This window comes from Paraburkholderia sp. Tr-20389 (assembly GCF_017104565.1).
Lineage (GTDB): Bacteria > Pseudomonadota > Gammaproteobacteria > Burkholderiales > Burkholderiaceae > Paraburkholderia.
The window spans coordinates 1-115,343 of sequence record NZ_JAAGPD010000016.1; the positions used below are offsets into that span (position 1 = coordinate 1).

The 115,343-nt window shown below is 58.2% G+C and carries 98 protein-coding genes and 2 pseudogenes; 64 read left to right on the forward strand and 36 right to left on the reverse strand.

Annotated features, from left to right (window positions below):
* Together G3N95_RS17415 and G3N95_RS17420 are read right to left on the reverse strand one after the other, a co-directional pair.
* Window positions 1-929, reverse strand: a 929-nt coding sequence (locus G3N95_RS17415) for a DNA-binding protein (RefSeq protein WP_205971332.1), incomplete at its 3' end; no start/stop codon positions are given.
* Between the two features lie 256 nt (window positions 930-1,185).
* Window positions 1,186-1,563 (reverse strand): helix-turn-helix transcriptional regulator, encoded by a 378-nt coding sequence (locus G3N95_RS17420; RefSeq protein ID WP_241018641.1) that lies wholly within the window; start codon window positions 1,561-1,563, stop codon window positions 1,186-1,188.
* A 339-nt stretch (window positions 1,564-1,902) separates the two neighbouring features.
* Here G3N95_RS17420 and G3N95_RS17425 point away from each other — a divergent pair, with 339 nt between their 5' ends.
* From G3N95_RS17425 to G3N95_RS17450, 6 genes are all read left to right on the forward strand, one after another.
* On the forward strand, window positions 1,903-2,400 hold the full coding sequence (locus G3N95_RS17425) for a hypothetical protein (RefSeq protein ID WP_205971333.1): 498 nt from the start codon (window positions 1,903-1,905) through the stop codon (window positions 2,398-2,400).
* Between the two features lie 4 nt (window positions 2,401-2,404).
* A complete protein-coding gene (locus G3N95_RS17430; protein WP_205971334.1) occupies window positions 2,405-3,190 on the forward strand; it encodes a metallophosphoesterase in 786 nt (261 codons plus the stop codon).
* Between the two features lie 162 nt (window positions 3,191-3,352).
* A complete protein-coding gene (locus tag G3N95_RS17435) occupies window positions 3,353-3,628 on the forward strand; it encodes an antitoxin Xre/MbcA/ParS toxin-binding domain-containing protein (protein WP_205971335.1) in 276 nt (91 codons plus the stop codon).
* A gap of 2 nt (window positions 3,629-3,630) precedes the next feature.
* The gene (locus tag G3N95_RS17440) at window positions 3,631-4,152 is read left to right on the forward strand and encodes an HAD domain-containing protein (RefSeq protein WP_205971336.1); all 522 of its coding nucleotides are present in this window, start codon (window positions 3,631-3,633) and stop codon (window positions 4,150-4,152) included.
* Between the two features lie 185 nt (window positions 4,153-4,337).
* A complete protein-coding gene (locus G3N95_RS17445) occupies window positions 4,338-4,625 on the forward strand; it encodes a hypothetical protein (RefSeq protein ID WP_205971337.1) in 288 nt (95 codons plus the stop codon).
* Window positions 4,618-5,271, forward strand: a complete 654-nt coding sequence (locus tag G3N95_RS17450) for a hypothetical protein (protein WP_205971338.1) — start codon at window positions 4,618-4,620, stop codon at window positions 5,269-5,271. The genes G3N95_RS17445 and G3N95_RS17450 overlap by 8 nt, the downstream gene beginning before the upstream one ends.
* A 552-nt stretch (window positions 5,272-5,823) precedes the next feature.
* On the opposite strand, the gene G3N95_RS17455 is transcribed toward G3N95_RS17450, so the two are convergent.
* Both G3N95_RS17455 and G3N95_RS17460 read right to left on the reverse strand, forming a co-directional pair.
* The gene (locus G3N95_RS17455) at window positions 5,824-6,090 is read right to left on the reverse strand and encodes a DUF4148 domain-containing protein (protein WP_205971339.1); all 267 of its coding nucleotides are present in this window, start codon (window positions 6,088-6,090) and stop codon (window positions 5,824-5,826) included.
* 136 nt (window positions 6,091-6,226) lie between these two features.
* Entirely contained in the window at window positions 6,227-7,171 is a 945-nt protein-coding gene (locus tag G3N95_RS17460; RefSeq protein ID WP_205971340.1) for a LysR family transcriptional regulator, read from the reverse strand.
* A 181-nt stretch (window positions 7,172-7,352) separates the two neighbouring features.
* Between G3N95_RS17460 and G3N95_RS17465 the strand changes: the two genes are divergently transcribed.
* The 11 genes from G3N95_RS17465 to G3N95_RS17515 all read left to right on the forward strand — a co-directional run bounded on the left by G3N95_RS17465 (window position 7,353) and on the right by G3N95_RS17515 (window position 21,437).
* Window positions 7,353-8,276 (forward strand): dihydrodipicolinate synthase family protein, encoded by a 924-nt coding sequence (locus G3N95_RS17465; RefSeq protein WP_205971341.1) that lies wholly within the window; start codon window positions 7,353-7,355, stop codon window positions 8,274-8,276.
* A 199-nt stretch (window positions 8,277-8,475) separates the two neighbouring features.
* A complete protein-coding gene (locus tag G3N95_RS17470; RefSeq protein WP_205971342.1) occupies window positions 8,476-9,918 on the forward strand; it encodes an MFS transporter in 1,443 nt (480 codons plus the stop codon).
* Window positions 9,919-10,093: 175 nt separating this feature from the next.
* Window positions 10,094-11,167: a porin gene (locus G3N95_RS17475; protein WP_205971343.1), complete on the forward strand. Its 1,074-nt coding sequence runs from the start codon at window positions 10,094-10,096 to the stop codon at window positions 11,165-11,167.
* Between the two features lie 579 nt (window positions 11,168-11,746).
* Window positions 11,747-12,025, forward strand: a complete 279-nt coding sequence (locus G3N95_RS17480; RefSeq protein ID WP_205971344.1) for an HU family DNA-binding protein — start codon at window positions 11,747-11,749, stop codon at window positions 12,023-12,025.
* Window positions 12,026-12,429: 404 nt separating this feature from the next.
* The gene (locus tag G3N95_RS17485) at window positions 12,430-12,816 is read left to right on the forward strand and encodes a hypothetical protein (RefSeq protein WP_205971345.1); all 387 of its coding nucleotides are present in this window, start codon (window positions 12,430-12,432) and stop codon (window positions 12,814-12,816) included.
* Between the two features lie 343 nt (window positions 12,817-13,159).
* Window positions 13,160-13,534 carry a hypothetical protein gene (locus G3N95_RS17490; RefSeq protein WP_205971346.1) on the forward strand — a complete coding sequence of 125 codons (375 nt, stop codon included), beginning with the start codon at window positions 13,160-13,162 and terminating at the stop codon, window positions 13,532-13,534.
* A 255-nt stretch (window positions 13,535-13,789) separates the two neighbouring features.
* The gene (locus tag G3N95_RS17495) at window positions 13,790-14,713 is read left to right on the forward strand and encodes a LysR family transcriptional regulator (protein WP_205971347.1); all 924 of its coding nucleotides are present in this window, start codon (window positions 13,790-13,792) and stop codon (window positions 14,711-14,713) included.
* Between the two features lie 22 nt (window positions 14,714-14,735).
* Window positions 14,736-15,410 (forward strand): response regulator transcription factor, encoded by a 675-nt coding sequence (locus tag G3N95_RS17500; protein WP_205971348.1) that lies wholly within the window; start codon window positions 14,736-14,738, stop codon window positions 15,408-15,410.
* A 97-nt stretch (window positions 15,411-15,507) separates the two neighbouring features.
* Window positions 15,508-18,777, forward strand: a complete 3,270-nt coding sequence (locus G3N95_RS17505; RefSeq protein ID WP_205971349.1) for an efflux RND transporter permease subunit — start codon at window positions 15,508-15,510, stop codon at window positions 18,775-18,777.
* The gene (locus tag G3N95_RS17510) at window positions 18,767-19,966 is read left to right on the forward strand and encodes an efflux RND transporter periplasmic adaptor subunit (RefSeq protein WP_205971350.1); all 1,200 of its coding nucleotides are present in this window, start codon (window positions 18,767-18,769) and stop codon (window positions 19,964-19,966) included. The genes G3N95_RS17505 and G3N95_RS17510 overlap by 11 nt, the downstream gene beginning before the upstream one ends.
* The gene (locus G3N95_RS17515) at window positions 19,959-21,437 is read left to right on the forward strand and encodes an efflux transporter outer membrane subunit (protein WP_205971351.1); all 1,479 of its coding nucleotides are present in this window, start codon (window positions 19,959-19,961) and stop codon (window positions 21,435-21,437) included. Before G3N95_RS17510 ends, G3N95_RS17515 begins: the two co-directional genes overlap by 8 nt.
* Window positions 21,438-21,512: 75 nt before the next feature.
* Here the strand turns inward: G3N95_RS17515 and G3N95_RS17520 are convergent, their stop codons facing one another.
* On the reverse strand, window positions 21,513-22,694 hold the full coding sequence (locus G3N95_RS17520) for a porin (RefSeq protein ID WP_205971352.1): 1,182 nt from the start codon (window positions 22,692-22,694) through the stop codon (window positions 21,513-21,515).
* Window positions 22,695-23,044: 350 nt separating this feature from the next.
* On the opposite strand from G3N95_RS17520, the gene G3N95_RS17525 reads away from it, so the two are divergent.
* Complete coding sequence (locus G3N95_RS17525; RefSeq protein WP_205971353.1) at window positions 23,045-23,317, forward strand: DUF4148 domain-containing protein; 273 nt, start codon at window positions 23,045-23,047, stop codon at window positions 23,315-23,317.
* A gap of 291 nt (window positions 23,318-23,608) precedes the next feature.
* Here G3N95_RS17525 and G3N95_RS17530 read toward each other — a convergent pair whose 3' ends face one another.
* The 4 genes from G3N95_RS17530 to G3N95_RS17545 form a co-directional block, all read right to left on the reverse strand.
* Window positions 23,609-24,706 carry a porin gene (locus G3N95_RS17530; protein WP_205971471.1) on the reverse strand — a complete coding sequence of 366 codons (1,098 nt, stop codon included), beginning with the start codon at window positions 24,704-24,706 and terminating at the stop codon, window positions 23,609-23,611.
* 214 nt (window positions 24,707-24,920) lie between these two features.
* The gene (locus G3N95_RS17535; protein ID WP_205971354.1) at window positions 24,921-25,598 is read right to left on the reverse strand and encodes a response regulator transcription factor; all 678 of its coding nucleotides are present in this window, start codon (window positions 25,596-25,598) and stop codon (window positions 24,921-24,923) included.
* A gap of 27 nt (window positions 25,599-25,625) precedes the next feature.
* Window positions 25,626-26,921, reverse strand: a complete 1,296-nt coding sequence (locus G3N95_RS17540; protein WP_205971472.1) for a HAMP domain-containing sensor histidine kinase — start codon at window positions 26,919-26,921, stop codon at window positions 25,626-25,628.
* Window positions 26,922-27,030: 109 nt separating this feature from the next.
* Window positions 27,031-27,708 (reverse strand): response regulator transcription factor, encoded by a 678-nt coding sequence (locus G3N95_RS17545; RefSeq protein WP_346778385.1) that lies wholly within the window; start codon window positions 27,706-27,708, stop codon window positions 27,031-27,033.
* A gap of 376 nt (window positions 27,709-28,084) precedes the next feature.
* On the opposite strand from G3N95_RS17545, the gene G3N95_RS17550 reads away from it, so the two are divergent.
* Window positions 28,085-28,393 carry a DUF4148 domain-containing protein gene (locus G3N95_RS17550; protein ID WP_205971356.1) on the forward strand — a complete coding sequence of 103 codons (309 nt, stop codon included), beginning with the start codon at window positions 28,085-28,087 and terminating at the stop codon, window positions 28,391-28,393.
* Between the two features lie 611 nt (window positions 28,394-29,004).
* Here the strand turns inward: G3N95_RS17550 and G3N95_RS17555 are convergent.
* Window positions 29,005-30,297 carry an MFS transporter gene (locus G3N95_RS17555; protein ID WP_205971357.1) on the reverse strand — a complete coding sequence of 431 codons (1,293 nt, stop codon included), beginning with the start codon at window positions 30,295-30,297 and terminating at the stop codon, window positions 29,005-29,007.
* A gap of 125 nt (window positions 30,298-30,422) precedes the next feature.
* Complete coding sequence (locus G3N95_RS17560; RefSeq protein ID WP_241018645.1) at window positions 30,423-31,424, reverse strand: GntR family transcriptional regulator; 1,002 nt, start codon at window positions 31,422-31,424, stop codon at window positions 30,423-30,425.
* Window positions 31,425-31,726: 302 nt separating this feature from the next.
* Between G3N95_RS17560 and G3N95_RS17565 the strand changes: the two genes are divergently transcribed.
* Entirely contained in the window at window positions 31,727-32,731 is a 1,005-nt protein-coding gene (locus tag G3N95_RS17565) for an ABC transporter substrate-binding protein (RefSeq protein ID WP_205971358.1), read from the forward strand.
* A 329-nt stretch (window positions 32,732-33,060) separates the two neighbouring features.
* Here the strand turns inward: G3N95_RS17565 and G3N95_RS40880 are convergent, their stop codons facing one another.
* Entirely contained in the window at window positions 33,061-34,605 is a 1,545-nt protein-coding gene (locus G3N95_RS40880) for a methyl-accepting chemotaxis protein (RefSeq protein WP_205971359.1), read from the reverse strand.
* Window positions 34,606-35,317: 712 nt separating this feature from the next.
* On the opposite strand from G3N95_RS40880, the gene G3N95_RS17575 reads away from it, so the two are divergent.
* A complete protein-coding gene (locus tag G3N95_RS17575; protein WP_205971360.1) occupies window positions 35,318-36,511 on the forward strand; it encodes a porin in 1,194 nt (397 codons plus the stop codon).
* 129 nt (window positions 36,512-36,640) lie between these two features.
* Here G3N95_RS17575 and G3N95_RS17580 read toward each other — a convergent pair whose 3' ends face one another.
* Window positions 36,641-37,705 carry a lactonase family protein gene (locus G3N95_RS17580; RefSeq protein ID WP_205971361.1) on the reverse strand — a complete coding sequence of 355 codons (1,065 nt, stop codon included), beginning with the start codon at window positions 37,703-37,705 and terminating at the stop codon, window positions 36,641-36,643.
* A gap of 454 nt (window positions 37,706-38,159) precedes the next feature.
* On the opposite strand from G3N95_RS17580, the gene G3N95_RS17585 reads away from it, so the two are divergent.
* The 9 genes from G3N95_RS17585 to dapA all read left to right on the forward strand — a co-directional run bounded on the left by G3N95_RS17585 (window position 38,160) and on the right by dapA (window position 48,387).
* The gene (locus G3N95_RS17585) at window positions 38,160-38,579 is read left to right on the forward strand and encodes a cupin domain-containing protein (protein ID WP_205971362.1); all 420 of its coding nucleotides are present in this window, start codon (window positions 38,160-38,162) and stop codon (window positions 38,577-38,579) included.
* Between the two features lie 148 nt (window positions 38,580-38,727).
* Window positions 38,728-39,783, forward strand: coding sequence for an Ldh family oxidoreductase (locus G3N95_RS17590; RefSeq protein ID WP_205971363.1), 1,056 nt, complete (start codon window positions 38,728-38,730; stop codon window positions 39,781-39,783).
* A 14-nt stretch (window positions 39,784-39,797) separates the two neighbouring features.
* On the forward strand, window positions 39,798-40,100 hold the full coding sequence (locus G3N95_RS17595; RefSeq protein WP_205971364.1) for a putative quinol monooxygenase: 303 nt from the start codon (window positions 39,798-39,800) through the stop codon (window positions 40,098-40,100).
* A gap of 69 nt (window positions 40,101-40,169) precedes the next feature.
* Window positions 40,170-41,564, forward strand: a complete 1,395-nt coding sequence (locus G3N95_RS17600; RefSeq protein ID WP_205971365.1) for an aldehyde dehydrogenase family protein — start codon at window positions 40,170-40,172, stop codon at window positions 41,562-41,564.
* Between the two features lie 448 nt (window positions 41,565-42,012).
* On the forward strand, window positions 42,013-43,350 hold the full coding sequence (locus G3N95_RS17605; protein ID WP_205971366.1) for an NAD(P)/FAD-dependent oxidoreductase: 1,338 nt from the start codon (window positions 42,013-42,015) through the stop codon (window positions 43,348-43,350).
* A gap of 263 nt (window positions 43,351-43,613) precedes the next feature.
* Window positions 43,614-44,705 carry a GntR family transcriptional regulator gene (locus G3N95_RS17610; RefSeq protein WP_205971367.1) on the forward strand — a complete coding sequence of 364 codons (1,092 nt, stop codon included), beginning with the start codon at window positions 43,614-43,616 and terminating at the stop codon, window positions 44,703-44,705.
* 273 nt (window positions 44,706-44,978) lie between these two features.
* A complete protein-coding gene (locus G3N95_RS17615) occupies window positions 44,979-46,310 on the forward strand; it encodes a citrate:proton symporter (RefSeq protein ID WP_205971368.1) in 1,332 nt (443 codons plus the stop codon).
* A gap of 2 nt (window positions 46,311-46,312) precedes the next feature.
* Window positions 46,313-47,077 (forward strand): alpha/beta hydrolase, encoded by a 765-nt coding sequence (locus G3N95_RS17620; protein WP_205971369.1) that lies wholly within the window; start codon window positions 46,313-46,315, stop codon window positions 47,075-47,077.
* 404 nt (window positions 47,078-47,481) lie between these two features.
* Complete coding sequence (dapA, locus tag G3N95_RS17625) at window positions 47,482-48,387, forward strand: 4-hydroxy-tetrahydrodipicolinate synthase (RefSeq protein ID WP_205971370.1); 906 nt, start codon at window positions 47,482-47,484, stop codon at window positions 48,385-48,387.
* Window positions 48,388-48,580: 193 nt separating this feature from the next.
* On the opposite strand, the gene G3N95_RS17630 is transcribed toward dapA, so the two are convergent.
* From G3N95_RS17630 to G3N95_RS17655, 6 genes are all read right to left on the reverse strand, one after another.
* Window positions 48,581-50,254, reverse strand: a complete 1,674-nt coding sequence (locus tag G3N95_RS17630; protein WP_205971371.1) for a methyl-accepting chemotaxis protein — start codon at window positions 50,252-50,254, stop codon at window positions 48,581-48,583.
* 527 nt (window positions 50,255-50,781) lie between these two features.
* Window positions 50,782-51,855: an isocitrate/isopropylmalate dehydrogenase family protein gene (locus G3N95_RS17635; RefSeq protein WP_205971372.1), complete on the reverse strand. Its 1,074-nt coding sequence runs from the start codon at window positions 51,853-51,855 to the stop codon at window positions 50,782-50,784.
* 289 nt (window positions 51,856-52,144) lie between these two features.
* Complete coding sequence (locus G3N95_RS17640; RefSeq protein WP_205971373.1) at window positions 52,145-53,491, reverse strand: 2-hydroxycarboxylate transporter family protein; 1,347 nt, start codon at window positions 53,489-53,491, stop codon at window positions 52,145-52,147.
* A 614-nt stretch (window positions 53,492-54,105) separates the two neighbouring features.
* Window positions 54,106-54,384 (reverse strand): hypothetical protein, encoded by a 279-nt coding sequence (locus G3N95_RS17645; protein WP_205971374.1) that lies wholly within the window; start codon window positions 54,382-54,384, stop codon window positions 54,106-54,108.
* 355 nt (window positions 54,385-54,739) lie between these two features.
* On the reverse strand, window positions 54,740-55,936 hold the full coding sequence (locus G3N95_RS17650; RefSeq protein WP_205971375.1) for a porin: 1,197 nt from the start codon (window positions 55,934-55,936) through the stop codon (window positions 54,740-54,742).
* Between the two features lie 731 nt (window positions 55,937-56,667).
* Window positions 56,668-57,177: an aspartate/glutamate racemase family protein gene (locus tag G3N95_RS17655; RefSeq protein ID WP_241018647.1), complete on the reverse strand. Its 510-nt coding sequence runs from the start codon at window positions 57,175-57,177 to the stop codon at window positions 56,668-56,670.
* A 345-nt stretch (window positions 57,178-57,522) separates the two neighbouring features.
* On the opposite strand from G3N95_RS17655, the gene G3N95_RS17660 reads away from it, so the two are divergent.
* Window positions 57,523-58,479: a GntR family transcriptional regulator gene (locus tag G3N95_RS17660; RefSeq protein WP_205971377.1), complete on the forward strand. Its 957-nt coding sequence runs from the start codon at window positions 57,523-57,525 to the stop codon at window positions 58,477-58,479.
* A gap of 320 nt (window positions 58,480-58,799) precedes the next feature.
* On the opposite strand, the gene G3N95_RS17665 is transcribed toward G3N95_RS17660, so the two are convergent.
* From G3N95_RS17665 to G3N95_RS17675, 3 genes are all read right to left on the reverse strand, one after another.
* On the reverse strand, window positions 58,800-59,747 hold the full coding sequence (locus tag G3N95_RS17665) for an amidohydrolase family protein (RefSeq protein ID WP_277398018.1): 948 nt from the start codon (window positions 59,745-59,747) through the stop codon (window positions 58,800-58,802).
* 223 nt (window positions 59,748-59,970) lie between these two features.
* Entirely contained in the window at window positions 59,971-61,209 is a 1,239-nt protein-coding gene (locus G3N95_RS17670) for an MFS transporter (protein WP_205971379.1), read from the reverse strand.
* A gap of 483 nt (window positions 61,210-61,692) precedes the next feature.
* Window positions 61,693-62,763 carry an isocitrate/isopropylmalate family dehydrogenase gene (locus G3N95_RS17675; RefSeq protein WP_205971380.1) on the reverse strand — a complete coding sequence of 357 codons (1,071 nt, stop codon included), beginning with the start codon at window positions 62,761-62,763 and terminating at the stop codon, window positions 61,693-61,695.
* 276 nt (window positions 62,764-63,039) lie between these two features.
* On the opposite strand from G3N95_RS17675, the gene G3N95_RS17680 reads away from it, so the two are divergent.
* The 3 genes from G3N95_RS17680 to G3N95_RS17690 all read left to right on the forward strand — a co-directional run bounded on the left by G3N95_RS17680 (window position 63,040) and on the right by G3N95_RS17690 (window position 66,009).
* On the forward strand, window positions 63,040-63,822 hold the full coding sequence (locus tag G3N95_RS17680) for a TIM barrel protein (protein WP_205971381.1): 783 nt from the start codon (window positions 63,040-63,042) through the stop codon (window positions 63,820-63,822).
* Between the two features lie 217 nt (window positions 63,823-64,039).
* Complete coding sequence (gene otnK, locus G3N95_RS17685; RefSeq protein ID WP_205971382.1) at window positions 64,040-65,356, forward strand: 3-oxo-tetronate kinase; 1,317 nt, start codon at window positions 64,040-64,042, stop codon at window positions 65,354-65,356.
* Window positions 65,353-66,009: an aldolase gene (locus tag G3N95_RS17690; protein ID WP_205971383.1), complete on the forward strand. Its 657-nt coding sequence runs from the start codon at window positions 65,353-65,355 to the stop codon at window positions 66,007-66,009. Before otnK ends, G3N95_RS17690 begins: the two co-directional genes overlap by 4 nt.
* Before the next feature lie 155 nt (window positions 66,010-66,164).
* On the opposite strand, the gene G3N95_RS17695 is transcribed toward G3N95_RS17690, so the two are convergent.
* Window positions 66,165-67,058: a LysR family transcriptional regulator gene (locus G3N95_RS17695; protein ID WP_205971384.1), complete on the reverse strand. Its 894-nt coding sequence runs from the start codon at window positions 67,056-67,058 to the stop codon at window positions 66,165-66,167.
* Window positions 67,059-67,421: 363 nt separating this feature from the next.
* Between G3N95_RS17695 and G3N95_RS17700 the strand changes: the two genes are divergently transcribed.
* The 14 genes from G3N95_RS17700 (at window position 67,422) to G3N95_RS17765 (ending at window position 83,886) form a co-directional block, all read left to right on the forward strand.
* A complete protein-coding gene (locus tag G3N95_RS17700; RefSeq protein WP_205971385.1) occupies window positions 67,422-68,762 on the forward strand; it encodes a cation:dicarboxylase symporter family transporter in 1,341 nt (446 codons plus the stop codon).
* Window positions 68,763-68,845: 83 nt separating this feature from the next.
* Window positions 68,846-69,922 (forward strand): pyridoxal-phosphate dependent enzyme, encoded by a 1,077-nt coding sequence (locus G3N95_RS17705; protein WP_205971386.1) that lies wholly within the window; start codon window positions 68,846-68,848, stop codon window positions 69,920-69,922.
* Between the two features lie 160 nt (window positions 69,923-70,082).
* The gene (locus G3N95_RS17710) at window positions 70,083-71,198 is read left to right on the forward strand and encodes an MFS transporter (RefSeq protein WP_241018649.1); all 1,116 of its coding nucleotides are present in this window, start codon (window positions 70,083-70,085) and stop codon (window positions 71,196-71,198) included.
* 96 nt (window positions 71,199-71,294) lie between these two features.
* Entirely contained in the window at window positions 71,295-71,954 is a 660-nt protein-coding gene (locus tag G3N95_RS17715; RefSeq protein WP_241018650.1) for a LysE family translocator, read from the forward strand.
* Window positions 71,955-72,286: 332 nt separating this feature from the next.
* Window positions 72,287-73,288, forward strand: a complete 1,002-nt coding sequence (locus G3N95_RS17720; RefSeq protein ID WP_205971387.1) for a LysR family transcriptional regulator — start codon at window positions 72,287-72,289, stop codon at window positions 73,286-73,288.
* A 508-nt stretch (window positions 73,289-73,796) separates the two neighbouring features.
* On the forward strand, window positions 73,797-75,239 hold the full coding sequence (gene hydA / locus G3N95_RS17725) for a dihydropyrimidinase (RefSeq protein ID WP_205971388.1): 1,443 nt from the start codon (window positions 73,797-73,799) through the stop codon (window positions 75,237-75,239).
* A gap of 45 nt (window positions 75,240-75,284) precedes the next feature.
* On the forward strand, window positions 75,285-76,913 hold the full coding sequence (locus G3N95_RS17730; RefSeq protein WP_205971389.1) for an ABC transporter substrate-binding protein: 1,629 nt from the start codon (window positions 75,285-75,287) through the stop codon (window positions 76,911-76,913).
* A gap of 51 nt (window positions 76,914-76,964) precedes the next feature.
* Window positions 76,965-78,008 (forward strand): ABC transporter permease, encoded by a 1,044-nt coding sequence (locus G3N95_RS17735; protein ID WP_205971390.1) that lies wholly within the window; start codon window positions 76,965-76,967, stop codon window positions 78,006-78,008.
* Window positions 78,005-78,850 (forward strand): ABC transporter permease, encoded by an 846-nt coding sequence (locus G3N95_RS17740; protein ID WP_205971391.1) that lies wholly within the window; start codon window positions 78,005-78,007, stop codon window positions 78,848-78,850. Before G3N95_RS17735 ends, G3N95_RS17740 begins: the two co-directional genes overlap by 4 nt.
* Window positions 78,847-80,514, forward strand: a complete 1,668-nt coding sequence (locus G3N95_RS17745) for an ABC transporter ATP-binding protein (protein ID WP_205971392.1) — start codon at window positions 78,847-78,849, stop codon at window positions 80,512-80,514. The genes G3N95_RS17740 and G3N95_RS17745 overlap by 4 nt, the downstream gene beginning before the upstream one ends.
* Window positions 80,511-81,434, forward strand: coding sequence for an NAD(P)-dependent oxidoreductase (locus tag G3N95_RS17750; protein ID WP_205971393.1), 924 nt, complete (start codon window positions 80,511-80,513; stop codon window positions 81,432-81,434). The genes G3N95_RS17745 and G3N95_RS17750 overlap by 4 nt, the downstream gene beginning before the upstream one ends.
* Before the next feature lie 3 nt (window positions 81,435-81,437).
* A complete protein-coding gene (locus tag G3N95_RS17755) occupies window positions 81,438-82,196 on the forward strand; it encodes an SDR family NAD(P)-dependent oxidoreductase (RefSeq protein WP_205971394.1) in 759 nt (252 codons plus the stop codon).
* Window positions 82,197-82,213: 17 nt separating this feature from the next.
* The gene (locus G3N95_RS17760; protein ID WP_205971395.1) at window positions 82,214-83,170 is read left to right on the forward strand and encodes an allantoinase PuuE; all 957 of its coding nucleotides are present in this window, start codon (window positions 82,214-82,216) and stop codon (window positions 83,168-83,170) included.
* Window positions 83,164-83,886, forward strand: a complete 723-nt coding sequence (locus G3N95_RS17765) for a GntR family transcriptional regulator (RefSeq protein ID WP_346778382.1) — start codon at window positions 83,164-83,166, stop codon at window positions 83,884-83,886. Before G3N95_RS17760 ends, G3N95_RS17765 begins: the two co-directional genes overlap by 7 nt.
* 301 nt (window positions 83,887-84,187) lie before the next feature.
* Here G3N95_RS17765 and G3N95_RS17770 read toward each other — a convergent pair whose 3' ends face one another.
* Entirely contained in the window at window positions 84,188-84,916 is a 729-nt protein-coding gene (locus G3N95_RS17770) for an ABC transporter substrate-binding protein (protein ID WP_205971396.1), read from the reverse strand.
* The gene (gene prpF, locus G3N95_RS17775) at window positions 84,913-86,085 is read right to left on the reverse strand and encodes a 2-methylaconitate cis-trans isomerase PrpF (RefSeq protein ID WP_205971397.1); all 1,173 of its coding nucleotides are present in this window, start codon (window positions 86,083-86,085) and stop codon (window positions 84,913-84,915) included. The genes G3N95_RS17770 and prpF overlap by 4 nt, the downstream gene beginning before the upstream one ends.
* A gap of 69 nt (window positions 86,086-86,154) precedes the next feature.
* Here prpF and G3N95_RS17780 point away from each other — a divergent pair, with 69 nt between their 5' ends.
* The 7 genes from G3N95_RS17780 (at window position 86,155) to G3N95_RS17810 (ending at window position 95,612) form a co-directional block, all read left to right on the forward strand.
* Complete coding sequence (locus G3N95_RS17780; protein ID WP_346778383.1) at window positions 86,155-87,177, forward strand: GntR family transcriptional regulator; 1,023 nt, start codon at window positions 86,155-86,157, stop codon at window positions 87,175-87,177.
* Window positions 87,178-87,341: 164 nt separating this feature from the next.
* A complete protein-coding gene (locus G3N95_RS17785) occupies window positions 87,342-88,148 on the forward strand; it encodes an amidohydrolase family protein (RefSeq protein ID WP_205971398.1) in 807 nt (268 codons plus the stop codon).
* Window positions 88,149-88,186: 38 nt separating this feature from the next.
* Entirely contained in the window at window positions 88,187-90,949 is a 2,763-nt protein-coding gene (gene acnA, locus G3N95_RS17790) for an aconitate hydratase AcnA (RefSeq protein ID WP_205971399.1), read from the forward strand.
* 63 nt (window positions 90,950-91,012) lie between these two features.
* Window positions 91,013-92,233 (forward strand): porin, encoded by a 1,221-nt coding sequence (locus tag G3N95_RS17795; protein ID WP_205971400.1) that lies wholly within the window; start codon window positions 91,013-91,015, stop codon window positions 92,231-92,233.
* A gap of 69 nt (window positions 92,234-92,302) precedes the next feature.
* A complete protein-coding gene (locus tag G3N95_RS17800) occupies window positions 92,303-93,610 on the forward strand; it encodes an MFS transporter (protein ID WP_205971478.1) in 1,308 nt (435 codons plus the stop codon).
* Between the two features lie 96 nt (window positions 93,611-93,706).
* Window positions 93,707-94,699 carry an amidohydrolase family protein gene (locus tag G3N95_RS17805; RefSeq protein WP_205971401.1) on the forward strand — a complete coding sequence of 331 codons (993 nt, stop codon included), beginning with the start codon at window positions 93,707-93,709 and terminating at the stop codon, window positions 94,697-94,699.
* A 724-nt stretch (window positions 94,700-95,423) separates the two neighbouring features.
* Window positions 95,424-95,612 (forward strand): hypothetical protein, encoded by a 189-nt coding sequence (locus tag G3N95_RS17810; RefSeq protein ID WP_205971402.1) that lies wholly within the window; start codon window positions 95,424-95,426, stop codon window positions 95,610-95,612.
* Window positions 95,613-96,226: 614 nt separating this feature from the next.
* Here the strand turns inward: G3N95_RS17810 and G3N95_RS17815 are convergent.
* From G3N95_RS17815 to G3N95_RS17825, 3 genes are all read right to left on the reverse strand, one after another.
* Window positions 96,227-96,469: an AbrB/MazE/SpoVT family DNA-binding domain-containing protein gene (locus G3N95_RS17815; RefSeq protein ID WP_205971403.1), complete on the reverse strand. Its 243-nt coding sequence runs from the start codon at window positions 96,467-96,469 to the stop codon at window positions 96,227-96,229.
* A 330-nt stretch (window positions 96,470-96,799) separates the two neighbouring features.
* Complete coding sequence (locus tag G3N95_RS17820; RefSeq protein ID WP_205971404.1) at window positions 96,800-97,210, reverse strand: hypothetical protein; 411 nt, start codon at window positions 97,208-97,210, stop codon at window positions 96,800-96,802.
* Between the two features lie 88 nt (window positions 97,211-97,298).
* Window positions 97,299-97,703 (reverse strand): lipocalin family protein, encoded by a 405-nt coding sequence (locus G3N95_RS17825; RefSeq protein WP_205971405.1) that lies wholly within the window; start codon window positions 97,701-97,703, stop codon window positions 97,299-97,301.
* 388 nt (window positions 97,704-98,091) lie between these two features.
* On the opposite strand from G3N95_RS17825, the gene G3N95_RS17830 reads away from it, so the two are divergent.
* Entirely contained in the window at window positions 98,092-98,478 is a 387-nt protein-coding gene (locus G3N95_RS17830) for a hypothetical protein (RefSeq protein WP_205971406.1), read from the forward strand.
* Window positions 98,479-98,619: 141 nt separating this feature from the next.
* On the opposite strand, the gene G3N95_RS17835 is transcribed toward G3N95_RS17830, so the two are convergent.
* Both G3N95_RS17835 and G3N95_RS17840 read right to left on the reverse strand, forming a co-directional pair.
* Window positions 98,620-98,931, reverse strand: a complete 312-nt coding sequence (locus tag G3N95_RS17835; RefSeq protein WP_205971485.1) for a hypothetical protein — start codon at window positions 98,929-98,931, stop codon at window positions 98,620-98,622.
* 138 nt (window positions 98,932-99,069) lie between these two features.
* A complete protein-coding gene (locus tag G3N95_RS17840) occupies window positions 99,070-100,050 on the reverse strand; it encodes a restriction endonuclease (RefSeq protein ID WP_346778384.1) in 981 nt (326 codons plus the stop codon).
* A 130-nt stretch (window positions 100,051-100,180) separates the two neighbouring features.
* Between G3N95_RS17840 and G3N95_RS17845 the strand changes: the two genes are divergently transcribed.
* Window positions 100,181-100,417 (forward strand): hypothetical protein, encoded by a 237-nt coding sequence (locus G3N95_RS17845; protein WP_205971407.1) that lies wholly within the window; start codon window positions 100,181-100,183, stop codon window positions 100,415-100,417.
* A 125-nt stretch (window positions 100,418-100,542) separates the two neighbouring features.
* Here the strand turns inward: G3N95_RS17845 and G3N95_RS17850 are convergent, their stop codons facing one another.
* The 4 genes from G3N95_RS17850 to G3N95_RS17865 all read right to left on the reverse strand — a co-directional run bounded on the left by G3N95_RS17850 (window position 100,543) and on the right by G3N95_RS17865 (window position 105,099).
* On the reverse strand, window positions 100,543-100,800 hold the full coding sequence (locus tag G3N95_RS17850; protein ID WP_205971408.1) for a hypothetical protein: 258 nt from the start codon (window positions 100,798-100,800) through the stop codon (window positions 100,543-100,545).
* A gap of 515 nt (window positions 100,801-101,315) precedes the next feature.
* Complete coding sequence (locus tag G3N95_RS17855) at window positions 101,316-101,834, reverse strand: hypothetical protein (protein ID WP_205971409.1); 519 nt, start codon at window positions 101,832-101,834, stop codon at window positions 101,316-101,318.
* Between the two features lie 1,752 nt (window positions 101,835-103,586).
* A complete protein-coding gene (yfcF, locus tag G3N95_RS17860; protein ID WP_205971410.1) occupies window positions 103,587-104,219 on the reverse strand; it encodes a glutathione transferase in 633 nt (210 codons plus the stop codon).
* A 163-nt stretch (window positions 104,220-104,382) separates the two neighbouring features.
* Window positions 104,383-105,099, reverse strand: a complete 717-nt coding sequence (locus G3N95_RS17865) for a peptidase E (protein WP_205971411.1) — start codon at window positions 105,097-105,099, stop codon at window positions 104,383-104,385.
* Window positions 105,100-105,480: 381 nt separating this feature from the next.
* Between G3N95_RS17865 and G3N95_RS17870 the strand changes: the two genes are divergently transcribed.
* Both G3N95_RS17870 and G3N95_RS17875 read left to right on the forward strand, forming a co-directional pair.
* Window positions 105,481-106,095 carry a tyrosine-type recombinase/integrase gene (locus G3N95_RS17870; RefSeq protein ID WP_205971412.1) on the forward strand — a complete coding sequence of 205 codons (615 nt, stop codon included), beginning with the start codon at window positions 105,481-105,483 and terminating at the stop codon, window positions 106,093-106,095.
* Between the two features lie 1,301 nt (window positions 106,096-107,396).
* Window positions 107,397-108,092 carry a response regulator transcription factor gene (locus tag G3N95_RS17875; protein WP_205971480.1) on the forward strand — a complete coding sequence of 232 codons (696 nt, stop codon included), beginning with the start codon at window positions 107,397-107,399 and terminating at the stop codon, window positions 108,090-108,092.
* On the opposite strand, the gene G3N95_RS17880 is transcribed toward G3N95_RS17875, so the two are convergent.
* A complete protein-coding gene (locus tag G3N95_RS17880) occupies window positions 108,085-110,103 on the reverse strand; it encodes a hybrid sensor histidine kinase/response regulator (RefSeq protein ID WP_205971413.1) in 2,019 nt (672 codons plus the stop codon). The two genes, G3N95_RS17875 and G3N95_RS17880, sit on opposite strands and share 8 nt — an antisense overlap.
* 709 nt (window positions 110,104-110,812) lie before the next feature.
* Between G3N95_RS17880 and G3N95_RS17885 the strand changes: the two are divergent.
* The 5 genes and pseudogenes from G3N95_RS17885 to G3N95_RS17905 all read left to right on the forward strand — a co-directional run.
* Window positions 110,813-111,142 (forward strand): annotated as a pseudogene (locus G3N95_RS17885) (integrase); the annotation flags it as partial.
* Window positions 111,143-111,574: 432 nt separating this feature from the next.
* Window positions 111,575-112,024 (forward strand): annotated as a pseudogene (locus G3N95_RS17890) (OsmC family protein).
* A gap of 208 nt (window positions 112,025-112,232) precedes the next feature.
* A complete protein-coding gene (locus G3N95_RS17895) occupies window positions 112,233-112,694 on the forward strand; it encodes a MarR family transcriptional regulator (RefSeq protein WP_205971414.1) in 462 nt (153 codons plus the stop codon).
* 250 nt (window positions 112,695-112,944) lie between these two features.
* Window positions 112,945-113,622: a VOC family protein gene (locus G3N95_RS17900; RefSeq protein ID WP_205971415.1), complete on the forward strand. Its 678-nt coding sequence runs from the start codon at window positions 112,945-112,947 to the stop codon at window positions 113,620-113,622.
* Window positions 113,623-113,730: 108 nt separating this feature from the next.
* A complete protein-coding gene (locus tag G3N95_RS17905; RefSeq protein WP_205971416.1) occupies window positions 113,731-114,588 on the forward strand; it encodes an enoyl-CoA hydratase/isomerase family protein in 858 nt (285 codons plus the stop codon).
* Between the two features lie 77 nt (window positions 114,589-114,665).
* Here G3N95_RS17905 and G3N95_RS17910 read toward each other — a convergent pair whose 3' ends face one another.
* The gene (locus tag G3N95_RS17910; RefSeq protein ID WP_205971417.1) at window positions 114,666-115,259 is read right to left on the reverse strand and encodes a TetR/AcrR family transcriptional regulator; all 594 of its coding nucleotides are present in this window, start codon (window positions 115,257-115,259) and stop codon (window positions 114,666-114,668) included.
* Window positions 115,260-115,343: the final 84 nt, after the last annotated feature.

The following is a 115,343-nucleotide window of genomic DNA, read 5'->3' on the forward strand; positions in this document are numbered from 1 at the left end:
TGGGCCGGCTGCGTGGCGTGCGCCGCCGGCGGCGCCTGAAGGGTCTGCAGTGCTTGGAGCGCATGGCGCTGTTCGGCGACCACGGTCGCGAGTGCCGCGGCCTCGGCGGCCACCTGCCGGTGGGCGTCGCGCCCGCTGGCCACGTCCTCGAGCAGCCGCTCGCGCAGTCCCTCGAGCGCGGTGATCCGGATCTGCGCATCGGCGAACTGTGTCGCTAGCCGCTCGCGCTCGGCGGCGAACGCATGACGCTGGTGCTCGGTCTCCTGCAGCAGGCGCTTCGACAGACCATCATAACGGGACCGCACGTCGGTCAGTTCCGTCACGTGGGTGTGCCGTAGGCTCTCCAGCGTGGTGCGGGCGGCATCGAGCTGCGTCTGCAGGGCGACCGTCTCCTCAGCCAGGCGCTGCGCGCCTTCGACCGCGTGGCGACTGCTGGCGCGCAGGTCGGCCAGTTCGGCGTCGCGGGCGGCGAGCCGCTCGCGCAGTTCGCCAAGCTCGATCCGCAGCATCTCGCTACGCACGTCGGCGTCGTGCCGTGCCGTCTCCGCATCGGCCGTCACCTGCTGCGCGTGCTGGCGCAGCCGAACGACGTCGTCGAGCTGCACGCTGACGGCAGCGGCCCACAGCGCGCGCATCTGTTCCGCGATCGCGTCGGGCAGGCCGGGCAACGCAACCTCAGTGAGACCCGCCTGCACCAGTTCGGCCTCGATCGCGTTCAGTGCCCGCGACAGCACCGCCGGATCGCCGGCGCCCAGCCGCGCGCGCAGGCGCCGCACGGATACCGCGCGCCGGAAGCGCTCACGGGTGACCGGGGTAGCTGGCGAGGCTGGGGTGGCCGGGGCAGTGGATTCCGCGTCGCCCGCTTCGGCGAGCATCGCGAGCACGGTGGTGCGGATCTGGTCGGGGGTGACGGCGGCGGGGCGGGCCATGGCGGGACTCCGGCGCCCGGCGGGAGGGGGCGCGGCGGTGTTTCAATGACTTCTTCAAGTCTAGTTCACGCACGGCCCGAACGTTAGATGACCGCTTCTGGACCGGAAACGAAAGCCGTCCCGGTGATAAACGCCCTTATCACCGGAAAACAGACTTGCGCTTTGGCTTGCCTGCAAGGCTTGATGCACCGGTGCTGTGAGGCGATGCCGAGGAATTACGGCCGGTGGAAACCTGCGTCTGGAAAATCACGTTGCCCTAGCGATGCGGCTTCCGGCTGGCACGTCCTCCGGCGGGGGCGTGGCGAAGACGCTCACACAGTTCGGTTAGCCACTCGCTCACCCAGATGCGGTCCGTAGCGTTCAGGTGACTGAGCGTCTCGGCCAGTTCTTCTGCAAGATCGCTTGGGCGTGAAGAACCCCGACGCAGCAGGGTACTGGCGGGGACGCCATAAATTTCTGCCAGTTCGATGAGTCTGGGCAGCGAGGGCAGGACCGTGCCGCGCTCAAAGCGGCTGATGGTCTCCACATTGACGCCGATCTGTTCGGCGACCAGTTCCTGGGCGTAGCCGGCCGCTATGCGGGCGCGGGCGAGCGTTTTGCCGAGCATTTCGGCGAAGTTCTGTTCTGCGGACAAGGCGGCCGGGGGTCAACATGACGTGTTGTTGGTCAACACAGATGCTCGCCGGACCTGGCAGTTTGCGTAACAACATGATATGTTGGGTGTCAACATTGCATGTTGACTGGGGGCGAAGAGGGCAACGAGTCCTTGCCGCTTTCCCCTGATCTTGCGAGGTGTTGCCATTCATCTGTCGGTGAGGACGGGCCGAAACCCGTCGGCGGGTCCTAGGTGTCGTGATGCCGACCTGAGTGTGTCTGAACTTCGAAAACACAAAGGCCGGATGCGATGACATTCACGCCTGCCAGTCCAGCGCACATTGCGTTGGATGAGCAGGCTTGTCGCTGGAGTGATCGTATGTTTTTGACTTCTGACCAGAACCGTCTGCCGACAGGACAGGCATTCCATCCGAGCGTAGCGATGTGGGCTGTCGCCGAGATGTGGGGCGGTGGAGACGTGCTCATCCTGCAGTTCGCAGCGACAAGGCGTGGCCTTGCCCGGGTTGCAATGGTGGAGTTCTCTTCAGCCGCTGCAGCGACGCTGATGCAGTTGGAATCGGATGGCCAGATTGTGCGGGGCGCCGCGGTGCTGAGCGCCAGGTCGCAAAAGAACTCCGCTCAATGGAAACTGGAGCCGCTGCGCGAAATTCATCTCGGCGCGACGGAAGCCTTTGACGACCAGCATCCGTTGGTGTCGTTTGTGCGATTCACGACAGCGGCAGGTAAGCAGCTATCACTGCCCATGGGGGTTGCTGACAAACACTCGCGTGGCCGGCGGATCTATCCGACCAATCCGGCGCGTTCTCCAGGCACTGGCCGCCGGAAGCCGGCGACCGGTGCCGCGACGACGACCTGACAGCATGCGCGTCCAGATCGCCTCAGACCTGCATCTGGAAAACCTGCATCGGAGCTTTCCGGGCTACAACCCGGTCACGCCGTCCGATGCGGACGTGCTGGTGCTCGCGGGCGACATCGCGAATGGGGCAGATGCGGTCGAACATTTTGCGCGCTGGCCGGTACCGGTCATCTACGTGCATGGCAATCACGAAGCGCATGGCGCGAAGTACGGCGCGCTGGCCGATGACATCCGCACGCGCGCGACCGGCACCATGGTTCATTACCTTGAGCGTGAAGCGCTGGTCGTGGATGACGTGAGATTTCTCGGCTGCTGCCTGTGGACGGACTATGCGCTCGATGGCACGCGCGACGAAAGCATGGCGCTGGCCGACCGCATGATGCATGACTACCGTGCGATCCGCATCGATGATGGCGAGCGGTTCCGGCCTGAGCACGCGCTGGCCGAGCACGAGAAGGCACTGGACTGGCTGCAGGAGCAGCTCGCAAAGCCCTTCAACGGCCGCACGGTCGTGGTGACCCATCACGGCGTGGCACCGCCATCGGTGCATCCACGTTACGCGGGTGATCCGTTCAACGCCGCGTTCGTCAGTGACCTAGGGGCACTGCTTGCCCACGCCGATGTGTGGATTCACGGCCACGTGCATGACTCGTTCGATTACCGCGTCGGCGGGACGCGCGTGATTGCCAACCCGCTCGGCTATGCGAGGAACCGCCAGATGGCGGGGATGCCGGCCGGCCTGAAGTGGGAAAACGCGGCGTTTGATCCTGCGCTGGTGATTGAGGTGTGATCGCGCGTGCCGGGGTGCGCTGCCGGCAACCGGGCGACGACGGGCGCGATCGGGTCGCCGCAGGGAATACGAAGCACTGGAAATGCTGCAAGCGGCAGCCGGCGGACATCACTACACGCCGTGTCGTTCGCGCGTTGCAGATCGAATGAAAGGAGGCAAAGCATGACCGAGATCGAAAGGCTGGCGAAAGAAGTGTCGGAGCTGTACGCGGACATCGAACGGGCCGGTTGCCGGGCCGTCGACGCGCTGCGTTCGAGTGACCCGGATCTGGCCGACGCGCTTCTTGCGACTTTTGAATCCGGGGATCGGGCCGGCGACTGGCTCACGAGCCAGCCGATCGGATTCGACGGATACAGCGCACTTGAACTGCTGGCGCAGGGCGAACGGGAGCAGGTCATGCAGGTCCTGAACCATCTGCGTATCGGCCTGTGTACATGAGGATGCCAGAACCATTCAGCGACGTGCTGCCAGAACACCGGGCAACCGGTCCTGCGGTGGTTCCTTTTCTGTTTCTTGACTTCGACGGGGTGCTGCATCCCGTCGGTGAGCCCGCACTTGACGACGACTTCTGTCTGATCGACAACCCGGGGCTTTTCATCTGGCGTCCGATCCTGGAGGCGCTACTGGTTCCCTATCCGGCCGTGCGGATCATCGTCAGCTCGGACTGGCGAAGGCTGTTCGACGACGCAACGCTGGTACGGCTACTGGGTCCATTGGGCAACCGGTTTTTGGGGGTGGTGGAGAGTGTCGGATCGTGCCGGTCCGCGGAGATCCTGATGGAAGTTCGTCGCAGGAAACTGGTTCACTGGCTCGCCATCGACGATCATCCGAGCGTCGTTGCGGCGCAGGCGACGGAGCGCGGCTTTATCGCCTGTGCGCCTGCGCGTGGTCTGAGTGACCCGGCGGTCCAACGGGCGGTGAGCGACAGGCTGTCGGCGCTTGACGACCAGCCGGTCGGGTAGGTTCGCTGCGCGCTTCGCGGGGTTCCCGCAGGGCAGCAGGACATACACACCGCGTCGGTTCCCGCTGGTCGTCCGTGTGCAAAAGACTACGTCCATAGGGGAGTCGCTGAAAGGGCCACCGGCAGGCGTTCGGGTTGAGCGAAAAGACTACAGATATAGGGAAGTCACTTCGACAGGGAGGCCACGTGACCAAGGCAAACCGGCGAAAAAGACGGCGACAGGCATTGCCGCCGGACGAAAGCATCGAGCAGATCGATGCGCGGATGAGGGCGTTCGCGCTCGCCACCCGTGAGTGGTGGAGAAAGGCCGCAAAGACACCTTTCCCTGACAACAACATCACCGTACTGGCCGGCCCGACGAGACGAGTGCGCCCGGAACCCGCGGCGTCGAAGCGGGAGCGCGCCATCGACAGCCGTCCGCGAGACGCGGAAGAGGTTCCGCCCGAGCAATCGCCTGGAGACGCTGATGTTTGACTATCGCGGCGTCGACCGGAAACAGATTTCTGTGTGTGTATGCGACCGGTGTGGCCGGCGCATGCCGCACACGGACCCGGAACATGCGGAGAAGCAGTCGCTGGCATGGCAGACCGGCGCGTATTCGATCTTTGGCGACGGCAAGCATGTTCGCATCGATCTGTGCCAGCACTGTGTGCGCAGCGTACTGGGCCAATGGTTGTCCGTATCCGAGCCAGCAACGGAGGCGGAACAGCGTGCGTTCGCGCTGGCGTTTCGTGACAGGCTGCTCGCCAAAGACTGGCCGGATAGCGCGCAGATTGGCGCACGGCTGGGCGTATCAGCGAGGGACGCGGCTGCGTATGTCCATCGCTTGCGAACGGAGGGCATCATCTTCGGTGTCTGGAGCGAGCCGCGCCAGCGCTATGTCTATCCGGATTTCCAGTTCGACCGCGAGGGACGTCCGCTTCCGGACATGGCGACGCTGCTCGCGATCCTGCCGGACCGGGGCGGAGAAAGCGGCGGATGGGATCGTGCATGGTGGTTCTACTGGCCGTGCCGGATGCTCGATGGGGCGAAGCCAGCCGACGTTTTTGTGAGCGCGCCGAAGCGCGTGATCGATGCGGCGACCGACGAGTTCCGACAGCCGAGGGACGCGGACTGGTGAATGATTCGGACCAATTCAGTCACTCACCAATGACCTTATGTCCCACACGCCAGCGGAGCCACGCGGCAAGCTGGCTATCCGACCGGCTCGGTAACGGTAACGGGTCGCGTCCGAGCGCAGATCTTTCAAGCTTGAACGACGCTTCACGGAGCCCAGACGTCGTTCGAATGTCCAAGGAACGACGTTCGCGACCGTCGCTTCATGGCCGAACCCAGTCCGATGCAAAATTGGCCGCCCCACCCGGACATATAACGACTCGTGTGGGGCGTGGCTTCCGAATGGCGGCCCTGATGCCTCAACCTTTTATTAGGTTGTGGGCGCAACGTTCCCGCGTCGCGATTGGAGAACATTGCCAAACTGTCGCGCCGTTCGCCACGAAAGCCGAATCCCGGAGAACACTTCCTGGGCGGCTGAGATTGATATCTCACGCGCCCGGGCGTGGGAAATGGCCGTGCCTCAAATCGGACTGCAGGGCAAGGACGGCCCACAGTCTTGCTGTTGCTCAATAGGTCCGACGCGCGCGGCCTCTTCCGGACAAGTCAACGCGGAAAGTTAGCGTTGCTGTGTGCCGGTATCGGCGTGGCTCGCAACCTGGCGCTGCGACGCGCTTTGTTGTTCAGCTTGCAAGCGGGCTTCAGCCTTTTGCAGCCTTGCCGGGTAATCAGGATCATCGGGGATCGGCTTGTATCCGGCTTGTTCGAGGTTAGCAAGTTCAGCTTTTACCTGCGCACGCGTGACCGGCGCGTCGCTCTGGGCGAAAGAAGCAACAGGAGACAGGGCGAGAACGGCGAACGCAGCTGCTACAAAGATCTGTTTCATCACACACCTACTTTTAAGCGTCAGTTAATCTGGTACCGCGCTGAAGCGCCAAATTATATGCGCCGATGTGTAGGTGATTACCCTTATTCTTGTAACAGTAAATTGCCGGATGCGATTCTGCCCCTGGCGCGGTCCTCTAGATGGAGCGCAGAAAGGCTGCGGACATGCCCAGGCGGAGGTCCGAGGACAGGCTCCGCGAGCGCGCAATTTCCTTTGTGAGTTGCATCACGGTGCGACAGGCGAGGGTCAGTTCCCCGTGAGGCGACATGGCCAGCGCAATGAACCGCGGCACTGGCGGATCAACAACCATCGACGCCTGCAAGCGGCACTCCTTTTCGAGATTGGCTATCGCGTAAGGTCCAAGCAACGCGTAGATGCCGCCGTCCGCGACGATATGACCCTGCAGGCTCAGGGAGTCGGCTTCCGCCGCAAAATGCAGTGTGACCTGGTGTTCGCCCGCGATCTGTTCGAGCCGGTCGCGCCAGCTATTCGGCCGGCAGAAGGACACAAGCGGAATCCCGTCGAGCCTCGAGAACGCAACCGTGGGCTGCCTGGTTAAAGAATCGCCTTCAGCCCCGACCAAATACGTCGCCGCTTCGACCAGATACTCGTCTCCGTTTTTCGGCGTCGGATTATTTCGAAACAGGATGGCGAGATCAACGCTTCCGCTTTCCAGCCACGTTTCCAGCAACGCCCCCTGTCCTTCGCGCACCTGTAACTGCACCAGCGGGTAGCGCTCTCGCAGGCGATGGTAAAGGCTGCTCACAAGCGGATGAGCGGTGGACGGCAAAATGCCGAGCCGGACTACCCCTATGGGCTCTCCGGCCGTACTGCGGATGTCATTGGACAATTGCTCCGTGCTGGCAAGCCAGGCCCTGACCCGCGGCGCGATACGCGCGCCCAACTCGGTCAACACCACGCCTCGGCCAGTCCGCTGAAACAGCCGGCCGCCGCAGTACTGCTCAAGCTCCACGATTTGTCGGCTGATATGGGGCTGGCTCGTCCCATAAGCGGCGGCCGCCTTACTCAGGCTGCCCAGTTCTGCCGCGTCGATAAATAACTTCCAAGCCGCGTAGTCCACCGCCAAAGCCCTGTGCGAGATATGTCAAATCAGTATAGCTGAAATGTGCGGTTAGGCGGTTCCCGCATGGGGTGCCGATCCCTACACTGCAACGCATGCACCGTTGTTTCAGCTTGACGCGAAAGAGCAGCGGGCTCTCCTCTCAGACAGAGGAGCGGAAAAGTTCACACTTGGAGACGTCATGAAAGCGATCGATCTGCGCGGTTTGGTCCCGGCCCCCGTTACCCCCTTTACCCGCAATGGCGCGGTGGATCACGCAGCAATTCAACGGCTGGGCTCCTGGCTCGGCAGCATCGAAGGTGTCAAAGGGCTGACCGTTCTCGGGCACGCTGGCGAAGGCACGTTCATGACGCAGAAAGAACAGGCTCAAGTCATCGAAAGCTTCGTGAAGTCTGTCGACGGCAAGATTCCGGTCATCGCCGGTATCACGCTCGAAGGTACGCAAGTCGCCGTCGACGAAGCGAAGAGGGCCGTGGAAGCCGGCGCGTCGGCCGGTCTGGTTTATCCGTCGCACGGCTGGCTGCGCTTCGGTTACCAGAAGGGCGCACCGCAAGACCGCTACCGCGCCATCTACGAAGGCAGCGGCCTGCCGCTGATCCTGTTCCAGTACCCGGACGCAACGAAGGCGACCTACAACCTCGAAACGCAACTCGAAATCGCCGCACAACCGGGCGTCTTTGCGATGAAGAACGGCGTGCGCAATATGCGTCGTTGGGATGTTGAGATCCCCATCATCCGTCGCGAGCGTCCGGAACTGCAGATCCTGACCTGCCACGACGAGTATCTGCTCCACACGATGTTTGACGTTGACGGTGCGCTCGTCGGATACGGCGGCCTGGCTCCGGAGCCGCTCATCGAACTGATCAAGGCGGGCAAGGCGAAAGACTATAAGGCTGCTCGCGCGATCCATGACCGGCTGCTGCCCGTGACGCGCAACGTCTACCACCGTGGCTCCCACATGGAAGGTACCGTGGCTCTCAAGCACGGCCTCGTGGCCCGCGGCATCCTCGAGCACGCCACGGTGCGCTCGCCGTTGCTGCCGCTCGCGGAGGGCGCGGACGTTGAAATCGCGGACGCGCTCCGTTCCGCTGGCCTCGTCGACTGATCCGGGAGCGGAACAACCACCGTTGGATGTATCGACGGTGAGCATAACGGTGACGCGCGAAAGCGCGTCGCCAATAACAAGATCGGGAAACGACCAAAAAAAAGCGCTACTTCGCGACTTACGAAGACAGAGGCGCGAGCGGTGCTTCAAAACAAGAAGAAAACCGGGGGCCCATAAAATGCAGCTTTTAGGAGACAGCATGAACACCCCATCGACCGCCTACGGTGTCGGCCTTGGTCAATCCCCGAGCGACACGCGTCCCGTGAGCGAGCAACTACGTGCTGCGAATCTGCTTTTTCGCATCGAGAACGTGCCGTTTTGCAGGTGGCACACCAAGGCACGTATCGTCATGGGCAGCGCGACCCTCTTTGACGCATTCGACGCGCTTTCCCTTGCCTTCGTTCTGCCGGTACTGGTCGGTCTCTGGCATCTTTCTCCGAGCCAGATCGGCGTGCTGATCGCCGCCGGGTATCTTGGTCAGGTCGTAGGCGCGATGTTCTTTGGCTGGCTCGCCGAGCGACTGGGGCGTGTACCCAGCGCCACCATTACGGTGGGCGTTATGTCGGCAATGAGCGTTGTTTGCGCCTTCACCGGCAGCTTCCACATGCTGTTCCTGATGCGCTTTCTCCAAGGCATTGGTGTCGGCGGAGAAGTACCGGTAGCGGCGACGTACATCAACGAACTGTCTCAAGCCCATGGCCGGGGACGTTTCTTCATCCTGTACGAACTCATTTTTCCCCTTGGCCTTCTCGCTGCCGCGCAACTCGGTGCTTTCATAGTCCCCCGCTTTGGTTGGGAATATATGTTCCTGATCGGCGGCATTCCTGGTGTCCTTGTGGCCCTCCTGATCGCACGCCTTCCTGAATCCCCGCGCTGGCTCATTTCACACGGGCGTTTTGACAAGGCGGAACGCATCATCGAGCGGCTGGAGGCGAGCACGACGAAGCGCAATCTCGATACGCAGACGCAGAAGGCCGAGGTTGACGACCGCGTGGTGAGCCTTCTGAACGGACTCCAGTCGAACCGGAAGGGAACCTGGAGAGAACTGTTCTCGCCGTTCTACCGCGGACGCACCGTTGTCGTATGGTTGCTTTGGGCGAGTTCATACTTCGTCGCCAATGGGATCAACAACTGGCTGCCGAGCCTCTACAAGACCGTCTACCACCTGCCTTTGCAGGATTCGCTTCACATGGCGTCGATCTCAAACGTGCTCAGTACGTGCGGCGTACTTGCGTGCGCATTGTTTATCGACCGGGTAGGACGCCGCCGCTGGGCAATGGCCTGTTTTATCATCAGCGGAGTCCTACTGGCCGCACTTGGTATCTATGGTGCCGGTAGCGCCTGGTCCGTGATGTTCCTTGGATCATCGGCCTACGCAGTAATGGCGACGACAACCGTCCTTCTGTACCTGTACACCCCGGAAATCTATCCGACACGTATGCGCGCCATCGGCACCGGTCTGGCGACTTCCTGGCTGCGAGCAGCGTCTGCTGCTGCCCCCGCAATCGTGGGCGTCGTATTGACCGGACGAGGCATCGCTGCGGTATTCGTCATGTTTGCCGCGGTCAGTGCGGTGGGCTTCTTCGTCGCTGCCCGAATGGTGGAGACGACCAATCGCGCGCTCGAAGAGATTTCCCCGTAGTAGCGCTCAATCCCTGACGGCTCCTTCCCCATGACTTAAGGGAAGGAGCTACCTCGCGCCGTCACAGAGCATCTTCAGTGACACGCTAGCTGTAAGCCACCGCCCAAAAGTACTCGCTAAGTAGTACTGAGTGTGTGAGAAAAAAATCACAAAAATATCAATGGAGACAATCGCAATGAAAAAGGCACAACGGATCACGGCCCGCCTTCCTGCACGTGCAGCCGGTCGGCTTGGAGTGACAGCGTTACTCTGCTCAGGCCTCGCATTGACTTTTGCCGGCGGCGCGCGAGCCGATAGCGGCTCGCAGGTCCAGCTGTACGGCCTGATCGGGACGTACGTCGGTAGTGTCAAGCGGAGCGACACGCCGCAGTCGACCGTACTGATGGGAAGCGGTGGACTGACCACATCATTTTGGGGAATCGGGGGCAAGGAGGACCTTGGCGGCGGCCTCAGCGCGATCTTCGCCCTTGAGAGCTTCTTTCAACCGCAGAACGGTGCACTAGGGCGCAGTACGGCGGACCCCTTCTGGTCGCGCAACGCGTACATGGGCTTCAAAGGCGATTTTGGTCAACTCACTTTTGGGCGACATCGAAATCCCACCTATACCGCGGAATCCCTTGTCAATCCGTTCGGTTCATCCACTGTCTTCTCTCCGCTCGTTCTTCAGACGTTCGTGACCAACTACGGGGCCACGATCATTGGAGATACGGTGTGGAACAACACTGCCAAGTACGTGACCCCGACCTACAAGGGTTTCGGCGCGACAGTGATCTACGGCCTTGGCGGCGTTGCGGGTTCTCCGGGTACCGCCAACCTCGGTGTTCACCTGAATTATCAAGGTCACGGTCTGACAGCCGTGCTGTCCGGCCAGCGTGTGAGGTACACCGCGGCAGGGCCGGTCGGCGCGCAGTACGCCTATCTCGCGGGCGCCGCGTACGACTTCAAGCTTGCGACGCTGTACGGGGCGTGGGCGATGACAAGTGACGTGAGTACGCCGACGGGAAGTCACACCTACGAAGCGGGTTTGTCGATCCCTTTCTCGCCAGCCGACTTTCTGCTTGCAGAGTGGGCACGTACGCAGCGTTCGGGACCTACCCATGCGACCAACACCCTTCGCAACACCGCTTCGCTTGGTTACGACCACCTTCTCTCAAAACGAACGGACATTTACGCGATCTATTCTTACGACAAGCTGAGCGCCCACCCCACCGGCAACACGGTCGCGGTTGGCATTCGCCACACGTTCTAAATGCGATCCCGGTCGGCCGGCGCTCACTTAGTTGGACCGACCGGATGCTCCAACGGTTCGTCAGACATTCGGGTTCGATCAGCGCGTTCCGTTGATGGCGGATGCGCCGTCCTTACCAACTTGCCTGCGAGTGCCGGATGCACCCTCGGAAGCTGCCGTTCTTGCAACGCGAGCTTGAACGGCAGCAACGGGTCCGACACCGGTCCGATGACCGATCATCGTGAGCGTGATTGCCGTGATAACGGGGCAGTTATCTCGGCTTGGCTGTCGCTTCGCGATTGGTCGCGTCCACGATACCTTTCAGCGGGCGCCTGGTCATGCAGAATGAAGAGGGCAATCAAAGCCTCTGGTGGGGAAGTAAAGAACGGCGAAGTGAAGGGGTAGATAGTTGGGGCTATCTACCCCTTCATTTCTGGACATTTTTTTAGCTAACAAATTACTCCATTAACGGGGCAGCCGGTCGGCGGTGCGCAGCACGCGCGTCCGGCAGGCTTCGTTCGCGACTGCCGTGCGCCGATTGCGCGGAGCCACGCGGATCGGGTAGGGTGACGGCATCCATCACGACCAGCAGGAGCCCCCATGAACAAGCAGGACCTCATTGACGCCGTCGCCGCTGAAACCGGCTCGAGCAAGGCCGCCGCCGCCGACACGCTCGACGCGCTGATCGGCGCGATCACCACCGCGGTCACGCAGGGCGAGACTGTGCAGCTGATCGGCTTCGGGTCGTTTTCGACGGGTCAACGTGCCGCGCGCGTTGGCCGCAATCCGTCCACCGGCGAAGAAATCCAGATCGCTGCGGCAAAGACGGTGAAGTTCACCGCTGGCAAGGCGTTCAAGGACGCGCTGAACGGCCAGTAACCGTCAGCGCGTTGAGTCGTTGAGTTGAGCGTTGCCACCGGTCCAGCCAGTTTCCCCATGGGCTGAGATGGGCTGGACCACTGTCACGCCGAGCACATAGGCCGTTTGATTGAGATCGCGGCATCCGCGGCCTGTGGAGCCGGCGACAGTCGGCAAGGGAGGGTGGCCGCGAGGGCCGGCAAATTCGGCCTTCCGTAGCAGTCGGCGATCAGGGATCACCGTGGCCCGGGCCATGGCGTGCACCGGGCCGACCGCAGTGCTGACACTGCGCGCCAGGTTCGGGCTTGGCTACAATAGGGGTACCGATCAGCCATGGCCGTTGACTACATCACATGAGTTCAAAGCGAGGTCCGGGCAGCGCGAGCCGGCCCAGACGTCCCCTTTCGAAAGCAATGTTGCTACCCATGGACGCGACGTCCGCGCGGGAGCAGTCGCTGTCCTATCATCTGGCGCTTGCGACGTGTCGGAGTGGTCACGGGAACAGCTATCTGTTCAACGAACTGATGCGCACCGTGTATGTCGCGTGGTTTCTCCAGCGGGCGGGGTACGGTGACGAACCCGTCGCCCTGTACAAGCGGGCCGAGTATGCGGTCGAAGCGGCGCTCACGCTTGCGCATGAATCGGGCGAATGGCTGCTCGCAGACGAGGCGTTACCGGTTTTTGAGAAACTGCTCGCGCTGCATGACTCGCAACTGACAGTTGTGCCGCTGCATAAGGTCATTGACGCCGAGCGGCAGCTCGCACGGTTCCTTCACGGAACAGCCAGTTCGCCCATTCCCGAAACAGATTGAACCGTGCCGGCAACCGGACACGTCATCAAGGATTCGCATTCGCCGCACTTTGCTGAAAAGCCAGACCGATGACCTGCCGCCGCTAATTATGAAGCGCGGTTCAAGCGGGCGGCGGTGTCACGCGAACTCGCTGCGCTTTGACAACGGGAGCAGCGTTCGACGAGGCATTTTCAGTATTGCTTCAACAGCGATCAGCTAACGACACCCTCCACGGTGCAATCGCTTACAAGGGTTGAAACGCGCAGATTAAACAAAATTTCATTCCAGCATAACGATGTTTCAGAATCGGGCGTACACATGCGCGACATAATGCTCGCAACACGAATCGCGCGAGGAGCCAATCATGCAGCGTCCAATGAGTGTCGAACTGGTCAACGAATACGGCAGACACACGGTACGCATTGCCATTGACGAGTCTGCCGTGCTGCTCGACCCGAGCGATGTCGACGCGGTGATCCGGCATCTCAGCTACCTCCGGGCAGCGATGCGACCCGAAATTGAAAAGGAGCCGTCGCGGATGCATCAATATGTGATTGAGATGGATCCGTGCTGGCACTCCGAGAAGCATCCTCTTTATGACGGCGCCGTACTCATTCTTCGTCACAGCGGACTCGGCTGGGCGGGGTTTGCTTTGCCAACTCAGAGCATGCAAAAGTTGCGCGATGTGTTGACCGAGCATCTCGAAGCATTGGCAGAAGAGCACTGCCTGCCAAACTAGCCGCTTTGAGCCCTGACGCATGATACGCGCCGCGCTCAACGAGCGACGGACGTCGACGCGCTAGTGCGCGAACACTGTCGATCACTCGGACGACCATACAACGAGCCACAAGATGGCCTGTTATATGGGCGTCTTTTTTTGTCCCCGGGACAACGTGCAAACGCGAAATTAAAAAACACTTAATGAAGGTGGTAGCCGGCGTTCATTGGCAATGACTCAAGATTCGGAGGTCACTGACTAAACGCAATTGCCACCATGAACCAACTTCAAGCGATGCGCGTCTTTACCCGGGTCGTCGAACTGACGAGCTTCAGTCTCGCTGGAAAACAGCTCGGAATCTCGGCAGCGGCAGTCACTCGCAGCATCGGTATGCTAGAAGCGCATCTGAACACGCGTCTGCTCAACCGGAATACGCGAAACCTCTCACTCACCGACGCAGGTCGCGACTATCTCGACGGATGTCGGGACATCATCGACCGTCTCGATACGATGGAGTCGAGCCTTGTTCAAGCGACACGCGATCTGCGCGGCACGCTGCGCATTGCGAGTGTCGCGACATACGGGCACGCAGGTCTTGCACCGTTGCTCGCTGCGTACCGGGCACTTCATGACGGGGTAACGTTCGAGGTCACCACTTTCGAGTTCGACATTGATCTTATCGAAGGCGGCTTCGACGTGTGCTTTACCGACACGCCCGATCTGTTCGGGTCCACGTTGGTGAGTCGCCCCCTTAGCCGGATGCGTGAGGTTGTCGTGGCAACGCCGACATACCTGGCGCGGCATGAGCGACCGAGAAATCCTTCTGACCTCAATCATCATGCGCTGATCGGGAGATCGGATGGTGCTTCGCGCAACTGGGAATTTGTCGATGGGGAGGGTGCCTATCGCATCAGCGCGGCCGGGGCGCTGACGTCAAACAGCTACGGGATGGTGAGGGCGACAGCGCTACAGCACATGGGGGTCGCACTGCTGCCGCATGCGACGGTGGAAGAGGACCTTCAGCGCGGTACTCTCGTGCCGCTACTGGAACAGTTCGATATCGGTGCCAGCCAACGGCATCTGTCGATTCTCTATGCTGCGCCTGCGCAGTTATCGATGAAAGTACGCAGTTTCGTCGACTTTGTGGTTGCCCAATACCGCACGCCGGATCGTCAAACGGCTCTTCGGGTTGTCGCGTGACTAGAGGGGAGATGGAATTGATATGCCTAGAATTCTGACCATAGAAGACGACCATCTGATCGCGAATGACATAGCAGGAACATTGCGCGCGCACGGCTTCATCGTCGACGTCGCGAACACCGGGCGCGAGGGCATGGGCAAGGTGATGGCTGACGACTACGATCTTGTGACGCTCGATCGCATGCTGCCCGATCTTGATGGCCTGACGATAATCTCGACAATGCGTGGCATCGGCATGGAGACGCCGGTGCTGGTGATGAGCGCAATGTCTGATGTCGACGAACGCGTGAAAGGTTTACGCGCCGGCGGTGACGATTACCTCACAAAGCCCTTTGCACCCGACGAAATGGTGGCACGGATAGAGGTTCTCCTTCGCCGCAAGCCCGCCGGAGCGAAATCCGAAACGGTGCTTACGCTCGGGACGTTACAGCTTGATCTTATGCGCAGACGGGTGACGAACCGCGGCATCGAACTCGAACTTCAACCGACTGAGTTCCGCGTGCTCGAATTCATGATGCGCAACTCAGGCCAGGTGCTCACGCGCACGATGATTTTTGAAGCCGTGTGGGGCTGCCGCTTCGATCCCGGTACAAATCTGATCGACGTCCACGTGGGTCGCCTGCGCAAGAAGGTCGATGTCCCCGGTGAACGCCCGATGATCCGCACGATACGGGGCGCGGGATATCTGATCGGCTAATCGCCGACTAAAAACATTTTCATTTTTCTAGTAGCGCGGTGTTAGCGCCTGCCCGGCAGAATCTTGACCGCGTCTCACTAAAACGGAACCGTTTCCGATGTTAAAAATAGTCCGGCTGGCGTTGACCCGGCCCTACACGTTCATCGTGCTCGCGATGCTGATACTGCTGATCGGGCCTTTGTCCGCGCTGCGCACGCCGACCGATATCTTTCCTGACATCCGTATTCCGGTGATCAGCGTCGTCTGGAGTTACACGGGCCTGCAACCGGACGACATGTCGGGGCGAATCGTCACATACTACGAGCGCACGCTCGGCACGACAGTCAACGACGTCGCGCATATCGAGTCGCAATCGTTCCGCGGCTACGGCATCGTAAAGATCTTCTTCCAGCCGACCGTTGATATTCGCACGGCGACCGCGCAGGTCACGTCCGTGTCGCAGACCGTGCTCAAGCAGATGCCGCCCGGCACGACGCCGCCTCAGATCCTGAACTACAACGCGTCGACGGTCCCCGTGCTGCAGATCGCGCTGACGAGCAACACGCTGGACGAACAGAAACTTGCCGACTACGCGACCAACTTCATTCGTCCGCAACTGCTGAGCGTGCCGGGCGTCGCCATTCCGACGCCGTATGGCGGCAAGACGCGCGAAGTGCAGATCGACCTCGATCCGCAGGCCTTACAGGCGAAGAAGCTGTCGGCGCAGGACGTGGCAACTGCGCTCGCGCAGCAGAACCAGATCGTGCCCGCAGGCACGCAGAAGATTGGCCGGTTCGAATACAACATCAAGCTGAACAACAGCCCGCTCGCGCTACAGGAGCTCAACGAGCTGCCCATCAAGGTCGTGGACGGTGCGATGATCTATATCCGCGATGTCGCGCATGTGCGCGACGGCTACCCACCGCAATTGAACGTGGTGCGCGTCGACGGTCATCGTGCGGTGCTGATGAGCATTCTGAAGAATGGCTCGGCATCGACACTCGATATCATCGCGGGCGTGAAGGCGCAATTACCGCGCATCGAAGCAACCTTGCCACCCGGGCTCAAACTCGTGACGATGGGCGACCAGTCCACATTCGTCAAAGGCGCCGTGAGTGGAGTGGCGCGTGAGGGCGTCATTGCGGCCGCGCTGACATCGGCGATGATTCTGCTTTTCCTTGGCAGCTGGCGGTCGACGCTGATCATTGCGGCGTCCATTCCTCTTGCTGTGCTGGCGGCCATCGCGGGACTCGCGGCAATGGGCGAAACGTTGAACGTGATGACGTTGGGCGGGCTGGCGCTCGCGGTCGGTATTCTCGTCGATGATGCAACCGTCACGATCGAGAATATCAACTGGCATCTTGAACAGGGCAAGGATGTGAAGCGAGCGATCATCGAAGGTGCGCAGCAGATCGTCGCCCCTGCGTTCGTGTCGCTGCTGTGCATCTGTATTGTTTTCGTGCCGATGTTGCTGCTGAATGGCATCGCGCGCTTCCTGTTTGTGCCGATGGCGGAAGCCGTGATCTTTGCGATGGTCTCATCGTTCATTCTGTCGCGTACCTTCGTGCCGATGATGGCGCAGTATCTGCTGAAACCGCATGCGTCGGGCGGACACGCGTCGGGCGAAATGGCAGCGATCATGGATGCGCATGGCGGCGTCTCGCATGCCACCCCTTCGCGCAATCCACTGGTGCGTTTCCAGCGTGCCTTCGAACGCCGCTTCGAGCGGGTTCGCGCGGCTTATCGGATCGTGCTCGGTCTGGCGCTCACCCATCGCAAGCGTTTCATCTGCGGCTTTTTGCTGGTGGTCGGCGCATCGTTCCTGCTGGCTCCATGGCTCGGTCGTAACTTCTTTCCGGATATCGATTCGGGTGAAATCGCGCTTCATGTTCGCGCGCCTGTCGGCACGCGGATTGAAGACACGGCGGACCTGTTTGATCACGTCGAGAACACGGTGCGTCGGGTGATTCCGCGCGATCAGCTGGCGAACGTGATCGACAACATTGGCCTACCGAACAGCGGCATCAATCTGACCTACAACAATAGTGGCACGATCGGCCCGCAGGATGGTGACATCCTGATTTCGCTGAACGAGAACCACGCGCCGACTGCGGACTATGTCAAGAAGCTGCGGGAGGAACTGCCGCGAGCGTTTCCGGGCGCGACGTTCTCGTTCCTGCCGGCGGATATCGTCAGCCAGATCCTTAACTTCGGATCGCCGGCTCCGATCGATATCCAGGTTGCTGGACCGAATCAGGAGGGGAACGGTCAGTACGCGAGTGAACTATTGCGCCGCGTGCGCATGATTCCCGGGATCGCCGATGCGCGGATCCAGCAGGCGTCGACCTATCCTCAGTTCACGGTGTCGGTGAACCGATCGCACGCGGGAGAACTTGGCATCACCGAACAGGACGTGACGAATTCGGTGGTCGCGAGTCTGTCGGGCACGAGCCAGGTATCGCCCACCTACTGGCTCAATCCGAAGAATGGCGTGTCGTATCCGATCGTCGCACAGACGCCGCAGTACCGGATGGAGACACTGTCGAGCCTGCAGAACCTTCCCGTGACAGGTAAAACCGGGCAGGCGCAACTGCTCGGCGGCATCGCGAGCATTACGCGCGGCGAGGGCAGCGCGGTGGTGTCGCACTACAACATCGAACCGCTCTACGACATCTACGCGACGACGCAAGGGCGCGATCTCGGTGCTGTCGCAGCGGATATCAACCAAATCGTGCACTCGACCGCGAAGGACTTGCCGAAGGGCTCGACGGTCACGCTGCGCGGCCAGGTGCAGACAATGAACAGTGCGTTCGTCGGCCTGTTGCTGGGTCTTGCAGGCGCGATCGTGCTGATCTACCTGCTGATCGTCGTCAATTTTCATTCGTGGGGCGACGCATTCGTGATCGTAACGGCGCTGCCTGCGGCTCTGGCGGGCATTGTGTGGATGCTGTTCACGACGCACACGCCGCTCTCTGTCCCTGCGCTTACAGGCGCGATCCTCTGCATGGGTGTCGCGACGGCGAACAGCGTGCTGGTCGTCAGCTTCGCGCGCGAGCGGCTTGCGGTAACGGGCAATGCGCTCGTCGCGGCACTCGAAGCGGGCTTCACGCGCTTCCGGCCTGTGCTGATGACGGCGCTCGCGATGATCATCGGCATGGCGCCGATGGCGCTCGGTCTCGGCGACGGCGGCGAACAGAACGCGCCGTTGGGGCGCGCGGTGATCGGCGGCCTCATTTGCGCCACATTCGCGACGCTGCTGTTCGTGCCCGTCGTCTTCAGCCTCGTGCACCGGCGCGATGCCGCCCGCCACGATCCTGTGCCGCGCGCGCCGCATGGCGAGCCGCACGACCATCCTTCTTCCGAATCTGGAGCGCTCCATGTCAACTGAGATCGAGATCAATGCGCCGAGCCGTCTGCGGCATCTGAAACTGGCGGGTATTGCCGCCCTATTAATCGCGGCCGGGATCGTCGCGACGGGCATCGCGAGCCGTGTGCACGCGAAACAGCAGATGACCACATGGTCTGCCGAGGAAGCCGTGCCCACTGTGGTCGCCTACACGCCATCGCGTGATAGCGCGGCGCAGGCGCTCGTCTTGCCGGGGCATCTGTCGGCGTACGTGAATGCGCCGATCTACGCGCGGGTGTCGGGCTATCTGCATGCGTGGTATGCTGACATCGGCACGCACGTCAAGACGGGACAATTGCTTGGCGAGATCGACACGCCTGACCTCGACCAGCAGCTTGCCCAGGCCAGGGCCGATTTGCGCAACTCGCAGGCGAACGAAAAGCTGGCGGCGTCGACCGCGAAACGTTGGACTGAGATGCTGCAACAGGATTCCGTTTCGCAGCAGGAAGCGGACGAAAAGAACAGCGACCTCGTGGCCAAACAGGCGACCGTCGCTGCCAACGATGCGAACGTGAAGCGGCTCGAAGCGCTCGAATCGTTCAAGCGCATCACCGCGCCCTTCGATGGCGTCGTGACGGCCCGGACCACGGATGTTGGCGCGCTGATCAACGCGGGCGGCGGCAATGGGCCGGAGTTGTTCTCCGTATCCGATGCGCGGCAATTGCGGGTCTACGTGAGCGTGCCGCAAAGCGAGGCGGCCGCGATCAAGCTAGGCATGCGGGCGACCCTCACCGTGCCCGAACGCCCAGGCATGACCTTTGATGCAAAGCTCGTCGATACCGACGATTCGATTTCGCAGTCGTCAGGCACGCTGCTGGTACAGCTTTCGGTCGACAATGCGAACGGTTTGCTAATTCCAGGCGAATACACTGAGGTGCATTTCTCGCTGCCGAACGATAGTCACCTGCTGACAATCCCGGCGAGTTCGCTGATCTTCCGGCAGAGCGGTCTGCAGGTCGCCGTGGTTGGCAAGGATGATCGCGCAGTTTTGAAGCCCGTCACGGTCGCGACGGACCTCGGCACGAAGGTGGGAATAGGGTCGGGACTGAATCCGAGCGACAAGGTTATCGACAATCCGCCCGATTCGTTGTCAGCCGGCGATCGCATACGACTGGCGGCTCCGCGGTCCACGACATCGCTTGCGCAAACGGGAGCGCGCGGACATGGTTAAGCGCCGTTTATGTGCCGCGCTGGCTGGCGTCGCGCTTGTGAGCGGATGCTCGTTCGCACCTACGTATCACGCGCCCGTCACTGCCATTCCGACAGCATTTAAGGAAGGTGGTGCCTGGCAGCAGGCACGCCCGGCAGACCGCGTGCCGCGAGACACCTGGTGGAACGTCTATCGCGATCCTGTGCTGGATCGCCTGGAGACACAAGTAGCTGCCGCAAATCCCGATGTCGCGGCGGCAATGGCGCGACATGACGAAGCGGCGGCGCTGCTCGCGCAGGCGCGCTCGGGATTTTTTCCTACTATCGGGGCAGAGGCACAGGTATCGCGTCAGCGGCAGTCGGACAATCGACCTTTGCGCGGCGCGAATCAACCGTCCGTCTACAACTCGGCGACGCTGGACGTTGGCATCGGCTACGACCTCGATCTGTGGGGCAAGGTTCGCAACGAAGTGGCCGCGGGGAAGGCCAGTACGCAGGCAAGCGCCGACGATCTGCAATCGGTGCTGCTCAGTCTGCAAGCCAATGTCGCCGATGCCTATTTCAATCTGCGAGGACTCGACCAGCAACAAGAGTTGCTCGCCGACACGATAAACACTTACGAGCGCGCATTGAAGCTGACGGAAAGCCGCCACGCCGGCGGCATTGCTTCGGATCTCGACGTGTCGCGTGCACAAACACAACTCGATTCGGCGCGCGCCTCGGCGGAAGACGTGAAGGCGCAGCGCGCACTGTTCGAGCATGCGATTGCGACGTTGACAGGCACGCCCGCATCGCAGTTCACGCTTGCGCCTCAGTTGGGCGATGCGTATCTGCCGTCGATTCCGACAGGTTTGCCTGCGGCGCTTTTGCAACGCAGGCCCGATGTCGCGGCGGCGGAGCGTCGCGCGGCCGAAGCGAATGCGAAGATCGGTGTCGCGAAGGCCGCATATTTCCCGGACATTTCGCTGGGACTGGATGGCGGCTATCAGAGCGACACACTGTCGCCGTGGCTGATGGCCCCGAACGAGATCTGGTCGATCGGCCCGAATCTGGTGATGACGCTATTCGACGGCGGCAGGCGCGCGGCGGCGACGCAGCAGGCGCGCGCCCAACTCGCCGAGAACGGCGCAAAGTACAAGGCAGCCGTATTGCAGGCGTTCCAGCAGGTCGAAGACAATCTGGCGCAACTGCATCATCTTGGAGACGAGGCCGTCCAGCAGGACAACGCGCTCACCGCCGCACAGCGCACGCTGACGCTGTCGCTGTCACGCTATCGGGACGGAGTGGTGAGCTATCTCGATGTAGTGACCGCGCAGACGACCGAGTTGCAGACGCAAACCGTTGCGTTGAATTTGCACACGCGACGCTTGCTCGCTTCAGTCGGACTGATTGAGGCACTGGGCGGCGGTTGGTCATCCGATACGCCGAAGGGCGTCAATCTCGCCTCACCCAACCGTGAAGAGAGCACCGCCACACTGGCGAAAGCAGATTGACCGCTCCTTAAACCTAAAGCAAAAAAAGGCCCGCGGCGCAGCGCCGCGGGCCTTTCAGCATGAACTTTGCAACGCTTAGAAACGATGGCGCATGCCGAGTGCGACGACAGCCTGCCTGTTGCTCGACGAAGCGGCCAGCGAATAGATCGACGCATTGCCGAGCGCATTGATGCCTTCCGCGCCGGAAACGTGCTGGTAGGTGCCCTCAAGATACACGTCAGTGCGGTGGGACAGCGCGTAATCTGCCTGCAACATAAACTGATTCCATTTGGGCGAAGCACTGCCGCTTGCCGTGCCGAAGTGGCCGTCCGTGAACGTGTACGACCCGCCGAGGCTCAATGCAGGCGTGAGCGCATAGCGCGCGTTCAGTTCGTAGTTGTTGAACGTCAGTAGGTCACCATTGAGCGTGACATACGATCCGCCTTGTGCAATCTGGCGCGGATCGTCGAGCATCGTGCGCGTGAACACGAGACCGACCGTCGCGGGACCAAAAACATAGCGTCCCGCCGCGCCAAAGATACGTTGGCGCGAGCCCGTCATCGTGGCGTCGCCGTCGCTGCTGCTCAAGGCGCCGCCCGTGTTCGTCGGTTCGTTCACGCCGCCCGGCTGATTGCCCTGGAAGTAGCCGAGCGCGAGCGTGACGGGGCCTCCCGCCCATTGTGCCCCGGCGCTGAACGCGTTGTTGTTGCTGAAGCCACCTGCCGCGTTGCTGAACGCGTAAGCCATGCCGAACGTCAAGCCGTCGATGGTCGGGCTGCGGTACTTGACCGCATTGTTCATGCGGAAGTCGTTGTTCAGGTTGTCGTTGTCAAACGGGTGATCCGCGAGATTGCCACCAAAGCCTGAGCCCGTCGCCGACAACGGCGCCACGAAATCGACGAGAAGGTCGTATTGCCGCCCCACCGTGACCGTGCCCCACGTGTTGCTGGACAGTCCTACCCATGCCTGACGACCGAAGAGGTCGCCGCCGTTACTCAACTTGCCGTTTGCGATGCTGAAGCCGCTTTCGAGATCAAATACGGCGCTCATGCCACCACCGAGATCCTCGTTGCCCCGCAGGCCCCAACGGTCTGTGCTCAGGTTGCCGCTTTGCAGCAGCCAGTTGCTGTGACCTGCTCCATTTGCGGCCTTCTGGTTGCTGACGTAGTCGATACCGGCGTCGAGCGTGCCGTAGAGCGTCACACTGCTCTGTGCGTGTGCGTTGGTCGCAAGCGTGCCCGCGAGCGTCATGCACGCTATCGCTATTGCTTTCTTCATATGCCGTTTCCGAGTGAAGTGTCGTGCGCTGCATTCACGTCCAGGGGAGCGTGACTTCAGCGTTCCCGCTTCTCATGCGGGTAGCGGCAATGTATTCGGTGGTGATGAAGCAGAGATGATAAAAGCCGGCGTTTTTATGACATATGTTTCATGTTGCCGACGCGATATTTTTCGGTTGACTAACGAAACGATTTAAACCGAGATGCCACGAGTGTCGACTCCACTTATGAAGATACTTTCATGTTCGCACAACCAGTCTGCTACGGGCGAAGGGCTATCCTGCTTATCAACCGGACCACACCTATCAGGGCTGGCCGGTCCGCTAACCGGACAATTAAAGGAGTTAGAGAATGAAGTCTTTGATGATTGCTATTGCTTGTGTGGGCGCTCTTTCGACAGCTTCCGCGTTTGCGCACTCGGCGCCCCAGTCGCCGGCCGCGCAAACGGCGGCAACGCAGCTCGCATCGGTCTCGGCGCCATCCGCCTCGCAGGCAGGGCAATGGGTGGCCCCATATGGGCAGCCGACTGCAGAAAAGACCCGAGCGCAGGTCTATCACGAGCTGGTGAAGGCCGAAAAGGACGGGCAGCTCGCTTATCTCGACTCGACACTCTATGCACACTGAGCGTTATTCAACAATCAGGCCGGGACGAAGCCAATCTCCGCTGGTGAGGTCCCGCGCCCGATTGCCGAGAATTGAAGGAACTTTCTCCCCAATTTGATGAAAATACTTTGGCTAATCAAGTTCGCCGTGGCTAGCACGCTCGCAATCGCGGTGGGGATGCTGATGTCGGGCTGCGCCGCAAACCCGTCCAATACGCCGGGAAATTGCGTTGGTCCGGCTGGCTTTTGCGTACCGTACTTTGGCTCGTGAAAAAGCGTGCTTCCCGTACAGGGGAAGCACGTCGGCTTCCAATCAGAACGTGTGGCGGATTCCAACCCGTCCTACAGCCTGCTTTCCATCGGATGAAGGATTGAAGCCTGCGATCTGCGCCACAGCGCCGCCAGATGCCTTCTGCAACGCTGCGAGCGCATAGAGGGCTGTTCGCTTGGAGACTTCGTATTCGACGCTGAGGTTCAATTGCTGATACTTCGGCTCCTGGTCTGTCGCGTGGTTGCGGCCGTTGGTGTAGGTGTATCCCGCACCAAGATAGAGCTGGCTCGTAGCGGCATAAGTGCCAGCAATTTCGTAGTTCTGGAATTTCACGTCGTGCCCGGCGTCGCCCTGCTGAAAGTTGACATTCGAGAAGTTGCCCATCAGCTTGAGCGAGCCGACTTGATACGAAGCCCCCGCTACGAAGATGTTTTGGCTCCGCGCCTGCGCAAGATAGTCGCCATAGACAGCATTTGTGAAACCGTCGCCGCTCTGATAGCTTTGAATCGCAGATTCGGGACTATTGACTCGCAGGTAGCCTACGCCCGCCGAGAATGACCCATTGGTATAAGAGCCCGCTGCGCTATACGCTGCATCATTTGAAAACTGACCAGCCTGTCCGCCGAACGAATACAGTGCTTCGCCAACGAAGCCACCGATAGTGGGCGACGTGTACTTCACCGCATTGCTGATTGCGAATCCGTTGTCGAGGTTGTCCATGTCGTTCGGATGTGAGAAGTACCAGCCTCCGTACTGGCTATTGAGCGAATACGGTTCGAGCAGATCGACGACAGGATCCCACTGTCGACCGAACGTCACCGTGCCTGCAGTCTCACTCGCTAGCCCGACGTAGGCATTGCGAGAGAACGCGAGGCCGCTGCCGAGACCGCCGTTGGCCGAGTTGAAGCCGCTCTCGAGATCGAAGACGGCCCTCAGTCCATTTCCGAGATCTTCTTTGCCGCGGAGTCCCCAGCGGCTACCTGCGCTGACGCCGCTTGCCATCTGCCAGAGATGTTCGCCATTCACATTGTTTGCGAAGTCGATGCCTGTATCGAGCAGGCCATATAACGCGACGCTACTTTGGGCATGCGCCGATGCGACGACGCCGGCGCACAGTAACGCGCCCATAATATGCTTTATCTTCATCAGAAACACCGATCCATTTGTCGTGATTGAGGATGTCTTAGTAACGGATCAGCCAGACCCGATTCAAGAACGGTGTCAATATATCGATGACAGAATGCGACGCGCATGCAATTGTCCCTTTCAGATTCTGTGTTGGGAATTGCATGTGAAGGGATTGACTGCCGATGAGAAGTGCCCGACTACCCGCGAACGATGTTGTTCTTAGAGGTTAGCGCAATGGCGCCGTGATCTGATAGCCAAACCGGCTAACCGTTTCAATTTGCACGGTGGGTGTGTGATCGGCGAGCTTTCGTCGCAGTCGCGAGACAACGAGATTGACGCTTGACGGATCGACGTCTTCCTCGTCGGGCCAGGCGTAGCGCATCAGCTGATCGCGGGCGACAGGAGCGTTCGGCTGGCGTAGCAGGCATTCAAGCAGCATGTATTCACGGCGAGTCACCAGAAATCTTTCGTTTCCGGCTACGAATTCGCGCGTCGAGGCGTCCAGCGCTAATCGATAGTCGCATTTGAGTGACATAGCGGGTGACGCTCGATACAAGGCGAGCATCCGCTCGTGCAACTCGATATAAGAGATGGGCTGGCAGAAGCAGGCATCGGCGCCGGCACGTAGTATCTTTGTGCGCTGCTGAGGGCTTGCGGCAGTCGTGATGACAAGGATAGCGGCGCCGCCCCCATGCCGTGTGAAATTCGGAAGTGCGCTGAGCAGGTCGACGTGAGGTGCGGGTTCGGAGGACATCAGCACGATTGCGTCAAACACTTCCTGTCCCGCAACAAAGGCGGCGTCGCGTAAGTCATCGACACGCTGGAGGCTGTGCGCGCTTTCCTGGAAAGCCTTCAAGAGCCAGGCCGATTCAGGTTGCGAGGTGGTTACCAACAGAATACGCATGCTTTCAACGCAGATCGATTTGAAGGGTCAGGTTAGTGTCTTTGTCCGGCATTCGATAGTGATCCGTGTGCCCGGACTCGCGTCAGCAATGTGCATCGAAAAGTCGTGAACATTGATGACGGCAGACACGATGCTCAGGCCGAGACCAGAACCCGCGAGATGGCGAGTACGCTCGCCGCGATAGAAGCGCTGAAGCACCGCATCGCGTTCGTCGGCGGGAATGCCAGGGCCGTTGTCGATCACGTCGATCTGCGCGCCAGATGGCATCCTTTTCAGTTCAATCCGTACCTTGCCACCATCCGGTGTGAACTTGATTGCGTTATCAAGCAGGTTGCTGAGTGCCTCGAAAAGAAGCGCGCGGTCGCCATGGATTGCTTCGACAGGCGATGTCGTCACGGCGAAGCCAATCTCGCGGCTCTCGGCCAAGGGTTCGAACAGTTCGCCTACCTCCTGTACGAGTGCTTCGAGATTTACTTCGCCAAAGCCGCCCCGGCGTTGAAGCGTGCCGATCTCGGAGATGCGCAGCATCGCTCGAAAGCGATCCAGTAACGCATCCGTTTCGCGACGTGCGTCATCAATCAGTTGGTAGAGCGCTTCGTCTTGATGTCGTCCACCGCGCTCAGATATGCGCACCAACAGCGAACGGACATGTGCGAGAGGCGTTCGAAGATCGTGCGCAATTCCATCGCACGCGCCTTTCACTTCATTCATCAGGCGCTCAACCTCATCAAGCATATGATTAACGAGGCTTGACAACATGTCGATCTCATCCCGGCCGCCGACCGGTAGTCGCTGACCGAGGTCGCCTTGGGCGATGCGTTGGGTGATGCGACGTATTGCCTTGATGCGCCGCATCTGGTTGAGGCTGAGTGCCAAAGCGCTCAGAACCCCGGCGGTCAGGCACAAGAAGCCTCCGCCAATGAGGGCTCGAAAGATTGTTTCCCGGATGCCGAAGATATGCGTGAGATCCCGCGCGATCAATAGTGTTTCACCGTTGGCGCGTAGCTCGGCCTTTGCGCGTACAACAGGCGCCTGTTCGTTGCCAGCAATTTTCAATGTACGGTCAAGCGTCTTGCCGTGACGATCGATTGATACTGACGGCGGCATCTCGATCACGTCACCGGCGATATGCTTGCCGTTGGCGTCGAACAGGCCGTAGTAGTTCGTATGCATCCGCTCATGTTCCAGTCTTCGATGGATTGCCTGGGGCAGTTCCTCGATGGGCATGGAGTCGAAATAGATCAACTGCCAGTCCATCACGACGTCGGTCGCGCGTTCCATGGTATTGGTAACGGATAGGCCGATATATCCAAGAAGCAACATCACGCAGACCGAAAAAAGCACGGTATATAGCGTGATCAGGCGGAACGTCGTGGAATGCCAGCGGCGACCCCGGGAAGGGGCGGGGAGGGTAGAGTCCGTCAAGATGGGATCAACCTAAAATGTAACCGGACCCGCGTACCGTCTGGATCAGCGGCGTAACTCCGGGCGGATCAATTTTCTTACGCAGTCGGCCCATGTGCACGTCGATAAGATTGGTGCCTGGATCGAAGTGATAGCCCCATACGGCTTCGAACAACATCGTGCGCGTGATCGTTTGCCCTGCGTGGCGCATCATGTATTCGAGGACGCGGTATTCGGTGGGGAGCAGGGTGATTTCTTCGCCGTCGCGTTTAACGGTGCGTGTGATCAGATCGAGCTCGATAGGGCCGACTCGCAACATAACCTCGGACTGAGGCTGCGGTGACGTGCGGCGCCGTAGCAGGACTTCGATTCTGGCTGCCATTTCGTCGGGGTCGAACGGCTTGGTGAGGTAGTCGTCGCCACCTGCGCGAAGCCCGCGCACACGTTCGTCTACATCGCCTAACGCGCTCAACATCAGTACGGGTGTCTGTACGCCAATGCTGCGCATCGTGGTGAGGATGGTGAGGCCATCAACACCAGGCAGCATCCGGTCTAGTGTGATGACGTCGTAGTCATCGCTGAGTGCTCGGGCCATGCCCTCGCGGCCATTCGCGACCCAGTCGACCGTAAAACCGCGGCTGGTCAGCTCTCCGACAATTTCGTTTGCGGTGATCTCATCGTCTTCTATGGTGAGAACTCGCGGTATGGTCCTTGCGTCTGCCACGGCGGCCTCAGTGAGCTTGGGCTGCGAACACGATTGGTGATCGGCGGAAATCCATGATGCCATTGTCGGGCTTTCCCTGCGAACGTGGAGGTCGAAGAAAGAGGCGTGAGCGCCTGAGCCGGGGAAGTGCTCGAGGCGCGCTCCTGAAGGCCACCCACATGATATGGGAGCAACGTCGACCGTTGAATGAAAGATTATTTAAGTTCTCCAGCCATCGATGATCCCACTTCGAGATGACGGCTGGTATCGCGCTTGACGCGACGCATTCGAATGAAAGAAGTTTCATGAACCTGCTACCTCTTCGACCTAGTGTACTCCGTAAGCTGTATGCACTGACTCAACCACGGAGAGAATCCAAATGAAGACCTTTATCCGCATGGCTGCTCTTACACTGCTCGCATCCGCCGCTGTGCCGGCATTCGCATCGTCTCACCTTACGCCGCAGCAATGCGGCGACTACCCGTTTGCGAAATTGAATCATCCGGTGACCCATACGCAGCTGATGAATGAGCTGAGCGAACTCGAGTCCGTGGGCTACAAGCCGGGAAATAGTGACCCGGAATATCCGAACGATCTCGATTCGGCCGAGGCCCGATTACATACGAAGTTTCAGCGGGACTGCGTTAAACCGCGACGTTCGAACAACGTTCAGATGTCGTCGAATTGAGTCATTTTGCAGTCGAACCGCGACGAGCAGTAATAAGACTACTCAGAGCATCAGTCTGTTGTGCGTTGATGCTTCCACTGGCCAGTTTTGCGAAGATCGATCAAAACGCCAGCTACCATCACGCCCGTCACAGAGCGTCCCAGTCATCGAACTGCGGCGCTACGACGCGGTAGTCAATCAGTATCCTTTCCCGGTGATCGAGGGCTGCAGTTCCTTTGTAGTAGCGATCACCGACCCCTCCCTTCATTCGACGTCCACGTTTTCCCTTTGAACGTCCCATTTCGGGCAGTCACGATACGCTCACCCATGTGAGACGGGATACATTCAAATATTTCCTGTCGCCGCCGCCTCGGGCCGAGTGTTCGACCGTCGGCAATCGTTTCCGGGGTGATCAGGCGGCCGCGAGATTGCTGTCGGGCGAAGCTGGCGAGGATCTGGAGAAGGTAAGGTGGGGTACTTGGGCTCAACGGCAGCCTGACTCAGACCAGAGCCCCGGCAATTTGATGCCACCGCATCGAAGCGGTGGCATTTAGTGCAGTGACAAGCTAGTTCGTGCCGCGCACGATGAACTTATGGGTTGTTTCTCGGCAGCTGATGATTTGCCACGAGATTTATGCCGGCACTTGATTGTCGTTGGAAGTCTGAGGACGAATCATCGGCGAGCGGGTCATGGTCAGGACGACGGTCGCTCCTGCGACGAGGAGAAGCCCAGCGATCCCGAACGCCCAGTCGTAGCTTCCCGTGATCGAGATGACATAACCTGTCGCGATCGGAGCGATCGTGCCGAAGATCTGTCCGCCGACAACGACGAACGCCATAGCCTTTGCCACGTCACGCGAGCTGGGCAGCAGGTCATTGAGCAGGGCGAAGTTCAGTGACGTGGTCGACGCGATACCAGCAAGCGTGATCGAGAAGATGACCAGCAGCACGCCGAGGTTGGACGTGAAGGGCACTGCGAGGATGGTGGCGCCTGTCAGCATCGCGAGAGCCACGGCGTTGCGGCGGCGGCCCGTCCCGGCACCACTGCTCTTTACATATCGGTCGCTAAGTCGTCCGGCGAGAATGCACAGAATCACAGACGCAGCGTACGGAACGGCCGAGAACATCCCCGTGTGCGAGATGCTAAGGTGTCGGGTAGCCTGAAGGTAGCTAGGCAGCCATGTCAGGAAAAGATACTGGGTGTAGACATTGCATCCCTGCGTAATCGCAAGTCCCCACAGAGTCGGCGTACGCAACAGAGCCAGAAGACCTGTCGGACCCTTGCCCTCGTCGTTCGCCTTTGCGGGCTTTGAATCGCGCTCGGCGATGATCTTGTCACGCTCCGCCTCGCTCAACCAACGAGCCTTTTCCGGCGTGTTGAAGAACATGAGCCATGCGGCGAGCCAAACGAAGCCGATCCCACCAGCGATCACGAACGAGATGCGCCAGCCAAAGGCAGCGACAAGTGCTCCCAGCAAGATAGAGCAGACGGCTGGGCCAGCGTATGAACCGCTGTTGAACATCGACGTCACCATGCCACGCTCGCTCGCCGGGATCCACTGGCGGATTACCTTTCCACCGACCGGATTGCTCACCGATTCACCGGCACCCATTACCAGCCGGGCTGCCATGAGGCTGACGAAGGTGGAAGCTGCACCCGTGAGAGCAGTAGCTGCGGACCAGATGAAGATCCCGACGCCGGCCATACGTTTCGTACCGAAACGATCGACCAAAAATCCCATCGGCAGCAGGAACAGCGCATACGTCCAAATGAACGATGAAAACAGGTACCCCATGCCCACGGAGGTCAGCTTGAACTCAGCCGCGATCGGTTTCGCTGCGATCGAAAGGGCGATGCGGTCCATGTAGTTGATCATGGACAGACAGAAGAGGAAGAGGGCTATCCAGCCACGGCGATACGACATGCTTGTCTCCAGGGGCGCGGGCTGTGCCCGGGCCGGTATCAATGTCTTTTAAGCATTTTGTGACAACAAAACGCAGTGCAACTTTTAAAAAAAGCGGCCGGAGGCCGCGGTGACCGTAAATCGGGTTACGAGGATGGTGTGAACACCTCCGTAGCGTGAACCTTGGCGCGTCTCGCACCTTCGATGTGATCTCGAAGAAGCGCCGCGGCACGAAGAAGATCGTGTTGTGAAATGGCGTCCAGGATCGCAAGGTGCTCGAGCGCTTGCCCTTGGCGTGGCTTGCGAGCGCGGGCCTGTCGATATTCAACAAGGCGGCGCAGACGGTCCATCCGTCGCACTGACTGCGCGATGAACCGATTTCCCGACCACTTCGCAATGGTCTCGTGAAAATCGCTGTTGGCCTCGAAGAGTTCAACCGAATTCATGGTCAGGTAGCCACTACCAGCTATGAACTGCTGTCGACGGCGCAGTTCCTCGAGTTCCACACGGTTCACGCTGAAAGTAGGCGACATGATGCCCGTCGGTTCGATGGCTGCACGGAAAAGGTAGCTCTCTTCGTACGCTTCAACGGAATCGATCATGGACATGAATTGCCAGCCATGTCCCACCTGCCGTTCGAGCCAGCCTTCCTCTTGCATCCGCGACAGCACACGACGAAGTTCACTCCGCGAAACGTCGTATTGCCGCATCAGATCAGCTTCGGTGACGACATCCGATAGCCGGCGCGCGAGTCTGTCGTCCGCAATTTTCAGATAAAGCGGATTGTCAGGTTCGTTGAAAAACTGCTCGGCGATGTCCGTTACGTCGCGAGCCGGTTTTGCCATGAAGAAGCCGCGATTGGTGTCGTAATAGACCACTCCAAGCGAGGCGAGATGATGCAATGCCACATTGACCGGCGTGCGGGACGTCCCGATTTTGTCGGCCAGGACGGATTCGGCAAGCCGGTCACCGATGGCGAGATCTTCGCGGCGAGCCAGAGCAAGGATTTCACGCGCCACCCGGGTTTGGAGCGGCGACAGGGCAGTAGGGGTATCAGCAGACGATTCCATGGTAGAGGGCGGCAAATGGCCGTTCACGACCGCCGGATGCGGCGGTGCAACTGAAATGCCGGATGTCAATTTTGCCATTGCCTCGTTCCTCCGGTAACTGCCAGCTTGCTGCCGATCAGGGAAATTACCGAGTGTGATGCTGTTTGCGGATGCGTTTTATGATCATAGAATGCATGACACAGAAACGCAACCTGTGGATGCTGGTCCTGGCGAAAACCCCGAGATCCGGCGCTCGCCGAAAAATACGCATCGGAAATGGGGGCGGAAGTTGGATGAAGCCGGTTCTGGGGCATCGCTGGCCGGGAACCTAGGCCTGAGCCCGTGATCGAGAAGCTGTCGTTGTTGCAGAGATGAGAAATTACACAAAAAGGAGATACCAGATGAAGCTAAAGCTTCGCAGTACTGCCGTTATCGCAGCAGCTATTTTCACCCTCCACAACGCAGATGCATCGGCTGCGGACAAAATTACCATCATTGTCGGCGGCATCAACAAGCTCATCTATTTGCCACCCAAGCTCGCCGAGAACCTGGGCTATTTCAAGGATGAGGGGCTCGACGTCGAACTGCAGTCGCAGCAGGCGGGGGTTGACGCCGAGAACGAGTTGCTCGCGGGTGCGGCCCAGGCAGTTGTCGGCTTCTACGATCATTCGATCGATCTGCAGTCGAAGGGAAAGAGCGTTCAAAGTATTGTCGTCTTCGGCCTGGTCCCCGGAAGCAAGGAGCTGGTTCGATCGGACGTCGCGGATCGCATCCGCAATATGGGTGATCTCAAGGGGCAAACGCTCGGCGTGACGGCATTGGGCTCCTCTTCGAGCTATCTCGGCCAGTACATGGCGGGCAAATATGGTTTGAAAAGTTCCGACTTCTCGATATTGCCCGTCGGTGCCGGAAACAGTTTGATGGCTTCCATCAAGCAGAAACGCGTGGAAGTAGCCTGGACGACTGAGCCGACCACTTCGCTGCTTGTGGCAAGCGGCGACGCAAAGGTGCTGGTTGACCTCAGCACTGTCGACGGAACCAAGGCCGCGCTTGGTGGGCTCTATCCGGCATCGAGTCTGTACGTCGAGAGCGGATGGGCCAGGACACACAAGACTGAAGCGACAAAACTCGCGAGAGCGTTTGTCAGGGCGCTGCAGTTCATCCAGACTCATCCCGCTGAGGAGATCGCAGCGAAGATGCCTACCGACTATTACGGCGGGAATAAGGCTCTCTATGTGCAGGCTCTGAAAGCCTCGCTTCCGATGTATTCCCCGGATGGAAAAATGCCCGATGGAGGGCCGGAGACTGTGCTTAAGGTGATGAGCGCCTTCAATCCCAACATCAAGGGGAAGCACATTAACCTGTCGGAAACTTATACGAACTCGTTTGTGACAGAAGCAAAATAGGTGGCTTGTGCGACGCGGTGTGTTGTCTGGCAATCCGCGTCGCAACTATCATCTAGATCTTGCCGTCCATTCCTTCGCCTCTTTCCGTTGGCTGGGCGGGAGCCGATCCTGATACCTGGCTGGAGAAGGCGGCATGCGCGGCGTCGATATAGCTCCGGGCCGCCTTCGGTTTTGCCTGTGTCAGGGCCCGAACCCCGTTCCGAGCAGTGGAGCCTACCCGAAAAGGTTGCAGCCGGTCGTGATGCCGTCACTTCGCATCAAGACAGGCTCGCGACAGTCGCCAGTGACCACCACGTCAACTGCTATAGCCAACGTACCCTTTGGTCTTGTCACGCTATACGGAACACGCTCACAACCGATCGGAGTTGGTCGGCCTGTTCATCGAGCGCCGCCGCTGCGGCAGCCGCTTCTTCGACGAGCGCGGCGTTCTGTTGTGTTACTTCATCCATCTGGCCGACAGCGATGCCCACCTGCTCAATCCCGCGGGTTTGCTCGAAAGAGGCGGAAGCAATATCAGACATTATTGCGGTCACGCGCTCGATTGACGATTGTATGCGCCCCATCGTTTGACCGGCCTGATCAACGAGTTGAGCTCCGACCTTCACCCGCGAACCAGATGTCTCGATAAGGGTTTTAATCTCCTTTGCGGCTGCTGCTGAGCGTTGGGCGAGGGAGCGTACTTCGCCGGCGACGACGGCAAAGCCGCGCCCATGATCGCCGGCCCGAGCGGCTTCCACTGCGGCGTTCAACGCAAGGATATTGGTCTGGAAAGCTACGCCTTCGATCATGGTGATGATTTCAGCCATACGGTCCGAGCTTTCGCTGATCTCCGTCATTGTTCTCACGACGTCGAGGACGATTGCGCTACCATCCCCGGCCACACTTCGCGCCTCCTTCGCAAATCCGCTCGCGCGCTCAGCATTTTCGGAGTTCTGCTTAACTGTGGCAGTGAGCTGTTCCATGCTCGCGGCGGTTTCCTCTAGTGACGCCGCCTGATGTTCGGTGCGCGAGGAAAGGTCCATATTGCCTGCCGTTATCTGGCGCGCTGCATCGGCGATCGCAGTCGTCGATGCCTTGATCGTGCCAATCGTGTGGGACAAGTTGCCCTGCATCTTTGCCATCGACGAAATGAGACTTACCTCATCATTTCGGCTGGTCACCAACGGGGAAGCGAGGTTGCCTTGGGCGATTTGATACGCAGCTTCTCTTGCGTAAGCCGGATCGCCGCCGATTTCTCTGCTCAGGCTGCGGATTATCCACACTGCGAAAATAGAAGCGACGGAGCCGGCAAGCAGCACCTCCAACCCTTGCAGTATCAGTGCCTTGAGAAATGCGGCATCAATATCGTCGACATACGCACCGGTGCCGATGATCCAGTCCCAATCTCCCACGGTTCGAACCGCCGATATCTTCGCTGAGTCGACCTTCTCGCCAGGCTTTGGAGTGTTGGTATTGACATAGCCATGCCCCGTTCGCACGGCGTCGAAAATCGCAGCAAAAATGCGGTTGCCCTTGCTGTCCGTCAGGTTGGCCACATTCGTTCCGACCATCTGGGGGCGAACCGGATTGAGCAACATGACAGGCTCGCGGGTCGCCGCAAAGATATACCCGTCTGTCCCATAGCGGAGACGCCCCAGTTCAGCGAGCGCCGCACGCTGGGCGTCGGCTAGCGACAATTCACCAGCTCCGACCTTGCGTTTGTACGCGTCGATGACATGGTTTGCAGCGTCGAGCACGGTATCGAGGGTCGCTTTGCGATCTTCGATCATCGTACGACGATGCTGAACGACACTAAGGACGCTGATGAAAGCCAACGTCAGCCAGACGACACCGACGAGTGACCATAGTTTGCGGTGAAACGACAAGTGGATCATGTCCCAGCAACTCCCATATTTGCCGTTGCAACTTAACGGCAAGCAATTTCCAAACTTGATATGCGCCCGTCGCAATTCTCATGTCTCGGATCGTGAGGACGTCACCTAGTCGAGGGCGCGGCGGCGCAGCCCTTAACCGACCTGCAAGGACGTACGGCGAGGGAGGGCAAGCGCGTCGAGACGCCCCCGTTCTTTGGCTGCGGGCGATCAAGCGGGACCGCTTCCGCTGCGGCGGCGTCCTGCGCATCGCCCAGTCTTATAGCATTTCATGATCTTAAAACGCAATGCAAACGAACTATAAAATTGGCTGACGTTGTATCGCCGCAAATCGGCACGCGGCCCCGTAACTGACGCATGCATTGAGATCACAACCTGCGAATGGTCTAGAACGGCTGTAAAGGCTTGATTAACGGGCGAATTGCTAACGCTCGACAATCTGCGCGCTGGCGCCAATTTCTGCTCGCGAGCCGGCGTCTTCTCCCTCGACGATTGTTAGGCTAGGGTATCCACCAACATGAAAGTGCGTTGTGTATACATAAAATGCAACCGTAAATTTTGGGGTGTGAATAAAAAGTCAGTTTGCTGTCTAGATCCGTCCGTTACGAGACGGCGTGGTGACTGGTGTCGCCGACGTCATAGCCGGAATGAATTTAGGCATGCGAAAGACGTGCTATCGATTTTGCAATCGCTGAAAAGCGGAGGAGAGGGAAGCGTGAAGAAGACTGGGATTTCGGCTCTCGTGTTGTCGATGATGGGAATGTTCGCAGCTGCTGCTCATGCACAAGGCAGCGCGACCCTGTACGGGATCATCGACGAAGGTTTCAACTACAACAGCAACATGAAAGGAAGCCGGTCGTACGCGTTACAGAGCGGCGTGATGCAAGGTAGCCGTTGGGGCTTGCGCGGGTTGGAAGACCTCGGGGGCGGGCTGAAGACGATCTTCGTACTGGAAAGTGGCTTCGACGTGAATAACGGCAAAGCCGGACAGGGCGGACTGCTCTTTGGGCGCCAGGCATTCGTCGGTGTGACGAGTGACCGCATCGGTTCGTTCACTCTCGGCCGTCAGTACGACGTCGACGCGGATTTCGTCGGGCCGTTCGAGGCAGGTACGCAATGGAGTGGTAATGTCGGCGCGCACCCCGGCGACCTCGACAACTTCAACAACACCGTCCGAACGAACAACTCGATCAAGTTCAAAAGCCTTTCGTACGCGGGCTTTTCGTTTGGCGCGATGTACAGCCTCGGCGGCGTCGCGGGTGACGTAACCCGCAATCAGGCGTGGTCTGTTGGTGCGGGCTACACCAATGGCCCGTTGGCCCTGGGTGTCGGTTATATGAACGTCCGCAACCCGAACGTGAGCTTCTTCGGGAATGCTACGACTGGTACCCCATCGGCTTCAACATCCAATGTCACATATCCGATTTACAGCGGCTTCATGTCCGCACGCACCTATCAGGTCATCGGCGCGGGCGGAGCGTACACGCTTGGAGCTGCCACGTTGGGCTTCACCTATTCGAACGTGGCTTTCAAGGATCTCGGCGATCTGAGCTCGGGCCCGAACCCGTCGCGATACGCGGGCAGTGTTCACTTCAACAACGCGGAAGCGAACTTCAAATATCAGGTAACGCCTGCGTTGATCGTCGGCGTCGCGTACGACTACACGAACAGCAGCAAGATCTCCAGCGGTAGTGGTACCAACAATGGCGCAACGTACCATCAAGGCATGCTTGGAGTGGACTATTTCCTGTCGAAGCGCACTGACGTTTATGTGATGGGCATCTATCAGAAGGCATCGGGGACGGACTCCCGGAATCAATCGGCGATCGCATCGATCAACAACCAGTCTTCGCCGTCCAGCAACGACCGGCAGGCGCTCGTGCGCGTGGGCATTCGCCACAAGTTCTGATTGCGCCTGGCGCAAAAGGACGTCGAACGCGGCATTTAACCGGTAGTGTCCGGCCCGCAGGTCATACGGGCCGGACGTTTTGTTTCGGAGTCGCAGAAAGTTAGGCCCGGCAGCGCGATTGGAAACCCGTTAAGCCCTTGTGCTGAAGATAATGCAGACGGGGCTTCCCGTCTCGATCACCTGACCTGTTGCCGCGAGTCCAGTATCCTTGAGCGCGAACTCGACGATCGTGTCGGATCGTTCGTTGGCCACATAAAGATGCCGGCTCTCGGGGTCCAGTCCGATGAAGCGTGGGAAGTCTCCCTGACAGGAGACCCAGTCGGTCTCGCCGGGCATACCATTTTCGTCAAGTGCTATCGCAGCAACTGTGTTGCTACCCCTGTTCGATACGAGGAGCTGCTGTGCGTCCGCGGTGATGACGATGCCCGCTGCGGTCGATTCGCCAGCGAACCCAGGTGGGAGCACAGGCGCCGTTTTCAGCGACGTTAGTTTCCCGGACGCAGCGTCGAAGTTCCACACTGTCACCGTTGAATTCAGTTCGTTTGCGATATACACGAACGGTAGCTTCGGGTGAAACGCAGCATGACGAGGTCCTGATCCAGCCTCCCAGCGCTCTGTGTGAACTTCGCATGTCCCGTCCGGGTGCCAGCGAACCGCCGATACCGAATCAATTCCTTTATCGGGGACAATGTGCCAATCCGAGTCGCAGAAGGGTGTCTGGTAACGCGAAATATGATGCGGATGCGAGCCTTTCTGCTCCTTCGTGTGAGGGCCCGGTAAGCCAGTGAACGTTACGATCTCGTTCGATGATTCCAAGGCACCGTCTCCCGCTATCGGAAGACGGGCGATGCATCCCGTTGCGTAGTTCGCGATAGCAAGCCATTGTTCATCTGCCGAGAATGCGAGGTGAACCGGATTGCGGCCATTACAAGCCACAGAGTTTACGAAAGTCAGTCGCCCCGACTCAGCGTCAACGCGAAAGCTGCTTGCCATTTCCCCGTCGCCGTGCACGGCATAGAGCATGGTCTGCGCTCGATTCATGACCAGAAAAGAGGGGTTGTCGAGTGTCGGAAATACGTCGACAAGCGTCCATCTCTTGGTATCAGCGCTTACCTGATAGAGCGCAATGCCTTTTCCTCGTGCGTTGCGTTCACGCGTCGTGCGACAACCTACGTAAGCAAACTTCCTGGCCATTCTGTATCCGCCTTCTCTGATGTCCGGTTGTTGGCGATCTATGACGCGACTCTGCCATCGTCCGGATGTCTAAACATAAGTGCATTATATGGTCATAAAAAGCTGACAGTAAAGCTGATCGGTGTGATTCCAGTAACTGCCCAGGGGCGGCTGTTGATTGCAGGGCTAGCGACCACCGCATCTGCGCTAGGGAGCCATATATTTTCAGAAGGCTTGCAGACCGTGGCCGCGTCAAGCGGCTGGCGCGCTTCAAATTAACTCCGACCCTACTAATATAGCTGACTCCAGGGTAAGCCATAGGTGCTCTCCTTATTGCATTCTATAATCACAAAACGCTATACTTTGGCTCATGAAGTGGTCGAAAGGCCCTTGCACCTTGCTTGGATCCAGATGCGATGCCCGGGCGAGTCACCCACGATGACCGGACCGGCCATCAAAAACCTTGGAGTCAATCATGACGATGCGTACCCCTTCTGGCGCAGCTTTGCTCAAACCGGAAAACCTCGTAACTTACGAGCGGGGCGGCGGTGCACGCACGACGCCGCTCGTGAACGGCGAACTCGGCACGAGCAGCTTCATCACCGGCTACACGTCGTTTGACCCGGGTGTCGAAATCCCCTTCCACAGCCACAACTGTCAGGAAAGTGTCGTGTTGATGGAGGGTGAGGCAATGCTCGACATCGACGGGCTGGAGTATCAGTTGAAGGCCCACGACGTGACCTTCATTCCGCCGAACGTCAATCACCGCTTTCGTAACCTGTCCAAGACGAACCCGATGAAGATTCTCTGGATCTACGCGAACACAGAAGCTACGCGTACGCTCACCGAGTCGGGCGCAACGGCACCGGTGTCGGCTGAGCACGTGAAACGCTAAATCGCGCAAGGCGTCAGCGACGTTGGTCGTCTGGTGCATTCCATATCTTCTTTTACCGTGCCGACAATTCACTTCCTTGCCATGTTGCATGGAAGCTTGCTACGCACGATATAGATCCGTTTAGTTGTCTGTTTGACCGGGAGATCTCATGCCATACCTCGTTCAGGCGGAAGGGTTGAGCCGATTTGGCGAAGCCGTTCTCGAAACTCTGGGCGTCCCTGCCGCCGATGCACACCTTTTGGCTGATAGCCTGGTCGTTGCTGAACTTTGGGGCCATTCATCGCACGGCATGCTCCGTCTGCCCTGGTACGTTGACCGTCTGCGCAGCGGAGTGATGACTGCGCAGACGAAGCCGGAACTCGTCGTCGATAACGGCGCGATTGCAGTGATGGATGGGCATCAAGGCGTCGGTCAGGTTCTTACGGCAAAGGCTGTAGAACTCGGGATCGCACGTGCACGTGAACATGGCATCAGCGCGATCGGTGTGCGCAACTCGAATCACTTCGGTACCGCCGCCTATTTCACGCGTAAAGCGGCTGAGCAGGGCTGCGTGGCGATCCTCGCGACGAACGCGAGCCCAGCGATGGCGCCGTGGGGTGGCCGTCAGAAGAGTGTCGGGACCAATCCCTGGTCGATCGCGGCTCCGGCGGGAGAGCGAGGCGTCGCGGTACTGGACATCGCCAACACAGCGGTCGCGCGTGGAAAGATCTATCTCGCCGCCGAGCGCGACCAGTCGATCCCCGAAGGCTGGGCCGCCGATGAGAACGGTGTCCCGACAACCGATGCCAAGAAGGCGATTCATGGCATCGTCCTGCCGATGGCCGCGCATAAGGGCTACATCATCTCGTTCATGATGGACGTGCTGGCCGGGGTGCTGACGGGCAGTCACTTCGGTACGAAGGTCGCGGGGCCGTACGAAGCGAACAAGGTGTCCGGTGCCGGTCATATGCTGATCACCATCGATATCAAGTCGATGATGCCCGAGGCGGAATTCGCGCAGCGAATGGAAGAGTTGATCGCCGAAATCAAGGCTGTGCCGACTGCTCACGGCGTGGAGGAAATCTTCTTTCCCGGTGAGATTGAGGATCGCAACACGGTTCGGTTGCGCGAGTCCGGTATCACGCTGGCAGATACGACGTGGCACAGCATGGAAAAGCTGGCGCAAGAGGCTGGCGTTTCACTCCCCATAACCAAGGCAGCCTGAAAGATAGGAAAGACATGATTGCTCTGATCGTTTCGCTTCAAGTCCACGAGGACAAGCTGGACAAGTTCCTTGCAGCCATCGAGGAAAACGCTGCCCGTACGTTTAACGACGAGGCCGGTTGCACGTATTTCGATGTCACGCGGGACACGAAGGATCCACTTCACTTCATCTTCTACGAGCTTTACGAAGATGAAGCCGCAATCGATGCACACCGAGCGGCTCCGCATTTCGCGAAATGGCGCGAGGCGGCTGACGAATGCGTGGTTAAAGGTAGCCAGGTTAACACGATCTGCAAGCAGCTTTTCCACCACGTATAACCCCGAGGCGTCAAATCGTCCGTCCGACGGCGGCGCCCGCAGCGAACACCCAAGTAAGGTACAAGTGTCATGACGACCCAGATTGCTACTATTTGCCCGATCAACGGCGCGCAACTCGAAACATATCCGTCGATGTCTGACGCCGCTATCGAAAGCGCGGTGAGCAAAGGTTACGCGGCTGCGAAGTCGTGGGGCCAGCGACCGTTGGACGAGCGCGTCGCTGCGGTCCGAAGGCTTGCTGAAGAACTGCGGAAGCAGGCGGGCGCATTCGCCGAGCTGATAACTTCCGAAATGGGCAAGGTTTCGGCGGAAGCTGCGGGCGAAATGGAGAAGTCTGCCGTGACGGCGCTCTACTATGCCGACAACGCGTCGCGTATCCTCGGCGACGAAAAGGTGTCGATCGACGGCGTTGACGCATGGGTGAGCTATGAACCTATCGGGTTGGTGCTCGCGGTGATGCCGTGGAACTTCCCCGTGTGGCAGGTCATGCGATTCGCGATTCCGTCGATTACTGCGGGCAATGGAATCGTACTCAAGCATTCGCCGAACGTGACCGGTTGTGCGCTTGCACTTCAGCAACTGTTCGTTGACGCAGGTCTGCCTGAGAACCTCGTCACGACCCTTGTCGTTGCCGAACCGGACGTCCCAGCAGTTAGTGATCGTCTCATCAACGACGATCGAATCGCGGCGGTGACGCTGACTGGCTCCAATCGCGCAGGCGCGGCTGTTGGTGCTGCCGCGGGACGAGCATCGAAGAAGTCGGTTCTGGAGTTGGGTGGCTCGGACGCGTTCGTTGTACTGGATGACGCGGACCTCGACACCGCGGTCGCGGCTGCCGTGAAGGCGCGCTTTCACAATGCTGGTCAGAGCTGTGTGTGCGCGAAGCGATTCATCGTATCCGAGGCAATCGCCCAAAAGTTCACGGAAAAATTCGTCACAGCGACAAAGGCCCTGGTTGTCGGCGATCCGCGCCAGGCCAATACGCAGGTCGGTCCGCTCGCCCGTGGTGATTTGCGCGACGCGCTGAATCGTCAGGTGCGCGAGTCGGTCGCCGCTGGCGCGGTGCTGCTGACCGGCGGTAAGGCGGTTGACGGCCCTGGCTTTTTCTACGAGCCGACGGTGCTGGGCGCAACCGCTCCCGGCATGGTGGCCTTCGACGAGGAAACGTTCGGCCCGCTCGCCGCTATCGCCGTAGCGAAGAGTGACGACGATGCTATCCGTCTCGCCAATGCTTCGCCGTTTGGCCTTTCGATCAGTGTGTGGTCGAAATCGAAAGATCGGGCGTTTGCTGTGGCCAAAGGCGTGACGAGTGGCGCCGCATTCATCAATGCGGTAACTGCGTCGGATGCTCGAATTCCTTTTGGCGGTACCAAGAAGTCGGGCTACGGTCGCGAACTGGCAGCGGCGGGTATTCGGGAGTTCACGAACGCGCGTACGTACTGGGCAGTTGAACAAAAAGCCTAAGTCGCCGAGTCCTTTCTTTCAGCGCTGGAGGCTCCCAGCGTAAAGCTTCCTGACCGGTGGCTTCCGCTTCGGTACCGTCGTCGTCTCAACGACGACGGCGGCATCGAGCGGCAGCCACTTCTTTTTTACTCAGGCCGTTGGCGAACGTTCGATAGCGGCGCCGACTTTCAAGCGTTACGAACGAAGCAACGCGAGGCCAGCGGCGACCTCACGCTGCGCCAGTTGGAGTAGCAGCGCGGGTTGCACGCGACGTGCGCCGCGTCGCTGCGCTTCATGATTCCTCGATGTGGGCCTCTACCGAGCGCCTATATTCGCTCAGACCAGCCCACGGGTAATGAACCCGCCTCTCTCAAGGCGCGTGGATCATGACCTTCGTAGCGCTCGTCGGTCAAACGATGCATTTTTGCAACTGCGGGTTCAACCAGGAACGGCAGCAACGGAGAGTGGTATGCACCGAATCATCGTAGTTGGTGGTGGGGCTGGCGGGTTGGAGCTAGCGACACGTCTAGGCGATCGTTATAGCAAAAGCCGCAAAGGTGTTGCGCAAGCCAGCGTAACGCTGGTTGACCGCTTCCCGACTCACATCTGGAAGCCCCTTTTGCACGAAGTCGCTGCCGGAAGTATGGATCCGTTCACGCAAGAGTTGTCATACGCGGCGCAGGCCCGCTGGCACAACTTCGAGTTCCAGCTCGGCGAACTCGTTAGCCTCGATCGTGACGCTCGCCGGATTACCCTGGGTCGCATCGTCGACGACGACGGAGCCGAACTGCTACCGGGACGAGACCTGAAATACGACACGCTGATCATCGCAATCGGCAGCACCACTCACTTCTTTGGGGTGAAAGGCGCACCGGAAAACTCGATCGCACTGGACACCGTTGGCGAGGCAGAGCGATTCCGTAAACGTTTGATATCTGCATGTGTGCGTGCTGAGTTTGGCGCCACCGATAACGCACGGGAAGACCAAAGCGAAAAACCAAAAATTCAGGTTGCAATCGTCGGCGCCGGCGCAACGGGCGTCGAGCTGTCTGCGGAACTCAGAAATACGGCTCAGGTGCTGTCCGCTTATGGATTGCACAAACTCGATCCGCGCCATGACGTTGGCATCGTTCTGATCGAAGCGGGCCCGCGGATCCTGCCAGCGCTTTCTGAAAAAGTCTCGAAGACCACGGGAGAATTGCTAGAAAAACTCGGTGTGAAGCTGATGACTGGAGAGACGGTCGCAGAGGTGACGCCCGGATCGGTTCATACGGCAAGCGGCAAAACGATTCGCGCGGACCTGACAGTTTGGGCAGCGGGCATTAAAGCGCCAGCAGTTTTGGGCACACTCGACGGCCTCTCGACAAACCGTCTCGGCCAACTGGAAGTGCGTCGTACTCTGCAAACGATGATCGACGACAATATTTTTGCCCTCGGCGACTGCGCTGGATGCCCATGGCCTGACCACGATGGCCGCAATGTGCCGCCCCGTGCACAGGCTGCGCATCAGCAAGCGAGCTTCCTCTTTAAGGCGCTCGATGCTCGATTGAACGGAAGGGCGTTGCCTGAATTTACCTACCGCGATCTTGGGTCGCTGGTTTCTCTCGGCCGATTTAGCGCTGTGGGCAATCTGATGGGCGGGGTGATTGGGGGCAATATGTTTATCGAAGGCCTGTTTGCCCGCTTCATGTACATGTCACTGTACAGGATGCACGTCGCAGCTATGCACGGCTACCCACGCATGGTGCTCGATACGATCGCGCACTGGCTACGACGCACCACATTGCCTCGTGTCAAGCTTCACTGACCCGGTCAGGCGTCGCCAATATGCCACCAATGCGCTGGAGTCTGATGCGCCGGATCGATGCTATTCTCGAAGCATCCACTTGTGAATGAGTTTAAAGATCATAAAACGCATTAAATTGGCCGAAGGTGGTGACCGCGCGTTCTCTCCATAAAGAAGTTTTCATCTATACTGGGGTTAATATCTAAAGTCTTTCGGGAAAGCGGGCGCTATCATCTCTAAATGCATTTATGGATAATAAAACGCATTAATGGTTTTTAGGCGCCTTGTTTTTCGATGTCTACGCATGCAACGGGCAGCTCGCCTCGGGTTGTTCGGGCTATTGGCTCTACATGGCAGCGATTTGCGTGATGGGAGCCGGCTTGCGCCTTTGTCGAAAGCCGCGCATGCCCAGGGGCGTACGCGACTGGGAAGGAATGCTCACGTTTTCGATGTTGGGCACTACATCATTTGACATGGTCCACAAACTAAAGGGTGTGCTGGCGGCGCAAGTCGCAACGAAAATTGCGGAGCTTGCACGCCAGCGATCAATGCATGTTGGCGATCCTCTGCGCGAAGTTGTACTTGCGAGCGAGCTGGGCTTATCTCGCACACCGGTTAGACGCGGTCTTACCCTTCTTACGCAATATGGAATAGCCGTAAAGTCGGATAGGACAGTCCGGCTCGCGATAGAAGGCGAGCAGATTGATCTATCCACCCTGCCGTTCGGTGATGACCCGCTTGAAGACCTGTATCTGCGGATCGCGGCGGATTGTGCTTCAGGGGTGATCGCGGAGGAATTCTCAGAGGCGGAACTGATTCGCAAACTGAACGTATCGAGAGGAAAACTGCTGAAGGTGTTGGGCCGACTGGCCAATGACGGCATGGTTAACAGGAAGGCTGGACATGGCTGGCGCATCAGCCCTTTCCTGCGAGACGTCAACGCTCACATCGAGAGCTATCGATTCCGGATGTCTATTGAGCCGGCAGCGATCATGGAGCCTGATTTTCGAATCGACACATCGGCGTTCAAGGAAATCCGTAGCGTGCAGATGGCCATGCTGGAGCGAGAAGCGATTCCGGCGGAAGAGGTTTTTGAAAACGGATGTCGGTTCCACGAAATGTTAGTCCGATGCTCCGGCAACCGGTTTTTCATTGAGGCCGTCGAACGTCAGAATCAACTCCGAAGGTTCATCGAATATCACGCTGCGCCGGAGCACTGTGTGCTCACAAAGCAGTGTAAGGAACACCTCGAGATCTTGGATCTTATCGAGAGTGGCAGCCGCGAGCACGCTTCTGCGTTTATGCGGCGACATCTCGATGTCGCGAGCAAGGATAAGGACGGACAGCCGGTCGAGGGTATCGGGCCGCAGTTTTAGTTCACGAGGTAATTTTCCTCCCGTAGACGAATTCGCTCGGTGCCGTCGGTGCGAGAGGAGATGCTCCAGGCACCGGTGTTGCCTTGTCCACGCAGGGAGTTTGTGAGCAGCGGTCAAAGAAAGCGTGTGTTTTTTGCGTGACGGGTTCTTCTGCCTCAATCGTCAGTCCAGGCGGACAAAGCGGCCGATGCCGTCTAGATCCAGTCGGACGGTGACTAGTTGAATGGATCTCGCGCAATCCGCTAACGTAACTAGATTAAGGAAAAAGAACTAATGATGCTTACCGCCATCGGCTTGTCAGCGATGTTGCTCGTAGTCTACGCCTTAGTGAAAGGAAAGGCCGCGCCTCTCGTCGTGTTGACACTGGTCCCGATCGGGGCCGCCGCGCTCGCGGGCTTTGGTCCTCAGCAAATAAGCGACTTCGCCAACAAAGGGGCTCTTTCCGTAGCGCCAATAGCGAGTCTGTTCATCTTCGCAATTCTGTTTTTTTCAACGGTGCGAGAGGCCGGCATATTCGAGCCTTTGGTAAAAGCGCTCCTCCGGTTCGCAGGAGATCGTGTCGTCAGAGTCACGGTGGCAACTTCGCTTGTCGCTATGATCGCGCATCTCGAGGGCATCGGCGCAGCGACTTTTCTTATAGCAATCCCAGCCTTTCTGCCCGTCTACCGTCGGCTGCGCATGAGCGAATACGATCTCTTGCTCATTACCGGCCTATCGGCAGGGGTCGTCAACTTTGCCCCGTGGGGTGGCCCTATCGGGCGGGCGGCGCTGGCGATGCACCTGAATCCAGTTGAGCTTTGGACAGGGTTGATTCCTGTCCAACTCGTTGGGGTCGTGTGCGCTCTGACCGTCGCGTTCATGGTCGGAAAACGCGCCGAGCGCAATCTCGCGTTGACGACGCCTGAATCAGTCAGCGTTGATCAGGGCGCTATTGATACCGAGTCTCCCTCGCCCGTGAAGGGTGCCGCGCGTGCGGATATGCGTACGGGACGCGCTATGTATTGGTGCAATGTAGCGTTGACGGTCGGCGCCATCGCATGCCTTGTGCTGACACACATATCGCCGACTATTGTATTTCTTTGTGCTCTCGCTGTAGCTCTGTTGCTGAACTTTCGAACACCGCAAGCCCAACTCGCGCAGATAAAAGGGCATGCCTCGGAGGCGCTGACAATGGGCGCACTGATGTTCGCCGCAGGTTGCTTTTTAGGTGTGATGGACGGTTCCGGCATGCTGCCCCGGATCTCCGCAGCCCTTACCAATTTGATGCCGGGTTTCGTCGGTCCTTATATCCATATTCTCATAGGCTCAGTGTCGCTTTTTATTGGCGCATTGTTCAGCCCGGACCCGTTCTACCTTGGTCTTATGCCAATGGTGGACGGCATCGCACGCGCGCATGGCGTCCCATCCGATTCGGTAGCACGAGCGATGATGATCGGCGAAAGTATCGGTTTCTCAATTAGCCCGGCTGTGCCAACCGCATACCTGGCTGCGGGACTGGCGGGATGTGAGATTGGCGAGTTCATGCGCCGCTCCCTGTTCACCGTATGGGTGGTCAGTTTGATCATGGTCGGCTCGGCCGTGCTGTTTGGGATCGTGAAGGTATAGCCATGTCGATCCTGTATCCCGTCTCCGAAAAGTTGAGCCTCACTGCAGCTCTCGAACCACGCAAGCGCACAATTCTTTGCATTCCCGGAACGTTGATCTCGCCGCGTATCTTTGAGGCGTATGCCGGGCCGAAGGGCTTCCAACTAGCGGCAGTCTCGTGGATGACAGAATCAGGACCGTGGGACATCGAGGGTGTTGCGTCAAAAATTCTAGCGTTGATCGATCGACTGGAACTCCCCGAAGTGTTTCTGGTTGGGCATTCGGCGGGCGGGGCAATCTGCCTGAGCGTAGCCCTACGCAGAAAGCTCGCCGGTTTGGTTCTGTCGAATACCGGCGCGAACACGGCCACTCACGGTGATCCCAACTATCCCCAGCGTATTCTGGTTTCGTGGGACGAGACGATGCGAAGGGCTCAAATCAGGAGATGCTTCGTCAGGATGCCTCCTACCGAATCGCTCCAGATGCTTGACGAGTATGCAGACAGGTGCCCCAGAGACGGCGTTTTCGCCGCAGCGACCAGCCTTCGCCGGCTCGATTTCGCGCCGTCGCTGGCACAGATCGATTGTCCTGTTTTGCTTGCGTTCGGCAGGCTTGATCCTGTTCGAACTGAACGAGACGTTGAAGCCCTCAGAAGCGGAATCGCTGAGGCATCCATAGCGATGCTCGATGCAGGCCACACGCCGATGATGGAAGCATCGCATGACTGGAATAGCGCCGTGAATTCGTGGATTTCGTCGATCGACTCGCTTAAGCATCGACCCTGCTAACGCATTTCACCGATCGTGTTGCCGTTCCTTTTTGCGAGCTAAGGATAACGATGAAATACCGCTGCAAGCTCGATTCATACCGAAGCTGGCAACTTTGGGGGTTGGCGAGGGTTGCTGATGTCCGTTGCGGGAGTCGGACTCTGGTGCGTTTCCAACGGGGCATTCTCCCTTGACGATAAAGAGCCGGTGGCTGTAGCGGCCGTGCTAGTGGGCGTTTTTGCGACAGCGTGCTCGGGGCACGGGCTTCGCCATCGGTAAGCTGCATATCGATACCCGTCTGACTCGTTTCGAGTCAGCTGTTACTTTGTATTTGAAGACTTCTCCACGTCGGCTCGATTTAGTACTTTCTCGAGCCATTAACCCGGCACCGCCGGGTCTTTTTTTTGGTTCCTTTGTAGATTGTTATGTCGATTTTTTCCGGAATATGGATTCCACTCGTAACGCCGTTCGACGGCCACTCTGTCGATCACGTTTCCCTTGACAGGCTGGTGCGCTACTACGCCGGCGCTGGCGTGTCTGGTTTTGTCGCGCTTGGCACCACCGGCGAGCCTGCCGGCCTTAGTGAAGAGGAGCAGACCGCGGTGCTTTCGACTGTGATTACTGCAGCCGGCACCCTGCCTGTAGTCGCTGGCGTGAGCGGGAATAACACGACGTCTGTTTGCGAGAAACTGGAAGCTCTCAACGACAAGTCGATCGCGGGAGTGCTGGCAGCCGCACCATACTACATCCGTCCGTCGCAAGCGGGCATAGTTGGTCATTTTGAGGCGATTGCCGATAAAAGCCGCGTGCCTGTCATCCTCTACGACATTCCCGCGCGAACTGGCGTCCGCCTTGAATTGCCGACGCTGTTGGAGCTTGCAGGACACGAGCGCATCGTGGCCCTGAAGGATTGTGGCGGCGAACTGGACAAGACGCTGGCGCTTATTCTTGACGGTCGCTTGCAAGTGCTGTGCGGTGAGGATCTCGAGATGTTCGGCGCATTGTGCGTGGGCGCGAGCGGGGCAATCGCCGCATCTGCCCATCTTTTGCCGGAGCGGTTTGTCGCAATGGCGCGTGCGCTGGAGGAAGGGCGATTAGCCGATGCGCGCGTGCTGTGGCATGCACTTGTTCCGCTTGTGCGAGCAAGCTTCGCTGAACCAAATCCCGGTCCGGTCAAAGCGGCGCTCGCGCGATGCGGCTTGATCCGGAACGAGCTCCGCCCCCCTATGACGCCCGTGAGTGACGAACTCATTGCAACGTGGGATGAGATGTTCAAGGCTTCCGGGCAGCGTGAGCTCTTCCGCTGGAACAGGGAAACCGCGATCGGCTAAATGCCCGAAGAGTACCTGTTGCAGCGCCGCTACATGGGGTCGCGGCGGGCCCCATGTGCGCACTGCCATGCGAGAGTGTCGTAGGGGTCAGGTTGAAAGCGGTATGCGGGCAGCATCTGCCTTTGCATCGGCATCTAGGGCTGCGTACTAAAGCAGGGCGCGGGGCGTATCGTGTGTACGCTTAAAAGCCGGATCAGAACCTGTCCCACTCCGTACTGGCCGATTCATGCGCTGCTGCTGTGTCCTCGCGGGCACGGCGCTGGCTTGAGAGAGACACTCCTACCGACTGCGTACGGCGGCTTGAACGCGGTGCTTGTTGCGGAGACGGGTCGTCACCGCTCAATTTGAACACCGCTACTGCGGCGCGAAGACCGTCTGCCTGCGTTTCGAGCGATTGCGCGGCAGCGGCGGCCTCCTCGACCAACGCTGCGTTTTGCTGGGTAACCTCGTCCATCTGTGTGACAGCTCGCCCGACCTGATCTATTCCGCTACTCTGTTCTTGGGAGGCGGCTGAGATTTCACCCATGATGTCGGTGACGCGTCGGACCGCGGTTATGATTTCCGTCATCGTGCGTCCCGCGTCGTCGACCAAGGTCGAGCCCGCCTTGACGCGCTCCACTGAAATTTCGATGAGCTCTTTGATCTCTTTGGCAGCACCGGACGAGCGCTGTGCCAAGGAGCGGACTTCGCCAGCGACGACGGCAAAGCCGCGGCCCTCTTCGCCAGCCCGTGCGGCCTCGACGGCCGCGTTAAGCGCCAGTATGTTGGTCTGAAAGGCGATGCTTTCGATGATGCTGATGATGTCGGCGATCTTCTCGGAGCTTGCAGTAATATCACTCATAGTCGTGACCACCTGGGAAACGACGTGGCTACCACGGTCCGCGACATCCGAAGCATTGGCCGCGAGGACGCTTGCCTGTCGGGCATTGTCCGCGTTTTGTCTCACTGTGCCCGTGATCTCTTCCATGCTCGACGCAGTTTCCTGGAGCGCTGCGGCCTGTTCTTCCGTTCTGCTCGACAGGTCAAGATTGCCGGCCGCGATTTGGCGCGTGGCAGAGGCGATCGCTTCCGTGCCTTTACGGACTAAATTAACGGTGTCAACCAAACCGCTTTGCATCTTTGCGATCCCGCGCAGCAAATGACCCATTTCGTCGTTGGTGGACGCCTCGATATTCACACGCAGGTCACCGGACGCGATAGTGTCAAATTGCTCGAGCGCGGTCTCGATAGGACGTGAAATCCGTCGGCGCAGGCTAGCCCACGAGATCCCGGCAGAAAAAATTCCGATAAGAATTGCACAGATATTGAGTGTTCGAAAGGCAGTGTATTGCGCATGCCCTTGCTCGTAGGACTCTTTTGCATCGTCGATCTGACGTTGCCGCAGCGCGTCGCCTGAGTCTTCGAGCTTTGAATAATCGTCCTGAACAGCGCTGGCAATCGCTGCTGCCTTGTCGTGGTCGTTCGCGCGCACCGCTGCATAACCTTGGTCGAGCATACGGAGCAGGCTGATGCGTTGCGCATTGAATGCGTCGGCCTGCGCCTTTTCCTCAGGCGATGCAGGCAAGGCTGCGTATGCGTTCCACGCCTCATCGGATTTCTTCCGCAGTGCCGCGGAGTGCGCGATGGCGTCGTCTACTGCTAAAGAGTTCGAACTCAGGACAGCCCGATCAAGTGAAAGACGTTCTCGGCCAACATAAGTAACGGCGTCGCTTACCTCAACCGCACTGGGCAACTGGTTCCTGAAAAGATCGAGATTGTTCGAATCGGCATTTTGCATGCCAATCAGTCCGGTAATGCCAACGGCTGCAAGCAGAGCGCTGAGGAAAGCCATGACCAGTGCGAGGCGGCCTTTGATTGTAGTGAACACGTACCGATTACCTGTGATTTTAAGGAGGATGAAGATGGCACATCGAGTCAGCAGCTACATTTCAACCGATCAATGAAAACCACTGGATTGAATATCGGCTTACAACGGATATGCTGAAGGGAAGCGGGGAAGCATTTTTGATTATCGTTAAATGAGGTGAGTTGTTACTCGTTCTCTGGATGCTACCCGCACTAGCCAAACCGTCCATTCGAGTTCAACTTCACCTTCATCTTAGCCGGGAGGCTGTGGACAGTCGATCTCAATTCGAATCGTCGCTTCAAATCGCTTTGAATAGAATATTCCTCAGACGTTATAAGAAAAGAAGCAGAAGTATGAAATAATATTTATCATCCGGTGATAGAAGCAAGCGACATTTCAATCGCATGTTCTTCGCGGTTTAATGGCCGCGAAGCTGCGCCGCGACGCACAGGCGTGGTCGAGAGCGTATTCTGATCGTCGACTGCGCTAATGACCAAGCGGCTTGTCCTTGGTCCACGCTCAAGTTCAAGCCGGTCAGCCTCTGCGGTTCAATTCATGCGCACGCAAGCTGCAACTTTCAGTGCGAACGCGTTGCATCCCGTCGTGCCGCCAAGATCGGCAGTTTGGTCTGCCGGGTTCCCGAGGACAGTGTCGACGGCCAGATCAATAGCGGTAGCGGCTGCGATGAGACTCGGCTTTTGCCGGTACTCGCCGATCCAGCGTAAAAGCATACTGACCGAGAGAATCATCGACGTCGGATTTGCTTTGTCCTGGTCTTGAATATCGGGTGCAGAGCCGTGCTGCGCCTGCGCGCAACAGAGATGATCGCCGGCCATGATAGAGCCACCGAGACCAATGCTTCCGGACAGCTCCGCGGCGAGATCGCTGAGGATGTCGCCATAAAAGTTCGTCGCGACGAGCACATCAAATGTTTCCGGATTACGCACGAGATGTGCAGTCGAAGCGTCTACGAGCATGTCGTTCAACTGCACTTCGGGGAAATCCTTGGCAACGTCGCGCACGCACTCGAGGAAAAGTCCGTCTGTCATGTGGAAGCTGTTCGACTTATGGATGGCCGTCACTTTTTTTCTTCGCTTCATTGCCAGCTCGAACGCACGACGCGCTATGCGCTCGCTGCAATGACGGGTGATCTTTCGCACTGAAAGCGCCATATCCTTGGACGGCATCATCTCGCCCCAGCCGAGGTGCATATTACGGTCTGGATAAAAGCCCTCTGTCGCCTCGCGCATGATGACGAGGTCCATGCACTTTCCTTCGCGCATGTTAGACCTGAGGAAAGTGCGGGTGCATGACGGTCGGACGTTGGCATAAAGGTCTAGTACGCATCGGAACGCGGCGGACACATTGCGGCCGCCTTTGTCGGGCGGTGGATAGTCGGCGTGCGAGACCGTTCCGAGAATCAAGCCGTCGTACATTGGCGCCCTTTCGAGGAGTTCGGGGCGCAGCGTCGTGCCGTATTTTTCAAGGCTAGCGAATCCGATGTCCTCGTAGTCGTACCGAAGGCCGAGGTTGAAGATTTTGTCGGCTCGATCGAGCACCTCGATAGATGCGGCTACGATTTCGGGGCCGATCCCATCGCCGGGACAGACGAGAATGCGCATGAAGGATTACCTGTTAGATGAGGGTGTTAGGAAGACTTGATCGGCGACCTGACTGGCCACCGAGGCTAGCGGCTGCAGAATGCGCCGCAAACGGACCACGCTGGCATGGCTTTGACCCAACTCGGGATCTACAACGTGAATGTTGGGCGCGACTTCGAAGGACTGAATCCAGTTAAAGCTTATCTCGATGCTGTGGCATATCGCAGTGATCAGTCGACGTAATCGAGTGTGAGAAGGTCGCAGGTTCTTAAATGCCGACGGCCAGCTTATCGCTGGCCGTGATTGGAATTTACGAAAGTCGCGAGAGGATCAGCAACGTTATAGTCACAGTGATTGCCCCTCCTATCCGTGTCGCAATTTGCGCAAAAGGCATCAGGCTCATCCGGTTACATGCTGTGAGGATGGCAACGTCGCCAGTTCCGCCTTGGCCGCTGTGGCAAGCATTGACGATAGCCGTGTCGATTGGGTACATCTTGAGCCACTTACCGACGACATAGCCAGTGCTCATCAGTGCTGCGACGGTGCAGGCAATTGTGACGACGTTCGCTACGTTGATCGCGGCCATCAGCTTGTCCCATGGGGTCATAGCAGTGCCGATCGCAAACAGCAGAGGATATGTCACCGCGGTCGAAAAGAATTGGTAGACGATCTTTGCTCCGCCTTCGAGATTCGGCGATACGAGGCGTGTGACCTTAATGAACACCGCTACGAATAGCATTGCGACGGGAGCGGGAAGGCCAAGCACCCGGTGGCCCAGCAACCCGACGAGGTAGAGGCTGATTGCAGTAATTGCAGCTGCTGCGACGGTATTTACGTCTGGCGTGGTCGGTGCAGCTTCAAACCGAGGTGTCTTCGGGATGTCCTGTGCGGGCTGGAGTGTCCCGCGGCCCGTGAGATGCGGCCGCTTTTCCCCAATCCAGCTTAGCAGCCCGGAGAACAGAATGGCGCAAAGGCTGCCGATCATTACTGCGGGAAGAACCTCAGCAAAGACGGGACCTTGGGGAATATTCAGGATTTCAGAATAACCAACGGACAAGGGAATCGCACCCTCTCCGACGCCTCCTGCCATGATCGGAATGACGATATACAGCAACGTATGCTTTGTTCCCAAACCGAGTAGCGTGCCGACGGTGGTTCCGACGATTCCGGCCACGATAGACCCAGCGGCGAGGGGGAAGAATATTTTTGCGAAGCCTCGTATCAGGACCTGACGGTCCATGCTGAAGATGCTCCCCACGATGATCGACGCAATAAAGAGATACATGAAATTGCTGACTTGGGTGAAATTGGTCACCATGCCGAGCAATTTTTCCGGAAGCAGATGATGGAACGCGAGGAATGACGGAAGAAAGGTCGCAACGATAGCCGCCGATCCGATTTTGTTGAAGAACGGAAGGCGCTTCCCGAGTTCGGCGCATGTGAAGCCGCAAAGCACCAGAACGGCGATCGCCATGGATATCTCGCCTGGCACCTTTCCAGTGATCACGAAGCCGGCGACCAGTGCCAGCAGCAGAAGATAGATCGGAAGAGGGATGATGCCGACCCTGATCTCGACGATCGCCCACCATCCGAACGGCCAGAACGAAGTACGTTCCGTTTCAGCCTGGCTAGATGCCAGGTCTCGCGTTTGTTGCATTGGTCGTCTCCTTAATTCGACTTCGTTCACGAACAACGGGCGCGGAGCGACGGGACCTTCGCGAGACTGTCGGCAGCGGACTCTCTGCAGGCAGACCGTTTCGGCACTCATTCACGCGATCCGACGTTTCTCACAGCGTTTTATGATCATAAAACGCAAAGCGCAGACGTTGGGATCGGTGTTTACACGGGTGTTTGCGGCTATCGGGCTAGATCATGAAGAAGTTCGCTCGCTGTAAATGCATTACGTGTTGAAAAAACGCATAAACGGTCATGCTTGAAATATTTACTTTCAAAACGTAAGACGGACCGCGCAACTATTGATTGGCGAACCTTTCTTGCGACAGAGGTCGTGACAGGGGAGATCTGGCTGCGCAGGCAGCTTGGAGGCGGACTCAGAACGATGTTCACGAGCGCGCCCCTTGAGTCTTGGGAGCGCGCTCGGGGTCTCGGGTCGTATCCGACACGGATGTCAGATCGGACTGTGTGACGTTTGTGGACTCGCGAAGCCGGTGTTTTAGCGGGCAGCATGGCAGAATCTTGCTCCCCACACCTGTCCAGGCGTCGTTCAATAAAATGCTGAAGCGGGAGGTGCGCTGGAATTATTGATCGTCATCACTGGTGAGCGTAGACGGTTGAGTTCAGGTAGGCGAGCTGGCCGTCTTTCTCCGCATGGACGAGGTCGCGATACACCTGTGCGTGGGTTTCTTGTTGAGCCGCCGTGCCGTAAGGGGGAATCCAGTGACCGGCCTGCGCGGCGGCACCGACGAGCTTCACTTGCGTCATGGTCGGTTGATATGCCGCGTAGTTCGGCGATGAAGCGGGGGTTTGTGCGAACGCACTGGTGGCCGTTGCGAGGCCTGCGAATGCTGCTGCAATCATCATTGCTTTCATGATATCGATCCTTGGTGGTTGAGTCGTCACTAGCGGCTGTCATCGTTGGCTAACCGTTGTGAACAGGTTATTCCCAAGGCGGTATCAGAAAGGAAGCGTCATTGTGAAGAAAGTTTAATCTCGCAAACTGAGCCTCGAGCGACGAGTATTGGTCTGTCGGCAAGGGTCTGGATTATCTATCCGAAGGCTTGCCCGTATTAAATTTCGTCTAACGATGAGTTCGACGCCTCATTGAAGCATCATGCTCCGGAGGGCGTCATAGTTACTGGCCGGGGGTCAAGAAGCGGGGCCGGGCTGGAGAGCTGTGCCGCAAGTGCGGCTGGGGACCGCATGGGTCCCGAGCCAGTCTCAACTTTCAAAACCTATGCGTCATGCCGACGATGGCAGCTACGGCGCGACCGGTACTTGAGTAGGTCGATCCGTAGAAATTCGCGACTGCTGCCTTTCCAGTGGAGTCGGTACCCGAGGCTGTTTCAAAGAAGCCATCAGCATATAGGGAAGTGCGTCTCGTTACCGAGTAGGTTGCGCCGATATTGACCTGATTGTAATGCGCACTACCATAGTCGCCCGCTCCGGAATTGCGTGTGTAGATGTAGGCTGCTGCAAGTGTCAATGCGGGGCTCGCAGCATATTTTACGTTCAGCTCTCCGGAATTAAATGTTGCGCTTCCACCGTTGTATTTGATCCCATAGCTTCCACCGGCATTTACCGCGCCCAGATCCCGGAATTGGGTGTTTGAGTAAAGGGCGGAGACTGTAAATTGACCTGCGACGTAGGATCCACCGGCTGTCACAATCTGTTGTGAGCCGGCGGATGCGTAGCCACCAAAGATTCGGCTTGGCATATTGTTAGAGGAGCCAGCGGCTGTCGTCGAGGAGTTTCCCTGGTCGCCGAACGTCGCATAGTAAGGGTCCTTCGTGAACATGTAGCTCGCGCCGAGCTTCAGCGGGCCGTTCGCGTAGCCAAGCCCGATGTCTTTTACCGAATTCTGCGCGAACCTTCCTGCTACATTCCCCAATCCGTAGAGCACGCCGAGCGTGAACCCGCCGACGTTCGGACTCGTGTATTTCACAGAATTCTGGATGCGATTCGACGTATCAACGTTGTCGACGTCAGCTGCTCGCGTGCCGTATCCCAGGCCACAGGCGGCCCAGTCCGCGCCAGACGCAAACACGCTCGTCGTGTCGTTGCTGACCGAGTATTGGCGGCCTAGAGCGAGCGTCCCCCACGATGCACTGCTCAAGCCAATGAACGCTTTCCGGCCGAATAGTAGGCCGCCTTGACCCGATGCTCCAGTGCCAACTGTAAATCCGTTCTCAAGGTTGAAGATTGCGTCGAGACCATCCCCGAGATACTCAGAACCTCGAAGCCCCCAACGCGACGGGGTGGCAGTGGAAACGCCATAGGATGATCTGCCCTTGATGTTGCTGTTATAGAGGAGGCCCGCGTCGATCACCCCGTACATATTCAAACTATTCTGTGCTCGTGCCGTGCTCGTGGCGACGCACAGTGCTATGCCGACAGCGATTCCAGCCGCCTTGTCTGCGGTCATCCGCATGCGCTTTAAACTGCGGTGTAGTTCACGGGCGTCTGTGCTGGTTAATCTGCTCCACGTGGGGCGCGCGAGCCAAGGTTTAGGTTTGTTTTGCATTCGAGTCCTGGGTTTAAAGACCGCGTGAGAGTGCGGCAGGAACGAATGCTAGTTAATCGTGCATCCATCGCTTAAGCATTGATTCACATAAGCATGTCACATAGACGAAAAGCTGGTTACTGTCTGTTTAGTTAGATGCTTCGTCCACAACGAGACGAGCACAGTCGAGGAGCACGATTTTTTTCGAAATATTCAAATGAATCAACACGCCGGAGGTATTCACTTTGGTTTTCTTGGGGGCGTGCGTGCGCGACTATCGGCTAACGCGACTGGATGATTATTCAACGTTCCGAAAGATAAAATTTCAGGAGACGCGTGGTGAAATGAATACGCCATGCGAAAGGATCAATCCTCGAAAACACGACAACGAGTTCCGCTCCTATGGCGTGCGGCAATGCAAGGTTGATCGACCGTCTTCGAGCCTGCGTACTACGCTCATACCGATATCACGTAGCACCGCGCCTGTCTAACTGACGTCTCGGCCTTAAAAGAGGGAGAGTTTAGTCGGGGATGACCTGTGTGATTTGATGGCTTAGTTTCACGTCATCACACCGCGACGTGACTTGCGTGGCGCGATTGATTCTGTGCAAAGCGTCGCATGCGGCTTCCGGCTACACGCGGCTTGCGCTCGCTCAGCTCTGGCCGAGCAATGCTTTGAGCCGTTTTACCGCGCTGTCCGTCGTCGTCAGTGTCGGGCGTCGAGAGGTCAGTTCAGCAGCGGCATGTGCACTTGTCATCGAAAACTGCGCGAAACATATGACGTCGTCGCCCGAACCGTCCGCACAGGCCTGGGCAATCAGTTGGTCATGGGTCTGTCGGTCACCCCCCTTTAGGGCATCCAACGCACCATCGACGAAAATCGGTGTAACCGCGATTGCGGCGCCTCTGCTCGACGCGAGTTCGTCGAACTCCCGCATGATCGGGGCTAGTGCGGGTTTGAACGTCGCAACCAGCAAGATTTTTCGACCAATTTCGAGGGCCTCTTCAATCATCGCCTCGTTTGGCTTGAGTACTGGAATATCGATGCCCGTACGGGCCGACTCAACGGCTAGTCCGAACGATGAGCAAGTGAACAGGATTCCATCCGCACCGGTATCCAACGAGTACCGCAGGAGCGCTGAAAATCTGGGGGCCAGAGACATGATGTCGCCTCCGGCGCGGTCGAGATCCGCGGTAAGGGACTCGTCAAGAAGGTTGCAAGTTGTAGCATCTGGCCATAGCCGCCGGAAGCTTTCGGTAATTGGTTCAATCGCAACGGGCGTTGCGTGAATGAGGCTGATCCGGGCGCCGCTGCTCATAAACCCTCGCGTTATAAAATTGTACGGAGACATCCGATAGTACAATAGACTGTATGAAATTGGGTGCTCGAAATTGCTTACCGTGGTCGGAATTGCTGCCGTTTTGGTTGTCGACGGTAGCCCGGCTGTGTTCCCTTGCATCAAACTACAATCTATGATAACAACAGGGAATCACTTGTCCAGCCCACCATGAAAACTGACATAACAGGCGCTCTCGCTGACCAGGTAGCGGCGAAAATCGTTGATATCGCTCGCACGCGCTCGCTTCGAGCGGGAGACCATCTGCGCGAAGAAGCGCTGGCTTCCGAGCTGGGACTTTCCCGTTCACCTGTGCGACGAGGTCTCGCCTTGCTCGCAGAGCATGGCATTGTCGTGAAGGAACCTAATCGCGGAATCTTCCTGGCCCTCGACGCGCACGGGATCGACATCTCCAAACTGCCATTCGGCGTCGATCCGCTCGAAGACCTCTATTTACGCTTGGCGGACGATTGTCTGACAGAGGAGTTGCGCGAAGAATTTTACGAAGCGGAATTGCTTAGACGGTATGACGTACCACGGGGACAGCTGCTTAGGGTGCTCACGCGGCTTGCCAACGAAGGAATGATCTCCCGCAAGCCGGGGCAGGGGTGGAAAATCAATCCATTCGTGCATGATCGCGAAGCGTATATCCAAAGTTACCGGTTCAGGATGGCTATTGAACCGGCGGCGTTGCTCGAACCTGCTTTTCGCATCGACAAAGCAGGCTTCGCCAAGGCGAGAAAGGTTCAATTGGAGATGCTTGAAGGCGACATTTTCAAGTTGCCGCGGCCGATGTTGTTTAAGCACGGGTCGGAGTTTCACGAGATGCTCGTAAGGTGCTCGGGCAACCGATTCTTCATTGAAGCAATGGAACGTCAGAATCAGCTTCGCCGCTTCATGGAATACAAGGCCGCGACCAACCGCACCCGCCTGATTCGGCAGTGCCAGGAGCACCTCGAGATGCTCGATCTGATAGAAAGTGGTGGCCGCGATCACGCGGCCGCTTTTATGCGGAAGCATCTGGATGTTGTCAGCAAGATCAAGGCAAGGGAGGAGGAGCAGGAAGAGGCGGAACTGCACGGGGAACGAAAAGCGTCCGTGCGTTCTATCCCCGAAGCGCATTTCTAGATCGGCGGGTCATGGCTCATGGGTATCCGCTGCTCCCGATTCTGCCGGGAAGCCTGTGGGGCACTGCAGAAATGTGCCTTGGACAGTCTTCATTTTGAAAACCGTGCGAGCTTGCCCGCTCGGCCCGTGTTGGGGAAAGCGTTCGGCGCACGTCTCGCTGTATGGGGTATCCAGTTCCTGCGACGCCATTTAAAGATGATTCTCATGACCCCGGTAGACCGATCATAAAACGCGTGGGAAAACGGAAGGGCCCGAATCCTGTACGAATGGACCGAGGACATATGTCTCTGGGCAGCGTAGGGACGCAGATTGCAACAGTGTCATTCCGCGAATTTGAACAGGCGTGCAGGATTGTCCACGAGGATGATTCTTCGTGTCGCACCGTCTGGTACCCATGCGAAAAAGTTTGCCAACAGGTTCCTGTCGTCGACGGGGTAAAAGGGACTAATATCGTCGCGGTCGCGACCGGTAACTTTCCGTGAATCAGTGTGAGGCCAGTCAGTTGCCCACAATACGCGATGGGGGTTCGCGTTCAAGAAGGCGGTAGCGAGTTCGCGCATGCCCGGATATTCTGACGGAGCAGACACGTGGTACATCGCGGACAGCTTCACGTACGTATTGCCCTCGATCAGCATTTCTAGTACTGAACGCATCCCATCTTGATCCAGCCCCGTCGAGTCTGCCCCGGCAAAGTGATCAAGGACGAACGGAGCGGGAGATGCCCGAATCACGTCTGCTAATGACGAGATGATCTTTAAGGGGAAGAATGCCTGCACGTGCCAGCCTAGTTCCGCGGCCTGTTTGGCGGATCTCTCGAGCACACGCTTAAGTACAGGCATCTCCTTGATCCCGCCGGTCTGATTGATCCGGATACCGACGATACCTGCCGCCCGTAGGCGATCTATTTCTATCGAGGAAGGGTTGGAGGAAATCACGGCGATTCCCTTGGCTGCGGAGCCGAGTTCGCTGAGGGCATCCATAAGGCATGAATTGTCAGTCCCGTAGAAGCTTGGCTGAACGAGAACAGAGCGCTCGATCCCGAGTTTTGCATGAATGGATCTCAACTCGCCGACCGAAGCCATGGGTGGTGTGTAAACCCGTGAGCTCACCATCGGATAGCGATTGTACGGACCTATCACGTGCGAATGACAGTCGCACGCATGCGCGGGCAGGCACAAGGCAGAATGCGCGGGAGCCGGTTTGCAGGCGGCGGCAATGAGTGGAGTTGCGGACGCGGCGGCGCAGCCGACGGCGATTGTCTCTAGCATATTGCGACGGGTAACCACATCTACTCCGTTGGTTTGTTGTGTCTTCAGGTCTTCAGGCGACTGAAATGCCTTTGCGGGTCATCTGTCCAGATCGCGCGTCGCGATCTGATCAGCTGCCGGAGGGCTGTCAAAGTCGGACGGCGGCATCAACATCACAGACATATCGATGTAATGCCGACGCACGTCAATGACCTCTCTATCCACTTCGCAATGCAATTCGGGGTTAGCCGACGCTGACATCCGAAGGCTGCGCCTGGTGCCGAGGGCGAAGCAGCCGCGGAAGTAGCGCTGCCAGGACGCTTGAGATTCCGATCAGAGCTGCCATGCATAACAGCCCCGCAGAGAAAGATCCGGTTGTGGCTTTCAGCCAACCCATAAGTACCGGCCCCATGAAGCCGCCGAAGGCACCGATTGAACTGATCAGGGCAAGGCCACTGGCCGCTCCCTCACCTACAAGGAATTGAGGTGGAATTGACCAGAAAATGCCTCGTGCGGAAGTCACTCCGACAATTGCGATTGTTAGTCCGATCATCGCTACAGACAGACTTGGGATCCACACAGCCAGGAGTAGACCGCTTGCACCCAGTGCGCAGGTCACGGCGAGGTTAATGCTGCGACGCCCACCCCGATCGACAGCGCCGGACCAAAGGATCGTCGCGATGCAACCGCAGAGATATGGCACTGAAGACAGCAGCCCAATCGTAATGATCGACAAGTGATGCTCGCGCAGAATTTGCGGCAGGAAGATGCCGATTCCGTACGATCCGACGGTAAAGCCGAACTGAAGCACTGAAAGGGCAATGACACGCATGTCGCGCACTACCGCGCGGAAGTTCGTGCTTGCGTGAGCGCGGTGTTCGTTTGCAACGGCCTTCGTCAGCGCTTTGCGTTCTTCAGGGGTAAGCCACGAGGCGACATCGGGCCGGTCGGCAAGCGCGAAAAGAAGGACGATTCCGAGGACAGTCGCAGGCAACCCTTCGAGAATGAACATCCACTGCCAGCCGGCAAGATTCAACAAGCCATCAAGCTGCATGATTGCCGCAGACAGTGGGCCTGCTACTACTGCGGACAGAGGGATCGCCATCTGGAACCACGCTAGCGCGCGGCTGCGAAAGCGTTTGGGAAACCACGCCAGGAAGAAGAACATGACGCCCGGATTGAACCCAGCTTCCGCCACACCGAGCAAGAACCGCACGACATAGAAGCTCGTCGGGCCGGTGACCAGCGCGGTAGCCGCAGAGACAAGTCCCCACGTTATCATGATCCGCGCTAACCAGATTCGGGCACCATAACGATAAAGCAGGAAGTTGCTGGGGACCTCAAAGAAGCAATACCCAAAAAAAAGGATGCCGGCACCCCAGCCGAAAGCTTCGGTTGTCAGTCCTAGCGCCTTGTTCATGGTCAGGGCTGCGAAACCGATGTTGGTGCGATCAATATAGTTGACGAGGAAGCAAAGAGTCATCAATGGCACTAGCCTAAGCGCCGCTTTTCGGATAGCGGAGCTCTCAGGCGACGAGACATCTGCGTTCGTAGCTAACTCGTCAGACGATCTGGTGCTCACTATGTTCTCCTAATTTAATCAAAGAAATTATTATCGATACTTAAATCGTGGCGCCTTCCTGTATGCACCGATTTGCGTGCCGCTGGCTCGAAAGTGACTCGCTCCGGAGGCCTGCGCCAGACTGCAGATGTGAGGCAGGCGAGGCGTCACATTCGTAACGTCGCCTGTCGTCGTGATCACTTCTAGGTGTGTCCTGTCCCGGCGTCCTGGCAATCTGAAATGTGGTCCGCGACGGTTTACCGAGACTGCGCGCTCGATACTAGATCGGCAGACCGATTCCACGACCGACGATCGTAGTAGAGGACTGCAGGCAGACGCTTCTGCCCGCACGCGTGCAGATTGATCCACTCTTCGATCTCTCGCCCGGCTCTAAGGGGACATCCACTACGCGCGCGAGTCCCGCATGTTCTGACAAACTGCCTCAGCTACGACCATGGTGCCGGCGGTGCCGCCGAGGTCACCGGTTCTCGTTTCAGGTTTGGCAAGCGCTGAATCAACGGCGAGTTCGATGGATCGTCCCGCAGCTGTAAAGCCCTCGGCACCGGAACGGAGTCCAAGATGGCTCAGCAGCGACGCCGCAGAAAGGATCAGGCCAATGGGGTTAGCGATCCCTTTTCCTGCGATGTCGGGCGCGGAGCCATGCCCGGCATTGGCAGCAGCATGCACGTCGCCGACATTCAACGCTGATGCCATTCCAAGGCCGCCGGCCAGCGCGTTGACGAGGTTCGACAGGATATCGCCAAACATGTTCGTTGTAAGAACAACGTCGAACGCCGAGGGTTTGGTGTAGAGCTCGGCGGCGATGGCGTCGACGTCAATCTCGCGGAGCGTCACGTCGGGATAGTGCTCAGCTACCTTGTTGACTTCTGCCATGAACAGGCCATCAGTTATTTGCATGACATGGCGTTTGCCGACGACCGTAACATGCTTGCGTCGCATCATGGCAGTTCGGAACGCCACCTCCGCGATTCGCTGCGATGCTTTGGCGGTTATCAAACGAAGGGAGATGGCTGAATCGGGGGTCGGCATGAACTCTCCGTAACCTCGGAAGAGGTTGCGATCGGCGTAGAAGCCCTCTGTGTTCTCGCGCACGATGACGCAGTCCAGCCCGGGATGCGCTTTCGGAACGCCAAAGCGCGAACGCGCCGGCCGTATGTTGGCATACAGGTCCAACTGTTTGCGGATGGTGCCAGGGATGTTTATGCCGCCCTCATTGACGGGCGGGTAAAGGGTCATTCCACCCGGTCCGAGCAACACGCCGTCGGCAGCTCGGGCGGCCTCGACGATTTCCGGGGGCAGGGTCGTTCCAAGCCTGCGGTGGAGCGCCATCCCAACCTCATACACTTCGAGCTGAAGATTTAGTCCGAACCGTCTGTCTGCTTCGCGGACGACAGCAAGGGTCGCGTCCATGATCTCTGGACCGATGTCATCACCTGGGAGCACTGCAAGTTTCATTTCGTACCTTCCTGATTACGGTTAAATCATTTCGCGTGCGACACCCTCGGGCGCTACTTTTGAGAGTTGTCTTGTTGCATACGTTGCCTCTGCGGGGACGTCTTCTATTTCGATACGATTGTACGTTACAATTCGGAAAAACAATCCAGGGTTTCTTCCAGGACCATCGCGTCGGGAAGCTCGGGCAACGTGAGCCATGCTGTCTGGCACAAAACGGCGACGCTCTGTCACTGCCGACCGTGCCACGCACGGCACACCTAACGTAGGAGAGCAGGTATGAAACTGAGCGCTCATCTGGGATATCAGTTCAACGAGGTTCCCTTTCTGGAACGCTTTGAGCTGGCTGCGCGGTATGGTTACCGCGCTGTGGAGTTTCCTGCACCGTATGGTTATGCGGTGAGTGTCTTGAAGAACCTAATGGACGCCCACGAGCTCAAGCTGGTGCAAATCAGTGCGCCGATGGGTAACACCGCGGCGGGTGAAAAGGGCATCGCGTCATTTGCGGGTCGCCGGGACGAGTTCGTGGCAAGCGTGAGCATTGCCCGCGAGGCAGCGTTGGCCCTCGGCTGTCCTCGTGTCCATATCATGGCCGGTGTTCGGACCGACGACGCAGCAGGAAACTGGGACGCCTACGTCGAAAATCTGCAGCGGGCAGTAGAGACCTTCAGTAGCGTCGGGATCAAGACGCTAGTCGAGGTCATGAGTCCGCAGGAGGTCCCCGGATACCTGATGTCGTCGTTCGAACAAGCTGAGGCACTTTTCTCGGCGATACCGAATCGGAATCTCGAGCTTCTGTTCGACACCTACCACGCGGCCGTCTTGGAGCCCGATCTGCTGGCAACGCTGGAGCATTGGCTGCCCCGAATCGGCCACATCCAGATCTCCGACTTTCCGGGTCGGCACGAGCCGGGTACCGGTGCACTACCTTTCGACCAGATTTTCTCCCGCTTGAAAGCATGCGGATATCAACACTGGGTTGGATGTGAGTATCGACCGCTGTGCGACACAGTAGGCGGGTTGCGTTATCTAGCGGCATACCTCGACGCCCCCGGAAGCTGACATCATCGGTGCACAGCCCACTGACCCTCTCGTCTCCGCAAGCTTAAGCGCAGCGACGGGCTCTCGGGCGATCATTTGCGTGACTAATATCAGCGATCTGTCATTGTATTTCGGAATATGGAAACACAACGGCAGCAAAAAGGACGAAGCGGTCATCGCCAAGGATTTCCAAGCATCGATGTGTTGGCGAACCGCAAGATCAAAGGAATAAGACGACATGACGCCCTCTGCTAACACGCCCTTGCTGGGCTGCATCGCCGACGACTTCACCGGCGCAACCGATCTCGCGAACATGCTGGTGCGCGGCGGCATGCGCACGGTCCAGAGCATCGGCGTGCCCGCTGCCGACACGCGTATCGAAGCCGATGCGCTGGTCATTGCGCTGAAGTCGCGCACCATCGACGCCGCTGACGCCGTCGCGCAATCGCTCGCCGCGCTTGAATGGCTGCGCGCGCAAGGCTGCCGCCAGTTCTTCTTCAAATACTGCTCGACGTTCGATTCGACCGACAAAGGCAACATCGGCCCCGTCGCCGACGCGCTGCTCAATGCGCTGTCGCCGATCGGCGGCGGCACGCCGTTCACGATCGCGTGTCCGGCGTTTCCGGAGAACGGCCGCACGATCTATCGCGGGCATCTGTTCGTCGGCGATGTGCTGCTGAACGAGTCGGGTATGGAGCATCATCCGCTGACGCCGATGACGGACGCGAATCTCGTGCGCGTGCTCCAGCGGCAGACGCGCTCGACAGTCGGTCTCGTGCGTTATGACGCCGTTGCGCAAGGTGCCGACGCGGTGCGTGCATCGATCGATGCATTGCGCCACGACGGCGTGCGTATGGCGATTGCCGATGCCGTCTCCGATGCTGATCTCTACACGCTCGGCGAAGCGTGCGCAGACTTGCCGCTGATCACCGGCGGATCGGGCGTCGCGCTCGGTTTGCCCGCGAATTTCCGCCGTGCCGGTTTGCTCGACGAAGCTATCGACGCAGGCGAGTTGCCGCGTATCGAAGGCGCGTCGGCGGTGCTGGCGGGCAGCGCGTCGAAGGCGACCAATGCACAAGTCGCGGCATGGCGCGAGTCGCGCCCCGCGTTTCGCATCGACCCGCTCGCGGCCGCGCGCGGCGAGCCCGTCGTCGAACAGGCGCTGGCCTTCGCGCGCGAGCACATGAACGCGGCTCAACCGCAGCCCGTGCTGATCTACGCGACAGCATCGCCCGACGAGGTGAAGGCCACGCAGCACGAACTCGGCGTTGCGCAAGCAGGCGAGCTGGTCGAGCGCACGCTCGCATCGATTGCGCGTGGGTTGCACGATCTCGGCGTGCGCAAGTTCGTCGTGGCGGGCGGCGAGACTTCGGGCGCGGTAGTCCAGGCGCTTGGCGTCGACATGCTGCGCATCGGCAAGCAGATCGACCCGGGCGTGCCCGCGACGGCGACCATCGGCGCTGCGCCGCTTGCGCTCGCGCTCAAGTCCGGCAACTTCGGTGCAATCGATTTCTTCGCCAAGGCGTTGCGTCATCTCGACGGAGGCGCGCAATGACGCTCGCCATTCACACCAGCAACGAAGCACAGGTCCGCGAGGAAATCTGCGTGACGGGCGCGAGCCTGTACGAGCGAGGCTATACCGTCGGCAGCGCGGGCAACATCAGCGCGCGGCTCGACGACGGCTGGCTCATCACACCGACGGATGCATGCCTCGGCCGACTCGACCCCGCGCAGATCGCCAAGGTCGATCTCGACGGCAACGCCGTGTCAGGCGGCAAGCCGTCGAAAACGCTCGCGCTGCATCGCGGGGTCTACGAGCGCAACCGCGAAGCGCGCGGCATCGTGCATACGCATTCGACACATCTGGTCGCACTGACGCTGACTGGCGTGTGGAGCGACGCCGACGTGCTGCCGCCCATCACGCCGTACTACGTGATGAAGGTCGGTCATATTCCGCTGATCCGCTACCGCCGTCCTGGCGACCCGCAAGTCGCGCAACAGATCGCCGCGCTGGCCGACAGCGTGCGCGGCGTGCTGCTCGAACGGCTCGGCCCGGTCGTGTGGGAGCGTTCCGTCTCGCAGGCTGCCTACGTGCTCGAAGAACTGGAAGAGACGGCGCGTTTGTGGCTGATGACGAACCCGCGCCCCGCGCCGCTCGGCGAAGCCGCGCTCGACGAGTTGCGCACGGTGTTCGGCGCGCGCTGGTAGCCCGCTCACGCGGCCCAGGTTATGCCAACCGGCGGATCATCCATATTCGGGGAATGACCGGAGGAACTGTCTCTCATGAAGGGGTTGCCATGCGAGCGGTGTTGTCTGGGGGATCCGTGTTGTGTTTGCTTTGTGGCCCGGGCCCACTTCCGATCTCATGGTAAATCAGCTAGTTGACTGCTAAGCTGGTCCGCGAATTTTTCCGCTGCGATCGACAGGGTCCGCCCTTTCAGCTGTCCTAAAACCACCCGGAGATGGTCAATGTCGAGTGTGCTGATGGGCACGCCGCATATTCTCTCGTCGGCTTGGGGTACGGCACTCAACGGTAGAAAAGTAATCACGGACTCCCGCACAACAAAGCCACGCAGAAATTCCAGGGAGTCGGACTCTACCGCTTGCTCAGCCTGAAGCTGCAGCCGCCAGGACGCTTCGTCCAGCAGCGTTCGAATCGCAAGGGACTGGCTAGGCATAGCGACGGGATGTCTGAGGCACTCCCGAAGCCTGACCGACTCCAGCCGTGCCAACGGATGCGATCTGCCGACCACGGCACAGAGCGGTTGATGCTTGATGAGCAACTCCTGCACGTCGGCGGAAGGGGGCGGGTCAATCAGCAACGCGAGGTCCGCCTCGTAGTTCGCAAGGGCACGGATCCCTAGCACATTGTCGCGGACGTCAAGAGAGAACGTAACCTGCGGATATTGCGACCGATACTTTGCAATCTCGTCCGGCAGCACGCTGTCGACAAAAGCCTGCGAACAGGCCAACGTTACATGGCCACGACGGACACCGGCCAGGTCGGAGAGCTGGGCGTGTAGCCGCTCGAAATCAGCGCTCTGATCACGGATGTGACGGAGCAGAAGCTCCCCCGCTGCATTCAGGCGCATGCCTTGGGGTAATCGCTCAAAGACAGCCGTCCCGAGTTCTTCCTCGAAGTCCTGGATCTTTCGGGTCAACGCCGACGGCGTGATGTGAAGATGGTCGGCTGCCTTGCGGATGGATCCTCGACGCGCGACTTCTGCGATGAAGCGGTATATCTGCAGATGTCTCATTAAGGTCCCAGTCAGAATGCAGCAGGCGTTGCGTGCTTCGCATTAGATTACCAGAAATGTCTCTGATGGCCGCATCGGCTTACCACCCCGCTGCGTTCGCCCTGTGTCGCGGGCAGTGACGCTACGAAGGAAGGGCGAGGGGCCCGCTTTCGCATGTAACGGCGCGGGGGATAAAAGGAAAGCAGGAACCCATTCATCTGTGTTGCGAAAAATGCAACGCCCCGATGATAGATCAGCACTAGCCTGCAACAGCCGCGACTCCTATATTCCGCTAAAGCTGCGAATCAATTCAGCACCCCGGCATCGGCAGTTCGGTTATCGAACAACCTCGCTACGGCCGCAAATAAAGCAGATAGGAGACGTATGGACATTTCAGCAAAGAAAGTGGTCGCTCCCTCGACGCGAAGCTCATTGCGCGTCGGCCTTGCCTGGCAAATCGTAATAGGAATGTTCGTCGGAATCTTGGTCGGCTTCGCTCTAAGCAAGTATCCGGACGTTCGAAGCACGGCTATCGCCAATTACATCCAGCCGGCAGGCGATCTCTTCATCAGGCTTATCAAGATGGTGGTCGTGCCGATCGTTTTCACGAGCATGGTGGTAGGAATCGCAGGCGTAGGCGACGGGAAGTCCCTGGGGCGCATCGGGTTCAAAACGATCGTCTACTTCGAGATTGTCACGACAATCGCAATTGTTATTGGACTAGGGTTCGGCAACATACTGCAGCCGGGCGTAGGCACTGACATGTCGCAACTTGGTCATGCCGATATTTCGAACATCCAGCGGTCAGCTGCGCAAGCCGGACAACATCATGGCTTCATGCATCTGATTCTTGGGATTGTTCCAGACAATATCCTCGCGTCCATGTCGCGCGGAGACCTGCTTCCAGTCCTGTTCTTTTCCGTGGTCTTTGGGCTGGCACTTCAAAGCGTGCCGAGAGATTTCCGGCAACCGGTAATCGATACGCTGCGCGGGATCTCCGACGCCATGTTCAAAGTCACGGGCATGGTAATGCGATATGCACCTGTTGGAGTGGCCGCACTCATTGCCGTCACTGTCGCAAACTTCGGTTTCGCTTCGTTGCTGCCATTGTTGAAACTGTTGGGTGTTACCTACGCAGCCATCATCGTCTTCACGGTTGTCGTCCTCGGCGTTACTGCTCGCGCCTTTGGCTTCAATATCTTTACGCTCCTGCGCATCATCAAGAGCGAACTTCTTATTGCCTTCACGACCTGCAGCTCGGCGACCGTTCTTCCCCAACTGATGCAAAAGATGGAGGACTTCGGCTCTCCGAAGGCCATCACGACGTTCGTCATTCCGACGGGTTACGTGTTCAACCTCGACGGTGCCTCGGTCTATCTGGGAATTGGTACGCTTTTTGTCGCACAGATTTACGGCGTCCATCTCGGGCTGCAAGAGCAAATCGTCCTTGTCCTGACGATGGTCGTGACCTCCAAAGGGGCGGCAGGGGTGCCTGGATTCATGTTTGTCATTCTCCTCGCGACCCTGTCGAGTGCAGGACTGCCTCTCGAAGGGCTGGCGCTGATCGCGGGAATCGACCGCTTTATGGACATGGGCCGCACGGCCTTGAACGTGGTCGGCAACGCGTTGGCAACCCTGGTCATCGCCAAATGGGAAGGGCAATATGACCACGAGAAGGGGCAAGCCTACCTGAGACAGATAAAGGATGTTGAGCAGGTTTCCTGAATTGTCAGGATGTCACTCCGGCGCCCAAAGGGGCAGTCGGTTTTTGAGAAATGCATCATCAAGCAGACTAACGGGAGTGCCCTATGCAACTCTTTGAACTGGATGACCTACTCGGCAAGCTGCCGAGAAAAAGAATTGGGTTCTATCCGACTCCATTCCACAAGCTGGAAAACATGTCCCGTATTCACGGAATCAACCTCTTCATGAAGCGTGAAGATATGGCTGGTCCCGGATCTCTGAGTGGCAGCAAGATGCGGGTGGCTGAACTCATCATTGGACAAGCACTCAAGGATGGTGTCGACACCATCATTACGCAAGGCGCGTATCTCACGAATTCAGGGATGCAGTTTGCGACGGCTGCGCGCGTCGCCGGCCTCACGCCCATCTTGTTCCTTACACGTGACGAAGAGCAACACGGCAAGTTGGCCGATTACCGGGGCAACCTGTTGCTCGACAAGCTGATGGACGTGGAAACGCATTATCTGGTGGCGCCTGGTAGTGCCTACGTGAATCGTCCGGACGACAAGCAGCGTGTGCTGGACGCAATGAACGCCCGAAAGGACGAACTGGAAGCGCAAGGCCGCAACGTATTGATTGTTCCGACTGGCGGAGCCTATCCCACGGGATTTGCCGCACACGTCCGTACATTCAAGGAAATGATCGAACAGGCTCGCGACGCAGGTGTCGAACTCGACTACATCTATCACACGACGGGGACAGGAACCGCCTTGCCCGGCATGCTCGCAGCCAAGCTGTTGACAGGGCACCCGGTCAAGTTCCGCTCGATATCTATCTCGCACTACCAGCCCGACTTCTGGATTAACGAAGCGATCATCACGGAGCGAGTGAAACACATCTTCCGCACGTTCTCGATCGAGCCGCCTTCCGATCAGGCCATTCTCAGTGAAATCGAAGTCGACAACCGGTTCATCGGTGAAAACTATGCGTTTCCTTCGTCGGAGAGTACCGCTGCGATCAAGGAGCTCGCAAGGGCAGAGGGCATATTCCTTGGACCGGTGTACACCGGAAAGGGCTTTGCCGGTCTGCTGGACCACATCCGCACGGGACGGATCGCGCCAGGCAGTAACGTTGCCTTTCTGCATACGGGCGATACGGCAAATCTGTTCGAAGTGCCGGGTGTTGTCGGTGAGCTTCGGTAACGGTCATTGGTTTGTAGTTTGAGAAGAGATGGATTAAATATTGGACAAGGTTTCTATCGTGGACACTACTTCGTGCGACCGTCCTGAGCCTATGGCGAGTGATTCACAGGTCTCGTCTATCAGCCTGGGATTAACGTTGATCATGGCGGTTACATGCGGAATGGCAGTCGCCAACATCTACTACAACCAGCCGATGCTGGGCATCATCGAAAGCACTTTTCCCCTGCAGCGGTCGCTGACGGGATTTGTACCGACAATGACGCAACTTGGCTACGCGCTGGGCCTGCTGCTTCTTGTTCCGCTGGGCGACCGTATTGAACGGCGACGTCTCATCGTGATCCAGTTTGTGGCGCTTGCGTTGTCACTGGCTGCGGTTGCGCTCTCGCCTGACGCATGGTCACTCGTCTTTGCATCCGCACTTGTCGGAGTGTCATCGAGTGTTGCGCAGCAGATTCTGCCGTTTGCGGCGGCGCTGGCGTCGCCTGCGCGTCGCGGAGCCACGATTGGAATTGTGATGAGCGGGCTTTTATGCGGCATCCTGTTTGGTCGGGCTCTTGCCGGAGCAGTAGCCGTTCATTTCGGCTGGCGAGCGATGTTCTGGCTGGGGATGTTGTTGGCTATTCTCGCGGGCCTGGTGCTCGCTGTATCCCTTCCCAAGAGCCCACCGAAAACCCAAGCGACATATGGTGAACTGCTCCGGTCGCTGGCCGCGTTATGGCGTGAAGAGCCGCAATTAAGAAACGCAACCATGATCCAGGCGTGCGTGTTCGGCTCGTTCAGCGCACTATGGACCACGCTCGCCTTGCAACTTGATAGCCAATATCATCTCGGTGCGGACGTTGCGGGACTCTTCGGCATCATTGGCGCGGTGGGCGTGCTTTTCGCCCCCATTGCAGGACGAATTGCCGACCGAAGAGGCCCTCACTTTGTTATCGGCCTCGCAAGCGTCACCATGATCGCGTCATGGGCGGTCTTTTGTGTATGGGGCATGGTCGCTGGGCTGGTTGCAGGCGTAGTCCTTCTGGATTTTGGCGCACAGGGTTCGCAGGTTTCGAATCAGCACGTCATCCAGGCGCTTCGCCCCGAGGCTCGCAACCGGCTGAATGCCATACTGATGGGCGGCATGTTTCTGGGTGGTGCCGCCGGCTCCGCTGCTGCGAGCTTTGCATGGAACCAGGCTGGCTGGACAGCCGTCTGTGCGCTCGGCGCCATTTTTGCCGCCATGGCCTTTTGCGTGCATAAGCGCGGATGTGCATCAATGAAGCGTATACATTGACTTGCCAATCAGCACGAGACTGCGTCGGCATGGTTCGTTGCGCTTCATCGGAGAGGGCGTGACAGGGGCCAGCGATCCAGCCGAATGCACGCCTTCATGCATACGTCTTTCCTGAATCCTTCCGATATGATCAATCTTCCGTTGCTCCTCGCCTTTATCGGCGCTGCCTCTGTCCTGACCGTCACACCTGGCGTAGATACGGCTATGGTCTTGCGGGCTGCGGCAGCAGATGGACGCCGTTCCGCGAGCATGGCGGCTATCGGCATAGCGCTTGGCTGTCTGATATGGGGGGCAGGGGTATCGCTTGGGCTTGGAACTCTGCTGCGCGCCTCCGAGATGGCCTACACGGTCGTCAAGTTCGCAGGTGCAGCGTACCTGCTCTGGTTGGGTGCCAAGCTGTTGCTAAGGCCGCGTGCCGCACTCAATTCAGACATAGCCCTGAAGTCGTCGCGGAACGGCGATGATGCGTTCTGGCGCGGCTTTCTGACTAATATGCTTAACCCGAAGGTGGGCGTGTTCTACGTCACTTTCCTGCCGCAGTTCATACCAGTGGGCAGCAACGCGGCCGCCTACGGCTTTCTTCTTGCCTGCGTGCATGTCGCTCTGACGCTCTTGTGGTTCAGCGCAGTAATAGCCGCTACAGGCCCGCTCAGCAAATTCCTCCGTATGCCTTCAGTCGTCAGGAGTCTGGATCGCCTGACCGGTGGGATTTTTGTTGCCTTCGGTGCGAAACTCGCGTTCTCATCCTCACACTGAGCCGCGAATGTAGGGATTCAAATCGTTCGAACGGTGCGCGAAGTGTCGCCTACTGGTTGCATTCGGAGATTATCTGTACCAGGTCTGCATACGCAGCCGGATCGGTCATCAACGAACTGAGTGGAATTCCCTGCGCTTGGGCATGATCGCCGATACATGCCTGAAGGTTCGTTGAGGTGCTGTTCCTGGCGAGCGCGATCAATATAGCAAGACATCCGAAGCACAGAGACCAAACCACAACGGACGTTACTGTTCTGTGCTTCAGGCTGTTTGAGAAAATTCGAATCGTATTTTCCATTGACGGTCATTCAGACGGTAGATGAGAAGAGTCGATGGGCGACAACGCCATCGGAAGCGGACCCTCAGTCGGAGCGAAATTTATCGTTGATCCATCTATGTGTCCAATGCAAAATCTGCAAACGAATTCATGCAAAGAGAACATAGTTATGCTCGATCTACGCGCGCTTGGTCTTTTCGCCTCGGTGGCCGAAACGAGGAACATGTCTCGTGCTGCTGAACTAAATCATCTCAGTCAGTCGGCCCTTTCCCGACAGATTCAAGCGCTGGAGGAGACGTTGTCGTTCCAGTTATTTGACAGGTCCGGAAAGCGTTTGCATCTCACTGCCGAAGGCGAGAGTCTGCTGCCGAAAGTCCAGGCGTTGCTGGCGCACGCTTCGGAGCTTTCCGAGCACATCGGCATGAGTGCGAAAGGGGAGGTGGGCCTTTTACGAATAGGCGCGACACCGCAGACAATCGAGTCGTTGCTTTCACGGGCGTTGGTATCGTTCCGAACCACGCGACCCTCGATTGACGTGCATCTCCAGGAAGGTTCAAATGCGGAGCTTCTTGAGGCAGTAGAACATGGAAAGCTCCACGTGGCCGTCGCGAACCTGCCGCAACACTGCAACCTCGAGGGTGAGGAACTCTTCAAATCCGCTGTCTGTGCCGTTTTTCGCAAGGAGCATGCGTTATCAGGCAAGAACAGGCTCGATGTGAAGGATTTGAGGCAAACTCCGGTGCTCGCCCTCAGAGAAGGCTTTACCACCCGGGCACTGTTTGACGGCGCGTGCGCGAGAGCACAGGTAAGGGCAAACATTGTGTTTGAGAGCACTAGCACGCATACGCTCTGTGCATTGGCTGCGGCAGGTCACGGAGTAGCGATCGTGTCCTCTGCGTACGAGTCGGCTCCTCGCGGCTGTGTAAGCGTCCCGGTCGTGGACCGGAACAGGTCGCTGGAGCAGCCAATCTCCGTCGTCTGGAATCCCCGTGCTCATAAATCGAGTCTGATCTCGGCGTTTGTTGAGCACATGCACTGTGCGGTTCCTGCCAGCTAATGTGGCGGCCGCCGCGTGGGGGGATTCGCCTTACGAGGTGTTTAAGGCATCGCTCACATCGGTCGTCACCCGAAGAAGTATCTCCGTCGATCACTGATCGCGCGAACGGGCCACGAAACGTCGACGGTCGTGATGCTTCAGTAGTGAAGCCGCGCTCCGGCCTGACCTGGCACGTCTAGTGTGCAGCACGCGCACTACGGATTCCGTTGGCACCTCTTGCCCGGCACTTGCGCATTTTTCCAGACAATTCTCACCCTACGCCTCCCCGACTGGGGCGATCTTTTCGCGCGCCGTGCGCTTACGTGATCAACAAGTATCCGAAAACGTGCACGGTATGCACCTCAATGATGCGATGCAAAACATTGATTTGTTGGGGTTAACGATGTTGACAAGCATGTCGACTAGAAACGAATATTAACGTCATGAACAAACTTGTTCAGGCTTTTTTGACGCGTTAAATTGCCTCCGTGTTGTCAACAAGACGTACCGGTACCCTTCGAGGATTCGCATGACTTCCGCATTCGATCTGGTGGTTCGTGATGCACAAGTAGCAACGGCGAGCGACACCTTTTCCTCCGACGTCGGCATCAAGGATGGTCGGATCGTTCAGTTGGGGCTGTCGCTGCCAGCCGGTGAAAGAGAAATCGACGCCGCGGGGCGAACAGTGACGCCGGGCGGGGTGGATGGGCACTGCCATCTCGACCAGGTCATTCCTCCGCCCACCAGGATGGCAGACGACTTCCTTTCGGGGACGCGATCGGCCGCGTGCGGCGGCACCACAACGGTGATCCCGTTTGCCGCCCAGCAAAAGGGCGAGTCGCTGCGGTCAGCGGTCGATGAGTATCACCGGCGAGCCTCCGGGCGGGCGAGCGTCGACTACGGCTTTCACCTGATCGTTACTGATCCAACGCCTGATGTCGTCAAAAGAGAGCTGCCGCAGTTGATCGCGGAGGGCTATACCTCGTTCAAGATCTACATGACATACGAAGACCTGCGTCTCAACGACAGGCAGATCCTCGAAGTGTTGACGGCTGCGCGGAAGTACGGCGCGATGACGATGATTCACGCCGAGAATTCGGAATGTATCGGCTGGCTCACCCAGAACCTGCTCGACGAGGGATTGGTCGCACCACGTTACCATGGTGCCTCGCGACCCATGCTCGTCGAACGCGAAGCGACCCATCGCGCCATCAGTCTTGCGGAACTCGTTGACGTGCCAGTGCTCATCGTTCACGTTTCGGGCAGCGAGGCAGTTGAGCAGATTCAATGGGCGCGACACCGGGGCATCAATATCCTCGCGGAGACTTGTCCGCAGTATCTCTTCCTGACAGCAGAAGACCTGGGCATCGACGACACCTACGAAGGGGCCAAATGCGTCTGCAGTCCGCCACCGCGGAACGCCTCTAACCAGAAGGCAATCTGGAGAGGCCTCGTCGATGGGACGTTTACGATCGTTTCGTCCGACCATGCGCCATTTTCGTTTGATGACGAGCAAGGCAAGCATCCAAACGGCGAGAAAGTCGCGTTTCCCTATATTCCGAACGGCATCCCCGGCCTCGAGACCAGGCTTCCGCTGCTCTATACGGAGGGCGTGCTCGAAGGGCGGATTTCGCTAAACCGGTTCGTCGAACTCACATCGACGAATCCGGCAAAGATGTACGGCTTACATCCCCGAAAAGGAACGATCGCGATTGGCGCCGACGCTGATCTGGTTATCTGGGATCGTCGTGACCTGACGCTGACCAACGGAATGCTTCATCACGCGGTGGACTACACGCCTTATGAGGGGAGAAGGCTCGGCGCATGGCCTGGCTGCACGATCTCGCGCGGCGAAGTCGTGTGGGACGGTCAACACTTCACAGGAACCGCAGGAACGGGTCAGTTTCTGAAACGGGGACTGCCTTCGATCACGCGGCAAGCCGCCCGCGATTTTGATCCAAACAATAAGTAGTACGTAATCATAGTGAAAGAAAACCAGTCAATGAACGAGGTTACCATGCCAAGAATCGACGCTGTGCCTGCTCCCGTGAAGCGGCTGCGCATATCCGACGCTGCCGTGTGTGGGGCGGTTCTACTTTCCCTCATGGGCGGCAGTGTGCCGGCTATGGCACAGAACAACAATTCGGTGTTGCTGGTTGCGGGCCCCCGTACACCAGAGTCGCTGGACCAGGAGTATCCGCCCACCGAGGCAAGTCACGAAGCTCGGAGGAACATCTACGAGCGCCTCCTGACCTATGAAATGAAGTCAGGCGAGGGCGGCGTCATGGTTGAAGATTTCAGCAAACTCAAGGGCGCCTTGGCAGAGTCGTGGCAGACGTCGCCGGACAAGACCTCGATCACATTTCATCTGCGCAAAGGCGTGAAAAGCTATGTCGGCGACACACTGACTGCAGATGATCTGATGTGGACGTTCGAGCGTGGTTGGAACATGAAGGCGAACTTCCATTGGTACATGACACAGGTTCTGAAAATCCAGGACTTCAAGACCGCGTTCACGAAGGTCGACGACCAGACGGTGAAGGTAACACTTCCGAAGCCGTCTCCGCTGATCGAGAGGATCTGGGTCAACAACGATTTGGGCATCATCGACGCAGTCGAAGCAAAGAAGCACGCTACAACGGAGGACCCATGGGCGGCCCGTTGGCTGTCGAACCACTCCGCTTCGTATGCCCCATACCAAGTCACCAAGTATTCGCCGGGACAGGAGGTGGTCTATGAAGCGAACAAAAATTACTACCGTGGTGTGCCGAAGCTCACTCGCATTATTTTTCGAGAGATGCCAACTTCCGCGAACCGGCTGGCGGCGCTGCAGGCCGGAGCGGTTGACGTCGCGGAATGGCTGCCTGCGCGCGAACTGAACACACTGTCCAGTATCCCGACCGTGAAGGTGTGGAAAGTCTACGGGAACTACGTTCAGCGTGTCGAAATGAATAACAACACGCCGCCTTTCAACAACGAGAAGGTTCGTCAGGCGCTGAACTACGCGGTCCCGCGGGATGACATTCTCAAAGCGGTGTTTTACGGAACCGCTCGGCCAACCAAGAGCCCGATCTCCGAGATCTATCCTGCCTTCACAGACAAATATTTTGATTACTCGTACAACCTGGAGAAAGCCAAGTCACTCCTCAAGGAGGCAGGTTTCGAAAAGGGCTTCAAGACCCAGCTCGGATACCCGACAGGGGATCAGACCGAGGAGGAACTGGCAATCATCCTGAAGACCGCTTTTTCAAAGATCGGTGTTGACGTTGAGTTGCAGAAGTTGCCGGCGTCTACGCTAGTCGAGCGGTATTCGAAGGGGACGATGCCGATGTACTTCTTCCGGGACATGGCCATCGTCCCGGACGCAGGTTATGTGGCTAACCTCTGGCTCAACAGCGCTTCCCTGATCAACTATTCGCACTATAAGAACGAAGAAGTCGATCGACTGATCAACGACAGTCTTTCTTCTACCGACGAATCCAAGCGCAAAACGCAGATGGAGCGCGTGCAGCAACTCGTGATGCAACAGGCCCCCTGGATTTTCCTGATTAACCCGGGGTATCAGCTCGCGACGCGAACCAACGTCAAGGGCTATAGCTGGAACACAACGAACGGAAACACCTGGTACGACTTCTCCAAAAACTGACGGTGGGGTCGTCCCTGACGACCCTGTGGTCCTGGATCTGCTTGTGAGGTCATGATGGCTTTACTTTCTTTCTGGCGATCGTTTCCGCGATCGTTCCGTATCGTACTCGCGCGACTCGGCATGCTCGTGCCGCAGATGTTCGGTGTCATGTTCGCGACGTTTCTTCTGGTGCGAATGCTTCCTGGCGACCCCGCATTGCTGATGCTGGGCAACATGGCCACGCCTGAGGCGATAGCAGCACTTCGGGAAAAGCTCAATCTGAATGGTTCGATCTGGTCGCAGTTCGGCGCATACCTCAAGGCACTGGTGCAAGGTGATCTCGGCACATCGATGTTCACTTCGAACCCGGTGACGGTTGATCTGCTTCAACGCGTACCCGCCACGCTCGAACTGATCGTGTACTCGATGCTGCTTACGATTCTCATGGGCGTCGGACTCGCCGTCATTTCTGTCGTGAAGAAAGGGGGGGCGATTGACAGGATCGGACGAATGTACGGGCTCGCGGCGGGTGCGATCCCTGATTTCTGGGTCGGCCTTTTGCTGATCTACACGCTGTTCCATCTGGCGGGTATTGCCCCCGCGCCGTTCGGACGGATCGACTCGTTCATCAATCCGCCGCCGATGATCACTGGGTTCTACACGATTGACAGCGTCTTGACAGGTGATTGGTCGGCCTTCCGATCTTCGGTATCGCATCTGTTCCTTCCGGTTCTGACCTTGAGCATCGTCAATGCCGGTGGTCTGATGAAGCTTAGCCAGTCCGTATTCGGAGAGATTTACAAGAGTGAATTCATTCGCCATGCGCGGGCATCCGGGCTGTCGGAGAAGAAAATCGGCCTGAGCGCGCTCCGAAACAGCCTTCCACCGATCATCACAATGATTGGCTTCCTGTTCGGCTTTCTTCTCGGCGCCGCCGTTCTCGTTGAAACGATTTTTGCGTGGGGTGGACTCGGCCAGTACGCCGTTCAAGCAGTCGTCAACAGCGACTACCCGGCCCTGCAGGGGTTCGTGCTGGTCGCGGCGGGCTTCATTTTGCTCGTGTACACCGCCGTGGACGTGTTCTATGGCCTGGCAGATCCGAGGATCGAGATATGAAAGCTATTAACCTCCTCTGCGGAAGAAGGCCGAATATCGCTTTGCTGTTCGGTTGCTTCCTGCTTACCTTGCAGATCGTACTGATCGTGTTCGCGCCGCTACTGGCACCGTACTCCCCGGTCGATGCCGATCCGCTTAATGTGCTCAAGGCGCCGTCGTGGAGCCACTGGTTCGGTACCGATGTTTCCGGCATGGATATCCTGTCGCGCATCATCTACGCAACTCGCATCAATCTACTGATCAGCGTTACTGCCGTCGCGGGCGCCTTCGTGGTCGGCGTCCCCGTTGGTCTGTTCATCGGCTTCTACAAAAACGCCGTCAGTACCCTCGTGATGCGTGTATTCGACTTTATTCAGTCGTTTCCGGTGTTTGTGCTCGGCATGGCGCTCGTATCCGTGATGGGGCAGGAAATCTGGAACGTCGCGATTGTGCTCGCGGTTCTGTTTGTGCCGATGTTTGCGCGTCTGATTCGTGCCGAGGTGCTATCGCTGCGCGACAGGCCGTTCATCAGTGCGGCGCGGTGCAGCGGCGCAACGAACGGCACGATTATGTTCCGGCATATCCTTCCAAACGCCATCACGCCCGCGATCGTGCAGATATCCATCAGCATCGGCATGGCAATTTTGCTGACAGCGGGTTTGTCGTTTGTCGGTGCGGGCGTGCGTATGCCCACCCCAGAGTGGGGATTGATGGTCGCGAACGGTGCGCAGCAGATGATTCTGGGGGTGTGGTGGGCTGCACTTTTCCCGGGTCTCGCCATTGTGGTCTCTGTATTGACCTTCGCCATACTGGGTGACGCGTTGAAACGTCTTGCCGAGCCTGCGTCAAGGAGCGGAAATTGAACACACAGACAGATTCGTTGCTGCTGGAAGTCGAGAAGCTCTCCGTGAGCTTTGAGCAGACTCCTGAGACCAAGGTTCTTGACGACGTCAGTTTCTCCCTTGGGAGAGGAGAGATTGTCGGTATCGTCGGCGAAACCGGAGCGGGAAAATCAGTGCTGGCACGCGCCATCATCGACATGCTCCCGCACGGCGGGCATGTCGAGGGTGGTGTGATCCGCATGCTGGGGCGTGACATTCTGAAGCTCAACGAGCATGACCGACGCCGTTATCGAGGCGGAGACGTGGCCCTGATTGGCACCAATGCAAAGCTCCTGCTCGATCCCGTTGAAACAGTTGGCGCGCAGGTGGTCCGCGTACTGCGGGACCATAAGCGGATCAGCAAAAAGGAGGCGTGGAAGGAGGCAATTGAAATCTTCCGCCAGGTCGGTATCGTGAATCCCGAGGCACGGGCCCATGCATACCCGCACGAAATGTCGGGCGGCATGGCACAGCGCGTCGTGATAGCGATGGCTCTGATCGCACAGCCCAAGGTCCTGCTCGCCGACGATGCCACGCTCGGTCTGGACGCCACCATCCAGCTACAGGTCCTCGACTTGATGGTTCAGAAGGGCAAAGACCTCGGGCTGGGTGTACTCCTGATTACCCACGACCTGGGTATCGTCGCGAACTATTGCGACCGGGTAGCGATCATGAAGGGCGGCAAACTCATCGAGCTCGCGCAGGTTGACGAATTCATCAAGGCGCCCGGTCGCGAATACAGCCGCGAGTTGCTTGATGCAGCAAAAGTCCGGCCCTCCATAATCCGCCTGGACGCCGCGCCTGGTACACGGACCAGCGAGGACAAGGTCGCGCTGCTTGAAGTGAAGAATCTCGTAAAGACCTTCAAGTCGGATCGCACGCATAGCGTCGTCAGAGCCATTGACGATGTGTCGTTCTCCATCGCGAAAGGAGAGACGTTGGCGCTGGTAGGCGAAAGCGGATCGGGAAAGACAACAACCGGGCAATGCCTCTTGCGCCTGCTTGATTCCGACTCAGGCACGATCAGATTCGACGGGGAGTGCACCCGGGAGATGAGCGACCGCGAGTTCCGAGGTGTTCGTCGAAAGATGCAGATGGTTTTCCAGGAACCGTATGTCTCGCTGAACCCTCGATGGAAGACGTGTGATCTCATAGCGGAGCCCTTTGGATTGTTGCCGAGGATGACACGGGCAGATCGCCAAAAGCGCATTCAGGAGCTGCTGCAGCTGGTCGGCGTTTCGACCCGCCGAATTGAGTGCTATCCCCATGAACTGACAGCGGGGGAGCAGAAACGGATCGGCATCGCGCGGGCGTTGGCTGCGAAGCCAGACTTCGTGGTTTTCGACGAGTGCACGACCGCGCTGGACATTCGCGTACGGGCGCAGATCATCGACCTGGTTCGAAACCTTCAGGCGGAAATGGGTCTCTCCGCGCTGTTCATCACGCATGACCTGAATTCCGTCCGATCCCTTGCGCATTACGTGGCTGTCATGCAACACGGGAAGATTGTTGAGACGGGCGAAACTGAATCGATATTCGCTAGTCCGGTACAGGAGTACACCCGGAAGCTGCTGCGTGCGGAGCTTCCCATCGAATGCGAGGCACGTGCTCATCATCATCTTGATGTCGTCGGGGTCAAACAATGAGGACAGGAAAAATCCTTGTCACAGGAGCCGGTGGCCTGATCGGCAGTTCGGTCGCGCGTAGCCTGCAGGAGCGAGGTAATGAGGTCATTGCAATCGATCGTGTCGGTGGCCAGATCGGCGATGTCCTGATCCAGCAGTGTGATCTCAACGATATCCATCACCTTCATGCTGTCGTGGGACCCGGATTGGCAGGTGTAGTGCATTGTGGCGCATTCTCGGGACCGATGGTTGCGCGGGACAATCCCTACGCAATGGTGCAGGTGAACATTGTCGGAACAGCGAATGTTCTGGAGCTGGCGCGTATCTATAAGGCCCAACGGCTGGTCTTCTGTTCCTCCACGAGCGCATATGGCCATACCGCCTCCTCCGGTCCCGTATCCGAAGACACCGTGATGCGGCCGGAGAGTCTTTATGGCGCGAGCAAGGTAGCGAGTGAACAGATTGTTTCCGCGTACGCCAGGCAATATGGGGTCGATGGATTGAGCCTCAGACTTTCCTGGGTGTATGGGCCACGGCGGACGACAGACTGTGTGATTCGCACCATGCTGACGGACGCGATGGCGGGTCGACCCACGCGCATCGGCTTCGGCGCGGACTTTCATCGTCAGTTCATATTCGTACATGACGCGAGCAATGCTGTGTTGAAGGCACTCGACGCTCACACCCTCCCGCGTACGACATACAACATAACGGGAGGAAGCCGAGTGACCCTGCTTGAGGTGGCGTCTATCGTCAAGAAGATTTATCCAACCGCGGACATCGATCTTGCTCCAGGCCCGGACCCCGTCGACGAGTTTCAGGAGGCCTTCGACATTCGCGCGGCGGCCCGTGATCTGGAATTCGTGCCGCGGTACCGGCTCGAGGATGGCATTCGCGAATACGCTGGCTGGCTCGAAGAGACAATGCGCAAGGAGGGATAAGACATGGAATCATTCACGCTTGAGGGCCGGACCGCTGTTGTGACGGGCGGAAGCACCGGCATCGGTCGCTCGATAGTGAAGCTGTTTGCCGCGCATGGAGCGTCGGTTGTTGTATCTCACTTTGGCGACGCCGCAGGCGCCGAAGCGCTCGCGGCAGAACTCGTCGATCGAGGTGGGACCGTCAGGGTCGTGGAGTGCGATGTTACCGATGACAAGTCAGTCGAGCGGCTTGGCCAGTGGACCGAGGAAAATCTGGATGCCGTCGACATCCTGGTCAACGGCGCGGGGATCTGCGGCGAAGTTCCGTTCGGCAAGTTGTCCGTGGATCAGTGGGACGGAATGATGGCGGTGAATCTGCGGGGTACCTTTCTCGTAACAAGGCAATTTTTCGAGGGGATGAAAGAGCGTCGATACGGGCGCGTCATCAATATTGCATCCCAGCTTGCCTACAAGGGTACCGTCGACTCCGCGCACTACTGCGCTTCGAAGGCTGGCGTTGTCGGTTTCACCAGAGCCTTGTCGTACGAGGGCGCGCCATTTGGCGTAACGGTGAACGCGATCGCGCCGGGCCCGGTTGAGACGGCAATGCTTGCTGGTTTCACAGATGAGTGGCGCGCGATGAAGTTCGCGCAGCTACCTGCCGGGCGCTTCGGCCAAGTCGACGAAATTGCCCCGACCGCGCTGCTGTTGGCGTCGGAGACCGGTGGCGCCTATTTCATCGGCCAGACACTCTCGCCCAATGGCGGCGACGTCATGCTCTGAAAGAGAGGATGTGAGATATGACTACACAACGCGACTATGTCGGCTACGGCGCAACTCCTCCTGATCCGCGGTGGCCAAACGGCGCCCGTATTGCGATTAATCTCGTGCTGAACTACGAGGAGGGGTCTGAGCCGTCCATCGAACACGGTGAAAATCAATCAGAAACGTGGTTCACTGAGTCGCATGGCCTGAACTCAGGCGTCGTCGGCCGTGATTTGGCAGCGGAAGGGCTGTTTGAATATGGCAGCCGGGTCGGATTCTGGCGGTTGATGCGCATCATTCAGGAAAGGGGGCTTCCTGCGACGATATACGGGTGTGCGCTTGCCCTCGAGCGCAACCCTGACGCCGCAGAGGCGATACGCGAGTCGGGATTCGATGTCTGCAGTCACGGCTGGCGCTGGATCAAACATTACGGTCTCAGCGAAAATGACGAAAGGGAACACATCCGGAAGGCGGTTGAGTCGTTGAGGCGGACGGTCGGCCAAAGCCCGCAAGGCTGGTACTGCCGGTATTCGCCGTCGGTCAACACGCGTCGCCTTCTTGTCGAGCACGGTGGCTTTCTATACGATTCCGACTACTACGGAGATGAGCTGCCATTCTGGACGCAAGCGGAAGGGCGTCCACACCTGGTGATCCCTTACTCTCTGACTACCAATGACGGACAGTACGCCGCATCGACCGGCACGTCGCAACAGTGGTTTGAGTTCATGCGGGATTCGTTTGATATGCTTTACAGGGAAGGTGCGACGTCACCAAAAATGATGTCTGTCGGTCTTCATCTTCGGCTCATCGGCCATCCCGCGCGAGCAGCCGGACTCGAACGGTTTCTTGATCACGTCATGAGCCATGACGGCGTGTGGTTTGCACGTCGAATTGACATCGCGCACCACTGGATCAAGGAGCACCCTTATGCACTCACCGGCGAGTTATCACAGGTAGCCGACGGACAAAGTGCTACAGAGAGAAATTGCTGATCAACATGCCGAAGACCTCATCACAGCCTCCGATTAAAAAAGCCGGAGCAACGGAAAGTTCAAGCGACGAGATTTACGAGCGCATCTATCTTGCGTTGCTTGAACATCGTCTGATGCCGGGAACCAAGCTGGCCGAAGAGAGGCTGGCCTCGATCTTCAATGCGAGCCGGGCACGCGTGCGCGAAGCGCTGAGCCGTCTGGAATATGAGCAGATCGTCGAGGTGTTTCCCAAGAAGGGCTGGTTTATCGCCAAGCCATCTGTAGATCAGGCTTGTGACGTCTTCGAGGCGAGAAGGGTTATTGAGCCGGCGGTAATGCGACGTCTTGCAAAAGGAATGAACCCGGAGAAGCTCCGGGCGTTACGCGCGCATACCCAACAGGAAATGGAGGCGCGCAAGGCGGGCGACAAGCGCGCGGTCATCCGGCTGTCGGGCGAATTTCACAACCTGGCGGCCTCGCTTGCGGGGAATTCCTCTTTCACCCGAAGCCTGAGGGAACTGTCAACGCTGACGTGCCTTGTCATCCTGGTGTATGACGCGCCCATCGCGACAAGTTGCCGGGCCGATGAACACGAGAGAATTGTGACGGCCTTGGCCAATGGGGATGGGGAGGCCGCTGCACAGATCATGCTGGAGCATTTGGATCACATCGAAGGCTCGCTCAAACTCCAAGCTACCGAAGAGGAAGTTGATCTCGAAGCGATTTTCCTCCGTTAGCGAAATCACATCGACTTGAATCGGTCCATGGGTGAGTTTCGCGTGGCAGCGGGTGCAACGGAGCTGCGGGTTTGCAAGGAGTTGACATGCCAAGGCGAAGCAGTCTTTTTCTTCAGACTACGCCGCTGTCAACATGACTCTGCTTCAAAGCCAAGAAGGTTCTCGACTGACGGTCCGGGCACCCTGCCTTCTGAGACAGCCAGATCTCAAGCGGAGCACAGTCCGGCGGCGAACCGACGACTACCAACGTGCATGCTTCGATCTTTGCTCGTACTCGCGTCGCGTATGGCGTGCGCGACATTCAAATCGCCGCAGACACACCATCCAGAGCGTGCCGCCTGATAGCTTCCCGAATGAAGCCATTGCGTTTCATCCCGGCTATGAATTCTTCGAGCCAGGCGGCGGTGCGTGGTCCCCGAGATTTTGCAACGCCCATCGCCTGTCTGATGACCATGAAGTTGCCGTCAAGCAACCTCAGTCCGTCCAGTCGATTGGCATCAGCCTCCAGTTGTTGCCTGACGCCAGCCGCTACATCCAATCCTTCACTCAAAAATGTATTCACGACCTCGGGCGATGTCGAGCCACGAACGATCTCCGCGTGTTTGAGTTCGCGTGTGAGGAAGAGATCGTATGCGCTGCCCGTGCCCACTGCCACGCGGATGCCGCTTTTGTCCACGTCTTCCCGCCCCTTGATCGGCGAGTCCGCGCGAACGAGGTAGCAGCCCTCTATCAGGATATACGGCTCGGTGAACGCGATCTCTTTGCCACGGACCGGATCGATCGCGAAGAAGCCGATGTCCGTTTGTCCCGCTGACAAGGCTGAAACCGCCTTTCCGGCGGCATCGAACGGGATCAGTTCGAGGGGCAGGGCAAGTTGCCGCGCCAGTTCTGTCGCGAGGTCGACCGACACGCCCTGCGGCTCGCCGTTCGCTTTTCTCGTCGCGAGCACCGGGTTGCCGTAGTTGATCGAGGCGCGCAGTACGCCTGACGGCGCAAAGGCTTGCCGGAGGGCGCTGTCGATTACCGTCATTGGTCGAACGCCCAAGACGGAACCAGAACGAATCCTTCCATCAGCCGACGGGCACTTCGGCTCATGATCGCTTTCGTCACGGTCCAGTTGCCGTTCGACTGCTGCGCTTCGGCGCCGACTTGCAGACTTCCCGAAGGATGGCCGAACCGAACCGTGCCTTGCGCCTGCGGCACCAGTCGATGAACCAGCGTGCCAGGAATGGCCGCAGCGACGGATATGGCGACCGCGCCCGTACCCGTCATCGCATGGTGCAGCTTGCCCATCGAAAAGATGCGTGCGTTGATGTCGAGCGTAGCCGGATCGATGTCCTTTCCGCTCGACGCCACATACCCCAAGGGCTTCGCGACGAAGGCCAGTTTCGGCGTATGTGGACGCAGTTGCGTCGCTTCTTCTGCGGATTTCGCGAGCCCCATGCGGACGGCTGCGTGCGAGCGGATCGCCTCGGCCTTCTGAAGCAACTCGCTGTCGCCGTTGACGTCGCGCTGCAATTCATTGCCTTGCAGTCGCAGTGTCGCGGCATCGATGAAGATGGCCGGATTGCCGGCGTTGATCATCGTCATTTCGACCGCGCCGACGCCGGGCACTTCAAGGACGTCGAATGCGTTGCCCGTCGGAAACATGCTGCCGCCTTCGTCGTCGCCGTCACCGCTCGGATCGAGGAATTCAATCTTGATCTCGGCAGCAGGAAACGTCACACCGTCGAGTTCGAAGTCGCCTTCTTCGACGACCGCACCGTCGCGCATGGGCACGTGCGCGACGATCGTCGCGTTGATGTTCGCCTGCCAGATCCGGACGACGGCGATACCGTCGCGCGGGGCATCTACGAGGCCTTGTGTAATCGCGAACGGACCGACCGCCGATGTGAGATTGCCGCAGTTGCCGGACCAGTCGACGACCGGCTTGTCGATGGCAACCTGGCCGAAGCGGTAATCGACATCGCAGTCGCTTCGAGACGACGGGCCGACGATCACGACCTTGCTGGTGCTCGACGTCGCTCCGCCCATCCCGTCGATTTGCTGGCCATACGGATCAGGGCTGCCGATCACGCGCATCAGGATGCGGTCCCGAACCGCCTTGTCGCCGGGCAGCCAGTCGCTGCGGAAAAAGACGCCTTTGCTGGTGCCGCCGCGCATGTATACGGCTTGAATCTTCGTCTGAGCCACGATCATCCTTCCAAAAGTCAGGCTCGAACGATGGTTCGCGCCGATTGCGTTTATTTAACAACAAACGCATGATCGGTGCAAGCGGCTTTGTATCGGCGTCCGCAAAAAGTCGTTTCGCACCAGGCCGCAGAGGTATATTGGCGAAAAAGACGCATTGATCATCGGACCATGACTTCAGATTTGACACAGAGCCAGCAGAAGGCGCTTCGGGAAATCGTCGCCTACGTGAGGCGCGAACGGCTGCCGGCCGGCACGCATTTGCCGGAGTGGACGCTGGCGAAACTCATCGGCACATCGAGATCCCCCGTTCGGGTGGCGCTCGACCGGCTGGTGGAATCGGGTGTGATGCGTTACGACAAGAATCGTGGCTACTCGGTCGGCGCGTCGTTCGACCAGCTGCCGGCGGACGTTCTTGAACAGGTCAATTCAGCGGACGATCCGCTCTATCTGAAGCTCGCCGAGGCCCGCTTCGGCGGCGCGATTCCCGAATCCGTGACGGAAGCCGATCTCACGCGGCTGCTCGATGCGTCACGCGGCGACGTTCGCAAAGTGCTGGTGCGCGCGCAAAGCGAAGGCTGGGTGGAGAAAGAAGCGGGCTACGGCTGGCGCTTCCTGCCCATGATCGACTCGCTGGAAGCCTACGACGACATGTATTCGCTGCGTGCGGCAATCGAGCCGGCCGGCATCCTGAGCCCGAAGTTCAAGCCGGACCTGAATGAACTGCGTGAACTGCGGCGGGAACAGCAGGCCATTCTGGACGGCGGGCATGAAGCGATGACAGCGACCGAGCGCTATGAATCCAACGCGCGGCTTCACGAAACGATCGCGGCCTGGTCCGGCAATCGCTTTGCGCTACAGACGCTTCGACGGCTCGATCAGATGCGCCGGCTGGCGGAATACCGTCAGGCGAAGCAGCGGCTGCCACGGCAGGCGTTGGCGCAGGAGCATCTGGACATTCTCGATGCGATCGAGCGCGGCGACGTGGTTACCGCCGCAAGCCTGATGAAGCGGCACATCGATGCGGCCAGGACCAAGAAGGCCATCCATGAAGTGTTCGACCGCCAGGAGACCGCGCAACCGGCAGACGCCGGTGCTTAGCGGGTAAACGATAGTTCGGGCCGCAAACGCCCGCGCAGCCGCCCTAGGGCGGCTTTTTTTTCGCGCAGACGCACTCGTTTTGCGTTTTTGCGTTGACAAAGACAGTTCTAAAAAATAAGCTGATTGCGTTTTCGATAGAAAATCGTCAATACAGACCATCAGCCATGTCAACGCAACAGACTCCCGTCATCGACACGCACGCGCATGTTTTCCATCGCGGGTTGTCGTTTGTCCCGTCTCGGCGTTTCACGCCCGACTACGACGCGCCTCTCGACGCCTACCTCGGCCAGCTCGATGCGCATGGAGTCGCGCGCGGGGTGCTCGTTGCGGTGAGCATTCTGGGCAACGACAACAGCTATCTGCTGGATTGCCTGCGCTCGCAGCCTGAGCGTCTTCGCGGCGTCGTCGCAATCAACCCCGAGACGGATCTCGGTTATTTCGATGAGTTCGAGTCCGCCGGCGTGGTGGGTGTGCGCGTCAATCTGACCGGCAATTTACCCGTCCCGGATTTGGCAGCCGGTGCGTGGGCCGAAGCTGTCGCCGAATGCGTGAAGCGCGGCTGGCACATCGAGATCAACGACCGCGCAGCGCGCCTTCACGAGTCGGTGTCGCCGCTCGTCAATGCGGGCGTGAACGTGGTTGTCGATCATTTCGGCATGCCGGATCGCAACCACGGTATCGCTGATGCGGGCTTTAGCAACCTGCTGGGCTATGCCGGAAGCCGCAAGGTCTGGGTGAAGCTGTCCGGCGCATATCGCACGAGCTTCGACATTGCGCGGGCAGCGGCACCGAAGCTGCTCGACGCATTCGGTGCCGGTCGTTTGCTGTGGGCGAGCGACTGGCCGTTCACGCAATACGAATCGACCCAGACCTATGGCGCGCAGCGCGCAGCCATCAACGAGTGGCTGCCCGATGCGCAGCAGCGTCAGACCGTGCTCTCCGATACCCCGCGCAGCCTCTTCAAGTTCTGATCGGTGCGAACCCGATCTTCTTTTCTACAGGTAACACCATGATGGCCCCACACTCCGCCGACACTTTCAACAGCGTGCGCACACTGGCAAACGCAGCGGGTCAGTCGCGCCGCTACTACTCGCTCGAAGCGCTGAAAGCAGCCGGCTTCGAGAATGTCGGCCGTCTGCCCGTCGTCATCCGTATTCTGCTCGAGTCCGTACTGCGCAATTGCGACGGTCAGAAAGTGCTCGAATCGCACGTCCGCGATCTGGCGAACTGGAAGCCCAATGCGCCGCGTGAAAGCGAGATTCCGTTCGTCGTGGGCCGTGTGTTGCTACAGGATTTCACCGGCATTCCGCTGTTGACCGACCTGGCCGCGATGCGTAGCCAGGCGAAGAAGCGGAATGCGGATCCCAAAGCGGTCGAGCCGCTGGTGCCCGTTCACCTGGTCGTGGACCACTCGGTCCAGACGGAATATTCGAACGTGCCGAATGCGCTGCGCCGGAACATGGAAGTGGAATTCTCCCGCAACCGTGAGCGCTATGAACTGATGAAGTGGGGCATGCAGGCGTTCGATACATTCAAGGTCGTGCCTCCGGGCATCGGCATCTGTCATCAGATCAACCTCGAATACCTGGCGCAAGGCGTAATCGCCAGGGACGACATTGTCTTCCCCGATACGCTGGTCGGCACCGATTCACACACGACGATGATCAACGGGATCGGCGTGCTCGGCTGGGGCGTGGGGGGAATCGAAGCAGAAGCAGGGATGCTGGGCCAACCCGTCTACATGTTGATGCCCGATGTCGTCGGTGTCGAACTGACGGGCTCTCTTGCAGCCGGCGTGACCGCCACCGATGCGGTTCTTCAGGTCACGGAAACGCTGCGCGCCGCGAAAGTCGTCGGCAAGCTCGTCGAGTTCTTCGGTGAGGGTGCCGCTTCGCTCAGCGCGACGGACCGCGCGACGATCGCCAACATGGCGCCGGAGTACGGCGCGACGAGCGGGTTCTTCCCCGTCGACGAAAGCACGCTGAGCTATTACCGCCAGACGGGACGTAGCGACGAACAGGTCGAACTGATACGTCAGTACTTCGTCGCGCAAGGCCTGTTCGGCGCGCCGAAATCGGGCGATATCGACTATTCGAGCGTCATTCGCATCGATCTCGGCGCGATCAGGCCGAGCGTGTCCGGTCCGAAGCGACCGCAGGATCGCGTCGACCTCGACAAGCTCGGACAACGCTTCGACGAAGTCATGATGCAGGACGTCAAGAGCGGCGGCTATGGAAAGACCTCGGTTCAACTGGAAGAGTCATACCCGGTTTCCGCCAAACCGGCGGGCGCACCGGGTGCCGTTGAACAATACGATGTTGGCCATGGCGATGTGCTGGTGGCTGCGATCACGTCGTGCACCAATACATCCAATCCCGAATTGCTCGTCGCTGCGGGCCTCGTTGCGCGGAAAGCACTGGAGCGCGGTCTGAAGGCCAAGCCATGGGTCAAGACGCTGTTCACGCCGGGCTCGCGTGTCGTGACCGCGTACCTGGAGGACGCTGAACTCACCGAGCCGCTTGAGCAGTTGGGCTTCGGCATTGCCGCGTACGGTTGTGGCGCATGTGTGGGCAATATTGGCCCGCTCGATCCCGCGCTCGAAGAGGTCGTTGTAGCGAAAGATCTCGTCTGCAGTGCAGTACTTTCGGGCAACCGCAATTTCGAAGCTCGCATTCATGGCAATCTGCGCGCGAACTTCCTGGCGAGCCCGCCGCTGGTGATCGCGTTCGCGCTGGCGGGCACCACACGCATCGATCTGACGTCGCAGCCACTTGGTATCGACGGAGACGGCAAGCCGGTCATGCTGTCCGACATCTGGCCGACCAGTGACGAGATCAAGGCGCTCAGCGTCTATGCCGCGAACGCGAAGCACTACAAGGAACTGTACGCTGACTTCACCGCAGGGCACGACCTGTGGAACGAAATCAAGAGCAGTGAAGGCGCCGTGTATGACTGGCCCGAATCGACTTATGCGGCGGAACCGGACTTCTTCGGCGACGCGCAGTCGGGCGACACGGCTATTCGCGGTGCTCGCGCTCTGGCGATCCTTGGCAACTCGATCACGACCGATCACATCAGCCCGGCCGGATCGATCGCGAAGCAATCTCCCGCAGGCGAATGGCTGACGCAACACGGCGTCGCGCAATCGGACTTCAACACCTATGGCGCACGGCGTGGCCATTTCGAAGTCATGGTCCGCGGCACCTTCGCGAACGTGCGACTGAAGAATCTGATGCTTGCGCCAAAGCCAGGCGGCGCCGCCGATGAAGGCCCCTATACCGTCCACCAGCCCAGCGGCGAACGGACGACTATTTTCGAAGCGTCACGCCGCTACATGGCGGGCAACGTTCCATCGCTGATTTTCGCGGGTGAAGAGTACGGCACGGGGTCGAGCCGGGACTGGGCAGCGAAGGGCACGCGTCTTCTGGGCGTGAAGGCAGTGGTCGCACGGAGCTTCGAACGCATCCATCGTAGCAACCTCGCCGGGCTGGGTGTCCTGCCGCTGCAGTTTCTCGGCGACGACAGTGTTCAATCGCTCGGGCTCGACGGCACGGAGACTTTCGACCTGGTCGGCATCGAACAGGGCGTGCAGCCGCTCCAGGAGGTGACGCTTGTTATCACGCGTCGGGACGGCACGGTTCGAGAGGTAACACTGCTTGCCCGGATCGATACGCAGATCGAGGCGACGTACTTTGCCAATGGCGGCATTCTGCCTTACGTGCTGTCTTCGTTGCTGGAGAAGTCGGCAGCGAAGCCTGCTGAAACCGTGTGAATGAAGGAGCGGCACACGCCGCTCCCAACTAAAAATATAGACAACAATCAGGAGACTTAATCGATGAAAAAAGCACTTCCTCTTGCGCTCGCACTACCGTGTGCCTGTGCGTTTGCTCAGAGTAGCGTCACGTTGTACGGCATCGTTGATATCGGGGTCAACTACGTGAACAACGTGCAGACTGGGCGGACAGCATCCGGACTCAAAGGTGCAAGCCAATGGGCGGTCATGGACGGCGGCACAGGCGGACTGCAGGGGAGTCGTTGGGGGCTGAAAGGCTCGGAAGATCTTGGGGGCGGTTACAAGACTGTTTTCCTGCTGGAGAACGGCTTTAATGCCAACAACGGAACGCTCGGCCAGGGCGGCGCTGAATTCGGGCGCCAGGCATGGGTGGGCGTGGCCAGCCCCTACGGTCGCGTCACGGCGGGTCGTCAGTACGACGAGGTCGTCGACTTCTATGCGCCGCTTCTCGCGGCGCCGCAATGGGGCGGATACATGGTCGAGCATCCCAGCGATCTCGACAACGCGTCGAACACGCGGCGCATCAACAATTCGGTGAAGTACACGTCGCCGACCATCGCGGGACTGACGTTCGGCGGCTTGTACAGTTTCGGCGGCGTGCCGGGGTCGTTCGGCAGCAACAGTATCTGGTCGGTCGGGGCAGGGTACGCAGCGGGACCATTCACGATCGGCGCCGGCTATCTGAATGCGCGCAACCCCAATACCTCGTTCTTCGGCTCGAATCCTAATGCCGGGCCCGCCTCGTCGAATAACCTGGGCTCAGCGGGTTCCGCTACCTCGCCACAGAGCAATCCGATCTTCGCAGGCTACGCGTCGGCGAAAACCCTGCAGATCGCAGCGGTGGCGGCCAACTATTCGTTCGGTGCGGCGACGGTAGGAGCGGGGTACTCGAATACGCGCTTTCAGGATCTGGGTTCGTCGTCCGGTCCGAATCCGTTTCATTACTCGGGTACGGCTTACTTCCACAACATCGAAGTCAACGCGAAGTATCTGGTCACACCCGCATTTCAGGTTGGTGCGGCTTTCGACTATACAAAAGGCAGTGGCGCCGCGGGCAAGGAGGGCGCGAAGTATGAACTCGCCAGCCTGGGCGTGGACTACCTGCTGTCGAAGCGAACCGATGTGTATTCGGTTGCCGTCTACGAACACGCCAGTGGAACGGATTCGTTGAATCAGCCAGCCGTTGCAACCATTACCGGCATGACGCCATCCGCGACCAGCAACCAGGTCGCAGTGCGCGTCGGTATTCGCCACAAGTTTTAAACGGCACTTGCCTAGTTGTCCCGGGCGTTGTGCGCAGCTCAATTTGCATCAAGCAGGAGACACCCCATGATGTCTGCATCTCAACCCAACGCGATTCCAGCGGCTTCAACCGATCTGGAAACGCTTCAGCAGCAAGCGGTATCGAAGACCGCGTGGCGGCTTCTCCCGCTTCTGACGCTTGCCTTCATCTTCAACTACATCGACCGGACCAGCGTAGGTTTTGCCGCGCTGAGCATGAATTCCGACCTCGGTCTGACTGCCACGCAGTTCGGATGGGGCGCGGGCATTCTCTTTGCAGGCTACTGTCTGCTCGAAGTGCCGAGCAATCTGATGCTCTACCGCTTCGGGGCACGGCGCTGGCTCGCGCGCATCATGATCACGTGGGGCCTTGCCGCTGCGGCAACGGCACTCGCCGTCGGTCCCAAGAGTTTCTATTTCGCGCGGTTCGTGCTGGGTGTCGCCGAAGCCGGCTTCTTTCCCGGCGTCACGTTTTACCTGGCGACCTGGTTTCCCGCGAAGTTCAGAACCCGCATGCTTGCCTGGTTCATGGTCGGCGTACCCGTCTCATCGATTCTCAGTGGGCCGCTGTCTGGCCTGTTGTTGAATCTGGACGGCGTGCTGGGACTCGCAGGATGGAAGTGGATGTTCATCCTCCAGGGCTTGCCCGCCTCGATCATCGGTATCGTCGTGCTGCTGATGCTGCGTGACAACCCGTCCCAGGCAAGCTGGCTCTCCGAAGCTGAACGTCAGGCGCTCATCGGCATGCTGGCGAGCGAACGACGTGAAAAGGAAAAGAAGCATCTGGGCGCGGCCCTCAAGGACCCGCGTGTGCTCATTCTGACGGGCATCCAGTTTGGCTTCGTACTGGGTTCGTACGGCATTGGCATCTGGCTGCCGACGATCCTCAAATCGCACGGCCTCACGATTTCGGCCATCAGCCTCGTGTCGTCGGTTCCGTACATCTTCGCGACGGTGGCGATGTTGACCTGGGCGCGCATGGTCGATCGTAACGGCAAAAAGATCGCGAACCTCCTGCTTACCTGTCTGCTCGGCGCTGGCGGGATGATCGTCGCGGCGTTGTTCAGTGCATTCTGGCCGGCACTGATCGGTATCACGATTGCAGTCATCGGCGTCACGACCGCACGTGCTGTCTTCTGGAGCATCCCGACGCGGTTCCTGTCCGGCGCGGCGGCTGCCGGTGGCCTGGCCTTCATCAACTCGGTTGGCACCTTCGGGGGCTTTGCTGGACCGTTTCTCGTGGGTTGGCTGAAAGATCAGACGGGATCATTCGCGATGGGCATGCTGGGCATGGCGGCGATGTTGCTCGTATCGACGGTTCTGACTGCTGTTCTCAGGTCCATGGTGAAGGACGAATAAGCGCACCTTTCTCAGGTTAATGAGCAAGGGACGTCATCAGGCATATCCGCTTGCAAAACTCACATATCCCTACATCGCAACACGAGGAGACAACACTTGCCAGATCGCCGGAAGTTTCTTATTGCAGGGGCTGCCGCTGTTGGCGCATTTTCGCTGCGAGGTATCAGTGAAGCGTATGCGAAGACGCTTGGCAACGTCTCGCCGGTTGGTTTCAAGGTGCCACCGGGCGTAGTGGATTGTCATTGTCATATTTTCGATCCGGCGCGATTCCCTTACTCGCCCAGGCGCCACTACACGCCGCCGCCTGCCACGGTAAGTGATCTGGAGCAGTTTCATGCTGCAATCGGCATACAACGAACAGTGCTTGTTCAGCCGAGCGTGTATGGAACGGACAATGCATGCCTGCTGGACAGCTTGAAGCAACTCGGTGATTCCGCGCGAGGCATGGCAGTGATCGATAGGTCATTCTCCGCGCAGCAAATCGATGACCTCATCGGTGCGGGGGGGCGCGGAGTGCGGGTGAATCTCGAAGTTGGAAAAGATCGCAACGTGGACGACGCGTACCGGCGGCTGATGGACACTGTCGATGCGCTGCACGGCCGGCCTGCGATCATCCAGATATTTGCGGCGTTGAACGTTATCGATGCACTCGCGCCGCGGATACAGGCGCAGCCGCATCCTATCGTTCTTGACCATTTTGGTCTGGCGAAGGCAGCAAAAGGCCCGGAACAGGAGGGCTTCAGCGCGCTGACAGGGTTGATGGCAAGCGGGAAGGTGTACGTGAAGCTGTCGGGCCCCTACTACATTTCCGAGCAGGGGCGCGGGTACACGGACGCCGGGATTATCGCCGGAACATTAGTCAGCGCCGCGCCTGATCAGGTGGTTTGGGGAAGCAATTGGCCGCATACGGGCGGAACCAGAAGACCTGACAACGCAAAGCCGACCGACATCGAACCGTTCCGAAACGAAGATGAGGGACAAAACTTGTCTCTGGTAAAACAATGGGCCCCGAGCCAGCCGGTCAGGCAAGAGCTGCTTGTGGATAACGCAGCAAAGTTGTTCGGCTTTTCTTCGGCGCGCAGTGTTTGACTTCTCCCCTGCATTCTTCACTACGGAAAGTATGCGTCGCCGCCGTGACGAGTTGGAGTTTGTCGTCCGAGAGAGCCTTGGAAAGAGATGCCCGAGTGGTGGAGTCGTTGTGATCGCCGAATCGTGAAGGTTGTCGCGTACGCCTGTGAGTTCGGCGCCGCGCGCGAGCGAAGCTCACGCTTAGTCGCTCGCTTGGGTGCAGGGTACAAAACTACTTGCAAAAGGGGAACAAAAATACGAACGCGCATCGACTGTGCCCCTCTTCGTCAACCGTATTTAACATAATTAAAGTTAGCAAAGTTATGTAGGATAACTATATATAGTATGACAGAAAATGGTGGGAAAGCTGGCAGCGCCTTTCTCACGGGGGACTGGCGGTCCGGGAGTCTTGCGCGTTGGCGGGCCGGGTAGCCATGAACGCCGCCATCGAGGCTAGCGGCATCGGCGTTAAATTTTTCCGAGCCGAGATCAATCGCGCGACGATGTTCTACGCGCCCAATGGACGCTGCAGGACTCGGCAATGATCTGGCAGTTCAGCGAGGCGCTCGGGATGGTGCTCGTCGCCCATGCCGACGCCTTACCGGCATCGCATGCTTTTGCATGTCGCAGACCGGCAAACTGGACGCGCCATATAATAGGCTTGCGAGGAAATTCGAGCGGGCGGGTGATATGGGAGCAACATTTCGCTGCGTGACACCGCGTGCATCAGACGAAGGAGGTGTCTATGGCTTTGAAGGGATCTAGCAAACTGCGCCCGAAGGTGATAGCGCTGCAGAAGCGCGGTGTTGCCGTGATCCTGCAACGTACGGAGGCGGCGGCCGAGAGCGGCGCATTGACGGAACAGAAGGCTCGTGAGACCTATCGCGCGACAGCGCGACTGCGGACGCGACGTACTGCAGCCTCAGAATCGTAACAAGTCTTGCCGTAACGGAGCGCCGCCAACAAGTGGCACTTTTCTTCTATGTGCCGCGTCAGCATCATGCACACTCAACTGTAAACGCGTCGTGGGTTCTGCGACTGGCGCGAGATGCAGGTCACGCTGTTCCTCCCAGACTGAACCAAACTCGGCCAGCGGTCCGCGCAGACGCCCTTTAGCGATCGATCCTGGGATCAATAGCATTGTCTCCCCGGCGATCGACAACTTTTTGTATATCTGCGGGCACCGGCGGTTACCGCGCTAAGGCCGACAGCACGCGGCGTTGCGCGACTGGGTCGACGACCGCAGCATGGCGTGGATCGCGAACGTGCTGCGGTCCGGCCCCATAGAAAATCTGCTTCGCCTAACATACAGCTAGCCGCGATAACCCGCGCCTTATCGCGGCAAACATGTCGGGGGCTGGCGTCATGTCTGTGGGGAGGGGAGGGGGCGGAATTCAGCGCCCGATCGGTCAGTGCGATCACCGTGCCGATCGCCGGCTCGTTGCTCGCAACCAGCGGTTCGGCTCGTTCAGCCTTTGCCCTGATCGTCAGAAGACTAAAACGCGATAACGTTACTGTCGACGGCGAACGGCGTCTGTGCTTCAATGGTCATTCAGCGTTCTCCCTCTCGCTGAGCCGTTCACGATCAAACTTGAAGTCGGCGGGCAGGCGACCACGATAGTTCCGCAGACGCTTGATCCGTTCATCGACTGTGGGCCTTTTGCTCGCAGAGAGCGCACCAGACTTGTCTGCGACGATTTCGATGTCGTCACCTTCCTGCAGTCCGAGCGCCTCTACGACGCGCGCGGGCAACCGAACAGCAAGGCTGTTACCCCATTTTTCGACTTGCATGGTTTCCCTCGTGGATACACGTTCTCTGTACATCGTATCTGTGCTCGGGAAGTTTTCAAGTCTGATGCTCCGACGCAGGAGTAGTCATGCCGTTTGCTTTGGAGACCAAGCCGGGCAAGGAGGAGGGCGCTAGCATGATGGAGGTGATCGGCCAGAGCTGACGCTCGAAGATAGGCGGGGTGCGTCGGCTGCGGATTAGTTTGCTGCCATTCGCAAACTAGGTCGGCGAATGGCACTTCTCGCCGTCAACGAGTGAGTCTTGCCGACCCTCAGGAGACTTTCGACCCTCTCAGGAGCGGCCGTTCAGATCGCCGGTGAGGCTCTACCCGGCTAGAGGTACTTGAATTTTATGATTTGCACTTTGCTATTGAATCGGGCAGCTTTGAACTGAACTGGCTCTGTGGTGTTTGCAGTTGTACGCTCCATAATCCACGGAATCGGCCGATACGTCATCGTCCGGCCATTGACAATTAAGTCCAGTATCTCGTATTCCGTAACATAGGCATACGTCAAAAATCGTCCACGAGATTGCCACTCCCAATGGGCCGGCACAGTTCGCTTGGCTACGATCGTGGTCATTCCAGTCTGTGCTTTCACTCCAGCAAAATTGGCAATCTCGAACAACGCTTTGGCGACACAGGCGACGATGACCGCGTAGAAGAAGAAAAGCACACCTGCGCCACCAAGTTGACCGCGATTCAGTAACGTGAATGGAAGCGACACAACGTTATGCAAAGACACTCTTGATCTCAGCACAGGGTTACCGGTACGCCGCGGGACGGTTTCCTTGCGGATGGGCGGGTGCGTTTAACTTTGACCAGAGAGACCTTCACGGTTTAACCCGATGATCCGTGAATTCATAGTCGGCCATGCAGTCTGCCGAAGGGTCTCGCTCAATAGCCGAAACATGAACGGTATCTTTGTCTGTAAGAGTGTAGGTGTAGACATCGGGTGTAGGGACGCCCACAGTGGTGAGTGAAATCTTGTCGCCCTTTGTTTCCCACTGGCCCCGCTCCACATTCAGAAATTGAGTCCTTTCAGGATTGTTGTAGAACGCAACTTCAAACTTGCCGTCCGAGGATCTTTTCATAGTCCACGCCATATAGGAACACTTGCCATCCTTGTCCCTCTGCCCCTGCCAGGTGCCAACCAAACGATCATCGAGAGCCGAGGCGAGATTAGATACGGAGAGAAGAACCGCAAAAAGTAACAGATTTCGAGTTGTGATTTTCATAGGGAATTCAAGTAATCGATAACAATTATCACGCTCAACCAGATACGTCGGCCCCCCGTCCATATCCAAACATAGAGCGCTCACACCGGCTCTACGGCAATTTGGCGTGAAACTTGAGCGATCGACTAGAGGCTGTTTTCGGATTGCCCTGATCGTCAGGACGTCCGTCCTAGCCGCATTGAACGATTTAGCCGCTGGCGTCGAATGACGGTAGTGGCAAGCGTCCGGCAACCAGGCGCGCCGATCGTAGCAGGTGCAGCCTTTCATGCAAAAAGCATAAAGCGACCCGGAGCTGTCCGTCGATCTTCTCGGTAGCGGTCATTAGTTGTTGGGTTTGTGCGTTGGTATGATTCTGATTTGATCGAAAGGAAACGAGATTGAACAACGAATGAGACTCGATATCGAGGGTAAAGCGGCCATCACCGCGCCCACGCACACACAGATCGCTCGCGCGCTCAAGTCGCTGCGAAGCTACGGCAAGTCGTCTTATGCGTCATTGACTGACGATGCAGGAAACTACGTGCAGGTAGCTGGCGGCGGTGTAAGCTGCATGATCGAGCGCTTCGAATTCGGCGGCAAACGATGGAGAGGGTTCCACGATAAGCCTTCACCTGTACGGCCGGACGGCACGATCCTCGTCTTTCGAGCGGGCAACATCCCGATGCGATCCGATGAATGGTTCACGTCCGATCAGGTCGTGGAAGTATTTCTGGCGTTCCTTTGTGACGCACCATATCCGCCATTTGTTCACTGGCGGTTAGCGCCAAGCTTGTGAGCCAGCGACGCAATCGAGCCGCAGTCGGAAGCCTTCGACGCGCATTATCGACGTTCATGGCCCTGCCGTTGATTGACCGAAACCGGCCGTTTGTGGAAGCTGAATCTCATCGACGCTGAGGGCTTGAGTTGGTCCGTAGGCTCACTTCGGCCGTGCAAAAATTGTTCGGACTTCGGTTTTCCAGTCGAGCAGCAACTGGGCGACGCAGTTGGAATGTTCAGGATTCGCATCCAGACCCATTCGCTCGCTCGCGATGCTGTCAAGGTATGCCGCGATTATCGACGCATTCGCTCCCTCACCCTGCAGCATTGAGAAAACGCTGGGCAGGTACCCATAATATTCGTCGCGTGCCGCCGGGCTGTTCGCGACGCCAATCGGGTCCCAAACATAGAACAGAACTTCGTCCACTCGGCGGTACAGTTCCAGTTCATCATCGGCCAACTTGTGTCCCATCAGCTTTCCCTTATCTCACCACTCGCCCATCAAGAGACGGACACGGAAATTGTCCATGATCTAGGCGTCGGCGTCGAGCGACCGTTCATGGCCGAGAGCACCAATTCAACGGAGTGGTCTACAGTCGGGCATCGCAAATTAAATCCGCCTCTCGTCTAGAACTTGCGCCGCACGTACCATAGTGACTCTGCATCTGGGATAGTTGCGACAGCCCCAGAACAATCCGCCCTTCCCCTGTCGCTCCACCATCTTCACGCGACAGGCTGCACAAGTTGGCGTCTCGTAGTCGCCTTCGAACGCCAGCGCAAGTAGCTTTGCCTGTTTGTCGGCGTCAAGGGCACGAATGCGTTCGACAATGCCTGCGCCATCCACCAATAAAATGTCAGCCTGAGAGGCATAGTCCCGAACTGGCTGGCCGATGAACCCTGCGAGTGACCAAAAGACGCCGCGCTTTACCTTTTTCGAATGCATGACGCCGCCGAGAGCCCTCACTTGTTCCACCTTCACAGGGGTCCGCCATGCTTTGCACTGGACGACCGCAATCGGAGCTTCCCGCCCCTCCCGGTATAGGGTGGCGTCGATACCGCCATCAGCACCATATGGCACCGTCTTTACGGTGAAGCCCAGGGCCTCGTAGTACCAGACACACAGCATCTCAAATCGCTTCCATTCAAGTTGTTTGATTGCATCGATGGTCCATTCTGTGGGCTTCGCAAGCGACACCAAGCTGGCTTCGTCGATTCGGCCTGCTCTATCCGAATTGAGCCTCGTGACGGGTACGCTCGTGCGGACAACACGGAGAGTAGGTTCCTTGCGCAAGGGCCATACCGAACCCGGCGCAGAATCGGACGCCAACTTACGCTTCCGGGCACGCAGATAGGCCAGCAGCCCAAGAATGGCAAACATCGTTGCCGGAGCCCATGCAAAGAATCGACTCATCCCGGCCACACCGCGCAGGACGCGATTCGAAGCCATAGCTGCCGGCAGAACGGCGTAAAAGGCTACATAGCTCGCCAACGCCAGCAAAGCCGAAACCCACCACGGCGCATCCAGCAGAACATCACGGACAGACGGCTTGCTTTTCCTGCTGCCCATCTTTAACCCCTTCTTCCTGTTCAAGTCCATTCCGGGGCAAATCTGTCAGAGGCGCACAAGCATCGGCAAGTTGCGCGACTTCAACATCTACAAGTTAGTGTAGTAGGCATTCGGCGGGTTTTCGGAGGCGCGCCGCTCGTTCGAGTGACCACACATGTGTGCGGCGAGCGGAAGCAACGGCCGGTTGCCCGCGCTGGGCGATGAGGCCACGTACCTGTCGATGGTGAAGCTTCGGCTCATGGCGCAGTCGATCGACGCGTACAACCGGCCAATAGTTGCCGAACACGAAACGCTGAAGGCCGTCATTCCAATGGCTATTCACTTCGGAACCTGCTGGATGCGTGACGAGGCGAATCGGCCTGAGCTGACGTTCATGAATTGCGGTTTGTGAGGCCGCTTCAGATTCCTTTCCTGTCGTTGGGATCTGTGCGATCGCGAATGTCTTGTTCAATGTGACCGAACTCACACTCTCGACCCGGAGCCGACGTTCAAGGTTGCCGAAAGCGGTCACTCAACTCACTCAAAAGCGCGCTGTATCTGATTGATCAGGGCTGCAAGTTCGGCGTTGTCGCCCCACATGTCGAATTCCCGAGTGGCAATCAGTCCCATTGTGAGTGGCCCCTGTTTTGGCTCCGACGATTCGCCGGAAATTTGGGCACGGCACCACGTCAATTGCCGATGAATGCTCTGTACATTTGGCCATGTGGGAGCCACCAGAGGCCCGATAGCTGATAGAGCTGCATCGATCTTGAGTAAGAGTTCGGTGTTCGTCATGACGAAGAAATCCACGTGCTACCAGACCGAAAGTGTGACTAACGTTGATGCAAGCGGCAATGTTCCTCGCCTAGTTTGTAATGTTGTCGCGTATCGATTTAGAGTCTTTCGGCTCCCAGTACCCGCCACTGCCGTGATACGTTTCTGCGTGCAGCCAAAACATCTCATCGCAATGCAGACAGCGAAAATGGTACTCGATGTAGTCGTCCCACGCGGCTCCCTTCGCGAGTTCGGCAAACGAGACGGAGACCCAAGGACTGTCGGGAACTACCTCACCGAGTGTTCCGTCGGCGATGTTCTCCGCGCCGATTTGTATCGCTTTGCGTAGCTCACGAGGATGTCTGATTGCATAGCGAACGCAAAGATCCTTACATCGTGCACATGCCACAAAAGACTCCGTCAGGTTTTCGCTGCGTTTTGCAGAAAGTTCGGTTGGTATCGGCGAGTGCGGCGAACAGGATTGTCCACGATCAGGGCGGCAGTGTCGAACGCCCGTTCATGGCCGAACAGAGATGTCAGCATTCTTCGACCAGCGGACTACCCAGTGAGCGCCACGCGATTCGTCGATAGGCTCCTTGCAGCAAACCTTCATCGCGAAAGCGTTCGAAAATTTCTGCCGGGGACCACCCCGGACCTGCGGCGAAACAGAACTCGTGCGCGCGCAGCCGATCGAACAGCGCAGCTTTCTCGCTATCGCCTCCGACGTTAATCGCGTATGTCCCCGACTCGTCGTTTCGACATTCGAAGCCCATAGCAACAAGCGCATCTTGAAGTCCAACATGGGAAGCTTTTACAACCACCTGCGAGGAGGATGCCTCGACAACATAACCGGTATCAGACATATGATTGTTCAGCCAAGATGACCAACGCTCGGAACATGACAAGACCATAACGTGTTGAACTCTTCCATCGTCGTTTCTCGCGCCTGGAACCTGCGGATCAGCGTTTATCGCAGTCAAAACGGGGGACTGGCAGCAATCCGAGTTGTGTTCCTGATGCAGTCCGCTCACCGTCCGCAAATCCAACTCGCCCATCGCGAAAGAATTCCAGCTTGCGAATCTCGTAGCGATCCGAGTCGAGCACGGAGAGCAGACGGACCGGTTCTGCCTCGAAATCATGCTTCCATACGACGTCGATCGCAATGAATCTCTCTCGCATTGTCCCGCTCTCCTGGTGTGCCAAGTAGCCTCACTTGCTGCTGCATCGACGGATTGTCGGCGATTCTGGTACCGAGTGCGAGTGACCGTTCCTGGCCGATCTCGCTCAAAAACGCGACCGGCTAAATGCCGGCTGATCGGCCGACCCGCGACGACTTAGTTCAGTTCCTTACGATCGTTGCACTCTCGATGAGTAAGGCGGAGGAAACCCCAGCACACCGAACCACCGATGATCCCAACTGCAACCTGTAAGCAAGTAAAGCCTATGTTAATCGACGAGTGCACCGTCTTTCCCACGTTCCTGCTGAATATGTAAGGCCACAGCCACGCCCACAGCGATAGCAGACTTCCGAGGAAGATATAGTAAGTCAAGTGTTGGACGCGAAGCCTCCACGCCAAGAAAATTCCGGTCGCGTAGAGGGGCAGTACTGGAAGTCCAAAGAAGACGAAGCAGCCAATCACTGCGCCAAGTTCCAACTGCAAGAGCCGTAGGACATGGTGACCAACGTCCGACCGCGGAAAGGCTAGGATTAGGCTGCCCCGACGAACGGCAGCGGCTACCTCAAGGGCGGGAAAGAATGCCGCCGCGCCCCCAGCCATTGCAATCGGATATGCGATAACCGCCCGCCAAAATGTTATGAAGCGATTCGCGTGTTGCGACATTCGAGTCCTTGAAAGGGGGCGTGCCCTCGTGTTGCGAATGATGTTAGCGAAGCCGGTTGTTAGCAATCTGAGGCGCCTTCGCGATTGACCGTTGTTGGCCGACCGTCGCCTTATAACATTCGCGTAGCGGGCCGGCACCTAGGACTGCAGAGTCGCCATGAGCACCCGCTGGCTTCGAGGAGGCGGTGATTCACGGGGGTGGAGTTCGGCCAGTAACGACAAACACAACGAATAACGAACGGTCTCGCAAGGAATGCAAGAAATCCCGGGCTGCAGAGATGCCCTCGTCGACGTTGTTTCCCTCGTAGAACCAATTGTCGTGCGTGGGCTCAAGACCTCGTCCGTCTGACGTTGCGCGGTAAACGTCCCCGCCAAGGACCAGCCATTTTTGGCCTGCAAACAGGTCCAACGCTTGCCCTGCTTCAGAGAGATCTAGCGCGGCTTCCTTTAGGCCCATAACTTCAAGCGACCGTCCGCTCCGAGCGTAAAGTTCGAGAATCCTGGAGATGGTCATTAACACTCTCGTGGCGCTGTCTAGCGAAAAACTGGATGGATTGACAAGTCGTCGATCGGCGAAAGACGTCGGATTGTCAGCAATCAGAGGGCGATCGTCAAATGACCGTTTGTGGCCGACAGTGAACCGAACAGGAGATCGGTGTCACTGCTTCGCCGGGTCAATCCATCCCGGGCGAAGTCCGCGAACGTGTTCTTCTCGGACCCGCTCGATCGATTCCGCATTGCCTAGCTCGGCCTCAATCTCGCCAACGCAACCCCAGCAGTCACCGCCACAGTTCATCGACAAGGGGTCGTCGGGCTGATCGAGTGCTCGTCCACATATCCGGCATTTCATCGGTCGTTTTCCAGGGTGTGAATCCCGCCAAATTGTCGCGGATTTACGCCGGTATGTCGAACGGCCGATTGTGGCCGGCTCCCGTCTCGCGACGAACAACGCCGCTCGTATTGTTGTCAAAGCGGAGGCCTGCTTAGCTCGGCCCACTGCTGCACGGACTCTCGATCCCATTGGCGCGTTGCATACGATGCAAACCTCGCGGGAACGTTGTCGCCATTCATGACAAGGCGATTGAGCATGAGCGCCAGATCCGTGTCGGCTATACACCACTCACCAAAGAGATTCGATGCATCCTCTGAGAGAAGCCGGTCGACTGCAAAGTACAGCTTTCGCACTGCCAGCTCCGCTTCGGCCGAAAGCGCCGGAGCCTCCTTCTTATAAAACACTACCTCCGTCGAGCGCTCCTGACGAATGGGCATCAGGTCGCTTCTAAGCCACGCCTGAAGTTGGCGCGCTCTTGCACGAAGTTTTCGGTCACGAGGATAAATCAGCGTTTCAGGGAATGTCTCATCCAGATATTCGGTGATTGCCGTTGACTCGGATAGCGAGAAATCGCCGTGTTGCAATGTAGGTACTCGCTGAGTCAACGATTCGACAGCGTAGCGCTCTACGTGGTTAGCGCCGATTCCAAGATCAACCGCAGAGAGCTCAAAGTCCAGTTGCTTTTCCCGGAGAGCAACGAACACAGACATCGCGTATGGGCTTGCGAACTGTGCATCAGCATATAAGCGAAGCGGAGGTTGGGACATGGCGCCATCCTGGGTGATTGTTGATTTTTGCGGCTTGGTGCAAGCCAACGAGATAAACAGCGTCGATGATTGTCGGCGATCTGGATATTGGTGTCGACCGGCCGCTGGCCGCATTGCGTCGCATGACTCAATGCAGCTAGCGTGTCGACGGCTCTGGGCCACGTCAGCCGATGCAAACGGTCGGCAGTGCGGTCTCGGTTACCGAATTGGCTTCACGGAAGACGCTATGCGCTGTCGATCCCGGTCGCCATGAAAATACGCGGTCGATAGAGGCGCCCTCGTACAAGACCGCCGAAAAATCGTCAATCGCAACCGAAGCAGGAATCGCACTAGCTTGGAGGGCGGCGTGTAGCGACGTACGTCTCTTCGGATCGCTGCTGTAGTGAACAGCGCAGCCGCCCGGTAGTAACCCCAAACAGTCGAGCGGACGGTACGTCGGCCCCCAGAATGAGTCAGTGAGACCGGCCTCGAACCAGCACATGGCACCCGCGCTCATGCCCGCAATTAGAACGCCGTCTTCCCAAGCCTTCCGCAACGCCGTGTCGACTCCCCACTCGCGCCACACGGCGAGCGCAGACCTGGTATTGCCGCCACCAACGAATATCGCGTCCTGATCTAGAAGTCGTGCAGGAAATTCGGCGACGGGAATAGACCTGGCCTCGGGTTGGCGAAAGAATGCAAGGTGGGAAGTGTCGCTGCCTAAGTCGCCGTAGGCGGCGTGGAATTTGTCCAAATGCGCCGGAAGGTCACCGCTGGGTGTCGCGAGAAAGCAAATGTTTGGTCGTGCCTTTCCTGTTAGGCTGACGAGGTGCTTGTCGATAGGCGATGGCCCATCTTCCATCATGAAGCCGCCACCACCTATGGCAAGGATACGTCGCATGGATGCTCCACTCATTGACCGTCGGGCGCCTCGCAAATCGTTCGGCGCTCGGTCCTGATTGTCGACGAAGTAGGCTGCTGCGTCGAATGTCTCAAATTGGCCGTCAAGACTCATCCGCCGTTACGGCAAGCCGACGTTCGACCGCATGTCATCGCGAACGTCAGCAAAGCGGCGTAGTACAGCCGCATGGCGGCTGAACGGCGAGCACCGACCATAGCCGAAACGCCTCCGCCGGTCATTTGGTCAAACTTCGACCTGAATGGGCCACCGAGTCACGATGGTTGAGAAGGCGCCGACTGCAACAATCGCCACGATTGTGAACATTCGCGAGAGTGCAGCAGCTTCACAATGAAACTCCCATCCTTCCTGTGGGAGTCTGCCATGAAGACCGAACAATCGCGTGAAGCGTGGAACAAAGGCAAGCTGGTCGGCCAGAAACCACCCCTCAGGCCTAAAGACGTTTGGGCCATTCGGATCCACCTTCAGAACGCTCATGCTGTCCGCGATCTTGCCTTGTTCAACCTCGCGATCGACAGCAAACTGCGTGGCTGCGATCTCGTGAGTCTGCGAGTTCGCGATGTCACCCACGTCAATCAGGTCTTACCGCGGGCGCAAGTCGTTCAGCGAAAGACACAGCGTCCCGTGCAATTCGAGCTGACTGAGCCGACCCGCTCTGCAGTCCGAGCGTGGCTCGACAAGGCCGCGCTACGGTCGGAGCAGTACCTCTTCCCGAGTCGACTGTCGACGTCTCCGCATCTTTCTACCCGGCAATACGCCCGGATGATAAGTCGATGGGTGGGCGCAGCAGGACTTGATCCGACAGTCTACGGCACACATTCGATGCGCCGGACGAAGGCGACCTTGATCTATAAACGCACGAAGAACCTGCGAGCCGTCCAGTTGCTGCTCGGCCATAGCAAGATTGAAAGCACAATCAGATACCTTGGTATCGAAGTCGATGACGCGCTTGAGATTTCGGAACAGACTGAACTCTAGCGCAGTCAAGGCTGGCCGCACGACATGATGTTGCATGCGCACTCGTGCGGCCACTTACCGTCGCGCCGCCGTTCTGGCGGAGCAGCCGAGTTGCTTCCGCCAGGCCCTTTCGCGGAGCTTTCATCCGATTGACGGCAGCGCATTGGGGATCCAAGCGAGGACCGTCGAGTACAGTTCGGCCTTAGCTGACGCTCAGGCGCATCGCTTGTGAGGCCGATTCAGCTTGCTTTCCTGTCGTTCGGACATGAGGTAATCGTACCTTTGTTAATCTGGCGATAGGCGAGTACAGAGCCGCCCTCCGCAGGCGTTCGCCAGTCAGCGGACATCGCAGGTGACAAGTCACGCTGGTCAAAATGCATTGCCTACTTTCCGTCGAGTCCGCCAGATCTCGAGATCCGTTTCGGTCCGCCAGGCCGTCACGGTAGCAAGGGTAGGTAATGGAACCGAACGGCCATTCCCTCCTGTCACCCTAAGACAAATGATATGTCCTTACGTCGCGGGACGTGATTCCCGGCCCTGCACGCCGTTATTTTCTCTAAAGGTGTCGGAGTATGAGCTACTGCGCATCTCAGTTTCTCCCGCGCGAAGATGACACCTGTCCCTGGAGTAACCGGTGCCACTATCGGAATCACGTAAAGGCCAAGAAGGGGCAGTGTTCCGCCCCTTCTTGGCCTTTGAGGTCGATCAATTCTTTTTTCATTCGGCGATAGTCTGCGCATAGGTTGATCTAATAGAGGTCTTATTCGTCGGTAACGACTCCCCGTCCGATGATGTCTCCAAAATTGTCGCGAATCGGGCACGCCGACCCAACCGGTTGCGCGTCGACTGATGGGTAACGAGTAAAATATGGACCGTATCGGCATACTGTGCCCATGAGAACGCCGTCGAGAACGAATGTTTGTGCTTGGGCTACAACCATCCATCCCGCTGAAACCGCGGCGATCGCCATAAATTTCACTACAGTCTTTTTCATTTTAAAATCTCCGATTAAGGATTGCCCGAGAAATTATCCAAACGAATTGAAACATTGCATTTATATGCTTATCGAATATCGAATTGCGCTTGAAGAAACGTTATTTCGCTTTGTATCAAAGAATCAATTGCACACCCTGTTCTATGGTTCCGTCGACGCACTTTGGATACGTCAATGATTATATTTTCGTCGACGGAGACCTTTTTCGATACCGTCGATATTGAGGGGGATTCGACGTTTCTAGAAGACTACTAAAAGGACCCCTCCAAATGAGGGGTGTCACTCCAGATTGAATGCCACTATGATCGGTCTAGAAAAGGAGGCAAATATGGGCTGCGGGTATTTCGGAACTGTACTGCTCGTCGAAGACGAGGGCCTTACACGAAGCGCCATGAAGAGCCTCATTTTGGCCAGCGAGCCGGAACTGTGTATTGACGAAGCGAATGGCTTTGAGCAGGCTGTGACTCGGCTTGAAAGTAAGGCTTACGATCTAGTATTCCTGGACTACAGATTGACTGGCGAGAAATCAGGCCTTGACTTGCTCAAGTGGATGCAAGAACAGGATCGCGAAGTCCATTGCATTATGCTTTCCAGCCAAGACGACCGCGAGACAGTGTTCGAATGCATCAAGAATGGGGCGTGCGGATTTATCTCAAAGGCCAGTGAGGAAGGTGGCGCTGTGTTCCAGGAAGCTCTGCACACAATCCTAAGAGGGCGGATCTATTTGCCAAACACGGTGCTGGGAAAAGGAGGTCATAGCCCGCGACCGACCACGATTAATCGCGGTATTTCAGTCGAAACGCTGAACCTTCCGCCGAGACTTGCTGTGACTTTACGCTACGTCCTACAAGGCCTTTCCAACAAAGCGATCGCCAGAAAGATGGATATCACTGAAAATACCGCAAAGGAATACTCAAGCGATTTGCTCGCACGGTTTAATGTGACGCGCCGAACATTTCTGATTGTAGAAATGGCGCGGCGTGGTATCGAGATTCCAAAGGGAAGTCCGGACATCTCTACGTGACTAGCCCGGAAGGGGAAGACGACGATGTAGTTGGCACGATCTCAAGGATTTTCTTTTTTAGCGATTCAGCTGTGACTGGCTTCGTCAAGATATAGCGTTCTTGAAGAATCTCCAGATCTTCCAACCGAGCCTCGCCGGTGATGATCAAACACGGGATGTATCGACCGAGCCTAGTCTGCGTAATTTCAATGACATCGCGGGCTGTCGTGGAATCGGCCAACCGGAAGTCCGTGATTATGAAGTCCGGGTAGCGTTCAATCGTCCCGAGTATCTCGTCGAGTTGAGAGGCCGAACTCACGGATTCCACAAGCACCCCCCATTGCCGAAAGAGCGCCTCCATCGCCGCCCTTACAAGCCCGTCGTCTTCCACCAGCAGCGCGTACAGTCCCGATATCTCACCAATCGGTGGGCTTAATTCGAGAGGCGCCGCACTGGATGTCTTGAGGATAGGATTTTGGCAGATCGGGACTTCGACCGAGAAGCGTGAGCCGTTGCCCTGAGCGGATTTAAGCTCGATCCGATGTTCGTCCAGCATCGAAATCATGGCGTTGACCGTCGCCAATCCAAGGCCCAATCCCCTCTCTCGATCGCGATCGGGGTTACCAATCTGAAAGAATGGTCTGAAAATCGCGTCCCAATGTCGCTGTGCAATTCCGATTCCATTATCCACGACGTCGATTCTGACGCGATTCACGCTGCGGACAACGCCTATGACGACAGCACATCGAGGTGCTTTATTTGTGTCCGCGTACTTTACGGCGTTGGAGATGAGGTTTGCCAGAATCCTCCGAATCCAATGCGGGTCGCTTCGCACCCAGATGCTTGCGTTTGCTGCACATTTCAGCCGTAGCGCAATGTGCTTCTCTGCAGCAAATGGCAGAGCCTCTTCGACCACCTCATGGACAAGGGGCGATAAGTCAAAAATGCAATAATCCGGACACACACCACCGGCCTCGAGTCTGGATAAATCTAGCACCGCGTCGAAAAGGCGTGCCATGATGACGGAAGACTTCCGCGCTTGGGTTACCAGCTTTTGAGATTCTTGGAGATCGCCGCGTTCTGTCGCTTCCGCGGCGGCGGCAAGGAACATATGAAGCGCATGCATCGGTTGCCGGAGATCATGAGTTGCCGCTGCAAGAAAAGAAGACTTCTCCGAACTGGCGTCTTCAGCAGCGCGCTTCTGATCGTCCTTTAATCTGATCAAGGCGTTTTTCTTCGCAGTCTGCTCGTTGTGTGATGCTTCCAGCGCCTTTTGCTTACGAGTCAGATCATCATTCAGAATTTCCAGACTATGCTTCGATAAGGCGAGTTCTCTCTCTGCAGTAAATCTTTGACGCGCGTGGCGTTCAGAATGAACGTTCACGCAAAGTCCCACTACCATTACGTTAAGCAGCCAGAACATCTCGATCAGGAAGCTCTCGATATCCAGAAAGTGTAACGTGATCTGAAGGAGTACGATAGTTGAGACGATGATGCATGCTAGCCAGAACGCCGGTTTAGCCATCAGCTGCGGCATGCCAAACAAATAGAATAGAGCCAGCGCCATGCTTCCCAAGAACGGAAAGACATTAAATGGACTCGGAACAACCAAAACCATTAATAAAAGCAATCCGGCCGCACTGCCAACCATAACCAAGAAGATGTGTTGTGCCGTCTTTTCACTCGAAAACGTGCTTCGAAATGAGAGTGCGATGACGATTCCACAAACTGCAATTCCAATGAAACGCAAAACCAGGACCGTTGCCAGAACAGCATGAAACGCAGCATTGCGGCTCGCAGAGTCGAGTTCGACCCACGCGAAGCACGTCCACACGAAGAACCCCAGAATTACAGCGACACGACGGAATCGCTCAAAACGCCGGCCATGATCGTCGAGGAACTCCCGCTCAACATTAATATCCTTAAACGGTGTCGGGAAACTGAGTGTATCCGCTAAGCTATCCCATAATTCCAGCGCGGCGCCACGCCACGGTGGCACCTTGTGTGGCTTCCTCGCGGGGTGAATGGCCATTTTCGATTTTCTCACGGCAATCTAATCACCATTCAATTTAGTCGACAAACGGCTTTGACAGAGAAAAATTCCGATACCGTAATAACCATCGAGCAACCGACCGTCGCCTCGCGGCTCACCTTCCTTGAAAAATTTCCCGTTAACAGTTGCGCCTTGTACTCGATTAATGCGCGAACGGCAACCACAACAATCGGCCGTTGAACGAAACCGCACACGCGGTAGGGGGTTCCGGCCAGGCGAGGCGGTTTGTGAGAGATGCGCAGCGCGGTTCCGTATGTTGGCGAATAGGGCAATCCGCCTCGTCCACCCCAAACTCTCGAACATCGCGTTGGCCGATCTGCTATCCCCGAGGAGCCGCCTTGGAGGACTGAGCCGCATCGTTGGCTGCCTGTGGATCGCTTACCACGCGACGGTTTGCGGTGCGTCCGCAAGTACGCGTTCGCGTGAGTGAAGTTGGCGTTCGCCGTCGGGGAAGTGAGAATGTCGGCAAAGCGACTCACTGCTGTCCGACGGATGCCATGCCTGAACGTCGGCTATGGCCGAAACACCTCCGCCACTCATCAGGCGCGTTTCGATGTGAACCAGGCGTTGAGTCTTGAGTCGCGATGGTCAAGGATGCGCTGGCGGCAACAATCGGCAAGATTGTGAACAGTAACGGCGGGAGCGTCGTTCCACAATTGAACTCCCATCTTTCTTGTGGGAGTCTGCCATGAAGACCGAACAACCCCGTGAAGCTTGGAACAAAGGCAAGCTGGTCGGCCAGAAGCCGCCGCTCAGACCCAAAGACGTTTGGGCCATCCGGATTCACGTCCAGAACGCTCACTCTGTCCGCGATCTTGCCTTGTTCAACCTCGCGATCGACAGCAAACTACGTGGCTGTGATCTTGTCAGTCTGCGAGTTCACGATGTCACCCACGTCAATCAGGTCGTACCGCGGGCGCAAGTCGTTCAGCGAAAGACACAGCGTCCCGTGCAATTTGAGCTGACTGAGCCGACCCGGTCGGCAGTCCGCGCGTGGCTCGACAAGGCCGCGCTACGAATGACCGGAGCGCATCAAAGACCCGCCCGATGAACGTCGAGCATAGATCGGCCATAGCTGACCTTCAGGTATCGGATCTGTCAGGCAGCAACGTGTCGCTTTGCCGACATTCCCAGTTCGGCGGCGGCGAACGTCAGCGTTCACTCCTAGCGAACGAGTACTTGCGACCCACATGAGACATTCGTCGTGTCGCCAGGCGAGCGGCCGGTTCGCCCGGATGAGCGGCCGTTGACTTCGATCGCCAGCCCAGCATGTCATCAGTCTCGCCGGTATCTGATTCGGGCGGGAAGCATTTCGGCGCATTACATATCTCGCATGCGATCGAATCGCGACCGCTTGACATCGTCCAGCATCTGATCCACCATATATCGCGTGCGATTAACTTGTGCACTAATCGATGTTTCCCAGAAACCCTATATTTGCAAGGAATCAATCACGACCACGATCGACAAAGTTCTCTTTTCTGGTAACACACATACCACCGTGAACCGTGACCCGAGTGTGCAGCGTGGCGAGTACGGCGTCGTCGACCTCAAGCTGTCGGCACCCGGCGGTGAAAGCCTCGAGCTCATCGCAACGGAGCCGCACCCGCGAGCCGAGCAACTGTTTGCCGGGGCCTGGTCGGCCTGTTACATCACTGCGTTTGAGATCGCCGCTTCGCTGAAGAAAGTCGCGCTGCCACCGGATTACTCAGTGGATATCTAGGCGAACCTCGGCCAGACCGGCGCCGCCTGGTTCATCGGCGCTCACTTCAGGATTCGCGTGCCGGGACTCGCAGGGGACGTTGTAGAGACGATCGCCCGCAGCGCGCATGACATCTGCCCATACTCGAAGGCCGTGCACGGCAATATCGAGGTGGGCCTCACCGTCGTTACAGCGTAGTCGAGGCCACAGCGAGCAGACGCTCGCCGCCGGACGCGCCGACGCGTTCGGCGGCGCGCTGCGCCATCGGACGCCGCGCAGCGGGGCCCTTGTGCACCGCTAACCCGTGCACGCCGCGGTCGCTTGCCGTCTCGCATCGTCGTCGCGACGCAGGCGTCCTAGCGGCGAACTAGTGCAAATCTACCGGCATCTGCTAAAGATGCTACAAATGAAATCCTCGGACCTCCCGGCAACCGTGTCCTTTCCGCTCTCCGACTACCTATGCTTTGCCGTCTATTCGACAAATCTGGCGTTTGGCAAGGCGTACAAGCCGATCCTTGAGGAGCTCGGGCTCACTTATCCACAGTACATCACCATCATCGCGTTGTGGGAGCAGGACAACCAGACGGTAAGCGAGTTGGGTGAGAAGCTATTTCTCGAGTCCAACACCCTTACACCGATGCTGAAAAAGCTCGAGGCGATGGGTTACCTGGAGCGACGTCGCGACCCTGAAGACGAGCGACAGGTGCGCGTGAGTCTGACGAAAAGTGGGCGACGACTGAGCGAAAGGAGTCTGAAAAAGGACCTCACCAAGGCGACTGGACTCACATTGGACGATTTTGCGAAACTGCAAAAGGCCGTAGTGGCACTGCGCGGCAACCTCATCAAGTCTATCGAGTACCACGACTGAGCATGCCGCGGCTATGTTATATGCCCTCGCCGCCAATGTCGGCCGCGAGCAAGCGAAGATAGCGAATATTCCGGCGCCGTCGCCAACTAATGGCAACACGCTGAGAGGAATTCGTAATCCGGTCGAACTACCATATCGCTAACGTCAGGCCGCGATTGCATCCGCCCAAGCACATCCGACTCGGTTCGCTGAGCGGGTGCCGTCGTCAATCTCGACGACCGCGTTGCGGCCCAAGCAGTAGGAGATTCACATGAGCGTCGCTGCAATCGGGACCCCGAATGTGCCCGGTGTCGACATGAAGCTCGAGGTCATCGTCGTCCCTGTTTCTGACGTCGATCGCGCCAAGCAGTTTTACGACGGCTTGGGGTGGAGGCTCGACGCGGACTTTGCCTCTGACGACGGCTACTTCCGCGTCATCCAGTTCACGCCGCCCGGTTCCGGGTGCTCGGTTATCTTCGGCAAGAATGTCACAGCGGCCACACCCGGCTCCGCACAAGGGCTGTACCTGGTCGTCTCCGATGTCGAGGCGGCTCGGAAAGAGCTGCTGGGACGTGGGATCGATATAAGTGAAGTGTTCCATGATGCTGCTGGCGCGTACAGCGGCTCGGATGATCCCTATCTGTTCGGGCGAATCCGCGTTAGCGGTCCGGACCCCGAGCATCGCAGCTACCGCTCATTCGCCTCGTTTAGCGATCCTGACGGCAATGGCTGGCTGTTCCAGGAACTCACGCAGCGAGTGCCCGGCCGCTTGGACACAGACGCCACAACCTTCACCTCTACAGCGGATCTCGCGGCGGCGCTCCGGCGGGCGGAGGTAGCGCACGGCGAACACGAGAAGCGGACCGGCGGCCAGCGCGACGAAAATTGGCCGGACTGGTATGCCGAGTACATGGCAAGTGAGCAGGCAGGTAGGGACTTGCCTTTGTGAGCTGGAAGGCGCTTCAACCGGCCTGCAGAGGTCCCGACGTGCCAGGCGGAGCGAACCGAGACCGCTCGAACGCAGCGCTGGTCTACCCTACGCCTCAGGAGAAGCGCCATGCCCGATCCTTCGCAATTCGACATCGACCGGACCAATCCGAACCGGTGGACGGTCACCTTCAACAATCCGCCGATCAACATGTTTACGCCTGCCACGATCGACGAATTCGCCGCGCTAATGACCGACCGCGAGGCGGACCCGTCCGCGAAGGTCGTGTTGTTTCAGTCGGCGAATCCCGATTTTTTCGTCGCCCATCTTGACGTAGCCAAAGCAGCCGAACGGCCGGAGGTGCTGGGACTGTGGCGCGACTGCGTACTGCGCCTCGCGTCAACGGCGGTCGTGAGCATCGCCAAGATTCGCGGCCGCACGCGCGGCATCGGTAACGAGTTCGTGCTGGGCTGCGACATGCGCTTCGCCAGTCTGCAGAATGCGATATTCGGCAACCCGGAGGTCGGCGTCGGCCTGGTCCCGGCCGGCGGCGCGCTGGAATGGCTCCCGCGCGTGGTCGGCCGCTCGCGGGCACTCGAAATTGCCCTCAGTGCCGATGATTTCGACGCCGCCGTCGCCGAACGATATGGCTGGGTGAACCGCACGCTGGACGATGCCGACCTCGACTCCTTTGTCGATACGCTTGTCCGGCGTCTGGCCACATTCGACCGTGAAACGCTCGGCACAGCGAAAGCCCAAATCAATCGTTTCGGAGTGCCGACGGCTGCAGAACTTCAGTCGAGCATTGACCTGTTCTTCCCGGCCCTGGCCTCGCCAGCTGGGCAGGCCCGCCGCGCCAAGCTCCGTAACTTGGCCTATGGCGTGCCGAGCGACTTCGAAATGAACTTCGGCAGATACCTGCCTACGCTCGGGCAGACGGGTGACGGTGACGCAAACCCGCCGCTCACTGGCGCGCTGAAGGATTGAGCCTTTGCGAGCCAATCGTGCTACCCCCGGCGAGCGCCGCATTCGCACCCAGGGCTCCCGGGCCCGCAGGCGGCGTCTCAGTCATTCGAGCTGCTGCGGCGCCCGCTGTCCGGCGCGTCGACGAGCGTGCGCCGACCCACGTCGAGGATTTCGTCGGCGAAGGCCGGATCTGTGCCGGCGACGGCGCGCGACAGCACAAGTGCCCCTACCATCTGATTGAACGCTGCCATCGCGTCGCGACGGGTTTGTTCCGTCGACGCGCCGTCCGTGGCAATCATGCCAGCCAGCCGGTCGAGATACACGGCGAGGCCGCGCGCAAAGGACGAACGCGCCTCGTCGGTCATCCGGGGAACGTCGCCCGCGAAGCCGGACAGCGGGCACCCGGTCTCGATGTCGTCGCGATGCGAGGTCGACAGATAGCGCGCCGCCTGCTTCTCCAGACTTCCGGCGTTTGGCGCATCCGCATAGTCGTGCATCGCCTTTTCCATCACCGCGGCGACCAGCGCGTCCTTCGACTTGAAGTGGTTGTAGAAGCCGCCCTGCGTGAAGCCAGCTTCCTTCATCAACTCGGCCAGCCCCACAGCATCAACACCGCGCGCCCGGAACAGCCGTTCGGCAGCCGCAACGATTGCGTTCCGGTTCTCGGCGGCCTGCTGTCGTGTCACACCCATCGATCCCTCCCTTATCTAGACGATCGCGTCGATTGGAAAACACAATGTCGATCACCATTGACATGCCCGGATCGCGCTGACAGA

Coding starts and splice junctions, on each gene's coding strand:
- G3N95_RS17825 (WP_205971405.1), bottom strand. CDS start 97,703: ATGAAAATCACAACTCGAAATCTGTTACTTTTTGCGGTTCTTCTCTCC.
- G3N95_RS17695 (WP_205971384.1), bottom strand. CDS start 67,058: ATGAGACATCTGCAGATATACCGCTTCATCGCAGAAGTCGCGCGTCGA.
- G3N95_RS17855 (WP_205971409.1), bottom strand. CDS start 101,834: ATGGGCGAGTTGGATTTGCGGACGGTGAGCGGACTGCATCAGGAACAC.
- G3N95_RS17755 (WP_205971394.1), top strand. CDS start 81,438: ATGGAATCATTCACGCTTGAGGGCCGGACCGCTGTTGTGACGGGCGGA.
- G3N95_RS17900 (WP_205971415.1), top strand. CDS start 112,945: ATGAGCGTCGCTGCAATCGGGACCCCGAATGTGCCCGGTGTCGACATG.
- G3N95_RS17480 (WP_205971344.1), top strand. CDS start 11,747: ATGAACAAGCAGGACCTCATTGACGCCGTCGCCGCTGAAACCGGCTCG.
- G3N95_RS17520 (WP_205971352.1), bottom strand. CDS start 22,694: ATGAAGAAAGCAATAGCGATAGCGTGCATGACGCTCGCGGGCACGCTT.
- G3N95_RS17440 (WP_205971336.1), top strand. CDS start 3,631: ATGCCAGAACCATTCAGCGACGTGCTGCCAGAACACCGGGCAACCGGT.
- hydA (WP_205971388.1), top strand. CDS start 73,797: ATGACTTCCGCATTCGATCTGGTGGTTCGTGATGCACAAGTAGCAACG.
- G3N95_RS17730 (WP_205971389.1), top strand. CDS start 75,285: ATGCCAAGAATCGACGCTGTGCCTGCTCCCGTGAAGCGGCTGCGCATA.
- G3N95_RS17515 (WP_205971351.1), top strand. CDS start 19,959: ATGGTTAAGCGCCGTTTATGTGCCGCGCTGGCTGGCGTCGCGCTTGTG.
- G3N95_RS17455 (WP_205971339.1), bottom strand. CDS start 6,090: ATGAAACAGATCTTTGTAGCAGCTGCGTTCGCCGTTCTCGCCCTGTCT.
- G3N95_RS17760 (WP_205971395.1), top strand. CDS start 82,214: ATGACTACACAACGCGACTATGTCGGCTACGGCGCAACTCCTCCTGAT.
- prpF (WP_205971397.1), bottom strand. CDS start 86,085: ATGATCGTGGCTCAGACGAAGATTCAAGCCGTATACATGCGCGGCGGC.
- G3N95_RS17475 (WP_205971343.1), top strand. CDS start 10,094: ATGAAAAAGGCACAACGGATCACGGCCCGCCTTCCTGCACGTGCAGCC.
- G3N95_RS17435 (WP_205971335.1), top strand. CDS start 3,353: ATGACCGAGATCGAAAGGCTGGCGAAAGAAGTGTCGGAGCTGTACGCG.
- G3N95_RS17785 (WP_205971398.1), top strand. CDS start 87,342: ATGTCAACGCAACAGACTCCCGTCATCGACACGCACGCGCATGTTTTC.
- G3N95_RS17425 (WP_205971333.1), top strand. CDS start 1,903: ATGTTTTTGACTTCTGACCAGAACCGTCTGCCGACAGGACAGGCATTC.
- G3N95_RS17485 (WP_205971345.1), top strand. CDS start 12,430: ATGGACGCGACGTCCGCGCGGGAGCAGTCGCTGTCCTATCATCTGGCG.
- G3N95_RS17835 (WP_205971485.1), bottom strand. CDS start 98,931: ATGGGACACAAGTTGGCCGATGATGAACTGGAACTGTACCGCCGAGTG.
- G3N95_RS17850 (WP_205971408.1), bottom strand. CDS start 100,800: ATGACGAACACCGAACTCTTACTCAAGATCGATGCAGCTCTATCAGCT.
- G3N95_RS17450 (WP_205971338.1), top strand. CDS start 4,618: ATGTTTGACTATCGCGGCGTCGACCGGAAACAGATTTCTGTGTGTGTA.
- G3N95_RS17560 (WP_241018645.1), bottom strand. CDS start 31,424: ATGGCAAAATTGACATCCGGCATTTCAGTTGCACCGCCGCATCCGGCG.
- G3N95_RS17795 (WP_205971400.1), top strand. CDS start 91,013: ATGAAAAAAGCACTTCCTCTTGCGCTCGCACTACCGTGTGCCTGTGCG.
- G3N95_RS17640 (WP_205971373.1), bottom strand. CDS start 53,491: ATGCAACAAACGCGAGACCTGGCATCTAGCCAGGCTGAAACGGAACGT.
- G3N95_RS17905 (WP_205971416.1), top strand. CDS start 113,731: ATGCCCGATCCTTCGCAATTCGACATCGACCGGACCAATCCGAACCGG.
- G3N95_RS17740 (WP_205971391.1), top strand. CDS start 78,005: ATGAAAGCTATTAACCTCCTCTGCGGAAGAAGGCCGAATATCGCTTTG.
- G3N95_RS17735 (WP_205971390.1), top strand. CDS start 76,965: ATGATGGCTTTACTTTCTTTCTGGCGATCGTTTCCGCGATCGTTCCGT.
- G3N95_RS40880 (WP_205971359.1), bottom strand. CDS start 34,605: ATGATCCACTTGTCGTTTCACCGCAAACTATGGTCACTCGTCGGTGTC.
- G3N95_RS17675 (WP_205971380.1), bottom strand. CDS start 62,763: ATGAAACTTGCAGTGCTCCCAGGTGATGACATCGGTCCAGAGATCATG.
- G3N95_RS17470 (WP_205971342.1), top strand. CDS start 8,476: ATGAACACCCCATCGACCGCCTACGGTGTCGGCCTTGGTCAATCCCCG.
- G3N95_RS17490 (WP_205971346.1), top strand. CDS start 13,160: ATGCAGCGTCCAATGAGTGTCGAACTGGTCAACGAATACGGCAGACAC.
- G3N95_RS17540 (WP_205971472.1), bottom strand. CDS start 26,921: ATGTTGCTTCTTGGATATATCGGCCTATCCGTTACCAATACCATGGAA.
- G3N95_RS17660 (WP_205971377.1), top strand. CDS start 57,523: ATGAAAACTGACATAACAGGCGCTCTCGCTGACCAGGTAGCGGCGAAA.
- G3N95_RS17495 (WP_205971347.1), top strand. CDS start 13,790: ATGAACCAACTTCAAGCGATGCGCGTCTTTACCCGGGTCGTCGAACTG.
- G3N95_RS17650 (WP_205971375.1), bottom strand. CDS start 55,936: ATGACCGCAGACAAGGCGGCTGGAATCGCTGTCGGCATAGCACTGTGC.
- G3N95_RS17715 (WP_241018650.1), top strand. CDS start 71,295: ATGCATACGTCTTTCCTGAATCCTTCCGATATGATCAATCTTCCGTTG.
- G3N95_RS17615 (WP_205971368.1), top strand. CDS start 44,979: ATGATGCTTACCGCCATCGGCTTGTCAGCGATGTTGCTCGTAGTCTAC.
- G3N95_RS17910 (WP_205971417.1), bottom strand. CDS start 115,259: ATGGGTGTGACACGACAGCAGGCCGCCGAGAACCGGAACGCAATCGTT.
- G3N95_RS17505 (WP_205971349.1), top strand. CDS start 15,508: ATGTTAAAAATAGTCCGGCTGGCGTTGACCCGGCCCTACACGTTCATC.
- G3N95_RS17525 (WP_205971353.1), top strand. CDS start 23,045: ATGAAGTCTTTGATGATTGCTATTGCTTGTGTGGGCGCTCTTTCGACA.
- G3N95_RS17720 (WP_205971387.1), top strand. CDS start 72,287: ATGGGCGACAACGCCATCGGAAGCGGACCCTCAGTCGGAGCGAAATTT.
- G3N95_RS17430 (WP_205971334.1), top strand. CDS start 2,405: ATGCGCGTCCAGATCGCCTCAGACCTGCATCTGGAAAACCTGCATCGG.
- G3N95_RS17585 (WP_205971362.1), top strand. CDS start 38,160: ATGACGATGCGTACCCCTTCTGGCGCAGCTTTGCTCAAACCGGAAAAC.
- dapA (WP_205971370.1), top strand. CDS start 47,482: ATGTCGATTTTTTCCGGAATATGGATTCCACTCGTAACGCCGTTCGAC.
- G3N95_RS17555 (WP_205971357.1), bottom strand. CDS start 30,297: ATGTCGTATCGCCGTGGCTGGATAGCCCTCTTCCTCTTCTGTCTGTCC.
- G3N95_RS17880 (WP_205971413.1), bottom strand. CDS start 110,103: ATGGCCATTCACCCCGCGAGGAAGCCACACAAGGTGCCACCGTGGCGT.
- G3N95_RS17635 (WP_205971372.1), bottom strand. CDS start 51,855: ATGCGCATTCTCGTCTGTCCCGGCGATGGGATCGGCCCCGAAATCGTA.
- G3N95_RS17535 (WP_205971354.1), bottom strand. CDS start 25,598: ATGCGTATTCTGTTGGTAACCACCTCGCAACCTGAATCGGCCTGGCTC.
- G3N95_RS17845 (WP_205971407.1), top strand. CDS start 100,181: ATGTGTGCGGCGAGCGGAAGCAACGGCCGGTTGCCCGCGCTGGGCGAT.
- G3N95_RS17810 (WP_205971402.1), top strand. CDS start 95,424: ATGGCTTTGAAGGGATCTAGCAAACTGCGCCCGAAGGTGATAGCGCTG.
- G3N95_RS17830 (WP_205971406.1), top strand. CDS start 98,092: ATGAGACTCGATATCGAGGGTAAAGCGGCCATCACCGCGCCCACGCAC.
- G3N95_RS17800 (WP_205971478.1), top strand. CDS start 92,303: ATGTCTGCATCTCAACCCAACGCGATTCCAGCGGCTTCAACCGATCTG.
- G3N95_RS17620 (WP_205971369.1), top strand. CDS start 46,313: ATGTCGATCCTGTATCCCGTCTCCGAAAAGTTGAGCCTCACTGCAGCT.
- G3N95_RS17590 (WP_205971363.1), top strand. CDS start 38,728: ATGCCATACCTCGTTCAGGCGGAAGGGTTGAGCCGATTTGGCGAAGCC.
- yfcF (WP_205971410.1), bottom strand. CDS start 104,219: ATGTCCCAACCTCCGCTTCGCTTATATGCTGATGCACAGTTCGCAAGC.
- G3N95_RS17700 (WP_205971385.1), top strand. CDS start 67,422: ATGGACATTTCAGCAAAGAAAGTGGTCGCTCCCTCGACGCGAAGCTCA.
- G3N95_RS17580 (WP_205971361.1), bottom strand. CDS start 37,705: ATGGCCAGGAAGTTTGCTTACGTAGGTTGTCGCACGACGCGTGAACGC.
- G3N95_RS17500 (WP_205971348.1), top strand. CDS start 14,736: ATGCCTAGAATTCTGACCATAGAAGACGACCATCTGATCGCGAATGAC.
- G3N95_RS17565 (WP_205971358.1), top strand. CDS start 31,727: ATGAAGCTAAAGCTTCGCAGTACTGCCGTTATCGCAGCAGCTATTTTC.
- G3N95_RS17670 (WP_205971379.1), bottom strand. CDS start 61,209: ATGACTCTTTGCTTCCTCGTCAACTATATTGATCGCACCAACATCGGT.
- G3N95_RS17690 (WP_205971383.1), top strand. CDS start 65,353: ATGACGCTCGCCATTCACACCAGCAACGAAGCACAGGTCCGCGAGGAA.
- G3N95_RS17655 (WP_241018647.1), bottom strand. CDS start 57,177: ATGTCTCTGGCCCCCAGATTTTCAGCGCTCCTGCGGTACTCGTTGGAT.
- G3N95_RS17600 (WP_205971365.1), top strand. CDS start 40,170: ATGACGACCCAGATTGCTACTATTTGCCCGATCAACGGCGCGCAACTC.
- G3N95_RS17465 (WP_205971341.1), top strand. CDS start 7,353: ATGAAAGCGATCGATCTGCGCGGTTTGGTCCCGGCCCCCGTTACCCCC.
- G3N95_RS17665 (WP_277398018.1), bottom strand. CDS start 59,747: ATGCTAGAGACAATCGCCGTCGGCTGCGCCGCCGCGTCCGCAACTCCA.
- G3N95_RS17680 (WP_205971381.1), top strand. CDS start 63,040: ATGAAACTGAGCGCTCATCTGGGATATCAGTTCAACGAGGTTCCCTTT.
- G3N95_RS17875 (WP_205971480.1), top strand. CDS start 107,397: ATGGGCTGCGGGTATTTCGGAACTGTACTGCTCGTCGAAGACGAGGGC.
- G3N95_RS17645 (WP_205971374.1), bottom strand. CDS start 54,384: ATGAAAGCAATGATGATTGCAGCAGCATTCGCAGGCCTCGCAACGGCC.
- G3N95_RS17605 (WP_205971366.1), top strand. CDS start 42,013: ATGCACCGAATCATCGTAGTTGGTGGTGGGGCTGGCGGGTTGGAGCTA.
- G3N95_RS17865 (WP_205971411.1), bottom strand. CDS start 105,099: ATGCGACGTATCCTTGCCATAGGTGGTGGCGGCTTCATGATGGAAGAT.
- G3N95_RS17770 (WP_205971396.1), bottom strand. CDS start 84,916: ATGACGGTAATCGACAGCGCCCTCCGGCAAGCCTTTGCGCCGTCAGGC.
- G3N95_RS17710 (WP_241018649.1), top strand. CDS start 70,083: ATGGCAGTCGCCAACATCTACTACAACCAGCCGATGCTGGGCATCATC.
- G3N95_RS17870 (WP_205971412.1), top strand. CDS start 105,481: ATGAAGACCGAACAATCGCGTGAAGCGTGGAACAAAGGCAAGCTGGTC.
- G3N95_RS17595 (WP_205971364.1), top strand. CDS start 39,798: ATGATTGCTCTGATCGTTTCGCTTCAAGTCCACGAGGACAAGCTGGAC.
- G3N95_RS17705 (WP_205971386.1), top strand. CDS start 68,846: ATGCAACTCTTTGAACTGGATGACCTACTCGGCAAGCTGCCGAGAAAA.
- acnA (WP_205971399.1), top strand. CDS start 88,187: ATGATGGCCCCACACTCCGCCGACACTTTCAACAGCGTGCGCACACTG.
- G3N95_RS17895 (WP_205971414.1), top strand. CDS start 112,233: ATGAAATCCTCGGACCTCCCGGCAACCGTGTCCTTTCCGCTCTCCGAC.
- G3N95_RS17750 (WP_205971393.1), top strand. CDS start 80,511: ATGAGGACAGGAAAAATCCTTGTCACAGGAGCCGGTGGCCTGATCGGC.
- G3N95_RS17550 (WP_205971356.1), top strand. CDS start 28,085: ATGAAGACCTTTATCCGCATGGCTGCTCTTACACTGCTCGCATCCGCC.
- G3N95_RS17815 (WP_205971403.1), bottom strand. CDS start 96,469: ATGCAAGTCGAAAAATGGGGTAACAGCCTTGCTGTTCGGTTGCCCGCG.
- otnK (WP_205971382.1), top strand. CDS start 64,040: ATGACGCCCTCTGCTAACACGCCCTTGCTGGGCTGCATCGCCGACGAC.
- G3N95_RS17510 (WP_205971350.1), top strand. CDS start 18,767: ATGTCAACTGAGATCGAGATCAATGCGCCGAGCCGTCTGCGGCATCTG.